Below are 91,802 nucleotides of genomic sequence, written 5' to 3'. Positions count from 1 at the left end.
AGCGACTGGTAGGCCGCGTTGGCAGCGTCGAAGGTGTAGCTGCCGTCGGCGTTGATGGTCAGGCCGGCAACGGCTTCGCCCACCAGGGCGAAGGTCAGCTCGGCGCCGGTATCGACGTCGGTAGCGACCAGCTGGCCTTCCAGCAGGGCGGCGTCTTCCGCGACAGCAGCGGTAGCGGCTTCGGCAACCGGGGCGTTGTTCGGTGCCGGCTCAGCAGCGAAGAAGCTCTCCTGGACACGGCCTTCAGCCGCACCAAACAGGACAAAGTGCTGCAGGGCCGATTGCAGATCACCCGCCTGCACGGCAGCGGCTACGTCAGGGTAGGCAACCAGGTAGGCCTGCGCATCGAAGCCTGCATACTTGCTGGCATCGATGAAGGCGGCACGGCCTTCGGCCTTGCCGAACAGGGCGTAGTGCTCAAGGCCCGAGGCCACATCGCCGGAAATCACGGCAGCGGCTACGTCGGGGTTGGCATCAAGATAAGCCTGCTCATCAAAGTCGGCGTACTGGTTGGCAAAGCCGTAGTTGCGGCCTTCAGCCTGACCAAACTGCAGGTAGTGGGCAAGGCCCGAGGCCAGCTCGCCCGCCTCTACGGCAGCCGCTACATCAGCGTTGAGGCGCAGATACTCCGCCTCATTGAAGCCAGCAAACGGGCGGTTCTCTCTGACACCAAACAGCTCGAAGTGCTGCAGGCCACTGGTGAGTTCACCGCGCGCAACGACGGCTGCTACATCGGGGTTATTGGATAGGTAGTAGGCTTCATTCCAGCCCGGCAGGAGGAACGTTTCAGTATTCAACGCCATATTCTCGTCATCCGTAAAAGTAGTGGTGCCAGTAAACCAAGCACAGCAGCTTGACCAACTGAGAGGTGGATAGCCGTATCGGCCTGGTCAGCGAAGGCTGCAACAGGCGTAACGAACAACCATCACTAAACAATAGCCAAAAAATCCTCAACCGTCCAACATGCCAGGCTGACAGCCCAGCTGCTCCTGGCACCAGCGCCCGAGCTGCTCGGCCAGCACCGCCCGCCCGTAACGCTGCAGGTTGCGCTGCGCTCCGGCCAGTACCCGGGCGCGCAGATCAGGCTGCTGCTCGAGCAAGGCACTGGCCAGGGCAAGGTGCAACGGGTCTTCCCCCTCCAGCAGCAGTCCGCCCTCGCCCAGGGTATCGGGAATGTTGGAGGTGGCCAGTGCCAACATCGGCAAACCGGCCTGCGCCGCCTCGATCAGCGGCATGCAGAAGCCCTCGTGGGCGCTGGCGCACCAGTACTGGCGGGCATGGGCGTACAACCAGCGCAGCTCGGCGTCGTTGCATTTGCCTGGGAGCAGCACCCGGCCGAGCAGGCCCAGCTGGGCTGTGTGCTGATGCAGGCCGTGGGCATACGCCTCACTGGTGGTGCCGCCGACCAGCAACAGGCGGGCGCGGCGGGCAAACTCGGCGCCATGCTGCTGGCACAAATGATAAAAGGCCTCGATCAGCAGGTGCTGGCGCTTGTTCTCGGCCAGCCGCCCGATGGCCAGGTAGTACTCGGCCTGCGGCGGCTGCGCAGCAAGAAAGGCCGGACGCTGCTGCACGCCGCCCAGGCGCGCCAGATCAACCAGCAGCGGCAGCTGCGCCACCGCCGTGTAACCCGCCGCACTCAGCTCGGTGGCATTGAGGGCCGAGACCGCCAGGGCCGCCACAAAACGGCTGCGCCAGGCCTGCAGCTGCAGGCGACCCTGCTGCGCGTAGTGATGCAGCACGCTGCCCGCCGGGAAGAACGCCGCCGGGGTGATGTTGTGGTAGACCAGCGCACAGGGACATGGCAGCGCCAGCAGCCAGTCGCCATGTTCGTGGCCCATGGAGTGGTGGTAGAGCAGCAGGTCAGTGCGGGTGGCATCGAGCTGCTGGGCGTCGTGCACCTCGCCCTGCAGCTCGGGCGGGCGGCTGAAGCTGTAGATGTCGGAGGCATAACCCAGTTCGCGCAGCAGGCTGCGGATGAACAGCAGGCTGTTGGTCACGCCATCCCCCACGGCCACTGTGGGGGCGAACTGATCGATTCGAGCGTTCATGGCTTACCTGCGAGCAGTGACGGCGTAGTCCTGCGGGCCGTAGAACAGCGCATCACAGCGCCGGGCGACTTCGCTGTCCTCATCCAGCGCGTACTCGCGGGGGATCGGATTGAGGCGATGGAGGGTCACCTCGGCAAAGCCCTTGAACTGCACCAGAAACTCGGTCAAGGCCGGCGGCAGCGGGTGCCGGTGTGTCGGGTCGGTGTAGAAGTGGGTGGCCGCGGTGATGAGGTTTTCAGGGTTGGGCGTCTCAAAGATCAGCAGCCCCCCCGGGGCCAGCACCCGCAGGCACTCATCGAGCAGGGTGTTGAGCTGGGCAAAGCTCAGGTGCTCGATCACATGGAAGGCGCTGATCACCGCCACGCTGCCCGGCGCCTGAGCGGCCAGCCAGTACAGGGCATCGGCCTGCTCAGCGGCCAGGCCGCGTTCGTGGCAGGCGGCCACATTCAGGGCATTGAGGTCGATGCCGATGCGCGCACAGCCGGCCGGCAGCATCTGTAGCCACTCACCACGCCCGCAACCGATATCCACCAGCGGCAGGCCCTGCTGCAGCGGCGCCACCTCGGCAAGCAGCGGCAGGTAGTAGGCAAGCCGCTCGCGCAGGGTCGCCTCGTCACCGCGAAAGCGGTCTTCGAAGGCTCGATAGAAACTCTCAGGGATAGCCGCCAGCGCCGCCGGCACCGCAGGGGGGCTGACCGGCGTGACCACCTGCGGAGCCTGCAGGGCCTGCAGGCTGGCCAGCTGCTGCACCTGCTGCTCCAGCAGGTGTTGCAGCTGAGCCACCTGGGCCTGCAACTGGGCCTGCTGGCGCTGCTGCAGGGTGAAGCGCGCCCGGTAATGCCGCTCGCGCGCCTCGGCATTCAGGCTGGCATAGGCACTGAGCAGCAGCCGGCCGAGCAGCGGAATGGCGCGCAGGCGTACCTTGAGGCGTGCCCGGCGCAAGCCATGCACCGCGGCCCCGTGGGCCAGGCCCTCGGCACTGTAGCGCAGCGCGGCGAGCCATTCGAACTTGTCCAGTCCGCCCCAGAGCTGCGCCAGCCCCTGCTGCAACTCCTCGGCCGTGGCCAGACGGCCCAGCAGATAGCTGTAAGCACCGCTGACCAGCGCTTCATCCTCCAGCACAATCAGCGCTTCCCAGCTGTCTGGCAGCGTGGGAGGCGGCGCACTGCTGGGGGCAAACACCGGCAACGGCGCGGCACGGGCGGGGCTGGCCCGGTAACGGGCAGCCTCCTCGGCGATGCGCCGGTTCAGCTCGGCAAAGTCGATCTCGGGGTTGTTGGGGATCAGCATATCGGCTCCTGCTGGCGAACAGAGGTGCTGCAGAGGTCGAGGTCCTCCAGGGTGGCTGACAGGTCGCACACTCCGCCAAAGAAGCCGCGCTGGATGCCGGCCACCTCGAAGCTCAGGGCATTGTCGCGCCAGTGGAAGCAGCGGCGAGTGTGGTCGGCACCATCGTGCAGCGCCAGAGTCAGGGTGTACTTGCCGGGCGCCAGGCGCATCGGGAAGCGGTAGCGCAAACGACGACGTTCACCCGCGGCCAGTGCCAGCGGGTAGCCCAGGTAATGACTGTTGGTCCCGTAGATGTCCTGGCCGAAGCGGTCACGAATCATCAGGCCCAGGGAGACATCCTCCAGCGCCACCCGGGCGCTGATGTCGACATCCAGCTGCGCGGTGTCGCCACTGGCCAGGATGGCACTGCCCGAGCCTTCTCCGGCAAAGGTGATCTGCTCGATGCGCGCCTCCAGGGTGCCGTAGCCTTCGCTGACCGGCCGCTCGCCGCCCCCCTCGTCCTCACCGGCCAGCAGCTGGTTGTAGAGGTTGACGGCATTCTCCGGCACGTCATCGGCGACGATCCGCCCCTCGCTCAGGACGATCGCGCGATCGCAGATCATCTTCACCGCGTTGAGGTCGTGGGAGACGAAGATGATCGAGCCGCCACGGGCGCGAAACTCCTTGATGCGGCGCATGCACTTCTGCTGGAAGTGGCCATCACCGACCGACAGCGCCTCATCGATCAGGAAGATATCCGGGTCGGCATGAATGGCGATGGCAAAGGCCAGGCGCATGGTCATGCCCGAGGAGTAGGTACGGATCGGCTCCTCGATGAACGGGCCCAGCTCCGAGAAGGCGATGATCGCCTCGCGGCGCGCCTCGATCTGCTCGCGGGTCATGCCCAGCAGCAAGCCGTTGCCGACGATGTTCTGCGCACCGCTGAGGTTGGGGTCAAAGCCTGTACCCAGCTCCAGCAGGCCGGTGACCCGGCCATTGACGCGAATCTGCCCGTGGTCGGGCAGCAGCACCCCGTTGAGCAGCTTGAGCAGGGTCGACTTGCCGGCACCGTTGCGACCGAGAATGCCCAGGGTCTCGCCGCTGGCCACGCTGAACGACAGATGATCCAGCGCACGATGGCGGCGATGGAAACTGCGGCGCAGGACGATTTCCTTCAGGCGGTGCCAGGGTCTGCTGTAGAGCTTGAACTCCTTGCAGACGTTATCCACTTGCAGCATGCAGCGACTCGCAATGGTTGGGAGGGGGCGGATTCTAGCAGGGAAGCGGGGGCTCTACCCGCTCGCCAGCTGCATCACCCAGGCCAGCTGATGGGGCAGGCAGACGCGCTGCAGGTCGTAGTGGGTCTGGGCGAAGGTGCGCGCATGATGCCCGAGGCGCTGCCGGGCTTCGGGGTCGTCGAGCAGTGTGCAGATCTCCCCAGCCAGGGCGTGCGGATCGAAGAAGCTCACCAGCCGGCCGGTCTCATCGTGGCGGATGGCCTCGTGCAGCGGCTGGGTGTCGCTGGCAACGATCGCGCAACCGGCGCTCATTGCCTCCAGCAGGCTCCAGGAGAGGACAAACGGGTAGGTGAGGTAGACGTGTACGCGGGAGAGCTGCAGCAGCGGTATGAAGTGCTGATAGGCGATCTGGCCGAGAAAATGCACGCGCGCCCAGTCGGCATCGCTGATCTGTGGACGAACCTCGCGGATGAATATCTCTTTCCAGCTGCGCCCATCAGCAGGGCGGGCACCATAACTCACCTCCTCGCCACCCACGATCAGCACACGCGCCTGCGGACGCTGCGCCAGCAGCATTGGCAGGGCCCGCATGAAGGTGTGATAGCCGCGATAAGGCTCAAGGTTGCGGTTGACGAAGGTGATGACCTCGTCAGCGCGGGTCAGCTGCAAGGGGCCGCGGGCCGTCTGCAGCCGCAGGCGCACACCAGGATCAGGCGCCACCAGACGAGTATCGATGCCATCATGAATGACGCTGATCTTGCGGCGAATCGCCTCGGGAAAGGTACTGGCTTGCCAGTGGGTCGGTGAGATCACCGCATCAGCCTGCGGGTATTGCAGGTCGTTGTTGAGGTTCTTCAAGCGCAGGCGACAGGCATCCGCCACCGGGTCGGCTGCGGGGAATTCGGGGTCAAAGCCGGTGTCCGCCCCGCGGGCGTGGTAGTAGAACTCGGCGTACAGACCAAGGCGTACGGCGGGCCAGACCTCGCGGATGAACAGCGGTTCGCCCCAGCCAGGATGGGCGATCACCACATCCGGCGTGTAGCCCTGACGCTGCAAGGCCAGACAGGCATTCAGACAGGCCTGGGCACGGATGGTCTTGGCCTCGAGATCAGCAATCCAGGGATGCACCTCACGCGAGCTGTTGCGGGCAACCTGGTAGGTAAGGACGCGTACGCCCTGCCAGTTCGTCTCAGCGGTCGGCGCCTCCTGCTGGGCGGATGAACGCCGATCCAGGGGCTGCAGGCACAGGGCCGTCACCTGATGACCCGCGGCCGCCAGGACGGGCGCCAGGTGCAGGAACTGCCCCGGGAAGTTCTGATGGATAAAGAGGATTTGCAGAGTCAAAAAAAAGGCCCCTCACCTGGGTGAGGGGCCTATGTTACCTAAATCAGTGCTTAGACAGCAGTGATCAGGAAGCTGTTGGCGTCAACGCCGACCAGCTGGACTTGACCGTCGACGGTGTCCAGGGTGACCGGGGCCGCCAGAGCAACACCACCTGTGAAGGTGACGCTTGCGCCTGCAGCACCGTAGATCTCGACAGCGTCAGCAGTCTCGATGGTCACCAGCAGACCAGCCTGCGCGCCACCGGCGGCGTTCAGGGCGCCCGGCACCAGCGAGGAGGTCGCCTGGTTGGCCAGGAACTCGGAAGCCTCGAGGCGGAAGGTGCTGTTGACGGTAGCGGACTGGTCAACGAGAGCAACAGCATCCAGACCCTGCACGTTACGGTAGTCACCGAAGGAGATATCGGTCACTTCGTTACGGACAGTGTTGGCAACCACCAGGAGGGTATCCTGGGTGCTGTTGTCTTCATCGATCAGGTTGGCAGCAGCGAGGTCGAACTCGTCGAAGCGCAGGTTGCTGAAGCTGTTGAACGAGCGCTCGTCAACGACCACCACGTCACGCGCGGTACCACCGAGGAAGTTCACGAAGGAACGATCGGCAGACAGAACGCTGGTCGGGCTGTTGAGCACATCACCCAGGGCACGCAGATCCAGAGTCTGGGTCAGGTTCAGGGCGTTGTTGGACTCGATGATGATGTCGTCGTCATTGACACCATGCTCGACGGTAGTGACGGTCAGCACACCAGTGGTGTTGTAGGCATTCATGTTGCCCAGCACGCCAGCGGTGAACAGGCCATCATTGTTGCCGTCAGTACCCTGAGCAGCACCATCAACCGGCAGAGCAGCACCGTACACGTAGTTGGTCACATCACCGACGCTGACGTTCTGATCCATACGAGCGATCAGGTTCTCGGTCAGGGTGAAGTTCACGCCACCGTTGGTGAACTGACGCAGCTCGGCAGTAGTGGCTGCAACAGCAGTCCCTGCACCGGCACCACGCAGATCGAACAGCTCGAAGCCTTCGACACGGCTGCTGTCAGAGAAGGTCACAGCCTCTTGAGTGCGGCCGGCATCATTGCTGACCAGGATGAACTGGTCGATGGAGCCATCGTTACCGCCAGAGATGGTGTCATCGTTCTTCAGATCACGAGCACGCATCAGCATGACGTCAGCATCGGCACCCAGCTCGACGTGCAGGGTGTGATCGGTGTCAACGGTGGTGTCGGCATTGAGGATGCTGACCACATCACGACCAGTGCGGCCGTAGATCTCGGTCACGCCGTTCACGACGCCCTTGGTGGTGACGGTCAGGGTATCGTCGCCAGCGCCCAGGTCGATGTAGTTGGCCGGAGCGTTAGCGATCGGCGCAGTGCTGACGCTGCTCACGACAACACGGTCGTCACCCTCGCCTGCCAGTACAGTCACGTTGCCAGTACCGACCAGGTCGATGACATCGTTGCCGCCGCGGGTGTTCACCTGCTTGATGCCGTTGGTGTAGATGGCCACGGTATCGTTGCCGTTACCTGCATCGACAGTGACATCGCTGGCCGGCAGAACAGCGGCAGCAGCAGCGGCACCTTCGATGGCATCCAGCACGCCGTTACCGTTCAGGCCACGCTGCACGAACACGTTGTCACCGTTGCCAAGGTTGGCGTAGGTGTTGTTGATGTCGTTGACGTAGATGCGGTCGCTGTCGGCAGCAGTGCCTGCCAGAGCGGCATTGGCGAAGTAGCTGTCAGCCACGAAGTTGGCATTGACGTCACGGGCAGCACGAGTGACTTCTTCACCACGCACGCCACGCAGTGCCGGCGCGTTCAGGTCCTCGACCAGGTGCTCGCCAGTCACAGCGTTGTCACCGTAGATGACCAGATCCAGCACGGTGTCTGTCGGCAGACGGTTGCCTGCGGTGGTGACAATGATGGTGTCCTGACCCAGACCACCGGCAATGCGGTTGTTGGCTACGCCCGCGTCGCCCGCATCATTCAGATCGCCATCGGCGGAGTCTTCGACGTACAGGGTATCGTCGCCGTTACCCAGATCCACCAGGGAGATCATGTTGGCTTCAACCTGGCCGGCGATGACCACCTGATCGTTACCCTCGCCACCGTAGACGGTGACTTCCTGGCCAGCAGCAAAGCCGTAGCCATCGTTCAGGCTGTCGGCCTGACCAAGGGTGCGGAAGCTGTTCTCGGTGTTGTTGTGCTTGATGACATCATCACCTGCGCCACCACGGATCAGGTCGTTGCCACGACCTGCGACGACGGTGTCGTTGCCAGTGCCGAGGTCAATGATCTTGTTGATGGTACGCACACCAAAGTTGACGCTGTCGTCACCCTGCGAGCCAATGTAATTGAACACCTGGCCTGCGGCATCGAAGACGCCGTTGCTGATGTCCAGGGTCAGGTCAGCCGTCGGCAGGGCGGCGTAAGCAGCCTGGGCCTGATCAACACCGGCAAAGTGTGCACCGGCATTGACGGTACGGATGCTGGCATCCAGCGCGTAGGAAGCGCTGCTCAGGGCGAAGTCACGCAGCACGCTGTTGCTCAGGTCAAGCACGTCGAGTGCCGGAACCACACCGTAGTCGTAACCCTCGCCGGTGGTATCGGCCACAGCCAGCTGCTGTACAACATTGACTGTAGAGATGCGGGTGTTGCTCGCCAGGACTTCTTGTTCCTGCTGGAAGGCCAGACCGATCTTCAGCTGGGCATCGCCAGTGATGTTCAGGGTGTCGACCACATTGCCAATGTTCAGGTCAACCACCTCGTTACGGTAGTTGCGCGAGGCACCTGCCGGCTCCTGAACGAAGGAGTTGATGGTCAGGGTGTTGATCTCGGACTGGCTGGCAGCGTCCTGACCGTAGAAACCGGTCGGCAGCGAAGTGCTGACGCCCTGACGGCCTTGGCCATCGTTGTTGCTGATACCCAGTGCATTCGCCTCGCCCACCAGAGCCGGGTTGGCAGCATTGGCGAAGGTGGTGCTGGTCGGCAGCTGATTGACGGACACACCAGTGGCCGGAGTCTCGCCGAAGTTGATGGTCAGGCCACGTGCTTCGGCCAGGTCAAGAGTGACCTTGTCGTTGCCGGCAGTCGCTGCTTCGTCATCGAACAGGAAGTTGTGAGCGCTGTTGGTATCAATGATACGAATGCGCGTGCCGTCGATGGTCTGGATATCGTTGAAAGTCAGCGCAGAACCGCTCAGCTCGCTGTCGATGGAAGCGATGACCTTGAGGTCCGGAGCGGAGCTCAGGGTAATGATGGTGTCGACGGTGTCGGAATCACGGTTGCCACCAGAAGTTGCAGCCGGATCGGTGAAGGCGTTGTTGCCACCGTTGATGCCGTCAGCCAGGGTATCGGCCACGGCATTTTGGCTGAGCGAGGTACGCGCGGTGACTTCCAGCACTTCAACGCTGGTGGTGCGCGGCTCGATCAGCTTGAAGCCGGCGGTGATTTCGCTGGCAGTGTAGTCGGCGTTGCTGACGGTCAGCTTGAGGGTGTCGTTACCGGCACCGCCATTGATGCTGTCGGCAAACTGCAGGGAAGCAGCGTTGGCCAGGAAAGTATCGTTACCGGCAGTACCCTGCAGGCTGTTGACGTTCGCATCCAGGACATAAACGTTACCAGTGATGCTGCCAGCCTGAATATTGGCCAGGGCGGCCTGTACGGACTGGGAAGTAGCATCCACAGCTGCGATGGCATCAGCCGCTGCAGCGGCGGTGAAGTTGGCACCCGCCGTGGTGGTATAGGACTGGGCAACCTGCACCTTGTTGTCGACAACCAGACGGTCAGCGGCAGAGGCGCTGTTGAGGAAGGCAACGATCAGTTGATCGACCGGCACGCGACCCGCTTCCACTTCACCGACCCAGTAAGCCAGACCAGCCGGCTCGGCAGCACGCTCGAACAGGTTCTCGTAGATCTTGGCAACGGTCTGGGTGACGGTCAGACCCGCATAGGTGTTGGCGTATTCCGGCTGCTCGTTGACGAAGTTGGCGCGCAGGTTTTCCAGGGTCAGGCCGGAGGCCGGATTGTTCAGCTCGGCCAGCCAGTAGTCGAGACCAGCCTGGTCAGCAGCGCGACCCAGGTAGCCGACATACAGCTGTTGCACTTGTGCAGAGGTAATAGCCATTACTTTTGTATCTCCGTGATAAGTCGAATCGACATGCAGGCTTTCCTTGCGGAACGAGACCCGTCGGCCCCAGCCTGTTGCCATGCCCCAACGGGGCATAGCCCCCGTACAAGGGAAGGTCGGCTTGCGCCGGCCGCAGGCAGCTTACCGAGCTGGCTTGCGTTTGCAAGTCACATAACTGATGAGCTGACCATCGGCCGGAATGCTACCCGTTTTGCGCGTAGCCACACAAGCAACCCATCAAACCAGCTATTGACTGACGTCAATATCTTGTCATCAGCGCCGCCAGTATATTTCGCAACCTCACTGAGATTATTGGCCAGGAATGCGTATTCAACCAGTTTTTCTGGCGCACTTGCAGACCATGGTCGAGTGCTTGACGCAGGCCCGCCTGCAGCGCCGCCACATCGCAGCCGGGCAGGAAGGTCACCGCCTCGGCCACGTCCTCGAAGATCTCCAGCGGGGTGCAGAGCACCGGCTTGCCGGTGCACAGCCCCCAGCGTACGGCCGCACTGGAGGACTCCTGGGTGTGCTGGTAGGGGAAGACGATGCCATCGGCCTGCGCCAGCCAGGCCAGCGACTCCTTATCGCTCAGGTAGTCGGTGATCAGCGTCACCCGACCGGCCAGATCAGCCGCGGCGATGCGCTGGCGGTAGCGCTCGGCCAGTGCGCTCGACTCAGCAATCGGGTAGCAGGCGGTGACCAGCAGCAGGTGCAGGTCGGCACGCTCGGCCGCCAGCCCGGCGAAGGCCTCGATCAGCTCGCCAATGCCCTTGTGGGGCAGCAGGAAGCCGTAACTGGCCAGCACGGTGCGCCCGGCCAGCCCAGCCGTCCGCTGAGCGGCACCCGGGGTGATCGCCGGCGGCTGCAGCACGCCATGCGGGAACAACAGCAGGTTGTCGCGCAGGCCCATGGCTTCGAGGCGGTGAATATCGGCCACGCTGTGAACCAGCAGGCGGTTGCAGTGTCTGAGCGTGTCGCGCAGATCACGCAGGCTCTTGAGGGTTTCGCCGTGCTGTACGTCGGCGGTGGAATGGAAGATCACCAGGGTGACGATGCCGCGGGCATGCGCCCATTCGAGCAGCGCGGCAAAGGCGCTCAGGGCAAAAAAGGAGAAATTGAACTGGATCAGCAGGCAATCGATGGCGCCTTCGGCAATCGCCTCGCGCAGGCGTTGCAGGTCGTCCCCCTCCCCGGCACTCCAGACGCGCCGCACGTTGTCGCCATCGATGCGGATGGGCTCGGCGTTGTCGTTGGCCAGGAGGGTGCAGGCCTCGGCAAGGCCACTGCCCAGCAGGTGCTGGCTGTAGGTGGCGATGCCGCAGGCGCTGTTCCAGGTGGTGATGCAGCCAAGGCGCGGCGCGGGCTTGAGCAGCGGCTGGCGGCTGGCGGTCTCGATGGCCTGCACGGTGGCGCGGGCGACCGCCCGCCAGGTGTAGCGCTGGCTGATCAGTTGCAGGGCGGCCTCGGTCCGCGCACCGGTCATCTGCGCCAGCTGGCCTGTCACAAAAGCGTCAGCAAATTCACGCAGGATTGACTTGAGATGTTCCGCACAGGGCTCGAACCACAGCGAGGCGGCGGCTTGCAGGTGGCTGCGCGCGCGCACCGGCTGAGCATCGATCAGCCAGGCGGTTTCGGCGGTGCAGAAGTCTGTCTGTCCGCCGCGGGCCGTGGTGATCACCGGCAGGCGGTGCAGCATGGCCTCGGCCAGCGGCAGGCCAAAGCCCTCGCCACGCGAGGGCGCGACCAGTACATCGGCCAGCTGGTAGAGCGCGCGCAGGGCATTGTCCGGCAGGTCCTGGTTGATCAGCTCCACCGCGGGCGGATTCGGGTGTGCGGCACGCCAGGCGGCCAGCTCGGCGGCGATGTCGTGGTGCGGATTGGGGAAGGTCTTGATGATCAGCCGCACCGGGTCAGCCGCGCTGAAGGCGGCACCATAGGCCGCCAGCAGCACGTCCACGCCCTTGCGCGGGAAGCAGGAGGAGACGTGCAGCAGGGTCAGGCGTCCGGCCGCCGCGCTCAGTGCCGGCAGCCGGCTGGCATCAGGCGCAGCCCGCAGGATGTGGTCGGCGCCAAGGCCTACGGTGACGATCGGCGTGGTGATGCCGTTGTCCTGCAGGGTGCGGGTCACCCAGGAGGACATGCTGGTGATCAGCTGCAGGTGCTGGTTGAAGTCGCGGCAGAAGGCCTGCGGCAGTGCGGATTCTTCCCAGCCATAGCAGGACAGCACGTTCAGCTCGCCGCCCATGCCGGTGACCCGCGGCGGATAGAGCAGGCGCAGCACGTGGCGGGCAGGCTCCTCCCCTCTCTTACATAGGTCGGCGCAGTCGGGGTTGTCGCGCAGAAAACCGCCATCGACGGCAATCGGCCCCGGCCCTTCGGTCGCGCGCAGGGCGACGCGGCGGCACTCCTCGGCCAGTGCGCGGGCCAGCTCGCGGTTGACCAGCGCCAGGCTGTAGCTGCTGTCGAACGGCCCTTCGATACGCTCGTCCACCGGCTCGACGGCAGCGTGCCCGGCGGCGGGCTGCGGCGCAAAGGTGTGGGCCGGCAGGGCGATGGCAAAGCCGGCCAGGTAGTCGCGCAGGCGCTCATAGAGTGGCTGGTAGGCGAACTCGGCGAGCCGGGCGCGGCCCTGGCGGCGCAGGTACTGGCGCAGGGCGGGGTTTTCCATCAGCTGGGCGATGGCGGCGGCGACCTCGTGGGGCTCGTCGCTGTCCAGGATCAGCCCGGCACCTGCCAGGGTGTGTTGGATGTTGCTGGCCGGGGCGTTGTAGGCCAGCACGGGCAGATCGTGGGCCATGGCCTCGATCAGCGGCATGCCAAAGCCCTCGTGGCGGCTCAGGCAGACAAACAGGTCGCTGTTGCGGTAGTGGGCGGCCAGGCGGGCCTCGTCAACCTTGCCGGTCAGGCAGACGCAGCCCTCAAGCCCCAGTTCGGCAATCCGCGCCTGCAGCTGGTCGCGGTACTCCGGCACGGTGAAGCCGCCCACCAGGTTGAGCTGCAGCGGCACGCCCACCTGGCGCACCAGACAGGCGAAGGCTTCGATCAGTGCTTGCTGGTTCTTGTGCGGCATCACCCGGCCGACGAACAGCAGGGTAAAGGGCCGCGGGTAATCGCTGCGGGCGCCGGCCAGCGGCGCGAGGCGCTCCAGATCGACCAGCAGGGGGATCTCGGCCAGCTGCGCCGGATCATGGCCATGCTTGCGCAGCTCCTCGAGGTTTTGCCGCGAGTCGGCGATGCTGCCGGCCAGCCAGTCCTTCCAGGTGTCCACCTGTTGCCAGCCGTGGGCCAGCATCGGCAGGATCGGGTGCCCGGCAGGAAACAGGCTGGCGGGGGTGATGTTATGGAACACCATGAACTTGCGCTCAGGCAGTGCGCGCAGCCAGTCCTCATGGGGGTTGCCGATGCCGTGATGCACCAGCAGGGCATCCGCGCTGCCGGGGCGGTATTCGCTCATCGGCAGGATATCGCCCTGCAGGGCGGCGGGGATGTCGGCGCAGTAGATCTCGGAGGTGAGGCCGGCCAGGCGCAGCAGCTTGCGGGTCAGCAGCATGCCGTTGCTGATGCCATCGCCTGGGGTGATGTCGATGGCGAACTGGTGGATCACAGGCAGGGTCGATCGGGGCATGACAAGGTCCGGAGGGGGGATGGAAAAAGGGGCCGCACAGGCGGCCCCTTCCGGGCAGATCAGCGGGCGTGACCAGCTCAGTACGACTTGCCGCTCGCCACCCGCGCCAGGTCAGCCTCGACCATCAGCTTGCACAGCTGCTCGAGGCTGGTCTGCGGCTGCCAGCCGAGGATGTCACGGGCGCGCTGCGGGTCGCCGATCAGCAGGTCCACCTCGGCCGGGCGGTAGAAGCGCGGGTTGACCTGCACCACGGTCTTGCCGCTGCTGCGGTCGATGCCGCGCTCCTGCTCGGCACTGCCCTGCCAGTCCAGCTCCACGTTGACCGCCTTGAAGGCCATGCTGACGAAGTCGCGCACGGTTTCGGTGCGGTTGGTGGCCAGCACGAAGGTGTCCGGCTCATCGGCCTGCAGCATGCGCCACATGCCCTCGACGTACTCCTTGGCAAAGCCCCAGTCGCGCTTGGCATCGAGGTTGCCCAGTTCCAGGCAGTCCTGCTGACCGAGGGCGATGCGCGCCACCGCGTCGGTGATCTTGCGGGTGACGAATTCCTTGCCGCGCAGCGGGGACTCGTGATTGAACAGGATGCCGCTGGCCCCGAAGATGCCGTAGGACTCGCGGTAGTTGATGGTCATCCAGTGGGCGTAGAGCTTGGCCACGCCGTAGGGGCTGCGCGGGTAGAAGGGAGTGGCCTCGGTCTGCGGGATGCTCTGCACCTTGCCGAACATTTCCGAGGTGGAGGCCTGGTAGAAGCGGATCTTCGGGTTGACGATGCGGATCGCTTCGAGCAGGTTGACCGCGCCAAGGCCGGTGATCTCGGCGGTGGTCAGCGGCTGATCGAAGGAGACGCCGACAAAGCTCTGCGCGGCGAGGTTGTAGACCTCGTCAGGCGCGGCGTGCTGCATCAGGCGGATGCTGGCGGAGAGGTCGGTGAGGTCGTGCTCGACCAGCTCGAGGTTCTCGTGCCCGGCGATGCCCAGCTCCTCGATGCGCCAGAAGTTGACCGAGCTGGTGCGCCGGTAGGTGCCGTAGACCTTGTAGCCTTTTTCCAGCAGCAGTTCGGCAAGATAGGCACCGTCCTGACCGGTGATGCCGGTGACGATGGCGGTTTTGCGGGGCATGTTCATCCTGGGGACCCTTGAAGTCGTGACCGGTTGTGCCCCATGACCTGCGGCAGCAACCCGAAAATTCAGGCGCGACAGCCTAGCTGGAAACCCCGGCAGACTCCAGTCCTGCGCCCGCGCCCTCGCCCATCGCCAGTACGCGCTCCAGCAGCTGGCGGCTGCTGTCGCGCCAGCTCAGCCAGCGGTAGCCCTCGGCCACCTTGAGCGCGTCCGGCAGACCCTCGCGCTCGATGGCCTCGATGCGTTCGGCCAGATCCGCCGGACGCGCTAGGTCGAAGTAGCCGATCTGTTGCGCGCCGATCTCGCGGTGGATCGGTGTGTCGCTGGCCAGCACCGGCAGGCCCTGGGCAAGGCTTTCGACGATCGGCAGCCCGAAGCCTTCGACGATCGAGGGGAACACCAGGCAACGCGCCTGCTGGTAGCAGCAGGCCAGCTCGGCATCATTGAGATCACTCCAGTGCTGCAGGCGGCGGCCGTATTCGGGGTGATTGCGGATCCGGCGCATCAGCGCCTCGACCTTCCAGCCGGTGCGCCCGACGATCACCAGACTGACATCCACCCCGCGCGCCCAGAGCTGCTCGAAGGCATCGAGCAGGTAGGCGTGGTTCTTGCGGGGCTCGACGGTGGACACCATCAGGTAGGCCGGGCGGGCGCTGAGGGCGCTGCGCAGCGCGTCGCGCACGCTGTCGGTCTCGCCGGCGTGATAGGCAAAGTCACCGCCCAGCAGGAAGTGATCCAACGGCAGGCGCGCCGCCTGCTGCGGGTACTCGCGCTGCAGGAAGTCTTCCAGGCTCTGCTGTACGGTCCTTGAGATGCCGATATAGCCGTCGACCTGCTGCACCGAGTCACGCAGCCAGCGGGAGAAGTTGGCGATATGCCCGGCGTCGCAGAACTGCGGATGGGTCAGTGGAATCAGGTCATAGACGACGGCCACGGCCTTGCCACCTTGCTGGCGGAAGGCTGAGACGCTGCGCCAGATGTCACAATTCCAGGTGGAATCGATCAGCAGCAGCAGATCGCCCGGCGTGACCGGCAAGGCCTGCGAGCGGCCCTGCGTGGCAGGCACCGCCCGCGTGCGCCACTGACGCAGTGCACGCAGCGGTCGCAGGACGCTCCGCTCAATCAGCCAGGCCAGACCGAACTGGGTACGCGGCGCATACAGAAACCGCCGCACGGCAGGCTGATCCGCCGCCAGTGCCGAGAGCAGATCGCGGCCGGCATCGAACACACGGCGCAGATAGCGCTGCAGACGCCGCTGGGCCGGGCTGGGCGCCGCCGCGGCCGAGGGGTACAGCTGCGCCAGCTGCACGGGCTCGAAGCGGCCGTGGGCCATCTGCACCGGCTGAATGCGCAGCGCAGGGTCATGCGCCGTCAGGGCCTGGAGGTTTTCCAGGACCCGGCGCACCACGCGCTGTATCCCGGTGTTGAGGTGGGGCGCCTGCGCCAGAAACGAGCAGTCGACATACAGGGTTTTCACGCTACCGCCTTGATGGGTCGCAGATTGCAGGAAGCAGGCCAGCCAGCCCGATGATGGCTGGCGAGACTAGCGACAAACGCCGGCAGACTCCAGCCGCACCGCACAAGGCGCCCCTTTCCTGTCGACCCGCTCAAGCCTCGCTGCACGGTGATGCCCTGCATTTCTGGACGGCGTTGCAACGATGATAGAGTAAGCCCCCCGCGGCTCTGACTCAGGCAACCCTTCCATGCGCGTTCTGCACTTTTTCAAGACTTACCTGCCGGACACCACCGGCGGTGTCGAGCAGGTGATCTTCCAGCTCTGCGAGGGCACCCGCGCACTTGGGGTCGATGCCGAGGTACTGACCCTGAGCCCTGCGCCAGTACCGCGCCAGCTCACGGTCGGCAGCCACCGGGTGACGCGGATTCGCGAGGATTTCAACCTGGCCTCCACCGGCTTCTCCCGCGAGGCCTTCGGCTGCTTTGCCCGGATGAGCCGCGAGGTGGACCTGATCCACTTTCACTTCCCCTGGCCATTCATGGATGTGGTGCACTTTGCCACCCGCCATGGCACGCCAGCGGTGCTCAGCTATCACTCGGACATCGTCAAGCAGCGGGCGCTGCTGCAGCTGTATCGGCCGCTGATGCGGCGCTTTCTGGCCCGCATGGGGCGGATTCTGGTCTCCTCGCCCAATTACCTGCAGAGCAGCCCCGAGCTTGAGCCCTTGCGTGAGCGCTGTACGGTGGTGCCGTTCGGACTGGACGAGGCGGCCTATCCCCGCCCAGACCCTGCCCGTCTGGAACACTGGCGCACGCGCTGCGGCGAGGGGTTCTTCCTGTTTGTCGGGGTGCTGCGCTATTACAAGGGGCTGCACCATCTGCTGGATGCGCTGGCCGGCACCGACTGGCCGCTGGTGATCGTTGGCAGCGGGCCGATGGAGGATGAATTGAAAGCCCAGGCGGCGCGGCTGGGGCTTGGCCATGTGCAGTTTCTTGGCCGGCTCGACGATGCGGACAAGATGTGCCTGCTGCAGCTGTGCCAGGCGCTGGTCTTCCCTTCGCACCTGCGCTCGGAGGCGTTCGGCATTTCCCTGCTGGAGGCAGCGATGTGCGGCAAGCCGATGCTCTCCTGCGAGATCGGCACCGGCACGACCTTTGTCAATCTTGATGGCGAGACGGGTTACACGGTGCCGCCGGCAGACCCGCTGGCCCTGCGCTCGGCCCTGCAGCGCCTGCGCACCGAGCCGGAGCGCACCGCCGCGCTGGGCCGCCAGGCCCGGCAGCGCTTTGAGACGCTGTTTCGTGCCGAGCGCATGTGTACCGAGACGCTGGCGGTGTACCGCGAGGTGCTGGAGGGGCGCTGAGAGCGATCAAGCCTTCTTGCTGCCTGCCTTGACCGCGGTCTTGGTTTTGCTCATGACCGGGGCCTCTTCCGGAGCCTGTTCGACAACACCCGTCAAGGCCGCCACATAGGCATTACGGGCGGTCTGGGTTATCGCCAGTTGCTGCTGAAGGCGGACAATCTCGGCATCGACGACTCGAATGTTGGCAAGCTGATTGCGCGCCGCTTCGTTCAGATCGGCCAAGGCATACGTCTTGCCATTGAGGGTAATGCTGGGCACTTCGGACATACAGTCTCTCCTTTGGTGATCACATGCAGATAGCCAGAGCAGAAGCATCACCCGTCGCACCGCTGTTCGGTAGCCAGCAGGTATCCGCTTCTGCCCCAATCATGGTGGGGGTCGGGATTCTAACCTGTAACGCAGTCTGGCGCTGTCTCAGGCAGGGAGGTATTCGCCGGCCGATCATACAACCAGTCGACGATGTCACCCTCGGGACGGTAGCCATCGACATGCGCCAGCAGCAGGGCGCGCACCGTGACAAAGTCATCGGCGCGCAGCGCCGCTTGCAAGCTGGCCAGTAGCTCGCGCAGCGCCGCCCAGTCCAGGTATTGCTCGCGGGCACGGCAGATCATCGGATGATCGGTGGCGGTGACGTTGTCGCCGATCAGCAGCTCCTCGTAGAGCTTCTCGCCGGGGCGCAGGCCGGTGTAGGCGATGGCGATATCGCCCAGCGGGTGGGTGTCGCTGCGCACGCTCAGGCCCGAGAGGTGGATCATCCGCTCGGCCAACTCGGCAATGCGCACCGGCTCGCCCATGTCCAGCACATAGACGTCACCGCCCTGCCCGTCCATGGCGCCGGCCTGGATCACCAGCTGCGCCGCCTCGGGGATGGTCATGAAGTAGCGGTTGATCTGCGGATGGGTGACGGTGACCGGCCCGCCCCGGCGGATCTGTTCTCGAAACAGTGGAATCACCGAGCCCGATGAGCCCAGCACGTTGCCAAAGCGCACCATGGCAAAGCGGGTGCGATTGACCGGCGCCGGCTCCTCGCGCCCGTACAGCACCGGCTGCGCCTCGCTGGCCAGCGCCTGCAGCACCATCTCGGCCAGCCGCTTGCTGCAGCCCATCACATTGGTCGGACGCACCGCCTTGTCGGTGGAGATCAGCACAAAGTGCCGCACGCCGGCGATGATCGCCGCCTGGGCGGCATTGAGGGTACCCAGCACGTTGTTGTGGATGCCCTCGGCGATGTTGTGCTCGACCATCGGCACATGCTTGTAGGCGGCCGCGTGATAGAGGGTGTCGATGCGCCAATGGCGCAGCACATCCAGCAGGCGGCTGTGGTTGCGAATCGAGCCGAGGATCGGCACCACCTCAAGCCCCGGCGCCAGACGCTGCAGCTCCTGGTGAATGGCGTAGAGGGCGTATTCGCTGTGCTCCAGCAGCACCAGCCGGCGCGGCGCCTGGGTGATGATCTGCCGGCACAGTTCGCTGCCGATCGAACCGCCAGCGCCGGTGACCAGCACCGCCTGATCGCGGATGCAGCGCGCCAGCAGTCCGGCATCGGGGGCGACGGCATCACGGCCGAGCAGGTCGGCGATGTCGACCTCCTGCAGGTCATCGACCTTGACCCGGCCACTGGCCAGGTCCATGAAGCCTGGCATCGAGCGCACCGGCACCGCGTAGCGCTCCAGGGCATTGAGCACTTCCCGGCGCCGGGCACGGCTGGCCGAGGGGATGGCGAGGAGGATTTCGGCCGGCTGCAGATCCTCCAGCAGCTCGGTGATCTGCGCCGGGGCGTAGACCCTGAGGCCGGCAATCAGCTGATGCTGGATGCCCGGATTGTCATCGATGAAGGCCACCGGCTGCATGGCGCGCCCAAGGCGCAGCGCCGCCACCAGCTGATTGCCGGCAGCGCCAGCGCCATAGATGGCCACCCGCGGCAAAGGATGCTGGCGCGCGGTACGGCTCACCAGACCGAGACCGGCATCCAGCCAGTTGCCGAGAAAGAACTGGCGCATCAGCAGGCGCAGCCCGCCCACCAGGCACAGGCTCAGCCACCAGTAGTTGAACACCAGCGAGCGCGGCACGAAGGCGGGCGCATCCTGATACCAGTAAATGGCCAGGGCCAGCAGCAGCGCCGAGAGGCTGATGGTGCGCAGCAGGGTCCACAGGGCGTCGTTGCCTACATAGCGCAGCACCGCCCGGTACAGGCCGCTGCGGATGTACAGCGGGATGGCCAGCAGCGGCGCCAGCACGAACAGCCAGGCATGCCCGCCCAGCGGTTCAACCCCCTCGCTGCCGCCAAGGCGCAGCACGAAGGCCAGCCACAGCGCCAGCCAGACCAGCAGCAGGTCGACGACCACCTGCAGCAGGCGCTTGCGGCTGCGTGGCAGGGCCAGCAGATGGCTGCGCAGGGCCTCCAGACGATTCAACATTCACGGTCCTCCATGCGTCCAGCACCCAACAAAATGGCCAGAAAAAGTAGTGGCAACCAAGCTAACAGCAGACCAGATAACCCCTCGAGCCAGCCCGTGGCCACCAGCAGAGCCAGCGGCAACAGCCAGAGCAGGTTGATCAGTGTCACCGCGATGCTCACCCGGCGATGGCTGCCCCAGCGCCGCGCCGCGCGCTGATAGGCATGACTGCAATGTGCTTTATAAAGCACCTCGCCTCGCAGCAGGCGGCGCAGCAGGGTCCAGCTGGCATCGACGATGAACACCCCCAGCAGGATCAGCCAGCTCCACAGCAGCACGGGCTGCTGGGCGGCGGCATGCAGGGACAATACGCCCAGGCTGATCCCCAGAAAGCAGCTGCCGGCATCGCCCATGAAGATCCGCGCCGGCGGCAGGTTCCAGTACAGAAAGCCCGCCACCGCCGCCGCCAGCAGCAACAGCACCGCACTGCCCTCACCGCCGACCAGCATCAGCAGCAGCACGCCCCCCAGACACACGCTCAGCGCCTCGAGGCTGGCGATGCCATCGATGCCATCCATGAAGTTGTACAGGTTGAGCAGCCAGACCAGGTACAGCAGACCCAGTACCCAGCCGGCGGCGCCCAGTTCCAGTGACATGCCCCACAGCAGCAGCGGCGGCAGCCCTCCCAGGCAGTACAGCACCCACAGGGCGGCCAGCCCATGACCGACCAGGCGCACGCGCGCCGGCAGCGGACGGTGGTCGTCGACAAAGCCGAGCAGGGCCATGCTGCCCCCCGCGCCGAGCAGCGCCAGCAGCAGCGCGCTGTCGATCAAGCCTGCTGCCCACACGGGCGGCAGGCCGCTGAAGAAGGCCAGCACGATGGCCACTCCGCCACCGCGGGGCGTCGGTACGCTGTGCGAGCTGCGCGCGCTGGGCAGATCGAGCAGGTGACGCAGTGCGTAACGACGCAGAAGGCCGGTGAGCAGCACAGACAGCAAGGCCACAGCGGGCAGCAAAAGCCAGAGGGTATTCAACTCAGGAATGTTCCAGGTAATCGCGGACGGTGCGTTGCAAGGCGGTATCGACCGTCACCGGGGGCTGCCAGTTCAGGCGCCGGCAGGTCGCGCTGATATCGACCTGCAGTGTGCCGCACAGCCGCTCTGCCACGCCACGCCGTCCCAGCAGCACAAGGAGTGCCGTCAGCAGCCCGGCCGGCACCGGCAGCAGGCGCGGCGGGCGCTCCAGCGCACGGGCCAGGCGCCGTACCAGTTCGCGCGGCGAGAGGTCTTCGCCGTCGCTGGCCAGCAGTGTGGCACCGGCTGCTGCCGGATGGGTCAGGCAGACACGGATCAGGTCGACCAGGTTATCCAGCGCCAGCAGGCTGCGCCGGTTGCCCAGCGCGCCCAGCGGCAGCGGCCAGCCGCGGGCCACGGCCCGCAGCAGGCTACGGAAATTGGCCCGAACCCCCGGCCCGTAGACCAGCACCGGACGGATGATCACCAGCTCCAGCCCGGTCTCGGCGGCCAGTGCCTGCAGCGCCCATTCGGCTTCCAGCTTGGATTGTCCGTAGGGATCACATGGGGCGGGCGGGTCATCGGCACGCAGGGGCCGGCCGGGGCGCGAGGCCTCGCCATGGGCCTTGATCGAGCTCAGGAAGATGAAGCGGCGCACGCCAGCCGCCTGCGCCTGACGGGCCAGGGCCAGCGTTGCCTCGACATTGGACTGCCGGAAGGCGGCGAGCGGATCAGCGCCACGCTCGTTCATGACATGCACGCGGGCGGCGCAGTGCACTACCACATCGACGCCCTGCAGTGCCCCACGCCAGTCGCTATGCCCATCCAGACGCTGCACCGGCCAGTACCGCAGGCTGGCCCCCTGCTGTGGCGGTGCCTGACGGCTGGCGGCCGTGAGCGGATACCCCTGCCCGTGCAGCGCCGCCAGCAGGGCGCGGCCGACAAAGCCACTGGCGCCGGTGATCAGCACATGGGGCAAGTGTTGCGCGCGGCTCATCAGTGCGCTCCCTCCAGCACCTGCCGGTAGACCGCTACGGTCTGTTCGGCGCTGCGCTGCCAGGAGAATCTGGCCGCCTGGGCCAGACCGCGCACCACCGCACGGCGGCGCCAGTCCGCATCCTCAAGGGCGCGCTGCAGGTTGCGGGTCAGCTGTGTATCGTCCTCGGCGGCGCACATCAGGGCGGCCTCGCCAGCCACTTCCGGCAGCGAAGCGCTGTCCGAGCAGACCACCGGCACGCCGCTGGCCATGGCCTCAAGGACGGGTAGACCAAAGCCCTCATACAACGAGGGGAAGGCGAACAGCCGGGCACCTGCAAACAGCAGCGGCAGCTCGGCGCCGGGGACAAAGCCCAGGTAGCGTGCCCAACCCTCCCGCTCGGCACGCGCGATGCGGGCATGGATCGCCTCGCTGCACCAGCCCCGATAGCCAGACAGCACCAGCGGCCAGCGCTGGCGCAGCGCCAGCGGCAGCCGGCCATAGGCCGCCAGCAGGCGTTCGAGGTTCTTGCGCGGCTCGATGGTGCCGACATACAGGCTGTAGCCGCCCGGCTGCAGGCCATGGCGGGCCAGTACGCCGCGCAGGCTTTCCGCCTCGCGCACCCGAAAATCCTCCGAGCAGGCCAGCGCGACCGCCTGCACACGCTCGGCCGGAAGCCCCGTGAAGGCGATCAGCTCACGGCGGGTGAATTCGGAGTCGGTGATCAGCGCCGAAGCGCGCCCGAGACTGGCGCGCATTTCCCGCTGCAGATAGCCGATGCGCCGCGGGTCATGGCACTGCGGCCAGTAGAAGGCCGACAGGTCATGGAAGGTCGCCACACACGGCCCGGCAAAGCGCGGCAAAAAGAAGTTCGGCCCGTGGTAGAGGTGATCTTCCAGCCCACGCAGCGTGCGGCTGCGCAGCCACGGATCGATGCGGGCATACAGCTCGATCAGCAGCCGGCTCTGCTGGGCCAGGCGCTTGAGCCGGTGGCTGGCACCCGGACGGCTGTCGGCGCCGGGCAGCGCCTCGACCAGCCGCCGCCCTGATAGCAGGCGCAGCTGCTCGATCTGCTCGTGGCCACCCAGGGCACGGGCCAGCTCGAACACATAGCGACCGATGCCGGTGAGCGGGTAGCGGATCAGATCGACCGGCAGGATGACCTTCACACCGGCTCCGCCAGCATCCAGGCCAGGGTCTCGCGCAGCGGCGGGGTCTGCCAGTCCGGCAGCAGCCGGTGTAGCGCACTGGCATCGGCGCACAGGGTGCGGACCTCGCCGGCCCGCACGAAGGCCGGGTTGACCGCCACCTCAAGGTGATGGCCGCTCAGCGCGCTGCACAGGTCCAGAACCTCGCGCAGCGAATGGGCCTGGCCCGAGCCGACATTGAAGGTCTGCCCGAGCGGGCGGGTTTCGAGCAGGCCGCGGTAGGCGCGTACCAGCGCGCGCACGTCACTGAAATCGCGCCAGACATCCAGGTTGCCCAGCTCGATACGCGGCGCGCGCCGGCGAAAGTGGCTGACGATCTTGGGCAGCAGGAACTGCTCGCCCTGACCGACGCCGGTGTAGTTGAACGGCCTAGCGATCACCAGTGGCAGGCGATCGCTCCACAGGCGCGCCATCTGCTCCATCGCCCACTTGCTGACCGCATAGTCGTTGGCCGGCATCGGCAGCGTGGTTTCATCCAGCCGCCCGGCCGAGGCGTTGCCGTAGACATTGGCGCTGCTGGCCAGCAGCACGCACGCCGGCGGATGGCCACAGGCAGCGATGGCCTCCAGCAGATTGCGAGTGCCGATCAGGTTGACGCGGTAGAAGTCGTTGGCCTCGCCATGGCCGACAAAGGCCAGCGCTGCCAGGTGCACCACATAGTCAGGCTGCAGTTCAGCCAGCACCCGGCGCAGCGCTGCGGCATCCCCCAGATCCGCCTGGCGGTAGTCAGGGTCGCTGCCCGGCCGGCTGCCCAGACCAAACACCTGATAGCCGGCCCGCTGCAGCTCGGCGGCCATGTAGCGTCCAGTAAAGCCGTGGATGCCGGTGATCAGTGCACGCGGGGCGCTTGTCATCGTCTCTGCCCTGCCCTTCACTGCCCGGCACGCCCGTAGACATCCTCGAAGCGGACGATATCGTCCTCGCCGAGGTAGTCACCACTTTGCACCTCGATCAGCACCAGATCGATGACGCCGGGATTCTCCAGACGATGCCGGTGGCCGGCACGGATGAAGGTCGACTCGTTGGTGTGCAGCAGCAGGTCCTGCGCATCATTGACCACACGGGCCGTGCCGCTGACTACCACCCAGTGCTCGCTGCGGTGGTGGTGCATCTGCAGGGACAGCGAGGCGCCCGGCTTGACCACGATGCGCTTGATCTTGAAGCGCTCGCCCTCTTCGAGGGTGGTGTAGGTACCCCATGGACGGTTGACGGTGCGGTGCAGCAGATGGGCCGCATGGCCGCGCTTCTTCAGCTGGCTGACGATGTGCTTGACGTCCTGGGCGCGCTCCTTGTGGGCGACCAGGATCGCATCGGGGGTATCGACCACGATCAGATCCTCGACACCGACCAGTGCCGTCAGGCGCTCCGGGCTCTGCACGTAATTGTGGCGGGCCTCATGCAGCAGCACCTCGCCCTCGCAGCGGTTGCCTGCCGGGTCAGCCTCGGTCAGCGCGCTGATCGCCGACCAGGAGCCGATATCGCTCCAGCCGATCTCGCAGGGCACGCTGGCCACCTGCGCCGAGCGCTCCATCAGGGCGTAGTCAATCGAGATGTCCGGCACCGCCGCAAAGCTCTCGCGCTCCAGCGTCAGGGTCTGCTGCGTGCGCAGCTGACCGGCATCGGCGGCATCAAGCGCAGCTTGCGCCGCGTTCAGCACATCGGGGGCGTGCTGGGCGAACTGCTCCAGCACGCTGCCGACCTGCAGGCAGAACATCCCGGAATTCCACAGGTAGTGGCCTTCGGCCAGGTAGCGGCGGGCGGTGGCCAGATCCGGCTTCTCGACAAAGCGGCTGACCTTGAAGCCGCCATCCAGCACCCCGGCAGGATCGATCTCGATATAGCCAAAGCCGGTTTCCGGGTATTCAGGACGGATGCCGAAGGTTACCAGCCACCCTGCCGCCGCCAGCCGGCTGGCCTGCGCCACGGCGTCGGCGAAGGCGGCCTCGTCACGGATCAGGTGATCGGCCGCCAGTACCAGCATCAGCGCATCCGGGCCATGCACAGCCCGCAGCTGCAGTGCCGCACAGGCGACGGCCGCGGCGGTGTTGCGCCCGAAGGGCTCGAGAATGAAGCGGCGCGGCAGATCGGGACTTCCGCACAGGCGGTACTCGTCTTCGGTCTTGAAGAACAGCTCGCGGTTGGTGACGGTCATGATTTCCACCACCCCCTCAAGCGCAGCAGCGCGCCGGAAGGTCTTGCCCAGCAGGGTCTGGCCATCGGGCAGTGTCATGAACGGCTTGGGGTGGGTTTCTCGGGAAACAGGCCACAGACGGCTCCCGACGCCGCCGGACATGATGACCGGAATGAGCTTCATGGTGTGTTCGATCCTTGCGGGCTGGAGCCGTCGTCGCGATCGACCGCCCGATCGGCGGGTGATCTGTTCAGGGGGCGTATCTTAGCAAGCCTTGCCGGGCGGCGCGCCGGGCCTCACGCGCGCTCAGGGCCGGGCAGCAGCGCCAGGAGGCGCGCCAGCGCGCCTTGGTTGGCCTGCAGCACGCCCAGTGCTGCCACCCCCATCGCCGCGCGGCGCTCGGGCTTGGCGAGCAGATCCTGCAGGGTCGCCGCCAGGCTGTCCGCGTCATGGACGCTGCACAGGGCGCCGGCCGCCTCGAGCTGGGCGGCAATCTCGAGGAAGTTGAACCAGTGCGGGCCGCTCAGTACAGGGCGGCCGAGGGCCGCCGGCTCCAGCAGGTTATGGCCGCCATTGGCCACCAGGCTTCCGCCGACAAAGGCGAGATCGGCCAGCGCATAGAGAAACAGCAGCTCGCCGAGGGTATCGCCCAGCAGCACCTGGGTTGCCGCATCCGGTGCCTCGTTCAGGGAGCGGCGCACGCAGCTAAAGCCTTCGCGCAGGCATAAGTCATGCACCGCAGCAAAGCGCTCGGGGTGGCGCGGCACCAGAATCAGCAGCGCCGCCGGCTGTGTGGCCAGCAGCTGGCGATGGGCGGCGAGGATGATTTCATCCTCACCGGCATGGGTGCTGGCGGCGATCCACACCGGCCGCGTCGCGGCCTGCCAGGTGCGGCGCAGGGCGCGGGCCTTGGGCAGCAGCTCGGCATCAACCTGCAGGTCGAACTTGATCGAGCCGGTGACCTGCACGGCAGACGGGCGCGCACCGAGGCGGCGAAAGCGCTCGGCCTCGGCTTCGGTCTGCACGGCGATCAGCGTCAGACTGGCCAGCATCGGCCGGGTCAGCCGGGCAAACCGCGCATAGCCCCGCGCGGATTTTTCCGACAGGCGCGCATTGGCCAGCACCACGGCAATCGCGCGCGCGCGGCAGGCCGCCACGAAGTTGGGCCACAGCTCGGTTTCCATGATGATGGCCAGCCGCGGCTGCACACGATCCAGAAAGCGCGCCGCCGCCCAGGGCAGGTCGTAGGGCAGATAGCCCTGCTGCAGGCGCCCGGCGGCGATCTCGGCGGCGAACAGGCTGGCGATGCGTGCCGAGCCTGTGGGGGTCATGTTGGTGACGGTGACCACCTGCTGCGGATAACGGCTCAGCAAGGCACGGATCAGGGGCGCGGCGGCGATGCTCTCGCCCAGCGACACTGCATGCAGCCAGATGCCGCCGGCAGGCGGTGCCGGCAAGCGCAGCGCCAGACGCTCGGCGATGCGCTGGCGATAGGCCGGCGTCTGCCGACCACGCCGCCACAGACGCAGCAGGATGAAGGGCAAGGCCAGGTGCAGGAGCAGGCTGTAGAGGGTCCGGTTCATGGCGCCGGAGCATACCAGAACAGAGATCTGCGGCTGCGCTATACTCGGCGCCTTCTTTTTTGCAAGGCCGCGTCCATGTCTTCGACCCTGAGCACCGACATCCTCATCGCCGGCGGTGGCATTGCCGGGCTGTGGCTCAATGCCCGCCTGCGCCGCCTCGGCTATTCGACGCTGCTGGTCGAGCACGAGGCGCTGGGCGGCGGGCAGAGTCTCAAGTCGCAAGGCATCATCCATGGCGGCACCAAGTACGCCTTGGGGGGCAGCCTGACCGGCTCCTCCGAGGCGATTGCCGACATGCCGCGCCGCTGGCGCGAGGCGCTGGCCGGCCATGGCGAGCTGGACCTTGCGGGGGTGCACCTGCTCTGCGAGGCCCATTATCTGTGGTCGCCCGGCACGCTGGCCGGCAACCTCACCGGCTTTTTCGCCAGCAAGGCGATGCGCGGACGGGTCGATCAGGTCAAGGGCGAGGCCCTGCCGGCGGCGCTGCAGGATGAACGGTTTCGCGGCAAGGTCTATCGGCTGGCCGAGCTGGTGCTGGATGTGCCCAGCCTGATCCGGCGCCTGCAGGTGCTGGCCGGCGACAGCCTGCTGGCGGGCAAGCAGGTCGAGCCGCTGCACGATGCCCAGGGCGAGCTGTGCGGGCTGCAGGTCGATGGCCGCCCCATCGAGGCACGCCGCGTGGTGCTGTGCGCCGGTGCCGGCAATGCCGGGCTTCTGGCGCGCTGCGGGCTGGCGGAGCCGGCGCAGCAGCTGCGCGCGCTGCACATGGTGCTGGTCAAGTCGGCCAGCCTGCGCCCGCTGTACGCCCATTGCCTCGGCGCGGGCACCAAGCCGCGTCTGACCATCACCACCCATCCGGCCGACGATGGCCAGTGGGTCTGGTATCTGGGCGGTCATCTGGCCGAAGCCGAGGGCGTGGCCCGCGATGAGGCCGCGCAGATCAAGGCGGCGCAGCGCGAGCTGGCCGAACTGCTGCCGTGGATCGACCTGCGTGATGCGCAGTGGCGCACCCTGCGCATCGACCGCGCCGAGCCGGCACAATCGGGACTGGTACGCCCGGACAATGCCTTCCTCACCCGTCAGGGCCGGCTGCTGGTCGGCTGGCCGACCAAGCTGGCACTGGCGCCGGACCTGAGCGATCGGGTGCTGGCCAGCCTGCGGGCCGAGGGCATCGAACCCTCGCCCTCCCATGCACCACGCCCCGCCCTGCCGCAACCGGCACTGGGTCTGGCACCCTGGCAGGAGCTGTTCTGATGCGCGTGTCCTTGCATGACTGCTGGCGCCCGCTGGGCAGCACGGACCTGCAGATCTCGCCGCTGGGCCTGGGGACGGTCAAGCTCGGCCGCGACCAGGGGGTCAAGTATCCGGATGGCTTCCAGATTCCCGATGAGCGCAGCGCCGCCAATCTGCTGGCCCTGGCCCGCGATCTTGGCATCAACCTGCTGGATACCGCGCCGGCCTATGGTGTCAGCGAGCAGCGTCTGGGCCCGCTGCTGCGCGGCCAGCGGCATGACTGGGTGCTGTGCAGCAAGGTCGGCGAGGAGTTCGAGCAGGGCCGCTCGCACTTCGACTTCAGCGCTGCCCACACCCGCTACTCGGTGGAGCGCAGCCTGCGCCGCCTGCACACCGACTACCTCGATCTGGTGCTGGTGCACTCCGATGGCAACGATCTGGCGATCCTGCAGCATGAGGGGGTGTACGCCGAGCTGGCCAGACTGCGACAGGCCGGGCTGATCCGCGCCTTCGGCTTCTCCGGCAAGACGGTGGAGGGCGGCATTGCCGCACTGGCAGACGGCGACTGCGCGATGGTCACCTACAACCTGGCCGAACAGGGCGAGCGTGCCGTGCTGGATCACGCCGCCGCGCAGCACAAGGGCATCCTGATCAAGAAAGCACTGGCCAGTGGCCATCTCTGCCGCCTGCCGGCCGAGGGCGATCAGCCGGCAGCCGCATCAAAGGATCCGGTCCGGGCCAGCTTCGAGCTGATCTTCGCCCACCAGGCGGTGGGCAGCGTGATCGTCGGCACCATCAACCCGCAGCACCTGCAGGACAACGTGACCTGCGCCGTCGAGGTGCTGGCGCAGCAGCGGCGCTGAAGCCGGCACGCCAGGCGGCAGGGTGCCGGGTCAGACTCCGTCGAAGTCCAGCGCACCCAGGCGCTCGCTGCGCTGATTGCCCACCACACCAATCACCGTCGGCAGCTCATGGCGCAGCTGGCCGGGCTCATGGCCGATCGGATGGCCGGTTTCAAAGCCGATGGGCTCATCGACACCTGCCGCACCCGACTCGAACAGGGCCAGCAGCTCGCTGATCGACGGCAGGCGTGCGGCCACCTGGCCCAGCCCCTTGCCCAGATCGGCCAGCAGGGCGCTGCTGGGGACGAACAGCAGGGCATCTTCGCTATCGAACGGCAGTTTCTTCTTGTCTCTGGAAGGCATGAAATCATCCATCGTGCATCAGGGAAAGGAAGGCGGGCGCCCTGCCCGCCACCGCGGCACGCTTTATACGCCAGCCACTGGCTGACGGGGCGACACGGCACCCTTCTCCTCGGCAAGAATGCCAAGGACATCACACTCTTCTAGGCCCTGCACGATCAACGGCGCAGCAGCACCGCCGAACCCCAAGACAGCCCGACGCCAAAGCCGCTCATCACCAGGTTGCGCCATGCCGAGTCGAAGGCGTAACGCTCCAGCAGCAGCGGAATGGTCGAGGACACCGTATTGCCAGCGCCGAACAGGTCTTTAATCACCCTGTCACCATTGGCGCCTAACCTCTTGGCAATCGCATCGACGATCGCCCCGCTGCCCTGGTGCAGACAATAGGCATCGACGCTGTCGAGGGTCAGACCGGCCTCCTCGAGCACCTCCTGCATGTGCGGGATGATCTTCAGGCTGGCAAAGTTGAACACTTGGCGGCCGTTCATATGGAAGCACCCGTTACGCACGATCAGATGCTCGGCCCCGCTGCCATCGGTACCGAAGCGGGCCGGGCCGAGGGTCCAGACCGGATCCTCGCCGATCCAGGTGGCGGTGGCCGCATCGCCGAACAGCAGGCTGGTCATGCGGTCGCTGCGGTCCATGATCTTCGAGTAGGGGTCGGCGGTGACCAGGATGCCATTCTTCAGCCCGGTCGCCTCCATGAAGCCCTTGATGGCATAGAGCCCGTAGACGAAGCCCGAGCAGCCGAGCGAGACATCGAAGCAGGCCACCTGGGTGGGCAGACCGATCTTGTGCTGGGCAATCGCCGAGGTATGGGGCAGGCCCTCGCCATCACCGTTCTGGGTGACCACGATCAGCGCCTGGACATCCTCCAGGCGCAGCGCAGGATTCTTGTCCAGCAGATTGCGCACCGCCGCCGCGCAGAGATCGGACGTCTCCTCGGCCGGGTCCTTGACGGACAGCGTAGTGGTGCCGATCTTCGACAGCACGAACGCCTCATCCCGCTCGAAGGCGGCGGCTTGGGCGATATTGTCGATGCGCCCGGCCGGGATGTAGCTGGCGATACTTTTTATTCCGATCATCTGTACTGGACCCTGAATTGGAACCGGGTGCCCGCTGCACGGGCACCGCTCAGCCTCAGTTGACTGCCATGGCGGAAGCCCGGTCACATCGTCAGGCTGTGACCGCGCCGTCTGAGCCCATTATGGACGCTGCGCCACATCCGGCGCGACCAGCCATTCGTTGGTCTTGCGCACATCCTCTTCGGCCAGGGTACCGCTCCAGCGGCGCAGCACCATCAGGCTCATGATGTAGTCGTACTGCGAGCGCAGCAGGTCGCGCCGGGCCGCGTACTCTTCCTTGACAGTGTTGAGCACGTCCACCGCATTGGTCACCCCGAAGCCGAACGAGCGCTCGGTGGCAATGCGCGCCTTCTCCGCTGAATCCAGCGCCTTGCGCGAGGCATTGATGCGGCTGATCCCGGCTTCCACACTGTAGAATGCGGTGCGGGTCTCGCGGATCACCTGACGGCGTACCGCCTCCAGCTCGTGCTCGGCGGTCATCAGGTCCTGCTGGGTGGCGTAGACCCGCGCACTGGTCGAGCCGCCGCTGTAGATCGGCACGCGCAGACCGAGGCCCGCCACGTAGGTGTCGGTCCGTGGCGAGGCGCTGTTCTCGTAGCCGATGTCGCTGCGCTGGGCCGTGAGGTTGGCGCTGACCGAGGGCAGATGGCCGGCGCGAGCCTGGCGCAGCCCCGCCAGCGCGGCATCCACCGCACTCTGCCGGGCCTTGAGGGCCGGATTGGATTCAAGGGCCAGGTCGACCCAGTAGTCGCGGCCCTGTACCGGCAACGTGAAGCTCGCCTGGCTGCCGATGCGCTTGAGACGACCGCTGACCTGACGGCCTACCAGCTCCGAGAGCGCCTCGCGGCTGACCTCGACCTTGTTGCGGGCCTCAATCTCGGTGGCCACCAGCGCATCGACCCGCGCGGAGATTTCCAGCACGTCGGTGATGCGCGCCAGCTGGCGATCGAACAGCGACTGCACGCGGTCGAGGTTGCGCTGGGTGGCACGGCGCTCGGCCTTGACCAGCTCCAGTTCATCCTCGGCCGCCAGCGCCATGAAATAGCGCTCGACCAGATCGACGGTGGCCTCCTCGAGGGTTGCGTCGTATTCGGCCGCCAGACGGCGCGCCAGCTCGCTGTAGCGGCGGTAGTTGTACCAGGTCTCCGGATCGTAGATGACCTGGGTGACCCCCAGCGCATAGCGCTCACCGTTGTACAGCTCGCGGATGTCGCGGTCCTCGACCTTGTAGAGCGTGCGGCTGGCGCTGGCGCTGGCGCTGATCTGCGGCAGCAACTGGCCGAAGGCTTCGCGCTCGCGACCACTGCCCCCCTCGCGGCGTGCGGCGGCCGCCAGGATGCGTGGATCATCGATCACCGCTTCCTGGAACAGCGACCACAGATCCTCAAGACCGGCCTCGGCCGCGGCGGCGTCCTGGCGGGCCGCATCTTCGGCCGCGGCAGCGCGCTCTACCACACGGGCAACCTGATCGATCGCCCCGGTGTCGGCGGCTGCCTCGCTGGCCACCGTCTCGAGCATCGCCGCCTCGCCAGGCGCCGCCGGCGCGGTGCTGGCCGTGCGGGTGTCCGGATCTGCGCCCGTGGCAGGCTGCGCCCATAGCGGCCAGGCACTGCCCAGTGCGGCGATCAGGGTGGCCGTGCAGACGGCCGTCTTCAGGTGAGCCTTGCGATGAGCCATGGCGTCAGTCCTCGATCAGCGAGCGGGCAAACGCATTGGTTGCCGGCTGCACCAGATAGTTGAACAGGGTGCGCGAGCCGGTATTGAGCAGCACCTCGGCAGGCATGCCGGGCACCAGCACCAGCTCGGCCAGATCCTGGCGGCCCTTGTCGGTCAGCTCGACGCGGCCCAGGTAATAAGGCATGCCGGTCTGCTCGTTGATCAGCCGGTCGGCCGACACCTGGGTCAGCGTGCCCTCGATCACCGGCGTGGTGGCGCTGTTGAAGGCGCTGAAGCGGATGTCGGCCAGCTTGCCGGGGGCAATCCGGTCGATGTCCACCGGCGAGATCTGCACCTCGACGATCAGGTCTTCGCTGGAGGGCACGATGTCCAGCAGTGGCGTGCCCGGTCCTACCACCCCGCCGACGGTGTGCACCTTCATGCCTAGCACCATGCCGGCCTCGGGGGCACGGATCTGGATGCGCCGGGCGCGATCCTGCACCGCGGCAAAGCGCTCGCTGAGATCAAACACCTGGGTCTGCACTTCGGCCAGCTGGTTGACCACCTCGGCGACGAAGTTCTTCTGCAGCTGGGCGATCTGCAGTTCGGTCTCGCCGATCTGCAGGCGCGCCTGGGCAATCGAGGAGCGCAGATCGGCCACTTCCGAGCGCAGGCGGGTCACACTGCGCTCCTGCTCGAGCATGCGCTGCTTGTCGACAAAGCCTTCCTTGAGCAGGGTGCGCAGCTCGCCTACCTCGCTCTCGTAGGAGCGGGCCAGCTCCTGCTTGCTGACGATCACTTCCTGGAAGCCGCGAATCTGCTCGTTGAGCTGCACGGCGCGCTTCTTCAGCACATCGATCTCGCCCAAGCGGGCACTGCGCCGGGCGTTGAAGATGCGCTCCTCGTTCTGCTGGGCTTCGAGCACCCGCGGGTCGTTGCCCTCCGGGGTCATGGCGAAGTTGACGCGCTCCAGGTCATCACGCTCGGCCATCAGGCGATTTTCCATGGCACGGGCGGCGATCAGCTGGCTACGGACCATTTCAAGCTCGGCCAGGGTCTGGGTGCCGTCCAGCTCGATCAGCACATCGCCGGCCTGCACCACATCGCCATCGCGCACATGCAGGGTCTTGACGATGCCGCCTTCAAGGTGCTGCACGGTCTTGCGGTAGCTCTTGACCGTGACCACGCCCGGGGCCAGTGCGGCGCTGTCCAGCGGTGCCAGCACGGCCCAGGAGCCGAACAGACCGAAGGTCAGAAAGAGGATCAGGTAGCCGATACGGCGTACCGAAAGGTCGTTGGTCTGCGGCTGCGCCGGCAGGCTGACGGCGTCAGATTGCTGTTTGGACTTGTCCACGGGGCTTTCCATTCTGTCGATCCGTTTATGTGTTGCCGACCGGGCGCTGCACGGCAGCACTCTGCTGGGCCTTTTGCAGTTCACCCAGGACCTGATCACGCGGGCCGAACATGGCCAGCGCGCCATCGCGCAGCACCATCAGCTTGTCCACCGACGACAGCACGCTGGTGCGATGGGTGATGACGAACAAGGTGGTGCCACTCGCCTTGAGCTGTGCCATGGCCTGGGCCAGTGCCCGTTCGCCCTGATCATCCAGGTTGGAGTTGGGCTCATCGAGCACGATCAGCCGCGGCTTGCCGTACACGGCACGCGCCAGGCCGATGCGCTGGCGCTGGCCACCGGAGAGGCCGCCGCCGCTGGCACCGATCACGGTGTCATAACCCTGCGGGAACTGCAGGATCAGCTCGTGGACGCCGGCGATACGCGCCGCCTCGACCACCGCCGCCGCATCCACCGGACCGAAACGGGCGATGTTCTCGCCGATGCTGCCCTCGAACAGTTCGATGTCCTGCGGCAGGTAACCGATGTGCGGCCCCAGCTCGTCACGCTTCCAGGTGAAGACATCAGCGCCATCCAGACGCACCTTGCCGTGGGCCGCAGGCCAGATGCCCAGCAGGGCGCGGGCCAGGGTCGACTTGCCGGCACCGCTCGGGCCGATGATGCCCACCGACTCGCCCGGCGCCACCTGGAAGCTGACCCCCTTGACCACCGGCTGCTTGGCGCCCGGCGGGGTGACCATCAGCGCTTCGGCCGTGACCGCGCCTTGCGGGGCAGGCAGCGACATGCGCTCAGGCTCGGCGGCAATCTGCACCAGCAGCTCATTGAGGCGCTCATACTGGCCGCGCGCCGCGGTGAAGCCTTTCCAGGAGCCGATCATCAGGTCGATCGGCGCCAGGGCGCGACCAAGCAGGATGGAGCCGGCGATCATCAGGCCGGGGCTGATTTCCTGCTGCAGGGCCAGATAGGCACCGATGCCCAGGATCAGCGACTGCACCAGCATGCGGGTGGTCTTGGACAGCGCCGTGATGGTCCCGGCGCGATCGCTGGCCATGCCTTGCAGTTCCAGCACGCGGTTGTTCTTCTCCTGCCAGCGGCGCAGCAGCTGCGGCAGCATGCCCATCGACTCGACCACCTCGGCGTTGCGCAGATTCTTGGTGGTAAAGCTGGTAGCGGAGAGGTTTTCCTTGTTGGCTTCCTTGAGGGCCTGGCCGGTCAGGCGCTCGTTGGCCCAGGCGAGGAAGATCAGCACAGCCGCACAGATCACGGCGAACCAGCCGAACCACGGGTGGAACATGAACATCACGGCCAGATAGACCGGCAGCCAGGGCGCGTCGAAGAAGGCGAACAGGCCATTGCCGGTGAGGAACTGGCGCAGGCCGGTCAGATCGTTCAAGGGCTGTGCCGAGGCGTTCATCCCGCCGCTGTAGAGCGCCTGCTTGAAGCTGGCCTTGTACAGCCGACCGCCCAGAATGGTGTCCAGCTTGGTACTGATGCGCACCATGATCCGCGAGCGCACCCACTCCAGCGAGCCCATGGTGGCCAGCAGCAGCACCAGGATCAGCGTCAGCATCACCAGCGTCGAGGTGCTCCCCGAGGCGATGACCCGATCGTAGACCTGCAGCATGTAAAAGGAGGGCACCAGCATCAGGAAGTTCACGAACAGGCTGAAGAAGCCGACCGCGAGGAAGCTGCCCTTGCAGGCCAGCAAGGCCTGTTCAAGATCCGATTTGGGGGTAGGTTTCATAGATAAGACTCAGGGGCCGGCCGGGAAATCAAGCGCCGGAGAATAACACAGGCAAAAGACTGAAAGAGCAGTTTGCCGGCCAGCCCGCACAGCGGGCACCTGCCGGCAGTGGCACCGGCCCTCAGCCGCGGATCTTCTCGACGATGGCGGTGGTCGAGCAGCTGTCGACGAAGCTCAGCACCTTCACCTCGCCACCATAGCCCAGCACGATCGGCGCGCCGACCACGCCGTCCAGGCCATAGTCTCCGCCCTTGACCAGCACCTCGGGGCAGATGCGCTCAAGCAGGCTTTCTGGGGTGTCTTCGCTGAAGCTGATCACCCAGTCCACAGCGCCGAGTCCGGCCAGCACCGCCATGCGCCGATCGACGCTGTTGATCGGCCGGCCTGGTCCCTTGAGGCGGGTCACCGAGGCATCGTCATTGATGGCCACCACCAGCCGATCGCCTTGGGCGCGGGCCTGCTCCAGGTAAGTGACATGGCCGGCATGCAGGATGTCGAAGCAGCCGTTGGTGAACACGATGCGCTCGCCATGGGCACGGGCATCCTCGATGGCCGGCAGCAACTGATCGAGGGTCATCACCCCACGCCCGGCGCCCTGCTCGCGCGCCGCAGCGCGGCGCAGCTCCGGCGCGCTGACCGTGGCGGTGCCCAGCTTGCCGACCACGATACTGGCGGCCAGGTTGGCCAGCGCCACGGCCTGGGGCAGCGGCTCGCCGGCCGCCAGCGCGCTGGCCAGGGTAGAAATCACCGTATCGCCGGCCCCTGTGACATCGAACACCTCGCGGGCACGGGCCGGCAGGTGCAGCTCAGGCTGGCAGGCGCGCAGCAAGGTCATGCCGTGCTCACCGCGGGTGATCAGCAGGGCCTCAAGCTCAAGATCGGCCAGCAGCGCCAGGCCTTTGCTGACCAGCTCCGCCTCATCCGCGCAGCGCCCGACTACCGCCTCGAACTCGCTGAGGTTGGGGGTGATCAAGGTCGCACCGCGGTAGATGGCAAAGTCACGGCCCTTGGGATCGGCCAGCACCGGCACCCCGCGCGCTCGGGCGGCGCGGATCAGCGCCTGGTGATTCTTCAGCGCACCCTTGCCGTAATCGGAGAGGATCAGCACCCGCACCTGATTGAGCAGCGCCTCGACCTCGGCCAGCAGTGCCGCTTCATCGGTCGCGAAGGGCTCCTCGAAATCCATGCGCAGCAGCTGTTGATGGCGGCTCATCACCCGCAGCTTGACGATGGTCGGCTGCCCCTGGATGCGCTGAAAGCGCGCATCGACCCCGGCGGCGGTCAGGCGCGCGGTCAGGCTGTCGGCCGCCTCGTCGGTACCGGTCACCCCGACCAGCCAGGCCGGCGCGCCGAGCGCGGCGATGTTCAGTGCGACGTTGGCGGCTCCCCCCGGGCGATCCTCGCTCTGCTCGACCTTGACCACCGGCACCGGCGCCTCCGGTGAGATGCGGCTGGTCGCGCCGTACCAGTAGCGGTCGAGCATGACATCACCGACCACCAGCACGGGGGCCTGATCGAAACGGGGCATGGACAGCGGCATGAAAGGCTCCGATGTTGACTGAAAGAAAAGAGACGTACTCAGTGCGGTATACCGGTCGGGATGCTGCGAAACAGCGGCACCAGCAGGCGGTTGCCGAACTCACTCAGGTGGTCGTCATCGTAATAGAGCGCACGACCCTCCTGGACCGCGAGACAACGACCTTCGGGACACAGATAAGGCAGCGGATCGAGCAGCTTTATGCCGCACTGTCTGGCGGCTTCCTGCTGCAGGTCGCGGATAAAGGCATGTCGCTGCTGGTAGGCATCCAGCGGCAAAAAGAGTTCACGCTGACGACCGATGATCGCATCGCGAGCCATCGCTTCGGGGACATTGAGCAGCATCTCCGGCATGGGCTGCAGCACATAGACCGGGCGCTGGCGGGCCAGCGTGCAAAGGGTATCCAGGTAATGCCTGCGAAACTCCTGCAGATAGGCCGGCTCCGGCGTACGGTAGGGGCGCGAGAAGAAGAAGGTTGGCCGACCAGCCGGCTCCCCCGCCTCCCCCGGCATGCCGCCGAAGGCGTAACTGCTGGTGCGGTTGACCAGCAGCAGCGGTATCTGCGGATCGAGCGTGGACAGCTCGTTCATTGCCCAGCCCTGCAGTGCAGCACAGGCTGCAGCGCTGCTGCCGCTGCGTTGTGCACCAAAGACCATCAGACACGCTGAACGCGCCCGCAGCAGCACACTGCGCCCCGCCTCGCGACTGGCCGCCACAGCAGTGATCACTGAAGCGGCATGGCTGTCACCCAGCACCAGCAGATCGGTTGGTCCCTCGCCATAACGACATGCCTCCTTGTCTCGAAGACATTCGAACAGGCGCGGATCATGGTTATCAGCCTGGCGGGCATAGTGCTCGGCCTGGGCCGGCAGACGGGACGTGAAGGTGTGCTTGCGTACATACTGGGCAAGGCCGGCGGCCAACCCGATCACCAGCAGGCAGACAAGCAGCACCCGCCAGGGCGGCAGTGCCGACAGCCAGCGGCGCGCCGGCTGCTCGATGAGGCGATAGGACAGCCCACCCAGCAGCAGCGACAACGCAATCCCGCCCAGCACCCATAATCCCTGGCCGGCACGCTCGAAGAAATGCAGCAGCACCATCACCGGCCAGTGCCAGAGATAGATCGAGTAGGACTTGTCGCCCAGCCACTGCCAGAGCCGGCCACTGACCAGCACACCAGGCTGCGCCGCTGCGATCACCAGCGCCGCACCCAGTACCGGCAGCAGCGCCGGCCAGCCGGGCCACTGAGCCAGCTCATCGACCAGTGCGAAGGAGACGGCAATCAGCACAAAGCCTGCGTAGTGCAGAAGTCGAGCCACGCCCGTACGCCATGCCATCCGGGGGACATACAGAAACACCAGCGCGCCGACCAGCATCTCCCAGGCCCGCGACTGCAGGGTGAAGAATGCCTCGGTCGGCATGCGCTGCACCATCCACACCGAAACCAGCAGCAGTGCAAGTGTCAGCAGGGGCAACAGCCGCTTCAGGCGCTCAACACCCAGCAGGCGGCGCAGCAGCAGGTAGGCCAGCGGGAACACCAGATAGAACTGCCACTCGACCGACAATGACCAGGTATGCAGCAGCCATTTACCGTGAGAGGCACTATCGAAATACCCCGCTTCATCGGCATAGCGCAGGTTGGAGGAAAACAGCAGGCTGTCCCGTACATGCTTGCCGAGTCGGTTGTATTCGGAGTCGACCAGCAGGAACCAGCCCAGTGCCAGCACTGACAGGCAGACCACCAGCAGTGCCGGCCAGATGCGCGCAGCACGCGCGGCATAAAAGCGCGCCAGCGAGAAATTACCCTGTGCCAGGCCACGCTCGACGATGCCGGCCATCAGGAAGCCTGAGATCACAAAGAAGACATCGACCCCGGCAAAGCCACCGCCAAGCCCTGGTACGCCGAAGTGATAGAGCACCACCGCAGCGACTGCCCAGGCGCGTAGTCCATTGATATCGGCACGGAACATATTGCTTGCTGCCATTTGTGCTTCCTTGGTGCGGGTGTTTGCTCAGAGTGTGGCCGGCTGCTCATCCAGCCCCATGGCGTGCAGACGGGCATAGAAACCGCCCCGGGCCAGCAGCTCGGCGTGGCTGCCGCGCTCGATGATCTCACCCTGATCCATCACCAGGATCAGATCGGCCTTCTCGATGGTGGACAGGCGGTGGGCAATCACCAGGGTGGTGCGCCCCTGCATGACCCGGTCCAGCGCCGCCTGGATGTGCCGCTCGGACTCGGTGTCCAGCGCCGAGGTGGCTTCGTCGAGGATCAGCAGCGGCGCATCCTTGAGCAATGCGCGGGCAATCGCCAGGCGCTGGCGCTGGCCGCCGGAGAGCAGCACGCCGTTCTCGCCCACTTCGGTATCCAGCCCCCGGGGCAGCTTGTCGATGAACTCGCGGGCATAGGCATCGGTCACCGCCTGCTCGATCGCCTCGCGCGGGGCGCCGGCCAGATCGCCATAGGCGATGTTGCTGGCCACGCTGTCGTTGAACAGGGTGACCTGCTGGGTGACCAGCGCGATGTGCCGGCGCAGGTTGCTCAGGCGATAATCGGCCACCTCCACCCCATCAAGGAGGATCTGCCCATCCGCGTGCTGGTAGAACCTTGGAATCAGACTGGCCAGCGTCGACTTGCCACTGCCGGAACGCCCGACCAGCGCCACCATCTGCCCGGGCTCGACGCTGAAGCTGATGTCCTGCAGTACACGGCGCTCGCTGCCGGGGTAGGCAAAGCTGAGGTTCTTCACCTCCAGTCGTCCATCGATGCGCTCGCGCTCGACCGTACCGGCGTCAGTTTCCGGGGCTTCATCGAGCTGCTCGAAGATGCTGTCGGCCGCCGCCAGGCCCTTCTGGATATTGGCACTGACCTCGGAGAGCTGGCGGATCGGCTTGGGCAGCAGGCCGGCGGCGGTGATGTAGGCCACCAGGTCACCAGCGGTGGCATCACCGCGCAGCAGCAGGACCAGGAACATCAGCACCGCCATCGCGCTGTAGATCAGCAGCTGCAGGGTCGGGGTATAGACCGCACCGGTCTTGACCATGCGCAGCTGTTTGCGGGTGTTGTCCTCGCTGGCAGCCAGAAAGCGCTGCTGTTCGTAGGCCTCGCCGCCAAAGCTGCGCACGACCCGATACCCCTGGATGGTTTCCGAGGCGACATGGGTGACATCACCCATCGCCACCTGGATCTTCTTGCTCTGCTTGCGAAACTTCTTGCTGGCACTGCTCACCACCAGAGCAATGACCGGCAGGATAGCAATCATCACCAGGGTCAACTGCCAGTTCATCCACAGCAGGTAGGCGAACAGGAACACCACCGTCAGCCCTTCGCGGATCACCACCTTGATGGCATCGGTGGCCGCGCCGGTGACCATGGTGACGTTGAAGGTAATCCGCGAGATCAGGTGCCCGGAGTTGTGTGCATCGTAATAGCGGTTGGGCAGGCTCAGCAGGCTGTTGAACAGCGCCACGCGCAGGTCATGTACCAGCCCGAGCGAGACGCGGGCCAGGTAGTAGTTGCCCAGGAACGAGCCAAACCCCTGCCAGGCGGCGATCAGCACGATCAGCAGCGGTACCGCGTGCAGCAGCGGCAACTCGGCCAGCCAGGGCACCTGCGGAAACAGGGCGGCATCCGGATTGGCCAGCCCATCGACAAAGTACTTGAGAATGCCGGCCAGCATCGGCTGGGTCGACGCGAAGATCACATAGCCAAGGATGCTGACCAGAAAATAGCCGATATAGGGCTTCACATAGGCCAGCAGGCGCAGGTAGATCTTGAGGCTGGAGGCATTCGCCTGCCTGACGGGCTCGCTCATCACGGCTCTCGGGGTCACCAAGGGAGGGCGCTATAGTATCACTGCCGCCTGCTGCCCGGCGGTGCGCACCGCAGGCGGATGACAGCGCCATGACCATCCGGGCATCATGCCCGCCTGATTCATCGAGAGCTGCCCGTGCCCAACTACACTCCCCTGCCTCGCGCCGAACTGAACCGGCTGATCCAGGGGGCCACCATCCTCGAGGAGGACGGCTTCGGCCCCAAGGTATACCGATTGCCCAGTGGCGATATCCTCAAGCTGTTTCGTCGCAAACGCCTGCTCTCTTCGGCCTTGTGGCGGCCCCATGCCATACGTTTCTGGCGGAACGCAGAGGGGTTGAAGCGCCTGGGCATCCCCACGCTGCAACCCGATACCCTCTACCAGCTGGATGACCCGGCCTGGACGGCGGTGCGCTACCAGCCGCTGCCCGGTGAAACCCTGAGTCAGCGCCTGCGCCGCGACCCGGGGGCCTGGAATGCCCTGCTGCCGGATCTGGCAGCCTTCATCCGCCATCTGCATGCCAGCGGGGTGTATTTTCGCTCGCTGCATCCCGGCAACATCGTTCTGACCCCGCAAGGCGAGTTTGGTCTGATCGATATTGCCGACATGCAGGTCCGTCGTCGCGCCCTCGGCGCGCTGCTGCGCCGACGCAATCGCGAGCACTTTGAAAAGTACCTGCGCAAAGAGGGGCTGCCTTTCGACAGCGCGGCACTCTGGGCACTCTGCGAGCAGGCGTGAGGCCTGCCCGCCTTGGCGGCACTCAGCGTGGCATGTCGGCCGGTCGCTGCATCAGCAGCGCCATCGGCAGCAGGATCAGCAGCCAGATTTCATCGGGATTGCCCACCAGACGGCTGCCATCGAAGTTGAGCATCACCGCTGCCAGCAGCAGATAAAGCCCCCAGGCATCACGCCGCTGCCAAGCGGTATGCAGCGCCAGAAGCAACAGCGTCAGGAACAGCAGCAGGGCCGGCAGACCGCTGTAGAGCCCCAGGGAGAGATAGAGGTTGTGGGGGTGCTGGATGAAGGCTCCGTCCCTGTAGGTCGAGGCAATCACATGATCAATACCACAGCCCGTCATCACGCCACAGCTGCGCCACTCATCCAGCAGCTTGCCCCAGATTTCAAGGCGCCCGGAGTCGGCACGCTGCCACAGGCTGGCCATTTCCGGCAGTTGCATGACCCCCCAGGCACACACGCCCGCCAGCACCGTCAGCCCGGCCAGCGCTGGCAGCAGCAGCTGGCGATGCCGCAGCAGCACGGCACCGAGCAGAAGGCCCCACAAGATCGCCAGACCCACCAGCCCGGAGCGACTCTGCAACACATAGCTGATGCAAAACAGCACCAGCAGATTGCCGGCCAGCATTTCTCCCAGATGCCGCTCACGCCACCACAGCGGCATGACCAACGCCAGGCAGCACACCAGCCACATGCTGGTAAAGATCGGCCCGGTCATGCGCCCGGGCAGCCATAACACCCGCTCGCCCACGCCATAGCGACCACTCGCCCAGTACCACAGCGCCGACAGCAGCACATACAAACCCAGCGCCCAGAACAGCGTACGAACCACCGTGCGCTGGCGCAGCCGCTGCAGATCGACCAGCTGACTGACCGCCAGCAGGAAGAGTGCGACATACAACACATGCTTGGCGGACTGGCCATCCTCCACACGGATCGCCAGCCCCAGCAGCCAGCCCAGCAGCAGCGCCCAGCCCAGCAGCGCCACGCCGGGCACGATCCGCTGACGGGCCGAGAACAGCATCACCAGCAGGGCCGGCAGAGCAATCAAGGCATAGAAGGTGTTGTTGACCATCTTGCTGGTCGGCAGCAGCAGGTAGCTGGCGATGAAGACCAGCACAGCCAGCCCGAAATAGCGCTCCCCGGGCAGCGCCTGACGCACTCGAACCAGCAGGCTCACAACAGCCATCCGCACAGCACCCCCACTGCCAGGGCCAGCAGCAGACGCAGACGCTCCTGCCGGCGCCGCCTGGCCTTCTTGCGCTGCTCCTCGGGTACGGCGACATGATCCTCGAAGCCTGTATGCAGCACCGCATCGTTTTCAAGGATCAGCGCATGACGCTGCGCTTGGGCATAGCAGCGCGACAGCTCCTTCTCGCTGGCATGCCCGGCATAGGGTGCATGCTGCTGATAGTCGACCAGTCGGCGCAGCCCGGGGTTGAAGGAAAAGCCCTGCCAGTCGGCCTTCTGCGAGCAGACCTCATACGCTGCCACCCCCTGCACGATGCGGCGCGGGCCACGAAACACATAAGGACTGTGGATCGCCAGATCATGGGCCAGACTGCGCAACCAGACCTGCAAGGCTTGCGGGTCATCCTCCAGCAGAATACGGGAATCCTCGATGAAGCCCGGGCGATAGAAGGCCCAGTCATCCTCACAGTGGAAGATCCACGGCGTCTTGACGTGAGCGTAGGCCAGATCGATGGAGCGCAGCTGGCCCAGGCGCGGCTGGTTGATGAAAAACGTGGTGTGCTCGCGCCAGTACTCGGGGATACAGGCCTGCACGGCGGGATCCCCGGAATCTTCGGTAATCAGCACCGCACGGATCGGGGCCGTATTGAACGTATCGAAGCTGGCCAGCGTCTGCTTGAGCAGATCAAAGCGACCGCAGCTGGTCACTACCAGCGTGACATCGCTGTCCTTGGAAAAGATCACGGATCAAACCTCTTGAAAGCCCTGGGCGGTCACGCTCCAGGCCGACTGTGCGGGCAAGCCGGAATCACCGCGCAGCGTCGCTTCATCATGGGCAGGCCAGGCATCGCACTTCCAGCCGATGAAGTGGAAATAGGGAAAGGTGCGTTCAGCATCACGATCGTTGTACAGCCGGCCCGAGCGCCAGATCCAGCGCTCGGGAAAGCGCAGGCTGCCATCATGCCAGGCGACTCGTCCGTTAGGCGTGCTGAAGGCTTCGACAAACTCGCTGCGCCGGCGCCAGGGGTTGCAGGCATCCACCAGGCGCCGCAGCGGTGCCGGCCAGCCCTTGTGACGGATGAACAGGCGGCTGAAAGCCCCCTCATCGAACGCACTGTGGGCATTGTCGGCCAGCAGGGTGCGCCAGTTCGGCACCGACATGAACGCCTGACGCATCCGCACACTGGTGCGCAGCAGGCACAGGTGCCCGGAAATCCGCCGGGCATGGGTCGAGAGCAGATCCACGCGCGCCAGCCGCTCGGCACTGAAATAAGCCCGCAGATCACCGTAGATCAGGTCGATATCACTGAATCCCCAGAAGTCATAACCCGCCAGACGATCGGCATGCACCTCGCCCAGTGCCGGCTTGAGATCACACAGCTTGTAGGGGCTCTGCGGCCGGAAGTCGATGCCAAGACGCGACGAGACCTGCTGGCAGTAGTCGGCAAAGCTGCAGGCCTCAAAGCGCACATTTTGCGGTGCGCCAGGCGGTACGCCGCAGTCAGTGAAAAACAGCCAGTCGATATCGGGATTGGCCGCGCAACTGCGCAAAAAGAACGGCATCCAGAATGGCCAGCGCCCGAAATAGGGAATCAGAAAGAGGATTTTCGGATCGCGCATCTCAAATCCCCAGCCGGTTGCGCAGGCGGCACAGCCAGCCTGGTATCGGTGCCGGGCGCAGCGGTGCGCGCAGCGCCTCGACGATGTCCTCGCCCAGTCTGGCAAAGCTGTAACGCTCGGTAGCCAGCGCCTGTCCATTGGCAGCGATGCGTGCCGCCAGGGCCGGATCGGCACGCAACCGGGCCAGTTTTTCCAGCAGCTCATCCACGCTGCGATACAGCAGCAGGTTTTCCATGTCGACAAAGCCCAGCGCGCGGTTTTCTGCCTCGCCCTGGTCATACGCCAGCAGCACACAGCCGCAGGCCATCGCCTCGAAGTTCTTGATCATGTACTCGCCCATTCCGACATCGGCACTGACGAAGAAGCGGATGCGATTGAGGGTCTTCAGGTATTCGTCCCCTGAACGGGTACGGGTGATCAGCAGGTTTTCCTGACGGCCCAGCTCATCGAGCAGCGCCTTGCGGGCACTGTAGGCACCGCTCTTGGTGCTGCCGATGAAGGCCAGTTCGATGTCCCGCTCAAGCTGCAGATTCTGCAGCAGTGCCTGGTCATAGCCCTTGGGCACGAACACCGCGTCCACCCCTTCAGCCTTGAGGCGCTGGACCACCTGATAGCCCGAACTGATCACCCGCGCCCAGGGCAGGCGCCGGTAATGGGCACTGAACTTGCCGGTGTACTTGCAGGGAATGTAGTTCTGGTAGGCATCGTGCTCGAGAATCACCAGATTCGGCACGCTGCGGATGAAGCTCACCTGACGGATTTCCTGCTTGAAACGCAGGAAGAACAGGATGCGCTCGTAGCGCTCGACCTGCACATGCTGGTGGAAGTAACGCCGCAGATTGGCCTGCTGGCGGCCATCGAGCCAGCGGATATCGCAGTCGCAGTGCTGCGCGATTCCCTCATAAAGCCGGTCGAGAATCGCCCGCTGCTCGGCCTGGACCAGAAAGAGCACCTTCACTGCCACATCTCCTCGCCCGTACAGTCCGCGTAATGCGCGCGGGTGACCCGCACTTGTCGATGTCCGGACGGCGGACGCTGCGCCGTCAGGGCCGCCAGAAACGCCTCCGGGCGATCCAGCGGCAGCCCTTGCAACTGTGCCGGCGGCAGCTCCCACCAGGCACTGGCCAGAAGGGCCGCCCGCAACGCTTCGCTGTGACGGTAGCGCAGCAGGCGGGCCGGACTGCCGGCCACGATGCCATAGTCCGGGACATCGGCGGTCACCACCGCACGCGCCGCCACCACAGCGCCTGTACCAATGCGCACGCCTTCCATGATGATCGCCTCGCGACCGATCCAGACGTCATGCCCGATCTGCGCCGCCGGGCCACTGCCCTCATAGCTCAGCGCCGTACCGGTGTACTGGAATGGATGAGAGCTGACCCAGTCCAGCGGATGACCGGCCCGTTCCTGGCCGATGATCACCTGGTTGCCGATCGAGCAGAAACGCCCGATCTGCGCCACATTGATCAGCTCGCAACCACTGCGAATATAGGTCATCGCCCCCACCCGCAGCTGGCGGAACGCTGGCAGTACATCACCGATGGATACACCGCTCTCCATCCACAGCTCCGCACCGCGGGGCAGGCGGCGCCTGTCCAGCGACAGCTTGATCTGACGCCGGCGCAGCCAGCGCCGACATGCCAGGGCACGCAGCCAGCTGATCATCGCCCCGCCTCGCCGGCCAGCATCGGCAACGCCGGCAGATCGCGCACCGAGGCCAGCTGCCAGAAGGCCTGCCGCGCTGCTGCATCGCTGAAATGCGCTGCCAGCCAGGCGGTGACCGCAGCCGGATCCGTGCCGGCCTGATGAGTCAGGGCGCTGGCCAGCGCCGCCGCATCCCCCAGCGCAAACAGCTGCCCTGCCCCCTCCACTACCTCACGCCCGCCGCCGCAGTCCGAGCCGATCAGCGGCACACCCGCGGCCATCGCCTCCAGCAGCACCATGCCGAACGGCTCGTGGTCGGAGGTCAGCGCGAAGACGTCGAAGGCCTTGAAGTAGCGGCGGCCCTGCGGCACCTGGCCGAGAAAGCGCACCCGCTCGCTGACACCCAGCTCCACGGCCAGCGCCTTGAGCGACGATTCCAGGCGGCCAGTGCCCATGATCGCCAGCAGGCTGCCGGTGGGCAGCTGCGGCAGCGCCTGGGCAAAACCGCGGATCAGGGTAGCCTGGTCCTTGTCCGGGTGCAGGCGGCCGACATTGCCGACCACCCAGGCCTCCTGCGGCAACCCCAGCACCTCGCGAGCCTGCTCACGGGCAACCTGTTCGGCCTGCACCGCCGCCACGTCGATGCGGTTGTAGAGGGTTTCGATGCGCTCAGGCTCCCAGCCCGGCAGATGACTACGCATCTCATCGCGCACCGCATTGGAAACGCCAAGCAGCAGCAGGCGGGAGCGGAAACGATTGATGAACCAGCGGCGCATGCGCCGCTGGTACACGCCAAAGGCATGGTGCACGCCGACCACCGGCAAGCGGGTGGCCAGCAGGGCGATGTAGATCGGCTTGAAGCGGTGGGCGATGCACAAGCGGAAGTCACGACCGGCGACTATCTCGCGCAGCCGGCGCATGGCGCCGAGCTTGAGACCGCGGATATCCCTGCTGTCGTAGTCGAGGAAGATCACCTCGTCCGAAGCCGAGCCACACTCGGCTTCGACGCTCGGTGCACCGGTCAGGTAGACGGTACAGACCTTGTACGGCGTGTCCTTGAACAGCACGGCGTACTGCCGCGCGCAATCGAGGAACGGGCCGCCGTAGCCGTGGCAGAACTGCAGCACCCACGGCTGTTCGGTGGTCCGCGTCTCAGACGGCGTCATACCAGTCCATCCCGTCCTTCACCACCAGCACGTCTTCCATGATCAGGTAGCGCAGATCTGAGCCATAGAACATGTTCAGCGCGTCGGTGGGCGAGCAGACCATCGGCTCACCGCGGCGGTTCAGCGAGGTGTTCAGCGACACGCCATTGCCGGTGAGCTTCTCCAGCTCCAGCATCAGCTCGTACCAGCGCGGGTTGTGCCGGCGCTCCAGCACCTGGGCGCGCGAGGTGCCGTCCTCGTGGACCACTTCCGGCACGCGGGTCTTCCACTCTTCATTCACTTCGAAGGTGAAGGTCATGAACGGGCTCGGGTGATCGACCTTGAGCATCTGCGGCGCCACGGTATCGAGCATCGACGGGCAGAACGGCCGCCAGCGCTCGCGGAACTTGATCTGCTCGTTGATGCGGTCGGCGACGCCCGGCACGCTCGGGCAGCCGATGATCGAGCGACCACCCAGGGCGCGCGGGCCGAACTCCATGCGGCCCTGGAACCAGGCCACCGGGTTGCCATCGGCCATGATCTTGGCGATGCGCCGGGCCGTGTTGTCGATGCGCTGCCACTTCGGCGCGTTGGGATGACGGGCGCAGGCGGCGATCACGTCCTCGTTGGAGTAGGCCGGGCCGAGGTAGACGTGTTCCATCTTCTCCACCGGCACGCCGCGGGCCACCGACACGTAGGCGGCGGCGCCCACCGCAGTGCCGGCATCACCGGCCGCCGGCTGGACGAACAGCTCTTTCACTTCGTCACGGGCGATGATCTTCTGGTTGAGCTTGACGTTCAGCGCGCAGCCGCCGGCGAAGGCGATCTTGCCGGTCTGCTTGATGATGTCGCCCAGGTAGTAGTCCATCATCTCCAGCACCAGCTTCTCGAACAGCGCCTGCATGGCGGCGGCGTAGTGGATGTACGGGTCGTCGGCGATGTCGCCTTCGCGCTTGGGGCCCAGCCACTCGATCAGCTTGGGCGAGAAGTAGTAGCCCTTGCCGTTTTCCTTGTAGCGGCGGAAGCCGATGACGTTGGCGTAGTCGGTGTTGATGGTCAGCTCGCCGTTCTCGAATTTCGCCAGGCGCGAGAAGTCGTACTTGGCGGCGTCGCCGTAGGGCGCCATGCCCATCACCTTGAACTCGCCATCGAGCATCTCGAAGCCGAGGAATTCGGTGATTGCACCGTACAGGCCACCGAGCGAATCCGGGTCGTAGAACTCCTTGATCTTGTGGATCTTGCCGTTCTCGCCCCAGCCGAAGAAGGTGGTGGCGTACTCGCCCTTGCCGTCGATGCCCATGATCGCGGTCTTCTCGCTGAAGCCGGAGCAGTGGTAGGCGCTGGAGGCGTGCGCCAGGTGGTGTTCGACCGGCTCGATCTTGACCTTCTTCAGGTCGAAACCGAGCTGCTGCAGGCACCACTGGATGCGCTTCTTGTAGCGGTAGTAGCGGCGGTTGCCGAACAGGATGGCATCCAGCGCACGATCCGGTGCGTAGGCGTAGCGCTTGGCGTAGTGCCAGCGCGCCTTGTCGAAGATGCTGATCGGCGCAAAGGGAATCGCCACCACATCCACATCACTCGGCTTGATACCGGCCTGCTCCAGGCAGAACTTGGCCGACTCGTAGGGCATGCGGTTCTTGGCGTGCTTGTCGCGCACGAAGCGCTCTTCTTCGACGGCGGCGATCAGCTTGCCGTCGATGTACAGCGCCGCCGACGGATCATGGCTGAGGGCGCCGGAAAGGCCGAGTACGGTCAGTGCCACAGGAGAGTCCCTCTATCGTTTCGGGCAGGTGCCGGGCACCTGCGGTAAGCGTTGATCGAGCAACCGGTACAGCGGCGAGTCGGCTGGCCAGTTGCGCAGAAAACGGGCCCGGTCACGGGCATGCGCCCGGGCAAAGCGGCGCGGGCAGCGGTGCGCACGCAGGGCATCCAGATCGATCAGTGCCCACTGGCCATCCTGCCAGAGCAAGTTGGTGCCCTTGAGGTCACCATGGCTGATGCGCTCGCGCTGCAGCGCGGCAAACAGTTGCTCCAGCGCCAGCAGCTCGGCCTCAGGCGGCGTGCCCTGCCGGTAGGCGGCAAAGCGGGTGAGTATATCCTCTGTGCCGGCATGCTCGGTAATCAGCCAGGCGCGGCCGCGCAGACCGAAGCGACGCTCCTCACGCACCGCCAGCGGTTTTGGCGTGGCAATGCCGAGAAAGGCCAGCCGATTGCCCTCCACCCAGCTGTGCCAGGCGCGGCTCGGCCGCCAGCAGCGCTTGAGCCAGTGCAGGGTGTTCTTGAGGTTATAGCGCTTGATCACCAGCAGCCGGCCATCCTGCTCGATACGCGCCACGGTGGCACTGCCGCCCAGCTTGAGCGATTGCCCGGCCGCGATGGCGGCATCAGGGTCGGCCAGCAGCGGCGCCAGCAGTGGCGCCTCCTCGCGGCGCATCACGCGCAGCCCGCAGGCGTCGTGCTGGGCGGCAAACAACGTGCAGTCGCGGCCGAGCTTTTTCAGATAATCCTTGAGGCGCCAGCGGCGCATCCGGGCGATCGGTGCGCGTAAATCCGCGGCAGATAGCGCGCCGCCGTGCGGATTGCCGCGCCGGTAGTCGGCCAGCAGCGGCTCGATCAGCGCCTCAAACTCCGCCGGCAACTGGGCGAAGAACACCGCCAGATTCTCCAGCGCCTGCGCACGCGCCAGCGGCTGACCGGGTGTCGCGGTGCGAATGCTGCCGGCATCGATCAGGTACAGCTGCTCGCCCTGGCGCAGCAGGTTGTCGAGATGCAGATCATCCTGCCAGAGACCGACCGCATGCAGCTGGCCGATGGCCTGCAGCGCACGGCCCAGCAGTACGCGGCGCTCAGGGGCCGCCGCCGGCGCCGCGGCCAAGGCCTGCCAGGCACTGCCCAGGCTCTCGGCCGCGTCGAGAAATTCGAACAGCAACCAGCCGCCCTCCTCGCTCAGCCCGGAGGCCAGCAGGGCCGGGCTATCCAGACACTGCTCGGCGAGCAGGCGGGCGCCGGCAGTCTCGCGCGCAAACTCACGAGCCGCCTTGCCGCCGACCAGCAGCTTGGCCAGCACCCGGCGGCCTTGCCAGTCCGCGGCGCCAACGTAGCGCTGGCCGGGCAGCACGCGCAGCAGGCTGTGCAGGCGCAGGGTGCCGCCGGGCAGTTCAATCGCCAGCGGCAGAGCCGGACTGCGGCCGGCGCTCTTGAGTTCGTGCAGTTTCACCCTCGCGCTCCCGTGTCCGCCAGCGTCCAGCCGAGTGCTTGCAACCAGCGGTCCAGGCGCTCGAATTCATCCAGATAGCAGCCCAGCAGGTGCTGCCATTCGCGTGCGCCCCAGCAGGGCGCGCTGTGCTGCTGCAGGGCTTGCAGATCACGCAGACGATCACGCCGCCCCCGCCACAGCGCCCGGCTGTGCTGCAGATGGCAGAGAAACGCCTCAAAACGTGCACCCTCAGCGCGTAGCAACAGCGTAGCCGGACTCAGCGCCGCATGACGCAGACGCGCCGCGTGCAGGCTGCGCAGCGCCTCGCCACAGGCACGCAGCAGAGCATGCTGGCGACGCGGCTCAAGGCTGGCCCACTCGGCCAGCCAGTCGCTGAGCGGGCGCAGCCCCTCAGGCACCTGCAGCAGCAGGACGGCACACCGCACCGAGCCCACCTGCCGCTCGGCGTGCAGCAGCACCGGCAGCACCGGCACCTGCCGCGCCAGCGCCCGCTGGGTCTGCCGCCGCTCGCGGCCGAGCAACGCCGCGCCCCGCAGTGGCCATAGCCGCCGTGGCTGCGGCCCGCTACGGCGCAGTAGGTAATAGGTGCTGCCTTCGCCAAAGAGCAGCTGCGATAGCTCGCCACCGGCCGGAGCCTCGGGCCACAGCGCGGCAAAGTCGGTCAGCCCCTGCGCCTCGAGACTCAGGCGCGCCAGCGGCTCGATAAAGTCGCTCACTCGCGCCCCTCGAAATAACCGACGATCTGGCGGATGCAGCGCTTGTCTGCCGCCAGCAGCCGCGAACGCTCACGATACTGCAGGTAAAAGCGCAGGCGCTGGCTGCGGCTCAGCACGTATTTACCCACCTTATCCAGGCAGGCCAGATCCTTGACGATGCGCCGCTGCAGCAGCGGCCCCCACCAGAAGCTGCCGGACGGGCAGTCGATCAGATAGACCTTGCCGGCCTCATCAACCAAAAGGTTGCGCCACTTGAGATCGTTATGGGTGAAGTGGTGATCGTGCAGGCAGCGGGTGGCGCGGGCGATCTGCGCACTGACTCCATGCACCCAGCGCGGGTCCTTGAGGCGTGGATCGCGCCGGGACGGCACCGCCAGGCTGGCCATCGCTGCCAGATCGCGGGTGCCGACCAGCGCGCAGGTGATCATCGCCCCACGCACGAACAGGCCACGGCGCCGCTCAAGGCCGCAGGCGGCAATCGGCGCACTGGCAATTCCCCAGCGCGCAAAGCGCTGCAGATTGCGCCACTCGGCCTGGATGCGCGGCGTGCCCAGCCAGCGGCGCAGGCCCTTGCCAGCCGCCCAGTAGCGCTTGACGTAGTACTCCAGCCCCGCGACCCGCACCCGCAGTACCTCGGACACCTGATCGCTGGCCACCCGCTCACCCTCCAGGGCAAACACCTGCGTCAAATCAGCAAACGCCTCGCGGGCCGCGACCGGCAATGCCGGGGCCAGCTGCCAGCGGCTCACGCACCGGCTCCCGGCGCATATTTACGCTGGTAGCGCGCCTGCAGGCGCTGGGCGCGGGCCTGCAGCCAGGCCAGCAGTGGCGCTTCCTCGCGGAGAATCTCGCGCAGCGGGCGCTGGAAGTAGCTGCGCAGAAAGCGCAGCACATCGCGGCGGGTCAGGCCAATGTCCAACGCGGAGAAATACAGCCCGGCCAGATCCTTGTTCCGCCAGCGGCGCGGTACCTGCGCGCGGGTCTGGGCGCGGTGCAGATCGATCAGCGAGAGGCGCAGGGTCTCGGCACTCACCGGCTGATCGGTGTGCAGCAGGAAATGGCAGATGTAGCAGTCGCGGTGATTGACCCCGGCGCGGTGCATGGCACCGGTCATCTCTGCGACCCGGCGGATCAGCGCCCGCTTGAGGCGCGGCGCCGGCGACTGCTCGCGCCAGTCGCGGCTGAAGTCCTCAAGGCTGACGGTCGGCGCCAGCTCCTCGGTGATGATGAAGGAATGCTGGCGGGCCGGATTGGCGCCACGCGCCCCGAAGGCCACCGCGGTCATGGTCGGCACCCCGGCCTCGGTCAGGCGCTGGATCGCCGTCCACTCCTGCCCGGCGCCCAGCACCGGCGCCTTGAAGGTCAGCCAATTCTTGACGATCTCACCCCAGCCGATGCCGCGGTGAATCTTCACAAAGTAGCCGCGCCCGGCCACTTCGGTGCGTAAGGTGCGGCGCCCTTCCAGCGCGCGGTACACCTGGCCGTCGAGCTGCTCGACCTCGGCAAAGGCATCGCGGCCCTGCCAGAGGCTCTTGAAGGGTTCAGCAAGGATCAGCTGCATGGGCGCTCCGCAAGGATCACATCGGCGGCCTTCTGCGGCATGGAGTAGAGATCGGCCGTCTCGGCAAAGGCCAGACCGTTGACACTCCAGCGCGCCCGGGCGGCCTTGTCTTCCAGCATCTCTGCCAGCTGACGGTTGAGGGCCGCCTGCTCGAAGGGGCTCGGCAGCACCCGGCCACTGTCAGCCTCGCGGATGTAGTGCGCATAGCCGCAGACCTCACTGACCAGCACCGGCAGGCCACTGACCAGCGCCTCCAGCAACACGGTGCCGGTGTTTTCGTTATAGGCCGGATGAATCAGCAGATCCGCACCGAGCAGAAAACGCGGAATATCGCTGCGCCCCTTGAGGATCTGCACCTGATCGGACAGCCCCAGCGCCTTGACCTGCAGAAGGAACGGCTTGGGATCGTCCTGACCGATGGCAATCAGCCGGGTGCGCCGCTTCAGCGCGGCCGGCAGCGCGGCCAGCGCCTTGAGGCTGCGATCCAGCCCCTTGGTCTTGAAGCCCGAGCCGATCTGCACCACCAGCAGCTCATCCTCCCCCAGCGCAAATTCACGGCGAAATTCGGCGCGAATCTCGGCGGCATTCGCCGGGGCGCGGCGATCGGCGGCAATCCCCGGTGGCAGCAGGTGGAAGCGATCCAGGGGCGTGGCGTAGTGCTGGATAAACAGCGGCTGCTGCACTTCGGAGATCATCAGGATCTCGGTCTTGGCCTCGGGGGCGAACACTGCGCGCTCGTACTCGGCAAAGTGCTTGTAGCGCCGACTGAAGCGGTACAGCGGGTTGCGCAGGGTCTGCGCCTTGTCCTCGAAGCAGCCATCGGCCGCGTAGTAGACATCCAGGCCCGGCATCTTGTTGAAACCGACCACCCGCTCGACCGGATCGCGGGCCAGATCTGCCGCCAGCCAGGCGCTGAACTTCTCGTTACGCCGGTGGTTGGCCCAGGCGCGGATGTTCGCGACTCGTACATCAAAGCCGGCCGGCACCTCCCCCTCCCAGATCGGCGTGTATACGCGGATCGCGTGGCCGCGGCGCTGGCACTCCAGGGCAATGCGCATGAAATCGCGCTGCAGCCCGCCGTAAGGGAAGTATTTGTAGAGCACAAAGGCCAGTTGCATCAGCAGATTCTCGACGGCAGCAGGGTCGCCAGCTCGGCAGCCACCCGCGCGGGATTCAGACGGGTGAAGCACAACGGCTGCTCGGTGACCAGATCAAAGCGTTGGCGCTCCTCGGCACTCGCGGCATGGCTGCAGGTCTTTTTCAGGCACGGCGCGCAGGGGAAATCACTGGCCAGATGCCGCTGGCTGCCCCCGTAAGCGCCGGTAAAGCCCGGATTGGTCGGCCCATAGAGCGACAGGGTCGGCACATCCAGCGCCGCGGCCAGATGACCCAGACCGGTATCCACCGCCACACAGGCGCGCGCACCGGCCAGCTCGGCGGCGATTCCGGCCAAGTTGAGTTTGGGCAGTACCGTCACCCGGGCAAGATCTACGGCAATGCGCTCGGCACGGGCTTTTTCGTCGGCATTGCCCCACGGCAGGCGGATCGCCCAGCCCTGGGCAGACAACTGCTCGGCCAGCTCGCGCCAGTAGCGCTCCGGCCAGTGCTTGGTCGCCCAGGTGGTGCCATGCAGCAGCAGCAGGTACGGCTCAGCGACCGGTGCGCCGCTCAGGCGGCTGCGCTCGAGGGCGTAGTCGCCCATCTCCGGCGGCGGGCAGTAGCCGAGCGCCTGGGCGAACAGCTGACGCAGCCGCTCGACCGCATGGATGCCCCAGGGCACCGCACAGCCACGGGCATAGAAGCGGCTGGCCAGCGGCTCGCGGGCACTGGCGCGATCCAGCCCGACCACCGGGCCGCGGGCATAGCGGGTCAGTAAGGCGCTTTTCAGCAGACCCTGGGCATCGAGCACCAGGTCATAACGATGAGCACTGATCGCCTGCTTGAAGCGCTGCCATTCGCCGCTGCGCCAAGCCTGCCAGGGGTGCTTGCGCCAGCGGCGCAGCGCCACCGGAATCACCGTATCCACCGCCGGGTGCCAGCTGGGGATCTCGGCAAAGCCCTCCTCCACCACCCAGTCAAAACGGATGCCAGGAATCGCGCGCTGCGCATCGGTCAGTGCCGGCAGGCTGTGGATGACATCGCCCAGCGACGAGGTCTTGATCAGGAGGACGCGCACTCAGTCCACCTGCGGCAGCGGGTCGGCCAGCGGATCACCCGCCAGGCGCTGCAGGGCCTCGAGGACCGGCTGCGGGGTCAGGTCATGCAGGCAGTTGTAGTGACCAAAGCGGCAGGTACGGGCAAAGCACGGGCTGCAGTCGAGGCCGAGGCGCACGATCTCCACCTGCTCGGCCAGCGGCGGGGTGAACTGCGGCGAGGTCGAACCGTACACCGCCACCAGCGGGCGATTCAGCGCCGCCGCGACGTGCATCAGCCCGGAGTCGTTGCTGAGCACCGCATCGGCGCAGGACAGCAGATCGATGGCCTCAGCCAGGCTGGTTTCGCCGGCCAGATTGACCACCTCTTCCTGAATCCCCGGCAGCAGCTCCTCGCGGATCGCCTCACCCACCGGGTGATCATTTTTCGAGCCAAAGATCCACACCTGCCAGCCAGCGCGGATCTTGGCATCGGCCACCGCGGCGTAATGCGCGGAAGGCCAGCGCTTGGCCTCGCCGAACTCGGCACCCGGGCACAGCGCCAACACCGGGCGGTCCTGCTCCAGACCGAACTTGGCCAGCGCCGCAGCGCGGCTCTGCGGGTCGATCTGCAATTGTGGGCGCGGATAGGGCTGGGGCAGCGTGGCGCCCGGCGCGTAGGCCAGCGCCATGAAGCGCTCGATCATCAGCGGATAGCGCTGCTTGTCCAGCGTGCGGAGGTCGTTGAGCAGTCCGTAGCGCAGCTCGCCGCGCCAGCCGGTGCGGGTCGGGATGCCGGCAAAGAACGGCACCAGCGCGGATTTGAAGGAGTTGGGCAGCAGAATCGCCTGATCGTACTGCCCGGCCAGCGAGCGGCCGATGCGCCGGCGTCCGGCCAGATCCAGCACGCCGTGGCCGAACGGGAAGCTCAGGGCACGGCGCACCTCGGGCATCCGTTCAAGGATCGGCCGGCTCCAGTCGGGGGCCAGCACATCGATCTGGCAATCGGGGTGGCGTTGGCGCAGGCACTGGAACAGCGTCTGCGCCATCACCATGTCGCCCACCCAGCTGGGGCCGATGATCAGGATATTCATGGGAAATTCGTCAGGTCATGGGGCGGGTTGGCCGCGAAGGCAGAAGCAGACCAGCACCGTGGCTGGCCCGCTCGCCACAAGCCGGTGGCGGCGATGGCGGCACCAAAAGACGACGCCACCGCCGCGCACCTGCCGCTTACTTGACCAGCGTGCGCCACTCGGCGTGGGCGTCGGTCTGGCCGGTGACCAGATCGAAGTAGGCCTTCTGCAGCTTCTCGGTGATCGGGCCACGGCGGCCGGCGCCGATCAGGCGGCCATCCAGCTCGCGGATCGGGGTGACTTCCGCGGCAGTGCCGGTGAAGAAGGCCTCGTCTGCGATGTACACCTCATCACGGGTGATGCGCTTCTCGACGATCTCAAGGTTGTGCTCACGCGCCAGGGTCAGCACGGTGCTGCGGGTGATGCCGTTCAGGCAGGCGGTGACCTCGGGGGTGTAGATCACGCCATCCTTGATGATGAAGATGTTCTCGCCCGAACCTTCGGCCACGTAGCCTTCCGGATCCAGCAGCAGCGCCTCGTCGGCACCGGCGGAGACGGCTTCCTGCAGGGCCAGCATCGAGTTGATGTAGTGGCCGCTGGCCTTGGCGCGGGTCATCGAGATGTTCACGTGGTGCCGGGTGAACGAGCTGGTGCGGATCTTGATGCCGGTTTCCAGCGCCTCGTCGCCCATGTAGGCGCCCCAGTGCCAGGCGGCGATGACCACGTGGACCTTCAGGTTGTCGGCGCGGATGCCCATGCCTTCCGAGCCGTAGAAGGCCAGCGGACGGATGTAGGCGCTTTCCAGGCCGTTCTCGCGCACCGCCGCCTTGGTCGCCTCGTTGATCTCTTCCTTGGTGTAGGGAATCTTCATGCCCATGATGTGGGCGGAGTCGAACAGACGGTCGGTGTGCGCCTGCAGGCGGAAGATCGCGGTGCCGTCCGGGGTGTTGTAGGCGCGCACGCCCTCGAACACGCCCATGCCGTAGTGCAGGCTGTGGGTCAGCACATGGGTGTTGGCTTCGCGCCAAGGCACCAGTTTACCGTCATACCAGATAACGCCATCACGATCGGCCATCGACATTTTTTGCCAGCTCCATTCAAGAATTCGGATTTGCCATCAACCAGCCCGGGACGCACGCCTGCGGCGTCCGCCGTGTCAGCCGCGCCCTGCGGCCGGTATCCAGGCGAGCCCCAGCTCGCGCCAGATCCGCATCACGCCGCGGCGCTCTTCATGGAAGTGATCGCCACTGACCTGCCCGGCCTGTTTCTGCAGGGCCAGACGGTGAGCAGCTGCACGATAGGCCTTGTAGGCCTCCTGCAGAAGACGGACATCGGAGCCGGGCAGCAGTCCTGCCTGCTCCAGCCCTTCCAGAATGCGGATGTTGTCGGTGAAACGCAGCAGTTCAGGGTACTGCTGCGACCAGGCCAGGACGGCATATTGCACCATAAATTCGATATCGACGATACCACCGGCATCGTGCTTGAGGTCGAAGCGCGCCGCGGCTTCGAAGGCCTCCGCTGCGGTGCCGCCGGCGGTGGCCGGGGTGCCGAGATTGCTGCGCATCTTGGCGCGCATCTCGCTGACCTCAGCACGCAGCGCCTCGCCCTCACGTACCCGCCCAAGCACCGCGGCGCGGATCGCCTCGAAGCGGCGCGCCACCTCCGCGCAGCCGGCCAGCTTACGGGCCCGCACCAGCGCCTGGTGCTCCCAAGTCCAGGCCTCCGCCTCCTGGTAGCGCTCAAAGGCGGCGAGCGAGCTGGCCAGCAGGCCCGACACCCCCGAGGGGCGCAGGCGCATGTCCACCTCGTACAGGGCGCCGGAGGCGGTCTGCGTGGTGAGCATATGGATGATCCGCTGGCCCATGCGGGTGTAGAACTGCGCGCTATCGATCGGCTTGGCGCCGTCGGTTTCCTGCAGGGTGTCGCCGTTGTGGATGAACACCAGATCCAGGTCCGAACCATGCCCCAGCTCGATACCACCGACCTTGCCATAGCCGACGATGATGAAACCCGGCTCGCTGGCCGGTGCGCCATCGGCCGCCGGCGGGAAGCCATGCTTCTGGGTGACCTGACGCCAGGCCAGCTGTAGCACCTGCTCAAGAATCGCTTCGGCCAGCCAGGTCAGGTAATCCGAGACCTTCATCAGCGGCAGGGTGCCGGTAATTTCCGAGGCCGCGACCCGCAGGCCGTGGGCCAGCTTGAAGTGGCGCAGCGCCTCCATCTGCTGTTCCAGATCATCCTCGGGGATGCGGGTCAGCCGCTCACGCAGCTCCGCCTCCAGCTGTGCCTTGCCGGGCGGGCTGAACAGTCGGCCCTCGTTGAGCAGCTCATCGAGCAGCAGCGGATAGCGGGCAATCTGCCCGGCGATCCACGGGCTGGCCGCACAGAGGGTCAGCAGGCGGCCCAAGGCGCCGGGGTTTTCCGAGAGCAGCACCAGATAGGCCGAGCGCCGCGCCACCGCCTCGACCAGCGGCAGCACCCGCTCCAGCACCAGATCCGGATCGTCACGCTCGACGGTGGCGCTCAAAAGGCGCGGCATGAAGGCGTCCAGCCGCTCGCGCCCAAGGCGCTGCATGGCGCGCACCGGCGAGCTGTGCTGCAGCCCCTGAATACGCTGCCAGGCGCTGGCCGGCGCCTTGAAGCCCGCCTCGGCCAGCTGATGCTCGGCCGCCTCGCGCTCCAGCGCCTCCTGCCAGAGCGGCAGCCATTCCTCACCGACTGACTGTCGGCCACCGGCCGCCTCGTCTTCCGGATCGGCGATCACCTGACGGAAATGCCAGTCGATGCGCGCGCGCCAGTGCGCCAGCTGGTCGAGCAGCGCATTCCAGCCGTCAAAGCCCATGATGAACGCCACCCGCGCGCGCTCCAGCTCGCCATCTGGGAGCATCTGCGTCTGCCGGTCAGCCACCGCCTGCAAGGCATGTTCCAGATAGCGTAGAAAGCAGTAGCCCTCCTTGAGCTCCTCGACCACCGGTAGCGGCAGATAGCCCTGCCCGGCCAGGGTGTCGAGCACCTTGAGCAGCGGGCGCTGCTGCAGGCTCAGATCGCGCCCGCCGTGGATCAGCTGGAAAGCCTGGGCGATGAACTCCACCTCGCGGATACCGCCAGCGCCGAGCTTGATGTTCTCACTCATGCCCTTGCGCCGCACCTCCTGCTGGATCAGCTGCTTCATGCTGCGCAGCGCCTCGATCGCCGAGAAGTCCAGGTAGCGGCGATAGACGAACGGCCGCAGCATCTGCTGCAGACGCTCACCGGCCGGCTGATCCCCCGCCACCACCCGCGCCTTGATCATCGCGTAGCGTTCCCAGTCGCGGCCCTGATCCTGGTAGTACTGCTCCATGGCGTTAAAACTGTAGACCAGCGGACCGCTGGAGCCGTAGGGGCGCAGGCGCATATCGACGCGAAACACGAAGCCATCGACGGTCACCGCATCCAGCGCCTTGATCAGCTTCTGCCCCAGGCGGGTGAAGAACTCCTGATTGTCCAGCGAGCGGCGCGCGCCCTCGGTCTCGCCGCCCTCGGGGTAGGCGAAGATCAGGTCGATGTCCGAGGACAGGTTCAGCTCGTGGGCGCCGAGCTTGCCCATCCCCAGCACCACCAGATGCTGCGGCTCGCCGCTGCGCGCACCGATCGGCATGCCCGACTGCGCGCACTGGCGCCCATACAGCCAGTGGTAGGCGAGATCGATGCAGGCGTCGGCCAGATCCGAAAGGTCCTGACAGGTCTCGGCCAGATCCGCCTGCTGGGCAATGTCGCGCCAGATGATCCGCAGCTGCTGGCGATTGCGGTAGCGGCGCAGCCGGCGCGCCAGCTCGTCTTCGCTGTCGCAGCCCTCCAGCCGCGCGCTCAACTGCGCACGCAACTCGCCCGGCGCCAGACGCCGCTCCAGCTCGCCGCTCTCGGCCAGCGCCAGCAGCATGGCCGGCTCACGCTGGCACTGCTCGGCGACAAAATCGCTGGCGGCCAGCGCGCGCTGCAAGGCCTCGCGGCGCGGTGCCGGCCAGGCGGCGAGCGCGGCCTGACCGTCAGTCTCCAGTGCGCCGTGCAGCGCAGCCAGCGCGGTATCGGCCAGGGTCTGCAGCTCACGCGGCAGAGAAGTCGGTTCAGGACGGCTCACAGGATCTATCCTTCTGGAAGGGGCTGCTCAGGCCGCACAGGGGCCGCGCAACAGCCTGTAGTTTCGCTACGAAATACTGCACTCAGGGTGCTGCTTTTCGCGTTTTAATGTAGTAAAACTACCGAGCCGGGAGACCCCCGGCAACGCCGGCGCACAGGCGCCACGGCCCGAAAAACACAACATTCTCCGTGCCCGCCCACAAGACCGGTCACGTAATATCAGGCCACCGATTCTGGTGACCTTTCCGCCATGGAGCAAGCCATGCAAGATCTCGATCCCGTCGAAACCCAGGAGTGGCTGGACGCCCTGGAATCCGTCCTTGATCGTGAAGGTGAAAACCGCGCCCAATACCTGCTGACCCGCATGGGTGAACTGGCCTCGCGCACCGGCACCCAGCTGCCCTACGCCATCACCACCCCGTACCGCAACACCATCCCGGTGACCCACGAGGCACGCATGCCGGGCGACCTGTTCATGGAGCGGCGCATCCGCTCGCTGGTGCGCTGGAACGCACTGGCCATGGTCATGCGGGCCAACAAGCAGGATCCGGATCTTGGCGGACACATCTCGACCTTTGCCTCCAGCGCCACGCTCTACGATGTCGGTTTCAACTACTTCTTCAAGGCGCCGACTGAAGAGCACGGCGGCGACCTGATCTACTTCCAGGGCCATGCCTCCCCCGGCATCTACGCCCGCGCCTTCCTGGAAGGCCGCATCAGCGAAGACCAGCTGAACAACTTCCGCCAGGAGGTCGATGGCAACGGCCTGTCCTCCTACCCGCACCCCTGGCTGATGCCGGACTTCTGGCAGTTCCCCACCGTGTCGATGGGCCTTGGCCCGATCCAGGCGATCTACCAGGCGCGCTTCATGAAGTACCTGGAAGACCGCGGCTTCATCCCCGCCGGCAAGCAGAAGGTCTGGTGCTTCCTCGGTGATGGCGAAACCGACGAGCCAGAATCGCTCGGCGCCATTGCTCTGGCCGGGCGTGAGAAGCTCGACAACCTGATCTTCGTGGTCAACTGCAACCTGCAGCGCCTCGACGGCCCGGTGCGCGGCAACGCCAAGATCATCCAGGAACTGGAAGGCGTGTTCCGTGGCGCCGACTGGAACGTGATCAAGGTGATCTGGGGCCGCCTGTGGGATCCGCTGTTCGCCAAGGACAGCAAAGGCCTGCTGCAAAAGCGCATGGACGAGGTGATCGACGGCGAGTATCAGAACTACAAGGCCAACGACGGCAAGTTCGTCCGTGAGCACTTCTTCGGTGCCAACCCAGAGCTGCTGGAGATGGTCAAGGACCTCTCCGACGAGGAAATCTGGAAGCTCAACCGCGGCGGCCACGATCCGTTCAAGGTCTATGCGGCCTACCACCGCGCGGTCAACCATCAGGGTCAGCCGACCGTGATCCTCGCCAAGACCATCAAGGGCTACGGCACCGGCGCCGGCCAAGCAAAGAACATCGCCCACAACGTCAAGAAGGTCGATCTGGACAGCCTCAAGGTGTTCCGCGACAGCTTCGGCGTGCCGATTCCGGACGATCAGCTCGAAGCCCTGCCGTTTTACCGGCCAGAAGCGGACAGCCCGGAGATGAAGTACCTGCTGAAGAGCCGCGAAAAGCTCGGCGGCTTCGTGCCGCAGCGCCGCGCCAAGAGCATCAGCATCCCCACCCCGCCGCTGGAGACCCTCAAGGCGATCCTCGATGGCACCGGCGATCGCGAGATTTCCACCACCATGGCCTTCGTGCGCATCCTCTCGCAGCTGGTCAAGGACAAGGATCTGGGCGCACGCATCGTGCCGATCATTCCGGATGAGGCGCGTACCTTCGGCATGGAAGGCATGTTCCGCCAGCTCGGCATCTACTCCTCGGTCGGCCAGCTCTATCAGCCGGTGGACAAGGACCAGGTGATGTTCTACCGCGAGGACAAGAAGGGCCAGATCCTCGAGGAAGGCATCAACGAGGCCGGTGCCATGTCCAGCTGGATTGCCGCGGCGACCGCCTACAGCAACCACAACCAGCCGATGCTGCCGTTCTACGTCTTCTATTCGATGTTCGGCTTCCAGCGCATCGGCGACCTGGCCTGGGCGGCCGGCGACAGCCGCGCGCGCGGCTTCCTGATCGGCGGCACCGCCGGGCGCACCACGCTCAACGGCGAGGGCCTGCAGCACGAGGACGGCCACAGCCACATCCTCGCCTCGACCATCCCCAACTGCCGCACCTATGACCCGACCTACGCCTACGAGATGGCTGTGATCATCCGCGAAGGCATCCGCCAGATGACCGAAGAGCAGCAGAACGTGTTCTTCTACCTGACCGCGATGAATGAGGCCTACGCCCAGCCGGCGATGCCCGAAGGCGTCGAGAACGGCATCATCAAGGGCATGTATGCGCTGGAGACCGACACCGCGCGTGAAGGCCGCCATGTGCAGCTGCTGGGCTCGGGCACCATCCTGCGCGAAGTGCGCGAGGCGGCGAAGATCCTGCGCAACGACTTTGGCGTCAGTGCCGATGTGTGGAGCGTGACCAGCTTCAACGAGCTGCGCCGCGAAGGCCTGGCCGTGGAGCGCCACAACCGCCTGCACCCCGAGCAGGAGCGCGAACTGAGCTACGTCGAGCAGTGCCTGTCGGACAAGGCGCCGGTGATCGCCTCCACCGATTATATGAAGCTGTTCGCCGACCAGATCCGCCAGTGGGTGCCGGTCAAGGAGTACAAGGTGCTCGGCACCGACGGCTTTGGCCGCAGCGACAGCCGCAAGAAGCTGCGCCACTTCTTCGAGGTGGACCGCTACTGGGTGGTGCTGGCGGCGCTGGAAGCGCTGGCCGAGCGTGGCGAGATCGAGCGCCGTGTGGTCAGCGAGGCCATCGCCCAGTTCGGTATCGATATGAACAAGCCCAATCCGCTGGACTGCTGAGGAGCGCGCCATGACTGAACTGATTCGCGTACCCGACATCGGCAGCGGCGAAGGCACGGTGATCGAACTCTTCGTCAAGGAGGGCGATCGTATCGAGGCCGACCAGAGCCTGCTGACCCTGGAATCCGACAAGGCCAGCATGGAAGTGCCGGCCCCCGCCACCGGGATCATCAAAGCGCTGAAGGTCAAACTGGGCGACTCACTGAAGACCGGTGACGCACTGCTGGAGCTGGAAATCGAAGGCGCCAGCGCCCCGGCCCCGGTTACAGATGCCCCAGCCGCCGCAGCCCCGGTCGCTGTCGAAGTCCCGGCAGCTGCGCCGGTGGCCGCTGCTCCGGCCGGTGAACGCCTGCAAGAGGTCCATGTCCCGGACATCGGCGCCGGCGGCAAGGCACGGGTGATTGAGGTGCTGGTCAAGGCCGGTGATACGGTCGAGGCCGATCAGTCGCTGATCGTGCTGGAGTCGGACAAGGCGAGCATGGAAATCCCCTGCCCGCAGGCCGGCATCGTGGAGAGCCTCGCCATCGCCCTCAACGACGAGGTGAGCACTGGCGCGCTGATCCTGACCCTCAAGGTCAGTGGCGGCGCGGCCGTGGCCGAAGCCCCCAGCGCAGCCCCTGCTGCGGCGCCGGCATCCGCAGCGAGCACGCCGCCCGCCGCGGTGGAGACCCCGGCCGCCGGTGATCCGCCCCTGGCGGCGATTGCCCCGCTGGTCGAAGCGCCCAAGCGCCCGGCCGGCAAGGTGCACGCTGGTCCTGCGGTGCGCATGCTAGCCCGCGAGTTTGGCGTCGAGCTGAGCGATGTCCTGGCGACTGGCCCCAAGGGCCGGGTACTCAAAGAGGACGTGCAGGCTTACGTCAAGGCGATGATGCACAAGGCCAAGGCGGCTCCGGCGGCCGGCGCGGTGGCTGGAGCCAGCATCCCGCCGATTCCGGAAATCGACTTCAGCCGCTTCGGTGAAGTGGAAGAAGTGGCACTGACCCGCCTGATGCAGGTCGGCGCCGCCAACCTGCACCGCAGCTGGCTCAACGTGCCGCACGTCACCCAGCACGAGTCGGCCGACATCAGCGAGCTGGAGGACTTCCGCAAGGCGCAGCAGAAATTTGCCGAGAAGGCTGGCGTCAAGCTGACCGTGCTGCCGTTCCTGCTCAAGGCCTGCGCCCATGTGCTGCGCGAGATGCCGGACTTTAACAGCTCACTGGCCCCCAGTGGCAAGGCGCTGATCCGCAAGAAGTATGTGCACATCGGCTTTGCCGTGGACACCCCGGAAGGTCTGCTGGTGCCGGTAATCAAGAATGTCGATCAGAAGAGCCTGCTGCAGCTGGCTGCCGAGGCCGCCGAACTGGCGGAGAAGGCGCGTAGCAAGAAGCTCTCTGCCGATGAGATGCAGGGCGCCTGCTTCACCATCTCCAGCCTCGGGCATATTGGCGGCACCGGCTTCTCGCCGATCGTCAATGCGCCGGAAGTGGCGATCCTTGGCGTCTCCAAGGCCAGCATCCAGCCGGTGTGGGATGGTGCAGCCTTCCAGCCGCGGCTGATGCTGCCGCTGTCGCTGTCCTATGATCACCGCGTGATCAACGGCGCCGCCGCTTGCCGCTTCACCCGCCGCCTGGCGGATGTGCTGGCGGAGATTCGCTCGCTGCTGCTGTGAATCTTTAGTGCATAAGCGCACCCGCTGTACCCGCAAGGCCTCACCTCGGTGGGGCCTTGTGGTTTCTGCTTATCGGTGACGATTGCCGGATCAGCCCGCGCAAGGCATCTTGAGCGGCGTCCCAAGCCGTCCATTTCAGGAGAGCATCATGGTTCTGCGCTCACAGATTCTCGTCCACAAGCAGGCCCTGCCCAGCGCCGAACAGGCCTTGCCCGGGCGCAGCACGCCCGTCGCCGTGCCTGCCGCCCATCTGGTCAATGGGCATGGGCTGCAGGCGCCGTTTCCGCAGGGATTCGAGGACATCCAGTTCGGCATGGGCTGTTTCTGGGGCGCCGAGCGGCGCTTCTGGCAGCAACCGGGGGTGTGGGTGACCGCCGCGGGTTACGCCGGCGGCTTCACGCCGAATCCGACCTATGAGGAGGTGTGCAGCGGCCTGACCGGGCATACCGAGGTGGTGCGGGTGGTGTTCGATCCGGCGCAGACCTCGCTGGCCGCGCTGCTCAAGGTGTTCTGGGAATCGCATGACCCGACCAGCGGCATGCGTCAGGGCAATGATGTCGGCACCCAGTACCGCTCGGCGATCTACTGCAGCAGCGCTCAGCAATTGCACGAGGCGCAGGCCAGTGCCGAAGCCTTCGCCCAGGCGCTGGCGCAGGCCGGTCTTGGGGCGATCACTACCGAGATCCGCCAAGATGTGCCCTTCTACTACGCCGAGGGCTATCACCAGCAGTATCTGGCACGCCACCCCAACGGCTACTGCGGACTCCGCGGCACCGGGGTGTGCCTGCCCACCGTCGCCCACGCTGACTGAACGCACACAAAAAAGCCCCGGCCGACGGGATCGACCGGGGCTTTTAAGAAGCTATTCAGTGCTCGTCCGGCGGCAGACGACGGCGACCGGTGATCATCGACAGCGGCAGATTTTCTTTAAGCCGCAGGCTTTCCAGCAGCGCCGCCGCCACATGCAGCCCCACCAGCGCGGCCAGGGTGTTGGCCAGTGCTTCGTGAATCTCCTCGGGCAGCTCTTCACCCCAGAAGTAGTCGATCTCGGTCATCAGAAAACCACTGACGCCAAGGCCGAGGATGCAGAGCATCATCAGGATCATCACCAGGGCGCCGATCGGGGAATGCCCCAGACGATGCATCGGCCGGCCACCGCGCAGCGACCGCCAGTGCGCCAGCAGGCGCGCACGGGTCGGCCAGAAGTCCGCCCAGCGCGCCGCCGGCGTGCCAATAAAGCCCCAGACCAGGCGCACCAGCAACCAGCCGAGCGCATAGTAGCCAAGCCAGTTATGCCAGCGCTCGCCTGCTTCATTGAGTGCGTAGTTGGCCACGAAAGTCCCGGCCAGAGACCAGTGAAACACCCGGATCAGTGGATCCCACAGGCGAACGGTGGCGGCGCTCATGGCCTCAGTCTGCCATCTTGGTCTTGACGGCTTCGCCGCTGACCGGATTGAAGTAGATCTCGACCTTGCGCTGCTCGGCGTCGTAGCCGTAGATCTCGTAGCAGTTGCCCTCGGTCACCTTGAACTTCTTGATCTGGTAGCCCTGATCGCGCAGGTTGGCCTGGAAGGCCTCGGCGTCTTGCCAGGTGGAACGCTCGGCGGTGGTGCATTCGGTCTTGGCCAGGGCCAGCGGGCTGGCGATCAGCAGGGCCAGCGGCAGCAGCAGTTTTTTCATGGGGAAGAGCTCCGTTGAGTGGGTGTGGAGCGCATCTTCCCCGGTCTGGCTTAAAGCAGGCTTAAGCGCCTGAGCGCTCCTCGATCAGCCAGTCCAGCCGCCAGCCGCCCTCGCTCTGCGCCAATCGGCCCGCCAGATCGCTGAGCAGTCCCGGCAGCTCTTCTTCCAGCGGCCACGGCGGATTGGCAATCGCCAGCCCCGAGCCGTTGAGGCCCGCCGGGTTGTCGATGGGATGCACCCACAGCTCGGCGCGCAGCAACTTGGGCGCGCCGCTTTTGGCCAGATCCTGATAGAAACGCTTGAGCTGACGCTCGTCCTTGATCGGATACCAGATCATCACCACCGTCTGGCGCATGCGGGCGATGGCGGTCTTCAGCGCCTCGACGCAGCGCTCCAGATCCCCCACCTCCTCGAACGGTGGATCGATCAGCAGCAGCGCGCGCTTTTCCGCCACCGGCAACAGCGCTTTGGGCATCAGCCAGCCATCGGCCTGCTGCACCTTGACTCGCCGCGTGCCGGCCATGTTGTCCTTGAGCAGCGCGGCGTCCTCGGGGTGCTTTTCATTGAGCAGCACCCGGTCGCACTCGCGGCTCAGCGCGCGGGCGATTTCCGGGGAGCCTGGGTAGTAGCGCGGCGCGCCATCCGGGTTGAGCGCGCGCACCTGCTCGCGGTACTCGGCGAGGATCGGCGGCAGATCCTCGGCCAGCCACAGCCGACCGATGCCCTCACGCCATTCGTCGGTCTTCTGGGCCTCGGGGCCGAGCAGGTCATACAGGCCAATGCCGGCATGGCTGTCCAGGCAAGCCAGCGGCTTGTCCTTGCGGGTCAACAGGTTCAGCAGACGGCACAGCACGGCGTGCTTGAGCACATCGGCATGATTGCCGGCGTGAAAGGCGTGGCGGTAGTTCATCGACGATATCCGGGGCAGGAACAAACAGCGGGCGAGTTTACCAGCCGGCTTGCCCGGCGCAGAGCCGTGCGCGCCGGCGGCCGCTCACAGCGGCAGTTTTTATCAACCGCCACGGCATCCACAGGTAGAATCGACACGGCACGCTCGGCGTGCGCCCTTCCCGCCTGCGTGCCTTCGGAGATTGCCCCTTGGATGCCGTCACCATCAACAGCCTGCTCCTGATCGGCGCCCTGCTGGTCGGCGCCAGCATTCTGGTCAGCGCCGTTTCAGCCCGTATCGGCATCCCGGTGCTGGTGATCTTTCTGGGCGTCGGCATGCTGGCCGGCGAGGATGGCATCGGCGGCATCGCCTTCGATAACTACCCGCTGGCGTATCTGGTCAGCAACCTGGCGCTGGCGGTGATCCTGCTCGATGGCGGCATGCGTACCCGGGTGGCGACCTTCCGGGTGGCGCTGTGGCCGGCGCTCTCGCTGGCCACCCTGGGGGTGGCGCTGACGGCCGGGATGACCGGGCTGATGGCCGCCTGGCTGTTCGATCTGAGCCCGCTGCAGGGCCTTTTGATCGGCGCCATCGTCGGCTCGACCGATGCGGCGGCGGTGTTCAACCTGCTCAATGGCAAGGGCCTCAATGAGCGGGTCGGGGCGACGCTTGAGATCGAGTCGGGCAGCAACGATCCGATGGCGATGTTCCTCACCGTCGCGCTGATCGGCATGCTCGCGTCCGGGCAAAGCGACTTTGGCTGGGGATTCCTGCTGGATCTGCTGCAGCAGTTCGGTCTAGGCATCCTGATCGGCCTGGCCGGCGGCGCATTGCTGCAACAGCTGATCAACCGCATCAGCCTGGCCGATGGCCTGTACCCGCTTTTGGCGGTCAGTGGCGGGCTGCTGCTGTTTGCCATCAGCAGTGCGCTGGGCGGCAGCGGCATTCTCTCGGTGTATGTCTGCGGCCTGCTGCTGGGCAACCGGCCGATCCGCAACCGCCACGGCATCCTGCACATGTTCGATGGCCTGGCCTGGCTCAGCCAGATCGGCATGTTCCTGGTGCTCGGCCTGCTGCTCACCCCGCACGCTCTGCTGCCGATCGCCCTGCCGGCGCTGTCTCTGGCGCTGTGGATGATCTTCGTCGCCCGGCCGCTGGCGGTGTTCATTGGCCTGGCACCGTTTCGCAGCTTCGCGCTGCGCGAGCGGCTGTTCATCGGCTGGGTCGGCCTGCGCGGCGCGGTGCCGGTGATCCTTGCGGTCTTCCCGCTGATGGCGGGGTTGCCCCAGGCGCAGTTGTATTTCAACGTGGCGTTCTTCATCGTGCTGGTCTCGCTGCTGCTGCAGGGCAGCACCCTGCCGTTTGCGGCCCGCAAGGCGCGGGTCGAGGTGCCGCCGCAGCCCTCGCCGATTTCCCGCGCCGGCCTGCAGATCCACCCGACCAGCGAGTGGGAGCTGTTCATCTATCGCCTGCGGGCGGATCGCTGGTGCGTCGGTGCGCCGCTGCGTGAGCTGAAGATGCCAGAAGGCACCCGCATCGCCGCGCTATTTCGCCGCAAGGAGCTGCTGCACCCCAGCGGCAGCACCCGTCTGGAGGCCGGCGACATCCTCTGTGTGATCGGCCATGAGTACGATCTGGAAGCACTTGGCAAACTGTTCAGCGAGGCGCCGCAGCGTGACCTGCGCTTCTTCGGTGACTTCATCCTTGAGGGCGACGCCCAGCTTGGCGCGATTGCCGCCCTGTATGGCCTGAGCCTTGACGGGCTGGCGGCCGACGAATCCCTGGCCACGCTGCTGGCCGAGCGGATCGGCGGGGAACCGGTGGTGGGCGACCAAGTCGAATGGGCCGGGCTGATCTGGACGGTGGCGCAGATGGATGGCAAGCGTGTCCGCAAGGTCGGCCTGCGCATTCCCGGCGGCAAGCCGCCGGGTGCCGGCCTGCTCCTCTGATGCCCCGACTTATCCGGCTAGATGGCTGCGTCTTCCCTCATTTTTGCTCTGGAACCCTTCGTCATGCTGTTAGCGCGCCTGCTTCCCCTTCTGCTGCTCCTGCTGCTTGGCTCAGGCCAGGCGATCGCCCAGTTATCAGCGGGACTGCCCACGGCAGAGCAGGTGCGCGGCCAGCTGGAAACGCTGGAGGCACGCAAGCTGCCGGAGGCCGAGCAGCGCCTGCTGCAGGACAGCCTGCAGAAAACCCTCGAACACCTGGAGCGCCTGCGCAGCGCCGAGCAGCAGATCGAGGCCTTGCGCCAGCGCCTGAAGGCCGCGCCGGCGCAGATTGCCAGCGCCCAGCGCGAACGCGCCGCCCTGCCGGCGCCGGACCCTGCTGCGCTGCTCACCGAGTACGCGACGCAGCCGATCGAGGCGCTGGAGCGCCAGCTGGCCGAGCGCCTGCAGCGCCTCGGTGAACAGCAGGAGCAGTTGTCCCAGGCAGCCAATGCGCTGATCGAGGCGCAGACCCGCCCCGAGCGCGCCCAGAGCGAGCTCAGCGCCAACCAGGTGCGCAGCCGGGCCATCGAGGACACCCTCAAGTCGGTGCGCGACAAGGGCGTGGTGATGCCGATCGAGCAGCAGAACATGCTGCGCGCCGAGCTGGCTGCGCTGGAGACGCTCTCGCGGCTGCGCAGCGAGGAGCTGGCCAGCAACAGCGTGCTGCAGGATCTTTCCAGCAGCCAGCGCGACCTGCTGGCCCAGCAGGTCGCCCAGCGGGAAGCCGAGGTGCTGGCCCTGCAGAACACCCTCAACGACAAGCGCCGCGCCGAGTCGGTCGAGGCCGCCGCCCAGCTCACCCGCGACAGTCAGGGCAACCCGCGCGGCAGCCTGCTGCTCACCCAGTCGGAGCTGAACCTGGCGCTCAGCGACTACCTGCTCAAGGCCACCGAGCGGGCCAATGTGCTGGTGCGGCGCAACATCGAAACCCGCCAGCAGCTCGACAGCCTCAAGCAGACCGCCCAGGCTCTCGATGAGCAGATCGCCGTGCTGCAGGGCAGCCTGCTGTTGACCCGCATCCTCTACCAGCAAAAGAACGCCCTGCCCAAGGTCAGCATCTACGCCAAGCTGGCCGATGAGATTGCCGACCTGCGCCTCTACCAGTTCGAGCTCAACCAGCGCCGCGCCGAGATCGCCAACCCAGCGCAGTACATCGACACCCTGCTGGCCAGCCAGCCGGCAGGCAGTGTCAGCGACGACCTGCGCCTTGAGCTGGACCAGCTGGTACGTGGCCGCCTGGAACTTCTGGACCGGCTGAACACCGAGCTAGGCAACCTGCTGACGCAGGCCATCACCCTGCAGCTCAACCAGAAGGAGCTGCTGGCCACCAGCGCCGCCCTGAGCCGCACCCTGGACGAGCAGATGTTCTGGATTGCCAGCAACAAGCCACTGGATCTGGACTGGTTCCAGGAGGTGCCCCAGCGCCTGCAGCGCCAGCTTGAGGCGCTGCCGGTGATGAGCAGTGCCACGGCCGTGGGCAAGGGCCTGCTCGCCCAGCCGCTCTTGTTCGTGCCGCTGGTGCTGCTGCTCGGTTTGCTGCTCAGCGGGCGGCGCTGGCTGCGCGCGCAGCTCGATCAGATCAGCCAGAAGGTCCACCATCCGGGACGCGATAACCAGCTGGCCACCCCGCTGGCGATCGGCTGCCATCTGCTGTTGGTACTGCCCCTGCCGCTGATCATCGCCGCCTGCGGCGTGCTACTGGTTCAGGACCCTCAAGAGAGCACCACGGTGTTCGGCGCGGCGCTGCTCAAGCTGTCGCTGGCCTTGCTGGTGTTCGGCGTGGTCTACCGCCTGCTCGCGCCGGGCAGTGTCGCCGAGCAGCATTTCCGCTGGCCCCCCGAGCAGGTGCAGACGCTCTATCGTCAGGTACGCAAGCTGGGTCTAGTGGTGATGCCGATCGTGCTGGTGGTGAGCATTGCCGAGCAGCAGCTCTCGGGACTGGCCGAGGACGTGCTGGGAATCTTCATCGTGCTGGCCGGCTTCCTGCTGATGAGCGCCATCTTGCTGCGCATCATGCTCAGCCAGCCGCCGTTCTTCGGCTCGCGCATCGTGCACTTTATCGCCGCCCTGCTGCTGGTCGGCCTGCCGCTGGCCCATGTGTTCTTGGTCGGTTCGGGCTACTACTACACCGCCCTCAAACTGACCGGCCGCCTGCTCGATACCCTCTACATCATCGCCGTGTGGGTGGTGCTGCAGGCCACGGTGATCCGCGGTCTGGCGGTGGCCGCTGGCCGGCTGGCCCTGCAGCGCGCCGAGGCGCGCCGCCTCAGCCAGGCACTGGAGGGGGCCGAAAGCGGTGACACCCTCGCCGAGCCGACCCTGGCACTGGAGCAGATCAACCAGCAGTCTCTGCGCCTGACCCGCCTGACCCTGATCCTCGCCTTCGTCGGCCTGTTCTATCTGGTCTGGGCCGATCTGCTGGCGGTCTTCACCTACCTCGACTCGGTGACCCTCTACGACTACACCAGCGTCAACGGTGAGCAGGTTACTGTGGTGCCGATCAGCCTCAGTGACTTCCTGGGTGCGCTGGTGATTCTGGCGGTGACCGTGGTGCTGGCCCGCAACCTGCCGGGCCTTCTGGAGATGCTGGTGCTCTCGCGCCTGCAGCTGGCCCAGGGCAGCGCATACGCCACCACCACCCTGCTCTCCTACAGCATCATGGCCTTCGGGCTGGTCAGCACCCTGTCCACCCTGGGGCTGAGCTGGAACAAGCTGCAGTGGCTGGTCGCGGCACTGTCGGTGGGGATCGGCTTTGGCATGCAGGAAATCTTCGCCAACTTCATCTCCGGCCTGATCATTCTGTTCGAGCGCCCGGTGCGTATCGGCGATGTGGTGACCATCGGCAACCTGTCCGGTTCGGTGAGCAAGATCCGCATCCGCGCCACCACCATCACCGATTTCGACCGCAAGGAAATTATCGTCCCCAACAAGACATTCATCACCAGCCAGCTGATCAACTGGTCGCTGAGCGACACCGTGACGCGGGTGACCATCAAGGTCGGGGTGGCCTATGGCTCGGATCTGGAGCAGGTGCGTCGCCTGCTGCTGGAGATCGCCCGCAGCAACGCCCGGGTGCTCAAGGAGCCGGATCCGCAGGTGCTGTTCCTGACCTTCAGCGAAAGCACCCTCGATCATGAGCTGCGCATCCATGTGCGCGAGCTGGGCGACCGCAACCCGGCGATCGACGAGATCAACCGCGAGATCGACCGGCAGTTCCGCGAACACGGCATCGAGATCGCCTTCCGCCAGCTGGATGTGTTCATCAAGAATGCCGCCGGCCAGCAGCTGCAGCTGGTCAAGGAACAACCGCTGCCCAGCGCGGCACCGACTCAGGACACGCCGTGAAGACCCTCGACCAGCTGACCTTCGACAACCGCTTCGCCCGCCTCGGCGATACCTTCTCCACCGCGGTGCTGCCCGACCCGCTGGAGCAGCCGCGCTTGGTGGTGGCCAGCGCCAGCGCCCTGGCGCTGCTGGATCTGCCCCCCCAAGAGGCCGAGCGCCCCGAGTTCACCGCGCTGTGCGCCGGCCAGCAGCTGTGGAGCAGCGCCGAGCCCCGGGCGATGGTCTACTCCGGGCATCAGTTCGGCCATTACAACCCGCAGCTTGGCGATGGGCGCGGGCTACTGCTCGGCGAGGTGCTCAACAGCCGGGGCGAATACTGGGACCTGCACCTCAAGGGCGCCGGCTCCACGCCGTTCTCGCGGATGGGCGATGGCCGCGCCGTGCTGCGCAGCAGCATCCGCGAGTTTCTCGCCAGCGAGTACCTGGCGGCGTTGGGTATTCCCACCACCCGGGCGGCCTGCGTGGTGGCCTCCAGCACCCCGGTCTGGCGCGAGCGTCAGGAAAGCGCCGCGACCCTGCTGCGCCTCTCGCCCAGCCACCTGCGCTTTGGGCACTTCGAGTTCTTCTACTACACCCGCCAGCACGACGCCCTGCGCCAGCTGGTCGAGCATGCGCTGGACTGCCACTTCCCGGCCTGCCGCGAGGCGGAGCAGCCGGTGGCGGCGCTGCTCACCGAGGTGGTCGAGCGCAGCGCCGAGACCCTGGCGCTGTGGCAGGCCTACGGTTTCTGCCACGGAGTGATGAACACCGACAACATGTCGCTGCTCGGCCTGAGCTTCGATTTTGGCCCCTACGGCTTTCTCGATGACTTTGACGCCGGGCACATCTGCAACCACTCCGACGACAGCGGCCGCTACCGCTTCGAGAATCAGGTGCCGATTGCCCACTGGAACCTCTCGGCGCTGGCCCAGGCCCTCACCCCGCTGGCGCCGGTCGAGGCGCTGCGCGCGGCACTGGCGCTGTTCCTGCCGTTTTACCAGGCGGTATACCTGGATCGCATGCGCCGCCGGCTGGGCCTGCGCCAGGCCGAGAGTGGCGATGAGGTGCTGATCCAGCGCCTGCTGGCCCTGATGCAGCAGGGCGGCGTGGACTACAGCCTGTTCTTCCGCCGCCTGGGCGATCAGCCGGCCGCCGAGGCGCTGCGCGTCCTGCGCGAGGATTTCGTCGATCTGGCCGGCTTTGATGCCTGGAGTAGCGACTTCCTCACCCGCCTGAGCCACGAATCGCCCGAATCCGAGGCGGAGCGCCGCACGCGGATGCACGCGGTGAATCCACGCTATCTGCTGCGCAACTATCTGGCCCAGCAGGCCATCGCAGCCGCCGAGCAGGGTGACTACGCCCCGGTGCGCGAACTGCACGCCGTGCTGAGCCGGCCCTTCGATGAGCAGCCGGCCCTGCAGCACTACGCGCAGCGCCCGCCGCACTGGGGCAAGCATCTGGCGATCAGCTGTTCCTCGTGAAGTACACGCAGGTCAGGTGCCCTTCTGTGGCGGCGCCTGACCAGCCAAAAATACATATAAACCTTCCCAAACATTCTTGGACGATCTAAGGCGAGGCTCTTATCTTTGCCGGTGCCGTGCGCGCTGCGCCGGTTTGCTACCCCTCCCGAGATTCGCTCCAAGGATGCCCATGCTCCCGGAATCCCTGTCCCTCTGGTTCGTCGCTGCCCTGCTGGTGTGGATCCTGTTCGCCTTTGTGCGCGAGAAGTGGAGCCCAGACATCGTCGTGGCCATTGCCGTGGCGGCGCTACTGATCAGCGGGCTGCTCGAACCCCGGGAAGTGCTGGGCGTGCTGTCCAACTCGGCGCCGATCACCATCGCCTGCATGTTCGTGCTCTCCGCGGCCCTTGAGCGCACCGGCTGCATCGACACGCTGGGCAACTGGCTGGGTGAGCGGGTCGGCACCAGCCCGACCCGGGTGCTGGCCGGCATCACCATCACCGCGCTGGTGGTCTCCGCGTTTCTCAACAACACCCCGGTGGTGGCGATCCTCACCCCGGTGGCGATTGCGCTGGCCAAGCGGGCTGGCACCCTGCCCTCCAAGCTGCTGATTCCGCTCTCCTACGCCACCATCCTCGGCGGCAGCCTGACCATGATCGGCACCTCCACCAACATCCTGGTCGATGGCGTGGCGCGCAAGGCCGGCATCGAGCCATTTGGCATGTTCGAGATCACCGGCGCCGGACTGATCCTTGCCGCCGTCGGCATGCTCTACCTGCTGACCATCGGCAAGCGCCTGCTACCCGCGCGGGAAACCCTCTCCAAGCAGCTGCGCCCGGACCTTGAGCGCACCTTCATGAGCGAGCTGCGGGTGCCCGGCAGCTCGCCAGTGATCGGCAAGAGCATCGCCGAGGCCAACCTCAACGGCGGCAGCGGCCTGCAGGTGCTGCAACTGGAGCGCGGTGGCGAGCAGATCAGCCGGCCGGCCCATGATTTTGTCCTGCAGACCGGTGACCTGCTGCTGGTGCATGGCCAGGTCAGCGATGTGCTGGAGCTGCGCGGCAGCAATCACCTGACCTTCAACACCGGCGAGGCCTTCGAGACCCTGAGCGATCAGGACGCGGTGCTGGCCGAGGCCATCGTCGGGCGCAACTCGCGCTACAGCCACCGGCCAATGCGCGATCTGGACCTGACCGCCCGTTACGGCATCAACGTGCTGGCGGTGCACCGACAGGACGAAAACATCCAGGGCAATCTCGACGACTTCCAGCTGCAGTTTGGCGATGTGATGCTGGTCGAGGGCACGCCGGCGCAGATCAAGCGCTTTGCCGACAATGGCGAGCTGATCAGCCTGAATGCCGTGCAGGAGCGCAGCTATCGCCGCGAAAAGGCACCGATTGCCCTGCTGACCACCGCGGCGGTGATGCTGTTGGCTGCACTCGGCATCATGCCGATCGAGGGGCTGGCAATCATCGGCACCGCGCTGGTGCTGGCCACCCGCTGCCTGGATGTGGACGACGCCTACAAGGCGGTGGACTGGAAGATCCTCAGCCTGATCTTCGGCATGCTGGCGGTGAGTGTGGCGATGGACAAGGTCGGGCTGGTGCGGCTGCTGGTGGAAAACGTCATGGGCTGGCTGCCCTGGGCCGGGCCGCTGCTGATGCTGTCGCTCATCTACCTCTTTACCTCGATCTTCACCGAGATACTGTCCAACAACGCGGTGGCGGTGCTGGTCACGCCGATTGCCATCGGCATGGCCGAGCATCTGGGGGTGGATCCGCGGGCCTTTGTGGTCGCGGTGATGTTCGCTGCCAGCGCCAGCTTCGCCACCCCGATCGGCTATCAGACCAATACCTTTGTGTACAACGCCGGTGGTTATCGCTTCAGTGATTTTCTGCGGATCGGCATTCCGCTGAACATCCTGCTCTGGCTGGTCGCAAGCCTGGTGATCCCGCTGTTCTGGCCGCTGACGCCGCTGTGAGGCGGCGCCAGCGATGCCTTAGATACACGGCACAAACGGTACGCCCGAGCAGCCACTGAGCAGCAATGCGGTGGCAAACAGCGCGGCAAGACGCAGCATGATGAGATTCCTTGTGCAAACCATCGGTTAGGAGGATGCGGCCGTACCTGTTCGCACGGCCGCGGGCGGCATCCTAACGGCCCGCCCTTGATCGGCGCTACACCAAGCCCTGCATTCATCCAGGGCGCCCGCCCCAGACCATCGTGAGCCGGTTCAGGCATACTGAATGCCCCTTCACGACGATCCCTGCCCCATGCTCAAGCACCTACTCATCGCCCATGACCTCAGCGCTGAAGCCGATCTGGCCCTGCAACGCGCCGTAGCGCTCGCCCATCAGCTGGGCGCGCGCCTGACGCTGCTGCATGTCCGTGGCGAGCAGGATGAGCTGGGCGCCGTGCGGGCACAGCTGAGTGATCGTCTGAACAGTGCACACGGCATCGAGGCGCGCCTGCACATCGCCCACGGCGCCGTGGTGCCTGAAGTGCTCAGCGCACTGCACAGTCTGGAGGCAGACCTGCTGCTGGTCGGGCGCCACCACCGCGCGGTCGCCGAGGGCTTTGCCGGCACCACGCTGGAGCAGATCGCCCAGCGCTGCACGGTGCCGCTGCTGCTGGCGGTCCAGTCCGCGCCCTGGCAGTCCGCGCTGGCCGCGCTGGACTTTTCGCCCTGTGCCAGCCGCGCCCTGCAGCTGAGCGCCTCACTGCTGACCGCGGAAGCCCGCCTGCAGGCGCTGCATATCCACGAAGTGGCGCGCCTGCAGGCCGATGATGATCCGGCCGCACTGGCGTTTGAGCGTGACCTGTTCGACACCCTGCTAGCCGAGGAAGTGCGGCACCTGCCCGCCAGCGCCCCCCGCCTACAGGCGTGCTGGCGCGCCGGTGAGCGTGAGCAGTGCCTGCAGCAGGTGCTGGCGGAAACCGCCCCGCAGTTGCTGGCACTCGGTCAGCACGGCCGCGGCGCGCTGAGCGATACCCTGCTCGGCAGCCTGGCGCTGCAGTGGCTGCGCGAGCCGCCCTGCGATCTGCTGCTGGTGCCCTGAGCAGCTCAGCCCGTGAGGTGCGCGTGCAGGGCGACGAACTGCTCGGTCAGCTTGTGGCGCGGATCCAGATGGATCAGCGGGATGCACACCTCATGGGATTCACGCATCTTCACCGAGCTGTGCAGGTACACCGGCAGCAGCGGCAGCCCTTCGGCCTGCAGTTCGCTGAGCATCTGCCGGGGTAGCGCGGCGCGCGGCTGGAACTGATTGACCACAATGCCCTCGACCTGCAGCGCCTCGTTATGATCCTCGCGCAGCTCGTCGAGTTCGGCGAGCAGCCCGTACAGTGCCTGGCGGGAGAAGCTGTCGCAGTCGAAGGGAATCAGCACCTTGTCGGCGGCAATCAGCGCTGAGATGGTGTAGAAATTCAGCGCCGGCGGCGTGTCGATATAGATCTGCTCATAGTCCTCGGCCAGCTCGTCGAGCAATTTGCGCAGCTTGTTGATCTTGTGTTTTTGCTCGAGCTTGGGCTGCAGATCGGCAAGCTCCTGCCCGGCGGAGACTACATCGAGGTTGGTAAACGGGGTGTTGAGGATCTTCACCCGCGGCTTCTTGCCGGCACTGCCGGCCAGCACCTGACGGAAGAAGTCGTCGATGCCGAGCGGAATGTCTGCGCCACTGAGCCCGGTCAGGTAATGGGTGGAGTTGGCCTGGCTGTCCAGGTCGATCAGCAGGGTCCGGTAGCCCTCTGCGGCGCTGACCGCCGCCAGGTTGCAGGCAATGCTGGATTTGCCCACGCCGCCCTTCTGATTGAAAACCACACGTCGCATCGATTCCTCCGATTGCCAATACAGGTATCGACGCAGTCTAGTCGAAACCACTCGCCGCTCGTCACCGCAGCGGCGAGAATGCGTCCGCAGCGCCTTTGCCGCCAAACCGGGAGCCACCATGGGCGAGCCCTTGTACATCGAGAAGGACACACCGGCCTTTCGCCGCACCAGCGCGGCGCTGTTTGCCGGTGGGTTTGCCACCTTCGCCCTGCTCTACTGCGTGCAGCCGATGCTGCCGGTGCTGGCCGCGCACTTTGCCCTGAGCGCGGCGCAGAGCAGCCTGGCGCTCTCCGTGACCACCCTGGCCCTGGCCATCGGCCTGCTGTTCACCGGCCCGTTGTCGGATGCCATCGGCCGCAAACCGGTGATGGTCAGCGCGCTGCTGGCCGCCGCACTCTGCACCCTGCTCGGCCCGCTGATGCCCAGCTGGAGCAGCTTCCTGCTGATGCGCGCCCTGCTCGGCGCCTCGCTGAGTGGGCTGGTGGCGGTGGCGATGTCCTACCTCAGCGAGGAGATCCACCCGCTGCATCTGGGCCTGGCGATGGGCCTGTACATCTCCGGCAATGCACTGGGCGGCATGAGCGGCCGCCTGCTGAGTGGCGTGCTGGTCGATTACCTCTCCTGGCAGGCGGCGATCGCCACGCTGGGCGCCCTGGCGCTGCTCGCCGCGCTGCTGTTCGCCCGCCTGCTGCCGGCTTCGCGGCACTTTCAGCCGCTGGCCCTGCATCCGGCCACCCTGCTGGCCGGCCTGCGCCAGCATCTGGGCGATCGGGGCTTGCCGTGGCTGTTTCTCGAGTCGTTTTTGCTGATGGGCAGCTTCGTCACCCTGTTCAACTACATCGGCTACCGTCTGCTGGAGGCGCCCTATCAGCTGAGCCTGAGCCTGGTCGGGCTGCTGTCGCTGGTCTACCTCTCCGGCACCTACAGCTCGACCCAGGCCGGGATCCTCGCTGACCGGCTTGGCCGGCACCGGGTGTTCTGGCCGTCGATCCTGGTGATGCTCGCCGGCCTGCTGCTGACCCTGGCCAGTGCGCTGTGGCTGGTGTTGTGCGGCATGCTGCTGTTCACCTTCGGCTTCTTTGCCGCCCACTCGCTGGCCAGCAGCTGGGTCGGCCAGCGTGCCCGTCAGGCCCGCGGCCAGGCCGCCTCTCTGTACCTGTTCAGCTATTACCTAGGCTCCAGCATTGCCGGCACCCTGGGTGGACTGTTCTGGCAGCAGGCCGGCTGGTGGGGCGTCGGCCTGTTCATCACCGCCCTGCTGCTGATCGCGCTGGCGGTGGGCGTGCACTTGGCCCGCCTCGCGCCGCCGGCCGCCTGAGCCTGCACCCTGTCCTTTTGATTGGAGCGTCGATGAGCCTTCTGTCCCGTATACCGCGAGCACTTCCAGCCCAGCGCCGTGCTCGATAAGCCCCATGTAATGATCGGCGTGCCGCTGATCGCCGCACCCAGCGACGAGGAAGCCACATTGCTCGCCACCACCGCCTACCAGCGGGTGCTGTGCCTGCTGCGGGGCGAGAACACCGCGCTGCGCCCGCCGGTCACGTCGATGGCCCCGCTCTGGCAGCCCCACGAGCAGCAGGCGGTCGGCGAGTTTCTGGGGCTCGCGGTGATTGGCGGCCCGGATAAGGTGCGGGCGCGTCTGGAGGTGCTGCTGGAGCAGACCGGCGCCGATGAGCTGATCTTCACCGGCGATATCTATGAGCCTGAGCTGCGCCAGCGCAGCTTCTCGATCGCCGCGGACCTTGGCTGAGCACGGCGCCCGAAGCACGGTGCCCGGCGCCCACAAACAACAACGCCGCAGCCGTTGCGGGCTGCGGCGTTAGCGGAATAACCGGCACCGGACGGCGCGGGCTCACTCACGCATGGTAAGGCGCCGACAGCTCATGAACCGCCTCGAAGAAGGCCGCCGCATGGGCCGGATCGACCTGCGGGGTGATGCCATGCCCGAGGTTGAACACATGGCCTGAGCCGGCGCCATAGGCCTTGAGGATGCGCGCCACCTCGGTACGGATCGCCGCGGGTGTGGCGTATAGCACGCTCGGGTCCATATTGCCCTGCAGGGCCACCTTGTCGCCGACCCGGGCACGGGCCTGACCGATATCGCAGGTCCAGTCCAGCCCCAGCGCCTCGGCACCGGTCTCGGCCATCGACTCCAGCCACAGGCCGCCGCCCTTGGTGAACAGGATCACCGGCACGCGCCGGCCCTCGTGTTCACGGATCAGCCCGTTGACGATCTTCTGCATGTAGGCCAGCGAGAACTCCTGATAGGCCGCAGCCGATAGCGAACCGCCCCAGGAGTCGAAGATCTGCACCGCCTGCGCGCCGGCGCGAATCTGCCCGTTCAGGTAGGCGGTCACCGAATCTGCCAGCTTGCCCAGCAGCGCGTGCATCGCCTGCGGGTCGCTGTAGAGCATCGCCTTGGACTGGCGGAAATCCTTGCTGGAGCCGCCCTCGACCATGTAGGTGGCCAGCGTCCAGGGGCTGCCGGAGAAGCCGATCAGCGGCACGCGGCCGTTCAGCTCGCGGCGGATGGTGCGCACCGCATCCATCACATAGCCCAGATCCTGCTCGGGATCGGGGATCGGCAGCGCCTCGATATCGGCCAGGCTGCGGATGATCTTGCGAAAACGCGGCCCCTCGCCGGTCTCGAAATACAGGCCCTGGCCCATGGCATCGGGGATGGTCAGGATGTCGGAGAACAGGATCGCCGCGTCGATCTGCGGGTAGCGATCCAGCGGCTGCAGGGTCACCTCGCAGGCCAGCTCCGGGTTCTTCATCAGGCTGACGAAGTCACCGGCCTTGGCGCGGGTGGCGCGGTATTCGGGGAGGTAGCGGCCGGCCTGACGCATCATCCACACCGGGGTGACATCGACGGGCTGCTTGAGCAGGGCACGCAGGAAACGGTCGTTCTTCAGGGCGGTCATCACGGCCTCCGGGGAAAGTCAGGCCGGCATTGTCGCAAAGCGTCCGCCGCCTGCGCAAAGCAAAAGGCACGGCGGGTGCCGTGCCTTTTGTCGCGGGTGGCGCGGGATTCGCCGGCTCAGACGTTCAGGTAATCGAGAATCCCCTCGGCGGCCTGACGACCTTCAAAGATCGCGGTCACCACCAGATCCGAGCCGCGCACCATGTCGCCACCGGCGAAAATCTTCGGGTTGCTGGTCTGGAACTTGAACGCGCCCTGCTCCGGTGCAATCACCCGGCCGGAGTCGTCGGTCTGGATGCCGAACTGCGCAAACCACGGCGCAGGACTTGGGCGGAAGCCAAAGGCGATCACCACCGCATCCGCCGGCAGGATCTCCTCGGAGCCCGGGATCGGCTCGGGACTGCGCCGGCCACGGGCATCCGGCTCGCCGAGGCGGGTTTCCACCACCTTGACGCCCTCCACCCGGCCCTCGCCGACGATGGCAATCGGCTGACGGTTGAAGAGGAACTTCACCCCCTCCTCCCGCGCGTTCTTCACCTCACGGCGCGAGCCGGGCATGTTCTCTTCATCACGGCGGTAGGCGCAGGTCACGCTCTGCGCGCCCTGACGGATCGAGGTGCGGTTGCAGTCCATCGCCGTGTCACCCCCGCCGAGCACCACCACCTGCTTGCCGGCCATGTCGATGAAATCGGCCGGCGACTTCTCAAAGCCGAGGTTGCGATTGACGTTGGCGATCAGAAAATCCAGCGCGTCGTACACGCCGGGCAGATCCTCACCCGGGAAGCCGCCCTTCATGTAGGTGTAGGTGCCCATGCCCATGAACACCGCATCGTAGTCGGCCAGCAGCTGCTCCATGGTCACATCCTTGCCCACCTCGGTATTGAGACGGAACTCGATGCCCATGCCGGTGAACACCTCGCGGCGGTGGCTCATCACGTGCTTTTCCAGCTTGAACTCGGGGATGCCGAAGGTCAGCAGCCCGCCGATTTCCGGGTTCTTGTCGAACACCACCGGGGTCACGCCGTTGCGCGCCAGCACATCGGCGCAGCCAAGGCCGGCCGGCCCTGCGCCGATGATCGCCACACGCTTGCCGGTCGGCACCACCTTGGACATGTCCGGACGCCAGCCCATAGCAAAGGCGGTGTCGGTGATGTACTTCTCCACCGAGCCGATGGTCACCGCGCCAAAGCCGTCGGCCAGGGTGCAGGCACCCTCGCAGAGGCGATCCTGCGGGCAGACGCGGCCGCAGACTTCCGGCAGGGTGTTGGTCTGGTGGCTGAGTTCGGCGGCGGCGAGGATGTTGCCCTCGGAAACCAGCTTCAGCCAGTTGGGGATGAAGTTGTGTACCGGGCACTTCCACTCGCAGTACGGGTTGCCGCACTCCAGGCAGCGATGCGCCTGCTCGGTGGCCTGCTCGGCCTTGAAGGGTTCATAGATCTCGATGAACTCCTTCTTGCGCTGGCGCAGCAGCTTCTTTTTCGGATCCTTGCGGCCGACCTCGATGAACTGGAAGTCGTTATGCAGACGCTCAGTCATATCAGAACCTCTTGGCAGCAGCCGCAGGTCGCGCCTGCGGCTGTGAAACTCATCTGGGTGACCGGGCCGCAGGTGCGTGGCGGCCACGGCCGGGCGCGGCCTTACTGCGGGTTGGCGCGGGTGCTGGACAGCAGGGTCTTGAGGCTGGCGGCCTTGGGCTTGACCAGCCAGAAGCGCCGGCTGTAGTCGTCAAGGTTTTCCAGCACCTCGCGGCCCCAGGCGCTGGCGGTTTCCTCGACGTACTCGACCAGCACGCGGCGCAGGTGGGTACGGTAGGCCTCCATCGCCTCGCCACTGATGCGCTGCAGATCGACCAGCTCATGGTTGACCCGATCGAAGAAGCTGTTGTCCTCATCCAGCACGTAGGCAAAGCCGCCGGTCATGCCCGAGCCGAAGTTGTAGCCGGTCTTGCCCAGCACGCAGACAAACCCGCCGGTCATGTACTCGCAGCAGTGATCGCCGGTGCCTTCCACCACCGCGTGAGCACCGGAGTTGCGCACCGCGAAGCGCTCACCCGCGGTGCCCGCCGCAAACAGCTTGCCGCCGGTCGCGCCGTACAGGCAGGTGTTGCCGACAATCGCCGACTCCTGGCTCTTGAGCAGACTGCCGGTCGGCGGGGTGACGACGATCTTGCCGCCGGTCATGCCCTTGCCGACGTAGTCGTTGGCATCACCCTGCAGATAGAGGTTGAGGCCACCGGCGTTCCATACGCCAAAGCTCTGCCCGGCGGTGCCCTTGAAGCGGAAGCTGATCGGTGCGTCCACCATGCCCTGGTTACCGTAGCGGCGGGCGATCTCCCCGGAGATGCGCGCGCCGATCGAGCGGTCGCAGTTGCACAGATCCAGCACAAACTCACCGCCCTGCTTGGCCTCGATCGCCGGCAGCGCCATCTCGACCATCCGCTCGGCGAGCAGGCCCTGGTCGAACGGCGGGTTCTTCTCCACCGCGCAGAACTGCGGCTTGTCGGCCGGGATGTGATCGCTGCCGAGCAGCGGGGTCAGGTCCAGATTGCCCTGCTTGGCGGTCTGCCCCGGCAGCACTTCCAGAAGATCGGTGCGGCCGATCAGCTCGGCGAGACTGCGCACGCCCAGTTTGGCCAGCCACTCGCGAGTTTCCTCGGCGATGAAGGTGAAGAAGTTCATCACCATCTCGACGGTGCCGATGAAATGCTCCTTGCGCAGCGCATCATTCTGGGTCGCCACGCCGGTGGCGCAGTTGTTCAGGTGGCAGATGCGCAGGTACTTGCAGCCCAGCGCGATCATCGGCGCGGTGCCAAAGCCAAAGCTCTCAGCGCCGAGGATCGCCGCCTTGATCACGTCAAGGCCGGTCTTCAGGCCGCCGTCGGTCTGCACCCGCACCTTGCCGCGCAGGTCGTTGCCGCGCAGGGTCTGGTGTGCCTCGGCAAGGCCCAGCTCCCACGGGGAGCCGGCGTACTTGATCGAAGTCAAAGGCGAGGCGCCGGTGCCACCGTCGTAGCCGGAGATGGTGATCAGATCGGCATAAGCCTTGGCCACGCCGGCGGCGATGGTGCCAACGCCCGGCTCGGCGACCAGCTTGACCGAGACCAGCGCCTGCGGGTTGACCTGCTTGAGGTCGAAGATCAGCTGCGCCAGATCCTCGATCGAGTAGATGTCGTGGTGCGGCGGCGGCGAGATCAGGGTCACGCCGGGCACCGCGTAGCGCAGGCGAGCGATCAGGCCGTTGACCTTGCCGCCCGGCAGCTGGCCGCCCTCACCGGGCTTGGCGCCCTGGGCGACCTTGATCTGCAGCACTTCGGCGTTGACCAGGTACTCGGGGGTGACGCCGAAGCGCCCGGTGGCCACCTGCTTGATCTTCGAGCTCTTGACTGTGCCGTAGCGGGCCGGATCCTCACCGCCCTCGCCGGAGTTGGAGCGCGCACCCAGACGGTTCATCGCCTCGGCCAGTGCCTCGTGGGCCTCCGGCGACAGCGCGCCGAGGGAGATGCCGGCGGCATCAAAGCGCTTGAAGATCGCGCTGAGCGGCTCGACCTGCTCCAGCGCCAGCGGCTGCTCGACCGGCTTGACCTTGAGCAGGTCACGGATCATCGACACCGGGCGCTGATCGACCAGCGCGCTGTACTCACGGAAGCGCGCGTAGTCGCCCTGCTGCACGGCTTCCTGCAGCAGACGCACCACGTCCGGGTTGTAGGCGTGGTATTCGCCGCCATGCACGAACTTGAGCAGACCACCCTGCTGGATCGGCTTGCGCGGATTCCAGGCCTCGCGGGCCAGCAGCTGCTGCTCGGCCTCAAGGTCCGCAAAACGCGCGCCCTGAATGCGACTGGCCACGCCACGGAAGCACAGCTCGACCACCTCGTCCGAGAGGCCGATGGCCTCGAACAGCTGGGCGCCGCGGTAGGAGGCCACGGTGGAGATGCCCATCTTGGAAAGGATCTTCAGCAGGCCTTTGGAGATGCCCTTGCGGTAGTTCTTGTAGGCCTCGCGCAGATCGCCAAGCACCTCGCCGCTGCGGATCAGGTCGGCTAGTACCTCGTAAGCCAGGTAGGGGTAGACCGCGGTGGCGCCAAAGCCGATCAGCACCGCAAAGTGGTGCGGGTCGCGCGCGGTGGCGGTCTCGACCAGGATGTTGCTGTCGCAGCGCAGGCCCGTCTCGGTCAGGCGATGATGCACTGCCCCGGCGGCCAACGCGGCATGCACTGGCAGTTTGTCCGCCGCGATCTGCCGGTCGGAAAGCACCAGCAGCACCTTGCCGGCACGTACCGCCGCTTCGGCCTGATCGGCGATGCGCCGCACGGCAGCTTCCAGACCTTCGTCAGGCTGGTAGTTGAGGTCGATGATCTCGCGCTCGAATCCCGGGCGCTCAAGGTGCATCAAGGTGCGCCACTTGGCTGGCGAGATCACCGGGGTGTTGAGGATGGTGCGGTTGGCGTGCTCGGCGGTCTCCTCGAACACATTGCGCTCGGCGCCCAGACAGGTCTCCAGCGACATGACAATCGCCTCACGCAGCGGGTCGATCGGCGGGTTGGTGACCTGGGCGAACTGCTGGCGGAAGTAGTCGTAGGGCGAGCGCACCCGCTGGGACAGTACTGCCATCGGCGTGTCATCGCCCATCGAGCCGACTGCCTCCTGACCCTGTTCGGCCAGCGGACGCAGCACCTGGTCACGCTCCTCGAAGGTGACCTGGAACAGCTTCATGTACTGCTTGAGCGCCTCGCCTTCCAGTAGCGGCCCACCCTGATCATCGTCCAGGCTGGACTGGATGCGCAGGGCATTCTGACGCAGCCACTGACGGTATGGGTGGCGCGACTTGAGGCGGTTGTCGATGTCGGCGGTGTGCAGCACCTGACCGGTTTCGGTGTCCACGGCGAGGATCTGCCCCGGGCCGACGCGGCCCTTGGCGATCACATCTTCCGGGGCGTAGTTCCACACGCCGACCTCGGAGGCCAGGGTGATGTAGCCATTCTTGGTGGTGACCCAGCGCGCCGGGCGCAGGCCGTTGCGATCGAGCAGGCACACCGCATGGCGACCGTCGGTCAGCACCACGCCGGCCGGGCCGTCCCAGGACTCCATGTGCATGGAGTTGTATTCGTAGAAGCTGCGCAGCTCGACATCCATGGTCTCGACGTTCTGCCAGGCCGGCGGAATGATCATGCGCAGGCCGCGGAACAGGTCCATGCCGCCGGTGACCAAGAGTTCGAGCATGTTGTCCATGCTCGAGGAGTCGGAGCCGGTGCGGTTGACCAGCGGCGCGATGTCCTCAAGGCCGGGCAGCAGCTCGTTGGCGAACTTGTTGCGCCGCGCCACCGCCCAGTTGCGGTTGCCGGTGATGGTGTTGATCTCGCCGTTGTGCGCCAGGAAGCGGAACGGCTGGGCCAGCGGCCAGCGCGGCAGGGTGTTGGTGGAGAAGCGCTGGTGGAACACCGCAATCGCGGTTTCCAGGCGCGGATCGCCAAGATCCGGGAAGAAACTGGCGAGATCCGCCGGCATCATCAGGCCTTTGTAGATGATGTCCTTGGCCGACAGGCTGCACACATAGAAGTCGGCATCCTCCTTGAGTGCCACCTCGGCGCGGCGGCGGGCGAAGAACAGTTTGATGGCCATCTGCGCATCATCAAGCCCTTCACCGCTGACAAACACCTGCTCGATGCGCGGCAGGCACTCCAGCGCCAGGCGACCGAGCACCGAGGTGTCTACCGGCACCACGCGCCAGCCGACCAGCGTCAGGCCCTGGGCGAGGATCTCGCGGTTCAGCACCTCGCGGGCGTAAGCGGCGCGCGCTGCATCCTGATTGAGGAACACCATGCCGACCGCATACTGCTCGGGCAGGTGCACGCCAAACTGCTCGGCGGCCAGCACCCGCAGAAAACGGTCAGGTTTTTGCATGAGCAAACCACAGCCGTCACCGGTCTTGCCGTCTGCGTTGATGCCGCCGCGGTGGGTCATGCAGGTCAACGCCTCGATGGCGGTCTGCAGCAGATGGTGGCTCGGCTGGCCCTGCATGTGGGCGATCAGACCGAAGCCGCAGTTGTCCTTGAATTGCTCGGGTTGGTACAGACCTGGGTTCATGGGCACTCTCACCGGCTAACTTCTGGGAAATTCGGAATTTATTGCGGCATCTTGCAGGGATATTTGACTAATCCAGCGGGATCATCCCCAGCGCTTATTGCTGCATTGTAGCGCGGCGCACGCGACTGAAAAAGCCAAAATGGCGCAAAAATATAAATTTCATGTCCCATAAGTGAAACAAAAAAGCCGGTGATGCATTCTGGTGCATCACCGGCTTTTCCATGCGCCATCAAGGTGCAGCTTAGCGGCCCGCCTGACGAATCTCCTGCTGAATGCTGGCAAATGTTCGCGGCCACGGTTTGCCAGCCTGCAGCCGCGCCGGCAGCGCCGCCACCGCCGCGCGCGCGGCCGACGCATTGGCAAAGCGCCCGTAGGTGACCACATACAGCGGCTGACCCTGATGCACCTTGCGGAAGTAGTGATAGCCCGCGCCAGCGCCCGCCAGCTGCCGGGCCGACGCCTCGGAGCGGGTGCCCATCAGCTGCAGGGTGTACTGACCGACCGGCTGCCCCAGGTACCAGCTGTTGTCCCCCGCGCTGCCTGTCGCGGCAGGTGCGGGAGCGGGCGCCGGTGCCGGAGGCGTGGCCCGGGCGGTCGGTGCCGCAGCAGGTGCCGGGGCGGGTGCCGGACGCGCCGGCGGCGGCGTCACCGGTGCGGGCTTGGCGGCCACCGGCGCAGGGGCTGGCGCGGGCGCCGGTGCAGGTGCCTGGGGTGCCGGCGCACTGATCGCCGCGGAAGCCGGTGTCGGTGCGGGCGTGGGTGCCGGCGGCGTCACGGCCGGGGCAGACGCCGCGGCGGCCGGCGCCGGTGTTGTCGGAGCCAATGGCAGCACGTTGCCCGCCGCGCTGGGCTGCGCCGCATGCACGGCATCCAGCTCCGCGCCCTGGGTGCGTGCCACCTCGCGGGCCAGCGGCTCGCGCAGCAACGGCTGGGCCTGACCGGCCAGCGGCAGCGGTACGCTCTGTCCATCGGCAAACACGATGGCCGGTGCCTCAGCCACCGGCGCGAGCGCCTCCTCGGCCGCCGGCACGCTGGCCGGATCACCGCTCAGACGCGCCAGCCAGTCCAGTCCATTGCCCTGCTTGCCGAACAGCACCAGCGCACCCAGCATCAGCAGCACGCCCAGCACCGCCAGCACATGGCGTCGCGGCAGGCCAGCGCTGGCCGCTCCGGCGCGGGCACCGCCTGCTTCCTCAGCCAGGAGCGCTTCGTGCAGCACCTCGGCGGCCACCCGGTTAATCTCACCGGGCCAACCCGCGGATTCCTCGTGGATGCGCTCCAGCTGCTCGCTGTCAAACACCGCTTCAAGGCTCTGCTTGGCGCCCTCGATGCGCTGCGCGAGATAAGCGCAGGTCTCGGGGAAGCTGTAGGGCGAGAGGTGCATGACCTGACAGCGCTCGCTTTCGCCGAGCATGTCCAGGCGCGGCAGCAGGGTCTCGCGGGCGAACAGGAACACATGGGCGCGGCCATCGCGGTCACCGACCGCCAGCTGCACCAGCGCCTGCAGGGCATCGTCATGCAGGCGCTCGGCGTCATCGACCAGCAGATAGACGGTCTGCCCTTCCTGGGCCAGACGCGCGACCTGACCGAGCAGCCCGTCGCAATCGGCATAGTGCCCGCCCAGCCCCTCACTGAAATGCTGCAGCAGATCACGAGCCGTGGCGTACTGGCGGGCCGTGGCCACCAGGCACAGCACGTTATGCTTGTTGCTGCTGGCCACCAGCGCCTGGCGCATCAGGGTCTTGCCGCTGCCCTGCGGGCCACAGACGATCTGCACCAGCGCCATGCGCTGCGAGCGCTGGTGCAGCTCGGTCAGCAGCGGCTTGCGCCGGGCGGCGAAGAAGCGAAAGCCCGGCACCCGGGCACTGAAGGGGTTGTGGCTGAACTGGTAGCGCTCGATGAGAGCCTCGTCGGCCGACAGGCTGGTCATAAGGGTCTCGCTTCCTTTGCAGTCAAAAGGCCCCGGCACAGCGCGGGGCCAGAGGGAAAGATCAGGCTTGCGCGGTCAGGGCCGCGTAGTCGGTGCTCAGCGTGGCGTCCAGCGCCGCACGCGGGTAGTCGGCTGTCACTACCGCCTCCCCCAGCCCGCGCAGCAGCACCAGACGCAGCTGACCATCGAGCACCTTTTTATCCACCGCCATGTGGCGCAGGAAGTCCTCAGGGCTCATCGAGGCCGGCGGCACCAACGGCAGCCCGGCGCGGCCCAACAGGCGGATGCCGCGATCACGCGCCGGCGCATCGATCCAGCCGAGGCGCTGCGACAGCTCCAGCGCCATCACCGTCCCGGCGCCCACCGCCTCGCCGTGCAGCCAGGTGCCATAGCCCATCTCGGTCTCGATGGCGTGGCCGAAGGTATGGCCGAGGTTGAGGGTGGCGCGCACCCCGGACTCGCGCTCGTCGGCATTCACCACCCGCGCCTTGGCGGCGCAGGAGCGCTCCACCGCCTCGGCAATCGCCTCGCCATCGAGGGCGCGCAGGGCGTCCATGTGCTGCTCCAGCCAGGTGAGGAACGGCTCATCGCAGATCAGCCCGTACTTGATCACCTCGGCAAGGCCGGCCGACAGCTCGCGCGCCGGCAACGTCGCCAGGGTCGCGGTGTCGATCACCACCGCCTTGGGCTGGTAGAAGGCACCGACCATGTTCTTGCCCAGCGGGTGATTGATGCCGGTCTTGCCGCCCACCGAGGAATCCACCTGGGACAGCAGGGTGGTCGGCACCTGGATGAAATCCACCCCGCGTTGGTAGCAGGCGGCGGCAAAGCCGGTCATGTCGCCGATCACCCCGCCGCCCAGCGCAATCAGAGTGGTGCGCCGGTCGTGGCGCACCTCAAGCAGGCCATCGAAAATCAGCTGCAGGGTTTCCCAGTTCTTGAACGCCTCGCCATCGGGCAGCACGATCGGCGTGACCTGATAGCCCTCAAGCGTCGCCAGAAGGCGCTGAAGATACAGCGGCGCCACGGTCTCGTTGGTGACGACCGCCACCTGACGACCCGCGATGTACGGGCTGAAGCACTCGGCACAATCCAGCAGGCCGGTGCCGATGAAAATGGGGTAGCTGCGCTCGCCAAGATCGACGTTGAGAGTCCGCATAAAGTCCTCGTTACGAAAAGGTGGAGCGTCGGGCAGCGCTGGCCGTCAGCGCGGCGGCAGCTGCTGCAGACGGCTGAGGATTTCCTGGACCACCAGGCGCGGCGGGCGCTGGTCGGTCTCGATGATCACATCGGCGATTTCCCGATAGAGCGGATCGCGCAGGGCCAGCAGCTCGCGCAGCACCCGCGCAGGATCGGCGGTCTGCAGCAGCGGACGGTGCCGGTCGCGGGCGGTACGCTCCAGCTGCTGCTCGACCGAGGCATGCAGGTAAATGACCCGCCCGCCGCGACGCAGGGCCTCGCGGTTCTCGGCGCGCATCACCGCCCCGCCGCCGGTGGCCAGCACCAGGCCATCTTCCTGACACAGATCGGCAATCACCGCCTGCTCGCGCTCGCGAAAACCCGCCTCGCCCTCGACATCGAAGATCCACGGAATGTCCGCACCGCAGCGGTCCTCGATCTCCTTGTCGGAGTCGCGAAACGGAAGGTGCAGCTCCCTGGCCAGCAAGCGGCCAATGGTGCTCTTGCCGGCCCCCATCGGGCCTACCAGTATCAGATTGCGCACGGATCAACGACTCACGGAAAACGCCGGGGCGTCAATGATACGCGGAGTCAGAAAGACCAGCAGCTCGGATTTCTGCTGGCTGACGATGTCGCGGCGAAACAGCCGCCCCAGCAGCGGCAAATCCCCGAGCAGCGGCACCTTTTCCACCGCCTCCATCTGCTGGCTGGAGAACACCCCGCCGATCACCAGCGTCTCGCCATCGCCGACCTCGACCCGCGCGTTGACCTCGTTCTTCTTGATCGGCGGCACGCCGTCGATGGCGCTGGAAAAATCCGGCTCATCCTTGGTCACCCGCACGCTCATCACCACCGCCTGGGCGGCGCTGATATGCGGCGTGACCTCCAGGGCCAGCGCCGCCTCCTTGAACTGCACCGCCGTACCCTGCTCGCTGACCGTGGAATAGGGCACCTCGGCGCCCTTGAGGATCCGCGCGGTCTGCCGGTCGGCGGTGACCACCCGCGGCTGGGAGATCACCTCGCCCTTGCCGGTCTTCTCCATCGCCGAGAGCTGCAGATCGAGCAGCGCATTGTCGGTGAGAAAGCCCAGCCCGATGCCGGCGCTGCGGGTCGCCACACCCAGATCGACAAACGGCGCACTGGCCCCGCCCGCCCCCGCGCCGGCGAGCCCCTGCAGGCTCCAGCGGCCCTCACCGGCCAGCGACAGGCTGCCGCCCCAGCGCACGCCAAGGCTCTGGTCAAAGCCCAGATTGGCCTCGACGATCCGCGCCTCGATCAGCACCTGGCGCTGCGGCTGGTCGAGCGCCTCGATCAATGTGCGCAGCGCGGCCAGCGTGGCGGCCGGCAGTGTCGCCACCAGGCTGTTGCTGCGCTCATCGGCAATCAGTGAGCCGCGCAGCGGCCGAGGCTCAGCCTCCGTGCCCTGCTGCGTTTCACGAAACAGCGCGGCCATCTGCGCGGCTTCCGCGTAGCGCAGCGGCAATACCGCCGAGTGCAGCGGCTCACGGGCCTCCTGCTGCTGGCGGTGGGCGGCGCGCGCCAGGTTCTGCTCAGCTTGCTCGGCGGCGCTGTGGACCAGCAGCACCCGCCCCTCACGGCGCAGGCTCAGGCCGTGGCTGTCGGCAATCAGCGCCAAGGCCTCTGCATGGGACAGCCCCCGCAACTGCAGGCTCAGCCGCCCCTGTACGCCCTCGCCGAGGATCAGGTCCAGATCGGCCAGCTCCGCCAGCTGGCGCAGCGCCTCGCGCAGATCGACCTCATGGAAGTTGAGGCTCAGCGCCTCGGCAGACGCCGGCAAGGCCGCCGCCGGCGCGCGGGCCGCTACAGGCTCAGCCGCCGCCCGCTCAGTAGCGGCCAGCGCCAGTAGCAGGCCAAGGCCAAGCCCGCGCCGTTTCAACCCACAAGATTCGGTGCCGATGCCATGCCCGCTGGGCGTGGCTGGATGGTTAGCGCGCGGCATTCATGGCCCTCCGTGGGTGATGCCCAGGTGCAGGGTCTGGGTCTGCAGCCCGTGTGTCGTGTCCTGCTCCAGGGTCAGCCGGTCGGTGCTGATCGCGACGATCCGTACCGCCTCGCCGGGCAGCTCCTCGCCCGTGCTCAGGCGGTACAACTGGCCGCCTTGCTCAAGCAGTACCCGCGCCCCGGCCGCATCGCTCAGCACACCCGCAAGACGCCAGGCCTGGCGCAGGATCACCCCGCCCCCAGGTGCTATCGACCCGGCGATACCCGGCCCCGACGCCGGCACCCCCGGTGCGGCAGGTCGCTGGAACGGGCTGCGGCTGACCGGCGG

At 66.2% G+C, this 91,802-nt stretch carries 66 protein-coding genes and 1 pseudogene (1 of these 67 running past the window's edge); 14 read left to right on the top strand and 53 right to left on the bottom strand.

From position 1 onward, the window contains the following. The 9 genes from MXC11_RS03965 to MXC11_RS03925 all read right to left on the bottom strand — a co-directional run. Window positions 1-803: Ig-like domain-containing protein (locus MXC11_RS03965; protein ID WP_250005661.1), on the bottom strand; the 803-nt coding region annotated here is incomplete at its 3' end. A 147-nt stretch (window positions 804-950) separates the two neighbouring features. Further along, the gene (locus MXC11_RS03960) at window positions 951-2,051 is read right to left on the bottom strand and encodes a glycosyltransferase (RefSeq protein WP_250005659.1); all 1,101 of its coding nucleotides are present in this window, start codon (window positions 2,049-2,051) and stop codon (window positions 951-953) included. A 3-nt stretch (window positions 2,052-2,054) separates the two neighbouring features. Further along, window positions 2,055-3,341 (bottom strand): class I SAM-dependent methyltransferase, encoded by a 1,287-nt coding sequence (locus MXC11_RS03955; protein WP_250005657.1) that lies wholly within the window; start codon window positions 3,339-3,341, stop codon window positions 2,055-2,057. Next, window positions 3,335-4,558: an ABC transporter ATP-binding protein gene (locus tag MXC11_RS03950; protein ID WP_250005655.1), complete on the bottom strand. Its 1,224-nt coding sequence runs from the start codon at window positions 4,556-4,558 to the stop codon at window positions 3,335-3,337. Before MXC11_RS03950 ends, MXC11_RS03955 begins: the two co-directional genes overlap by 7 nt. A 54-nt stretch (window positions 4,559-4,612) precedes the next feature. Continuing rightward, window positions 4,613-5,902, bottom strand: coding sequence for a glycosyltransferase (locus MXC11_RS03945; RefSeq protein WP_250005653.1), 1,290 nt, complete (start codon window positions 5,900-5,902; stop codon window positions 4,613-4,615). Between the two features lie 50 nt (window positions 5,903-5,952). Beyond that, window positions 5,953-10,020: a DUF4214 domain-containing protein gene (locus tag MXC11_RS03940; protein WP_250005651.1), complete on the bottom strand. Its 4,068-nt coding sequence runs from the start codon at window positions 10,018-10,020 to the stop codon at window positions 5,953-5,955. Between the two features lie 262 nt (window positions 10,021-10,282). Then, the gene (locus tag MXC11_RS03935; protein ID WP_250005649.1) at window positions 10,283-13,648 is read right to left on the bottom strand and encodes a glycosyltransferase family 4 protein; all 3,366 of its coding nucleotides are present in this window, start codon (window positions 13,646-13,648) and stop codon (window positions 10,283-10,285) included. A 77-nt stretch (window positions 13,649-13,725) separates the two neighbouring features. After that, window positions 13,726-14,772: a GDP-mannose 4,6-dehydratase gene (gmd, locus tag MXC11_RS03930; protein WP_250005647.1), complete on the bottom strand. Its 1,047-nt coding sequence runs from the start codon at window positions 14,770-14,772 to the stop codon at window positions 13,726-13,728. A gap of 76 nt (window positions 14,773-14,848) precedes the next feature. Next, entirely contained in the window at window positions 14,849-16,246 is a 1,398-nt protein-coding gene (locus tag MXC11_RS03925; RefSeq protein WP_250005645.1) for a glycosyltransferase family 4 protein, read from the bottom strand. Window positions 16,247-16,472: 226 nt separating this feature from the next. On the opposite strand from MXC11_RS03925, the gene MXC11_RS03920 reads away from it, so the two are divergent. Further along, window positions 16,473-17,588 (top strand): glycosyltransferase family 4 protein, encoded by a 1,116-nt coding sequence (locus MXC11_RS03920; protein WP_250005643.1) that lies wholly within the window; start codon window positions 16,473-16,475, stop codon window positions 17,586-17,588. Between the two features lie 6 nt (window positions 17,589-17,594). Here MXC11_RS03920 and MXC11_RS03915 read toward each other — a convergent pair whose 3' ends face one another. The 8 genes from MXC11_RS03915 to waaA all read right to left on the bottom strand — a co-directional run bounded on the left by MXC11_RS03915 (window position 17,595) and on the right by waaA (window position 26,895). Beyond that, window positions 17,595-17,855: a DUF6447 family protein gene (locus MXC11_RS03915; RefSeq protein WP_250005641.1), complete on the bottom strand. Its 261-nt coding sequence runs from the start codon at window positions 17,853-17,855 to the stop codon at window positions 17,595-17,597. A 119-nt stretch (window positions 17,856-17,974) separates the two neighbouring features. Then, window positions 17,975-20,005: a polysaccharide biosynthesis protein gene (locus MXC11_RS03910; RefSeq protein ID WP_250005632.1), complete on the bottom strand. Its 2,031-nt coding sequence runs from the start codon at window positions 20,003-20,005 to the stop codon at window positions 17,975-17,977. After that, window positions 19,999-21,018, bottom strand: a complete 1,020-nt coding sequence (locus tag MXC11_RS03905; RefSeq protein WP_250005630.1) for an MraY family glycosyltransferase — start codon at window positions 21,016-21,018, stop codon at window positions 19,999-20,001. The genes MXC11_RS03910 and MXC11_RS03905 overlap by 7 nt, the downstream gene beginning before the upstream one ends. Window position 21,019: 1 nt before the next feature. Next, a complete protein-coding gene (locus MXC11_RS03900; RefSeq protein ID WP_250005628.1) occupies window positions 21,020-21,994 on the bottom strand; it encodes a UDP-glucose 4-epimerase family protein in 975 nt (324 codons plus the stop codon). Then, on the bottom strand, window positions 21,994-23,142 hold the full coding sequence (locus MXC11_RS03895; protein WP_250005619.1) for a glycosyltransferase family 4 protein: 1,149 nt from the start codon (window positions 23,140-23,142) through the stop codon (window positions 21,994-21,996). Before MXC11_RS03895 ends, MXC11_RS03900 begins: the two co-directional genes overlap by 1 nt. After that, complete coding sequence (locus tag MXC11_RS03890; RefSeq protein WP_250005617.1) at window positions 23,139-24,035, bottom strand: GDP-mannose 4,6-dehydratase; 897 nt, start codon at window positions 24,033-24,035, stop codon at window positions 23,139-23,141. Before MXC11_RS03890 ends, MXC11_RS03895 begins: the two co-directional genes overlap by 4 nt. 17 nt (window positions 24,036-24,052) lie before the next feature. Then, on the bottom strand, window positions 24,053-25,495 hold the full coding sequence (locus MXC11_RS03885; protein ID WP_250005614.1) for a mannose-1-phosphate guanylyltransferase/mannose-6-phosphate isomerase: 1,443 nt from the start codon (window positions 25,493-25,495) through the stop codon (window positions 24,053-24,055). 113 nt (window positions 25,496-25,608) lie between these two features. Next, a complete protein-coding gene (gene waaA, locus MXC11_RS03880) occupies window positions 25,609-26,895 on the bottom strand; it encodes a lipid IV(A) 3-deoxy-D-manno-octulosonic acid transferase (protein WP_250005613.1) in 1,287 nt (428 codons plus the stop codon). 75 nt (window positions 26,896-26,970) lie between these two features. Between waaA and MXC11_RS03875 the strand changes: the two genes are divergently transcribed. Together MXC11_RS03875 and MXC11_RS03870 are read left to right on the top strand one after the other, a co-directional pair. Then, window positions 26,971-28,149: an FAD-dependent oxidoreductase gene (locus MXC11_RS03875; RefSeq protein ID WP_250005611.1), complete on the top strand. Its 1,179-nt coding sequence runs from the start codon at window positions 26,971-26,973 to the stop codon at window positions 28,147-28,149. Continuing rightward, the gene (locus tag MXC11_RS03870) at window positions 28,149-28,991 is read left to right on the top strand and encodes an aldo/keto reductase (RefSeq protein ID WP_250005610.1); all 843 of its coding nucleotides are present in this window, start codon (window positions 28,149-28,151) and stop codon (window positions 28,989-28,991) included. The genes MXC11_RS03875 and MXC11_RS03870 overlap by 1 nt, the downstream gene beginning before the upstream one ends. Window positions 28,992-29,021: 30 nt before the next feature. Here the strand turns inward: MXC11_RS03870 and MXC11_RS03865 are convergent, their stop codons facing one another. From MXC11_RS03865 to msbA, 8 genes are all read right to left on the bottom strand, one after another. Next, a complete protein-coding gene (locus MXC11_RS03865; protein WP_250005608.1) occupies window positions 29,022-29,333 on the bottom strand; it encodes a hypothetical protein in 312 nt (103 codons plus the stop codon). A gap of 155 nt (window positions 29,334-29,488) precedes the next feature. Next, entirely contained in the window at window positions 29,489-30,415 is a 927-nt protein-coding gene (locus MXC11_RS03860; protein ID WP_250005606.1) for a ketoacyl-ACP synthase III, read from the bottom strand. A gap of 120 nt (window positions 30,416-30,535) precedes the next feature. Further along, window positions 30,536-32,092: a TolC family outer membrane protein gene (locus tag MXC11_RS03855; RefSeq protein WP_250005604.1), complete on the bottom strand. Its 1,557-nt coding sequence runs from the start codon at window positions 32,090-32,092 to the stop codon at window positions 30,536-30,538. A 4-nt stretch (window positions 32,093-32,096) separates the two neighbouring features. Continuing rightward, window positions 32,097-33,437 carry an HlyD family type I secretion periplasmic adaptor subunit gene (locus MXC11_RS03850; protein ID WP_462938094.1) on the bottom strand — a complete coding sequence of 447 codons (1,341 nt, stop codon included), beginning with the start codon at window positions 33,435-33,437 and terminating at the stop codon, window positions 32,097-32,099. 13 nt (window positions 33,438-33,450) lie between these two features. Continuing rightward, window positions 33,451-35,169 carry a type I secretion system permease/ATPase gene (locus tag MXC11_RS03845; protein WP_250005602.1) on the bottom strand — a complete coding sequence of 573 codons (1,719 nt, stop codon included), beginning with the start codon at window positions 35,167-35,169 and terminating at the stop codon, window positions 33,451-33,453. A gap of 121 nt (window positions 35,170-35,290) precedes the next feature. Then, on the bottom strand, window positions 35,291-36,709 hold the full coding sequence (hldE, locus tag MXC11_RS03840) for a bifunctional D-glycero-beta-D-manno-heptose-7-phosphate kinase/D-glycero-beta-D-manno-heptose 1-phosphate adenylyltransferase HldE (protein ID WP_250005601.1): 1,419 nt from the start codon (window positions 36,707-36,709) through the stop codon (window positions 35,291-35,293). 38 nt (window positions 36,710-36,747) lie between these two features. Then, window positions 36,748-38,691, bottom strand: coding sequence for an acyltransferase family protein (locus MXC11_RS03835; RefSeq protein WP_250005599.1), 1,944 nt, complete (start codon window positions 38,689-38,691; stop codon window positions 36,748-36,750). A 27-nt stretch (window positions 38,692-38,718) separates the two neighbouring features. After that, a complete protein-coding gene (gene msbA, locus MXC11_RS03830) occupies window positions 38,719-40,518 on the bottom strand; it encodes a lipid A export permease/ATP-binding protein MsbA (protein WP_250005597.1) in 1,800 nt (599 codons plus the stop codon). A gap of 135 nt (window positions 40,519-40,653) precedes the next feature. Here msbA and MXC11_RS03825 point away from each other — a divergent pair, with 135 nt between their 5' ends. Further along, the gene (locus tag MXC11_RS03825) at window positions 40,654-41,256 is read left to right on the top strand and encodes a lipopolysaccharide kinase InaA family protein (protein ID WP_250005595.1); all 603 of its coding nucleotides are present in this window, start codon (window positions 40,654-40,656) and stop codon (window positions 41,254-41,256) included. A gap of 22 nt (window positions 41,257-41,278) precedes the next feature. On the opposite strand, the gene MXC11_RS03820 is transcribed toward MXC11_RS03825, so the two are convergent. The 16 genes from MXC11_RS03820 to glnE all read right to left on the bottom strand — a co-directional run bounded on the left by MXC11_RS03820 (window position 41,279) and on the right by glnE (window position 59,669). Beyond that, window positions 41,279-42,442 carry an O-antigen ligase family protein gene (locus MXC11_RS03820; RefSeq protein WP_250005593.1) on the bottom strand — a complete coding sequence of 388 codons (1,164 nt, stop codon included), beginning with the start codon at window positions 42,440-42,442 and terminating at the stop codon, window positions 41,279-41,281. Further along, window positions 42,430-43,188, bottom strand: coding sequence for a glycosyltransferase family 2 protein (locus MXC11_RS03815; RefSeq protein ID WP_250005591.1), 759 nt, complete (start codon window positions 43,186-43,188; stop codon window positions 42,430-42,432). The genes MXC11_RS03820 and MXC11_RS03815 overlap by 13 nt, the downstream gene beginning before the upstream one ends. Before the next feature lie 3 nt (window positions 43,189-43,191). Continuing rightward, complete coding sequence (locus MXC11_RS03810; protein WP_250005589.1) at window positions 43,192-44,064, bottom strand: DUF6625 family protein; 873 nt, start codon at window positions 44,062-44,064, stop codon at window positions 43,192-43,194. Between the two features lies 1 nt (window position 44,065). After that, complete coding sequence (locus MXC11_RS03805; RefSeq protein ID WP_250005587.1) at window positions 44,066-45,022, bottom strand: glycosyltransferase family protein; 957 nt, start codon at window positions 45,020-45,022, stop codon at window positions 44,066-44,068. Continuing rightward, the gene (locus MXC11_RS03800) at window positions 45,019-45,729 is read right to left on the bottom strand and encodes an LbetaH domain-containing protein (RefSeq protein WP_250005585.1); all 711 of its coding nucleotides are present in this window, start codon (window positions 45,727-45,729) and stop codon (window positions 45,019-45,021) included. Before MXC11_RS03800 ends, MXC11_RS03805 begins: the two co-directional genes overlap by 4 nt. Beyond that, entirely contained in the window at window positions 45,726-46,874 is a 1,149-nt protein-coding gene (locus MXC11_RS03795; RefSeq protein WP_250005583.1) for a glycosyltransferase, read from the bottom strand. The genes MXC11_RS03800 and MXC11_RS03795 overlap by 4 nt, the downstream gene beginning before the upstream one ends. After that, window positions 46,861-48,615, bottom strand: coding sequence for a carbamoyltransferase family protein (locus MXC11_RS03790; protein ID WP_250005580.1), 1,755 nt, complete (start codon window positions 48,613-48,615; stop codon window positions 46,861-46,863). Before MXC11_RS03790 ends, MXC11_RS03795 begins: the two co-directional genes overlap by 14 nt. A 12-nt stretch (window positions 48,616-48,627) precedes the next feature. Then, window positions 48,628-50,070, bottom strand: coding sequence for a lipopolysaccharide kinase InaA family protein (locus MXC11_RS03785; RefSeq protein ID WP_250005577.1), 1,443 nt, complete (start codon window positions 50,068-50,070; stop codon window positions 48,628-48,630). Then, window positions 50,067-50,786, bottom strand: coding sequence for a lipopolysaccharide kinase InaA family protein (locus MXC11_RS03780; protein ID WP_250005574.1), 720 nt, complete (start codon window positions 50,784-50,786; stop codon window positions 50,067-50,069). The genes MXC11_RS03785 and MXC11_RS03780 overlap by 4 nt, the downstream gene beginning before the upstream one ends. Then, window positions 50,783-51,535 (bottom strand): lipopolysaccharide kinase InaA family protein, encoded by a 753-nt coding sequence (locus MXC11_RS03775; protein ID WP_250005571.1) that lies wholly within the window; start codon window positions 51,533-51,535, stop codon window positions 50,783-50,785. Before MXC11_RS03775 ends, MXC11_RS03780 begins: the two co-directional genes overlap by 4 nt. Then, complete coding sequence (gene rfaP, locus MXC11_RS03770; RefSeq protein ID WP_250005569.1) at window positions 51,532-52,347, bottom strand: lipopolysaccharide core heptose(I) kinase RfaP; 816 nt, start codon at window positions 52,345-52,347, stop codon at window positions 51,532-51,534. The genes MXC11_RS03775 and rfaP overlap by 4 nt, the downstream gene beginning before the upstream one ends. Beyond that, window positions 52,338-53,465: a glycosyltransferase family 4 protein gene (locus MXC11_RS03765; RefSeq protein WP_250005565.1), complete on the bottom strand. Its 1,128-nt coding sequence runs from the start codon at window positions 53,463-53,465 to the stop codon at window positions 52,338-52,340. The genes rfaP and MXC11_RS03765 overlap by 10 nt, the downstream gene beginning before the upstream one ends. Then, the gene (waaC, locus tag MXC11_RS03760; RefSeq protein WP_250005562.1) at window positions 53,465-54,523 is read right to left on the bottom strand and encodes a lipopolysaccharide heptosyltransferase I; all 1,059 of its coding nucleotides are present in this window, start codon (window positions 54,521-54,523) and stop codon (window positions 53,465-53,467) included. Before waaC ends, MXC11_RS03765 begins: the two co-directional genes overlap by 1 nt. Continuing rightward, a complete protein-coding gene (gene waaF, locus MXC11_RS03755) occupies window positions 54,524-55,573 on the bottom strand; it encodes a lipopolysaccharide heptosyltransferase II (RefSeq protein ID WP_250005559.1) in 1,050 nt (349 codons plus the stop codon). It lies immediately after the preceding gene. Window positions 55,574-55,709: 136 nt separating this feature from the next. Then, complete coding sequence (locus MXC11_RS03750) at window positions 55,710-56,633, bottom strand: branched-chain amino acid transaminase (protein WP_250005557.1); 924 nt, start codon at window positions 56,631-56,633, stop codon at window positions 55,710-55,712. Window positions 56,634-56,708: 75 nt separating this feature from the next. After that, a complete protein-coding gene (glnE, locus tag MXC11_RS03745) occupies window positions 56,709-59,669 on the bottom strand; it encodes a bifunctional [glutamate--ammonia ligase]-adenylyl-L-tyrosine phosphorylase/[glutamate--ammonia-ligase] adenylyltransferase (protein WP_462938093.1) in 2,961 nt (986 codons plus the stop codon). 261 nt (window positions 59,670-59,930) lie between these two features. Here glnE and aceE point away from each other — a divergent pair, with 261 nt between their 5' ends. The 3 genes from aceE (at window position 59,931) to msrA (ending at window position 65,038) form a co-directional block, all read left to right on the top strand. Further along, window positions 59,931-62,576 (top strand): pyruvate dehydrogenase (acetyl-transferring), homodimeric type, encoded by a 2,646-nt coding sequence (gene aceE, locus MXC11_RS03740; RefSeq protein ID WP_250005554.1) that lies wholly within the window; start codon window positions 59,931-59,933, stop codon window positions 62,574-62,576. A 10-nt stretch (window positions 62,577-62,586) separates the two neighbouring features. Then, entirely contained in the window at window positions 62,587-64,227 is a 1,641-nt protein-coding gene (gene aceF / locus MXC11_RS03735) for a dihydrolipoyllysine-residue acetyltransferase (protein ID WP_250005550.1), read from the top strand. 148 nt (window positions 64,228-64,375) lie between these two features. Then, window positions 64,376-65,038 (top strand): peptide-methionine (S)-S-oxide reductase MsrA, encoded by a 663-nt coding sequence (gene msrA / locus MXC11_RS03730; protein ID WP_250005546.1) that lies wholly within the window; start codon window positions 64,376-64,378, stop codon window positions 65,036-65,038. A gap of 55 nt (window positions 65,039-65,093) precedes the next feature. On the opposite strand, the gene MXC11_RS03725 is transcribed toward msrA, so the two are convergent. The 3 genes from MXC11_RS03725 to MXC11_RS03715 form a co-directional block, all read right to left on the bottom strand. Next, the gene (locus MXC11_RS03725) at window positions 65,094-65,633 is read right to left on the bottom strand and encodes a cytochrome b/b6 domain-containing protein (RefSeq protein ID WP_250005544.1); all 540 of its coding nucleotides are present in this window, start codon (window positions 65,631-65,633) and stop codon (window positions 65,094-65,096) included. Between the two features lie 4 nt (window positions 65,634-65,637). Continuing rightward, on the bottom strand, window positions 65,638-65,907 hold the full coding sequence (locus MXC11_RS03720) for a PepSY domain-containing protein (RefSeq protein ID WP_250005540.1): 270 nt from the start codon (window positions 65,905-65,907) through the stop codon (window positions 65,638-65,640). A gap of 61 nt (window positions 65,908-65,968) precedes the next feature. After that, a complete protein-coding gene (locus MXC11_RS03715) occupies window positions 65,969-66,817 on the bottom strand; it encodes a 23S rRNA (adenine(2030)-N(6))-methyltransferase RlmJ (protein WP_250005537.1) in 849 nt (282 codons plus the stop codon). Window positions 66,818-67,005: 188 nt separating this feature from the next. Here MXC11_RS03715 and MXC11_RS03710 point away from each other — a divergent pair, with 188 nt between their 5' ends. The 5 genes from MXC11_RS03710 (at window position 67,006) to MXC11_RS03690 (ending at window position 76,627) form a co-directional block, all read left to right on the top strand. Further along, a complete protein-coding gene (locus MXC11_RS03710; protein WP_250005521.1) occupies window positions 67,006-68,745 on the top strand; it encodes a potassium/proton antiporter in 1,740 nt (579 codons plus the stop codon). 63 nt (window positions 68,746-68,808) lie between these two features. After that, entirely contained in the window at window positions 68,809-72,129 is a 3,321-nt protein-coding gene (mscK, locus tag MXC11_RS03705; protein ID WP_250005520.1) for a mechanosensitive channel MscK, read from the top strand. Next, window positions 72,126-73,589, top strand: coding sequence for a protein adenylyltransferase SelO (selO, locus tag MXC11_RS03700; protein ID WP_250005518.1), 1,464 nt, complete (start codon window positions 72,126-72,128; stop codon window positions 73,587-73,589). Before mscK ends, selO begins: the two co-directional genes overlap by 4 nt. Window positions 73,590-73,758: 169 nt before the next feature. Next, window positions 73,759-75,549 carry an SLC13 family permease gene (locus MXC11_RS03695; RefSeq protein ID WP_250005516.1) on the top strand — a complete coding sequence of 597 codons (1,791 nt, stop codon included), beginning with the start codon at window positions 73,759-73,761 and terminating at the stop codon, window positions 75,547-75,549. A gap of 265 nt (window positions 75,550-75,814) precedes the next feature. Further along, window positions 75,815-76,627: a universal stress protein gene (locus MXC11_RS03690; RefSeq protein ID WP_250005514.1), complete on the top strand. Its 813-nt coding sequence runs from the start codon at window positions 75,815-75,817 to the stop codon at window positions 76,625-76,627. A gap of 5 nt (window positions 76,628-76,632) precedes the next feature. Here the strand turns inward: MXC11_RS03690 and MXC11_RS03685 are convergent, their stop codons facing one another. Further along, on the bottom strand, window positions 76,633-77,397 hold the full coding sequence (locus tag MXC11_RS03685; protein ID WP_250005511.1) for a ParA family protein: 765 nt from the start codon (window positions 77,395-77,397) through the stop codon (window positions 76,633-76,635). A 118-nt stretch (window positions 77,398-77,515) separates the two neighbouring features. Between MXC11_RS03685 and MXC11_RS03680 the strand changes: the two genes are divergently transcribed. Together MXC11_RS03680 and MXC11_RS03675 are read left to right on the top strand one after the other, a co-directional pair. Then, window positions 77,516-78,715: an MFS transporter gene (locus tag MXC11_RS03680; protein WP_250005507.1), complete on the top strand. Its 1,200-nt coding sequence runs from the start codon at window positions 77,516-77,518 to the stop codon at window positions 78,713-78,715. Between the two features lie 48 nt (window positions 78,716-78,763). Then, window positions 78,764-79,147, top strand: a pseudogene (locus tag MXC11_RS03675) (LLM class oxidoreductase); the annotation flags it as partial. Between the two features lie 106 nt (window positions 79,148-79,253). Here the strand turns inward: MXC11_RS03675 and hemE are convergent. The 8 genes from hemE to MXC11_RS03635 all read right to left on the bottom strand — a co-directional run. Then, window positions 79,254-80,321, bottom strand: coding sequence for a uroporphyrinogen decarboxylase (hemE, locus tag MXC11_RS03670; RefSeq protein WP_250005504.1), 1,068 nt, complete (start codon window positions 80,319-80,321; stop codon window positions 79,254-79,256). 116 nt (window positions 80,322-80,437) lie between these two features. After that, on the bottom strand, window positions 80,438-81,856 hold the full coding sequence (locus tag MXC11_RS03665; protein ID WP_250005501.1) for an FAD-dependent oxidoreductase: 1,419 nt from the start codon (window positions 81,854-81,856) through the stop codon (window positions 80,438-80,440). 101 nt (window positions 81,857-81,957) lie between these two features. Further along, on the bottom strand, window positions 81,958-86,403 hold the full coding sequence (gene gltB / locus MXC11_RS03660) for a glutamate synthase large subunit (RefSeq protein ID WP_250005498.1): 4,446 nt from the start codon (window positions 86,401-86,403) through the stop codon (window positions 81,958-81,960). Between the two features lie 241 nt (window positions 86,404-86,644). Then, window positions 86,645-88,333, bottom strand: coding sequence for an AAA family ATPase (locus tag MXC11_RS03655; RefSeq protein ID WP_250005495.1), 1,689 nt, complete (start codon window positions 88,331-88,333; stop codon window positions 86,645-86,647). A 61-nt stretch (window positions 88,334-88,394) separates the two neighbouring features. After that, window positions 88,395-89,492 carry a 3-dehydroquinate synthase gene (gene aroB / locus MXC11_RS03650; RefSeq protein WP_250005492.1) on the bottom strand — a complete coding sequence of 366 codons (1,098 nt, stop codon included), beginning with the start codon at window positions 89,490-89,492 and terminating at the stop codon, window positions 88,395-88,397. A gap of 45 nt (window positions 89,493-89,537) precedes the next feature. Next, the gene (gene aroK / locus MXC11_RS03645; RefSeq protein WP_250005491.1) at window positions 89,538-90,056 is read right to left on the bottom strand and encodes a shikimate kinase AroK; all 519 of its coding nucleotides are present in this window, start codon (window positions 90,054-90,056) and stop codon (window positions 89,538-89,540) included. 3 nt (window positions 90,057-90,059) lie between these two features. After that, window positions 90,060-91,472: a type IV pilus secretin PilQ gene (pilQ, locus tag MXC11_RS03640; RefSeq protein WP_250005487.1), complete on the bottom strand. Its 1,413-nt coding sequence runs from the start codon at window positions 91,470-91,472 to the stop codon at window positions 90,060-90,062. Further along, window positions 91,473-91,802 carry the 3' portion of a hypothetical protein gene (locus tag MXC11_RS03635; RefSeq protein WP_250005484.1) on the bottom strand. It continues 126 nt past the right edge of the window, so only the last 330 of its 456 coding nucleotides appear in the window; its start codon lies off the right edge, out of view — the gene reads right to left on this strand; the stop codon is at window positions 91,473-91,475. It lies immediately after the preceding gene.

It is taken from the genome of Pseudomonas eutrophicaquae, from assembly GCF_023544715.1.
Lineage (GTDB): Bacteria > Pseudomonadota > Gammaproteobacteria > Pseudomonadales > Pseudomonadaceae > Geopseudomonas.
This window is presented reverse-complemented; position numbering and strand designations above follow the sequence as displayed.

What these genes read in the sequence shown, in the direction of transcription:
- MXC11_RS03935 (WP_250005649.1), bottom strand. Translation starts at nt 13,648, where the DNA reads ATGCCCCGATCGACCCTGCCTGTGATCCACCAGTTCGCCATCGACATC.
- hemE (WP_250005504.1), bottom strand. Translation starts at nt 80,321, where the DNA reads ATGACCGCCCTGAAGAACGACCGTTTCCTGCGTGCCCTGCTCAAGCAG.
- rfaP (WP_250005569.1), bottom strand. Translation starts at nt 52,347, where the DNA reads ATGCAGCTGATCCTTGCTGAACCCTTCAAGAGCCTCTGGCAGGGCCGC.
- msrA (WP_250005546.1), top strand. Translation starts at nt 64,376, where the DNA reads ATGGTTCTGCGCTCACAGATTCTCGTCCACAAGCAGGCCCTGCCCAGC.
- MXC11_RS03875 (WP_250005611.1), top strand. Translation starts at nt 26,971, where the DNA reads ATGTCTTCGACCCTGAGCACCGACATCCTCATCGCCGGCGGTGGCATT.
- MXC11_RS03940 (WP_250005651.1), bottom strand. Translation starts at nt 10,020, where the DNA reads ATGGCTATTACCTCTGCACAAGTGCAACAGCTGTATGTCGGCTACCTG.
- MXC11_RS03955 (WP_250005657.1), bottom strand. Translation starts at nt 3,341, where the DNA reads ATGCTGATCCCCAACAACCCCGAGATCGACTTTGCCGAGCTGAACCGG.
- MXC11_RS03715 (WP_250005537.1), bottom strand. Translation starts at nt 66,817, where the DNA reads ATGAACTACCGCCACGCCTTTCACGCCGGCAATCATGCCGATGTGCTC.
- MXC11_RS03685 (WP_250005511.1), bottom strand. Translation starts at nt 77,397, where the DNA reads ATGCGACGTGTGGTTTTCAATCAGAAGGGCGGCGTGGGCAAATCCAGC.
- MXC11_RS03915 (WP_250005641.1), bottom strand. Translation starts at nt 17,855, where the DNA reads ATGTCCGAAGTGCCCAGCATTACCCTCAATGGCAAGACGTATGCCTTG.
- MXC11_RS03860 (WP_250005606.1), bottom strand. Translation starts at nt 30,415, where the DNA reads ATGATCGGAATAAAAAGTATCGCCAGCTACATCCCGGCCGGGCGCATC.
- MXC11_RS03765 (WP_250005565.1), bottom strand. Translation starts at nt 53,465, where the DNA reads ATGCAACTGGCCTTTGTGCTCTACAAATACTTCCCTTACGGCGGGCTG.
- MXC11_RS03865 (WP_250005608.1), bottom strand. Translation starts at nt 29,333, where the DNA reads ATGCCTTCCAGAGACAAGAAGAAACTGCCGTTCGATAGCGAAGATGCC.
- MXC11_RS03960 (WP_250005659.1), bottom strand. Translation starts at nt 2,051, where the DNA reads ATGAACGCTCGAATCGATCAGTTCGCCCCCACAGTGGCCGTGGGGGAT.
- hldE (WP_250005601.1), bottom strand. Translation starts at nt 36,709, where the DNA reads ATGCCGCTGTCCATGCCCCGTTTCGATCAGGCCCCCGTGCTGGTGGTC.
- MXC11_RS03725 (WP_250005544.1), bottom strand. Translation starts at nt 65,633, where the DNA reads ATGAGCGCCGCCACCGTTCGCCTGTGGGATCCACTGATCCGGGTGTTT.
- MXC11_RS03870 (WP_250005610.1), top strand. Translation starts at nt 28,149, where the DNA reads ATGCGCGTGTCCTTGCATGACTGCTGGCGCCCGCTGGGCAGCACGGAC.
- MXC11_RS03720 (WP_250005540.1), bottom strand. Translation starts at nt 65,907, where the DNA reads ATGAAAAAACTGCTGCTGCCGCTGGCCCTGCTGATCGCCAGCCCGCTG.
- gltB (WP_250005498.1), bottom strand. Translation starts at nt 86,403, where the DNA reads ATGAACCCAGGTCTGTACCAACCCGAGCAATTCAAGGACAACTGCGGC.
- MXC11_RS03800 (WP_250005585.1), bottom strand. Translation starts at nt 45,729, where the DNA reads ATGATCAGCTGGCTGCGTGCCCTGGCATGTCGGCGCTGGCTGCGCCGG.
- MXC11_RS03665 (WP_250005501.1), bottom strand. Translation starts at nt 81,856, where the DNA reads ATGACTGAGCGTCTGCATAACGACTTCCAGTTCATCGAGGTCGGCCGC.
- MXC11_RS03690 (WP_250005514.1), top strand. Translation starts at nt 75,815, where the DNA reads ATGCCCCTTCACGACGATCCCTGCCCCATGCTCAAGCACCTACTCATC.
- MXC11_RS03795 (WP_250005583.1), bottom strand. Translation starts at nt 46,874, where the DNA reads ATGACGCCGTCTGAGACGCGGACCACCGAACAGCCGTGGGTGCTGCAG.
- aceE (WP_250005554.1), top strand. Translation starts at nt 59,931, where the DNA reads ATGCAAGATCTCGATCCCGTCGAAACCCAGGAGTGGCTGGACGCCCTG.
- MXC11_RS03900 (WP_250005628.1), bottom strand. Translation starts at nt 21,994, where the DNA reads ATGAGCCGCGCGCAACACTTGCCCCATGTGCTGATCACCGGCGCCAGT.
- MXC11_RS03810 (WP_250005589.1), bottom strand. Translation starts at nt 44,064, where the DNA reads ATGCGCGATCCGAAAATCCTCTTTCTGATTCCCTATTTCGGGCGCTGG.
- MXC11_RS03855 (WP_250005604.1), bottom strand. Translation starts at nt 32,092, where the DNA reads ATGGCTCATCGCAAGGCTCACCTGAAGACGGCCGTCTGCACGGCCACC.
- msbA (WP_250005597.1), bottom strand. Translation starts at nt 40,518, where the DNA reads ATGAGCGAGCCCGTCAGGCAGGCGAATGCCTCCAGCCTCAAGATCTAC.
- MXC11_RS03655 (WP_250005495.1), bottom strand. Translation starts at nt 88,333, where the DNA reads ATGACCAGCCTGTCGGCCGACGAGGCTCTCATCGAGCGCTACCAGTTC.
- MXC11_RS03950 (WP_250005655.1), bottom strand. Translation starts at nt 4,558, where the DNA reads ATGCTGCAAGTGGATAACGTCTGCAAGGAGTTCAAGCTCTACAGCAGA.
- MXC11_RS03890 (WP_250005617.1), bottom strand. Translation starts at nt 24,035, where the DNA reads ATGACAAGCGCCCCGCGTGCACTGATCACCGGCATCCACGGCTTTACT.
- waaA (WP_250005613.1), bottom strand. Translation starts at nt 26,895, where the DNA reads ATGAACCGGACCCTCTACAGCCTGCTCCTGCACCTGGCCTTGCCCTTC.
- MXC11_RS03885 (WP_250005614.1), bottom strand. Translation starts at nt 25,495, where the DNA reads ATGAAGCTCATTCCGGTCATCATGTCCGGCGGCGTCGGGAGCCGTCTG.
- MXC11_RS03850 (WP_462938094.1), bottom strand. Translation starts at nt 33,437, where the DNA reads ATGGAAAGCCCCGTGGACAAGTCCAAACAGCAATCTGACGCCGTCAGC.
- waaF (WP_250005559.1), bottom strand. Translation starts at nt 55,573, where the DNA reads ATGAATATCCTGATCATCGGCCCCAGCTGGGTGGGCGACATGGTGATG.
- MXC11_RS03845 (WP_250005602.1), bottom strand. Translation starts at nt 35,169, where the DNA reads ATGAAACCTACCCCCAAATCGGATCTTGAACAGGCCTTGCTGGCCTGC.
- mscK (WP_250005520.1), top strand. Translation starts at nt 68,809, where the DNA reads ATGCTGTTAGCGCGCCTGCTTCCCCTTCTGCTGCTCCTGCTGCTTGGC.
- MXC11_RS03750 (WP_250005557.1), bottom strand. Translation starts at nt 56,633, where the DNA reads ATGTCGATGGCCGATCGTGATGGCGTTATCTGGTATGACGGTAAACTG.
- gmd (WP_250005647.1), bottom strand. Translation starts at nt 14,772, where the DNA reads ATGAACATGCCCCGCAAAACCGCCATCGTCACCGGCATCACCGGTCAG.
- MXC11_RS03920 (WP_250005643.1), top strand. Translation starts at nt 16,473, where the DNA reads ATGCGCGTTCTGCACTTTTTCAAGACTTACCTGCCGGACACCACCGGC.
- MXC11_RS03695 (WP_250005516.1), top strand. Translation starts at nt 73,759, where the DNA reads ATGCTCCCGGAATCCCTGTCCCTCTGGTTCGTCGCTGCCCTGCTGGTG.
- MXC11_RS03910 (WP_250005632.1), bottom strand. Translation starts at nt 20,005, where the DNA reads ATGTTGAATCGTCTGGAGGCCCTGCGCAGCCATCTGCTGGCCCTGCCA.
- pilQ (WP_250005487.1), bottom strand. Translation starts at nt 91,472, where the DNA reads ATGCCGCGCGCTAACCATCCAGCCACGCCCAGCGGGCATGGCATCGGC.
- MXC11_RS03820 (WP_250005593.1), bottom strand. Translation starts at nt 42,442, where the DNA reads ATGGCTGTTGTGAGCCTGCTGGTTCGAGTGCGTCAGGCGCTGCCCGGG.
- MXC11_RS03835 (WP_250005599.1), bottom strand. Translation starts at nt 38,691, where the DNA reads ATGGCAGCAAGCAATATGTTCCGTGCCGATATCAATGGACTACGCGCC.
- MXC11_RS03680 (WP_250005507.1), top strand. Translation starts at nt 77,516, where the DNA reads ATGGGCGAGCCCTTGTACATCGAGAAGGACACACCGGCCTTTCGCCGC.
- aceF (WP_250005550.1), top strand. Translation starts at nt 62,587, where the DNA reads ATGACTGAACTGATTCGCGTACCCGACATCGGCAGCGGCGAAGGCACG.
- aroB (WP_250005492.1), bottom strand. Translation starts at nt 89,492, where the DNA reads ATGCGGACTCTCAACGTCGATCTTGGCGAGCGCAGCTACCCCATTTTC.